This is a genomic window from Marinobacter sp. NFXS11, from assembly GCF_040148675.1.
GTDB lineage: Bacteria > Pseudomonadota > Gammaproteobacteria > Pseudomonadales > Oleiphilaceae > Marinobacter.
In genome coordinates this window covers 515576-628636 of sequence record NZ_JAGDDV010000003.1, presented here as the reverse complement: position 1 = coordinate 628636, position 113061 = coordinate 515576, and the positions used below count along the sequence as shown (strand labels likewise).

Sequence of the window (113061 nt, the reverse complement as noted above, 5' to 3'; positions counted from 1 at the left end):
AGACTAACGCTGGCAAGTTTAACAGCTCCGGGGTTAATTCACATGACGTAACTGTCACGCTCCCGGATACCCCATCACAGAGGCACAAGCTTTGAAAAACCAGGTCAGCGATTTCCCGTCGTCCGATAGCCGCAGGGATGAATTGGGCGGCACTCTTTATGTTGTTGCCACCCCGATTGGCAACCTTGATGATCTGTCTCCAAGGGCAACCCGGACCCTGGCCTGCGTGGATGTGGTCGCGGCAGAGGATACGCGTCACAGTGGCCGGCTATTGAGCCATCTGGGCATTCAGAAACGAATGATCGCATTGCATGATCACAACGAAAAAGATCGCGCTGCCGGGATCCTCGCTGAGCTTAAGGCCGGGCGCGATGTGGCGCTGATCTCCGACGCCGGTACACCGCTTATCTCCGATCCCGGATACGTGCTGGTGCGAGACGCCAGGGCTGCGGGGTATCGGGTGAGCCCGATTCCGGGGCCCTGTGCACTGGTGGTTGCTCTGAGCGCGGCCGGCCTGCCGACGGACCGCTTTCTGTACGTGGGTTTTCTGCCTGCCAAGCGCTCGGGTCGCAGGGCCAGTCTTGAGCCGCTGGCCAGTGAGCCGGCCACTCTGGTGTTCTATGAATCGCCGCACAGGATTCTGGAGTCGGTACGGGACATTGCCGAGGTGCTGGGCGAGGATCGTGAGATGGTTCTGGGGCGGGAAATCACCAAGACCTTCGAAACCTTCTATTCCGGTTCGGTTGCGGAGGTTCTCGCAGAGTTGGAGCAGGACCCCCACGGAACCCGTGGGGAGTTCGTGGTCATGGTTCGAGGTGCGGTGGCGCAACCCGGTAATGATGACGCGGCTACCATGGATGTGGACCGTGTGCTTCGGGTTTTGCTGGCAGAGCTTCCGGTGAAGAAGGTCGCCAAAATGGCCTCGGAGCTGACCGGTCTGTCGAAGAATGAGCTGTACCAGCGCGCACTGGCGCTGAAAGACAGCTGAGTACAGTGGCGTTTTCCCTTGCAAGGCTCTGAGCGCAGGAGTATTGTCTCGCCCGAGCTCGCCAGACAGTCGCCGCCGGTTTTCCGGGGGAGGAAAGTCCGGGCTCCACAGGGCAAGGTGCCAGGTAACGCCTGGGCGGCGCGAGCCGACGGAAAGTGCAACAGAAAGTATACCGCCTAAGCGCCCTCGGGCGCCGGTAAGGGTGAAACGGTGCGGTAAGAGCGCACCGCGTGGCTGGCAACAGTCCACGGCGATGGTAAACCCCACCTGGAGCAAGACCAAATAGGAATCCAATGGCGTAGCCCGCGCTGGATTCGGGTAGGTTGCTTGAGGTCTGTGGTGACGCAGACCCTAGATGAATGACTGTCCAAGACAGAACCCGGCTTATCGGCGAGCTCGCTCTTTTCCCTTCCTGTGACATTCGTCATTCTCAACAGATGTCCTTTATATCCAAAAAATCTTAAACCTCACTTGCAGTCTTCAGACTTTTTTGCAGGTATTTGATTTTGCTTCTTTTCTTTTCCGTAATCTCACCATTTTATCGAATCCGTCTCTGTAACCTCTTGTCATAAAAGGAACTTTTCCAAGTGTGGCGCTGTTTGCGGCGCTTGCATTGTGTATTGCGTGTTTCTATAGTGTGCAGAAGTGGGAAAAAGTGGTTTCTAGTGGTTTTTTGTGGATATCTGGCACCCAGAGACAGCGTAAATGAGTAATTTTCTCGGCAGTCATGCCATCAATATGGATGCGAAGGGTCGCCTGGCGATTCCCTCCAAGGTGCGCGAAGAGCTCGCGCAGGCCTGTGGTGGGCGCATTGTATTGACGGCAAACGCTGACGAGGAGCGGTGTCTGCTGGTCTATCCGGAGCCCGAGTGGGAAGTTCTACGGCCCAAAATCGAGGCGCTTCCCAACATGAATAAGGCGGCCCGGCGGCTGCAGCGTCTGATCCTGGGTAATGCTGCGCCCATGGAGCTGGATTCGGCCGGGCGTATTCTGATTCCGCCAACCCTTAGAAGCTATGCCCATCTGGAGAAAAAGCTGATGTTGATCGGGCAAGGCAAGAAGCTAGAGCTTTGGAGTGAAGAGCGCTGGTTTGCCTGGCTGGATGAATCCTCTGATGACGAAGACATGCCGCCCGAGATGGAGGCGCTGTCCTTATGACCACCGATCGCAGTCAGGAGGCCGGGGCAGCGTACTCGCATCGCTCGGTGCTCCTGGATTCGGCGGTCGACTATCTGGTCAACGACCCCGACGGCTATTACGTGGATGGCACCTTTGGACGGGGTGGTCACAGCCGCCTGATTCTCGGTCGCCTCGGCCCGTCGGCGCGGTTGCTGGGTGTCGACAAGGATCCCGAGGCGATCCGCGCGGCAAAGCAGTTGGAAGCCCAGGATAACCGGTTCCACAGTTTCCACGGTTCTTTCGCCGAGCTGGACGCTGCGGTGGCCGGTCAGGGTTGGCAGACAGTGAACGGTGTGTTGCTGGATCTCGGCGTGTCATCGCCGCAGCTTGATGATGCCTCCCGTGGATTCAGCTTCATGCGTGATGGTCCATTGGACATGCGCATGAACACCGAGCAATCGCCCAGTGCGGCCGAGTGGCTTGCAACAGCGGACGAGTCGGACATCGCAAACGTGATTTTCCGTTACGGCGAGGAGAAGTTCTCGCGGCGTATCGCCCGGCTCCTGGTCGAGCGTCGTCAGGCAGCGCCCGTCGAGACCACTCGCCAGTTGGCAGAGTTGGTCAGCGAGGCGGTGCCAAAGAAGGAGAAACATAAGCATCCGGCTACCCGGACCTTTCAGGCAATCCGGATTTTTATCAACCGGGAGCTGGAAGATCTGGAAGTGGGTCTTCAGTCTGCTGTTGACCACCTCGCTCCTGGAGGGCGTCTGGTGGTCATCAGTTTTCATTCGCTGGAAGACCGGTTGGTCAAGCGGTTCATGAGGGATCTGGCGCGCGGGCCACAGCTGCCCAAAGGTGTGCCCGTAACTGCGGAACAGGAAGCCTCGGATTTCCGGCTCGTTGGCAAAGCCAGCAAGGCCGGCGCCGAAGAAGTAAGTGACAACGTACGTGCCCGCAGCGCAGTCATGCGGGTGCTCGAACGCACCGATATCAGGAAAAACTCGCAGGGGAGCGCGTAACCATGGGCGCTGTTGCCATTGAAGAGCCGGTAAAAACGGCGAAGCTCAACAAGCAGAAGGTCCGGGACGGTGTCGCAACCGCGGTCCGTATCTCAAGGCAGGTTTTCGCTGCCACGAAGCAGGGCAAGGTGCTTGTCTCGCTTGGTCTGGTCGCCGTGTTGCTGGCTTCCTCTATTGGCGTGGTGGTCAGTGCCCACGAGAACCGGGAGCTTTTCAACACGCTGTCGCAACTTCAGTCCGAGCGCGACCGTTATCAGAGCGAATGGAGCCAGCTTCTGCTCGAGCAGAGTGCGTTAAGCGCTCATGGCCGGGTCGAAAAGCTGGCGGCTGAGCGTTTCGGCATGGTGGTGCCGGGACGTCAGGATATTGTGCTGGTGCCACTGATGTCGCCGGTTACCAGCCGGTAATCAACGAGAACAACAACGATTCAGGGTGATCGACGTGTCCGATCAGGGAAAGAAGACAACATGGGGGCAGCGTTTGGCGTCCGGGCTGGCAGCCTGGCGTTTTGGCTCCGTCGTGGGCGTCTTTCTCCTGGTGGTGGGTGTGCTTGGCTGGCGCCTGGTCGATCTCCATGTCGTAGATAATGATTTCCTGCGCAAGCAGGGTGATGTCCGTACGATCCGGGTTGAGAGTATTGATGCTCATCGTGGTGTTGTCACCGATCGTTATGACGAGCCGCTGGCCGTCAGCACGCCAGTGCAGACCATCTGGGCGAATCCTTCTGAAGCAAATCCCTCCGAGGCGCGACTCACCAACCTTGCGCGGCTGCTCGATATCAATGAAGCCTCTCTCCGGCAACGTCTCGAAGAATACTCCGGGCGGGAATTCATCTATCTGCGCCGCAAGGTTCAGCCGGATCTGGCCAGAAAGGTTCTCGAACTGGAGATTGACGGGATATACGCCCGTCAGGAGTACCGTCGCTATTACCCCGCGGGCGAAGTGACCGCTCACGTTGTGGGCTTCACCGACATCGACGAGCGCGGGCAGGAAGGGATCGAGCTCGCCTACAACCAGTGGCTGTCCGGTGAAACCGGCCGGAAGCGGGTCCTGAAAGACAACCGTGGCCGGATTATCAAGGATCTGACCCTGATTCGCGATGCCAGCCCCGGCCAGAATCTTGCCCTCAGCATCGATCTGCGCCTCCAGTACCTGGCCTACCGGGAACTCAAGGCGGTCGTGGCGGCTCATAATGCCAGAGGGGGTACGCTGGTCATGCTCGACGTGGATACCGGTGAGGTCCTGGCGATGGTCAACCAGGGGTCCTATAACCCCAATGACCGCAGTCAGCTCGCAGCGGAAAATCTTCGAAACAAGGCTATCACCGACCTCTTCGAGCCCGGCTCAACCATGAAGCCGATCACCATGGCGGCGGCTCTGGAATCCGGCAGCTACTCGGTTAATAGCACCATTGATACCAACCCGGGGTTTCGCCGTTTCGGTCGTTTCACCATCCGGGATCATCGCAACTATGGCGTCATGGATATGACCGAGATCATCGTCAAGTCCAGCAACGTCGGAATCAGCCGGATTGCCACCGACCTCGGCGGCGATGTGATTCGTGATCTCTACGCCCGTCTGGGGCTTGGCCAGCCGACGGGGATCGGTTTTCCCGGCGAAGCCGTGGGCGTCTTGCCATCGCCACCCAAGTGGCGCCCCGTGGAAGAGGCGACACTGTCCTACGGATACGGCATGAGCGTGAACGCTCTTCAACTGGCCCAGGCCTATATGGTGATCGCCAATGGTGGCGTGCGCTATCCCCTGAGCCTGGTCCGGCAGGACAAGAAGCCAGAGGGACAGCGAGTGCTTTCGGAGCAGGTCACCCTCCAGGTTCGCAATATGCTGCGCGAGGCCGTTTCAAGGGGTACCGGCAAGCGGGCCCAGCCGGGATTCTACTCGGCCGGCGGCAAGACCGGGACCGTTCATCTTGTTGGGGCCCAGGGTTACGAGGATAGCCAGTACAAGGCGATTTTTGCCGGTATGGCGCCTATTGATAACCCCAGGCTGGTTACGGTTGTGGCCGTTGATGCGCCGCAGTCCGGAGAATACTACGGTGGTGAAGTGGCCGCGCCAGTATTCTCACGGGTAATGAGTGACGCACTGCGACTGTTGAATGTGAAGCCTGAACTGGAAGTAGGAGGGGCCGAAATGGCTTCTTCTGCATCCGGAGAGCGAGGGTAGGCCTATGTGCATCACATCTCTCAGCACGTTATTGCAGGGTATCGTAGCGGTTCCGTCGGTGTTCGACGTGACCATCCACGGACTGAAAACCGACAGTCGGGAAGTCGCCTCCGGCGACGCCTTTATCGCCCTCTCGGGCGCCCGAACGCCGGCTGATTACTATGTCGATAAGGCCATTGCAGCGGGCGCAACGGTCATCCTCCTGGAAGCGCAGCAGTCGGGAGAGTGCACCGAACGCCACGGTGCCCTGATCGTGCCTGTTGCTGGCCTGCGCAGTCTGGTGGGGCGAATCGCAGACCGATTTTTTGAGCATCCGTCGCAACGGCTTCGCCTGATCGGTGTAACCGGAACCAACGGCAAGACGTCGGTTTGCCAGTATGTGGCGCAACTGCTCAAGGAAACGGGAACGCCCTGCGGTATCCTCGGCACACTTGGCTATGGCATGCCCGGCGCCCTGCAGCCCGCGACCCACACAACGCCGGATGCCGTTGAGATCAACCGGGTGCTGTCGCGGATCGTGAAACAGGAAGGTCGTGCTGCGGTGATGGAAGTGTCTTCCCATGCCCTTGACCAGGGTCGCGTGGATAACCTCTCCATGACAGGCGCGGTATTCACGAATCTGACCCGGGATCATCTGGACTACCACGGTTCCATGGAAGCCTATGGTGCCGCCAAGGCACAGCTCTTCCAGCGCGAAGAGCTGCATTTTTCGGTAATCAACTTTGACGATCCATTTGGTCGACAGCTGTTCGAACAGCTGGACGGCAAATGTGATCGCGTGCGCTACAGCCTGCACGAGGCCCAGACCGAGCTCTGGTTGCGGGAATTCCGGCCGACCGACGAAGGCTTCGAAGCTGAGGTCGATGGCGAATGGGGCCAGTTTGTTGTCTCGGTTCCGCTGATGGGAAGTTTCAACGCGAGCAATGTATTGGCGGCTATGGCAACGGTTCTGACGCTCGGCGTGCCGATCGAGCGCGTGCAGCAGGCTGTGGGTCGGCTCACACCACCACCGGGCCGGCTGGAGCGGTTTGTGGGTGCTAATGGTGTCAGGGTGGTGGTCGATTACGCCCACACCCCGGATGCCCTCGCCAATGCTCTGACAGCGCTGCGTCCGCATGTTGCCGGTGAGCTGGTCTGCGTGTTTGGTTGCGGCGGTGACCGTGATGCCGGTAAACGCCCGGAAATGGCCCGGGAAGCCGAGAGGCTTGCGGATCGGGTGGTCGTTACCGATGACAATCCCCGCAGTGAGGACCCCGAAACAATTGCGCAGCATATTCTCGCCGGTTTCACGGACGCTGTCCGGGTCTCTGTCATCCATGACCGGGCAGAGGCCATTCAGTCGACGATCCGCTCGGCCACGCCAAACGACGTCGTTCTGATCGCAGGGAAAGGCCACGAGGCTTATCAGGAAATTGCCGGCCAGAAATACCCATTCAATGATGCGGAGCAGGTTCGCCACGCCTTGAAACTCAATGGGGGTGTGGCATGATGCGCGCCTTTTCGCTGGCGGAAGCCAAGGGTTGGCTGGGCGCCGAGTGCACTTCGGGTGACCTTGCGTCGGTGAACTTCGCCGGGGTTTCCACTGATACCCGCACCCTCGAGCCTGGCCAGCTGTTCGTGGCCCTGCGAGGCGAAAATTTTGATGGTCATCGTTTCCTGCAACAGGCCATGGATAAAGGCGCGGTTGGCCTGGTGGTCGATACGCCTGATACCAGCTTGGCTCTGCCTCAGTTGGTAGTGAATGACACGCTGGAGGCCCTTGCCCGGCTGGCGGCCGGCAACCGTGAAGAAAGCACAGCCGCCATCCTCGCGATCACTGGCAGCAGCGGCAAGACCACTGTCAAGGAAATGTGCGCCGCCATTCTCTCGCAGATGGGCAAAACGCTCTCAACAAGAGGCAACCTGAACAATCACATCGGTGTTCCGCTTACGCTGTTCGGCCTTTCTCCGGAACACCAGTACGGCGTGATTGAACTGGGTGCCAGTGGGCTGGGTGAAATTGCCCATACCGTCGCCCTGGCAAAGCCCCGCGTTGGGATTCTCACGAATGCTGGCGAGGCCCACCTGGAAGGGTTTGGCAGCTACGAGAATATTGTCCTGGCCAAGGGCGAAATCATTGACGGCGTGGCGGCAGACGGGCTGATGGTGCTCAACGGTGATGATCCGGCCTTCGCGCAGTGGCGCACCCGTGCCGGGACCCGCCGCGTCGCAGGTGTCAGCCGTCTCGGCGCAGAGGCGGATTATCACGCGGTCATTGAGGGCCAGGAAGCCGGAACCAGAACCCTTCAGGTAAGCGGTCCGGACGGCTGGCTATGCCGGGTCACGCTGGGGCTGGAGGGCGATCACAACATCACCAACATGCTGCTTGCCATTGCGGCCACCCGTGAGTTGGGTGCCAGTGATCAGGCGATTGTTGCAGGGCTGTCCTGTGTTGCGCCGGTGAAGGGGCGGCTCCAGGTCTTGCAGTTGTCGCCGGAACTGACGCTGATTGACGACAGTTACAACGCCAACCCGTCGTCCATGAAAGCCGCGCTCGGGGTACTCGCCGGCCGAGCAGGCCATAAGATTGCCGTACTCGGTGCCATGGCAGAGCTTGGCGCCGAGGCAAATGCGTTGCACAGGGAAATTGGATTGTGCGCCCGGGAGCAAGGTATCGATCGACTGATTACCGTGGGGCCGGGTTGTGAAGGTTATGCCGACGGGTTTGGCGAGTCCACCGAACCCGGGCTGAGCCATGAGCAGGCCGTTGAATCGGCGATTGGAAACAAAAACACACCATTGACAGTGCTGGTCAAGGGTTCTCGCAGTTCCGCCATGGAGCGTGTGGTGGAGGGAATTAAAGAAAAGGTGAATAACTCATGCTGCTCTGGCTGACAGAGGTCCTATCACAGTATTTCTCTGCACTGACGGTGTTTCAGTACCTGACCCTGCGTGGAATTCTGGGCACACTCACCGCGCTGCTGATTTCGCTGATCATCGGCCCGGTGATGATCCGCAAGCTGAGCCAGTACCAGATTGGTCAGGCCGTGAGAGATGACGGTCCGCAAACCCATCTCAGCAAAGCTGGCACCCCGACTATGGGTGGCGCACTGATCCTGGTGGCCATTGGCATAAGTACGCTGCTCTGGGCGGATCTTGGCAACCGCTACGTCTGGGTCACCCTACTGGTGACGTTGCTGTTCGGCGCAATCGGCTGGGTTGATGACTATCGCAAGGTGGTGGAACGCAACCCGCGGGGCCTGCCGGCCCGCTGGAAGTATTTCTGGCAGTCGGTCATCGGCGCAACGGCGGCCGTCGTGCTGTTCTTCAGTTCCGCCTTGCCTCAGGAGACATCCCTGTATGTACCCTTTGTAAAGCAGGTGTCCCTCACCCTTGGCCCGGTGCTGTTCATTCTGCTCACCTATTTCGTGATCGTTGGCAGCAGCAACGCCGTCAACCTGACGGACGGCCTGGATGGTCTGGCAATCATGCCGACGGTGATGGTCGCCGGTGCGCTTGGTATCTTCGCTTACCTGTCCGGGCACGCCCAGTTCGCCAACTACCTGCTCATCCCGCACCTCCCGGGCACCGGGGAGCTTATCGTTTTCTGCGGTGCGCTTGTTGGCGCCGGGCTTGGTTTCCTCTGGTTCAACACTTACCCGGCCCAGGTTTTCATGGGGGATGTTGGCGCCTTGGCCCTCGGTGCCGCCCTGGGTGTGGTTGCGGTGATTGTCCGCCAGGAAATTGTGCTGTTCATCATGGGCGGTGTGTTCGTGATGGAAACCGTGTCAGTGATCCTTCAGGTTGCGTCCTTCCGTCTGACCGGGCGGCGGATCTTCCGCATGGCGCCGCTGCACCACCACTTTGAACTGAAAGGCTGGCCGGAGCCACGAGTGATTGTCCGGTTCTGGGTGATCACGGTCGTTCTGGTCCTGATTGGCATCGCCAGTCTGAAACTGAGATAGGGAAAGCGCTGCAACTATGAGTGTCATTGTTTCGGATCGTCGCACACTGGTCGTAGGGCTCGGTAAAACCGGGCTTTCCTGCGTGCGCTATCTGTCCGAACAGGGGCGGGACGTTGCTGTGGCCGATAGCCGTACGGCTCCTCCGGGTCTCGATCAGCTGAAGGTCGGTTGGCCGGATATTCCGGTACACCTCGGGACCTTTGACGCAGAGCTGTTTGCCGGTTTCAACGAACTGGTGGTCAGCCCGGGAATCAGCATTGCCGAACCAGCCATTGCAGCTGCCGCCCGCCAGGGAGCTAGAATCCGCGGCGACATTGATCTGTTCGCCGAGGCCGCCGACGCGCCGATCGTTGCCATTACCGGCTCCAATGGCAAAACCACCGTCACCACACTGGTGGGTGAGATGGCCAAAGCGGCGGGCCGGAACGTCGCCGTTGGCGGCAACATCGGTACCCCGGCTCTTGATCTTCTCGGCCAGGGCGCAGACCTGTATGTGCTCGAGCTTTCGAGTTTCCAGCTGGAGACCACGGACGAGCTGAATGCCCTTGCGGCAACGGTGCTCAACCTCAGTGACGACCACATGGACCGTTACCCCAACAAGATGGCGTATTTCCAGGCCAAGCAGCGGATATTCCGGGGTTGCAAGAACGCCATTGTCAATCTCGACGATGCTCTGAGCACCCCCATGGCAAGGGACAACCTGAGGTTCCTGTGTTTCGGCTTCCACCGGGTGAACCCCGAGACCTTCAGCACCCGGGACGATGACCAGGGCACCTGGATTACCTTCGGGTTTGATAACCTCTTGCTGGCCAGCGAGTTGAAGCTGATGGGGCATCACAACATCAGCAACGTAATGGCCGCTCTGGCACTGGGCCATGCAGCCGGGCTGCCCATGGATGTGATGCTCAGGGTCGCGCGGGAATTTCCGGGGCTGCCGCATCGCTGTGAATTCGTGCGCCGGCTGAACGATGTGGACTTCATCAACGATTCCAAGGGAACCAATGTCGGCGCCACGGTAGCCGCTATTGAAAGCCTCGCCCCGGACAAAGGCAAAGTGGTGCTGATTGCCGGTGGTGATGGCAAAGGGGCCGATTTTACCGCCCTGGAAGCGCCCATCGCCCTGCATTGCCGGGCCGTGCTGCTGATCGGCCGTGATGCGCCGGCCATCGCCGATGTGCTGGGCAGCGGTATTCCCGTACACCGGGTCGGTAGCCTTGCCGAGGCGGTTTCCCGCTCTGCCGAACTGGCCATGCCCGGAGACCGGGTGTTGCTCTCGCCGGCTTGCGCCAGCTTTGACATGTTCCGCGACTATCTTGATCGCGGTGACCAGTTCCGTTCTCTGGTGGAGGCCCTGTGATGCACGCAGATCTTCCACTCCAGAACCGGAACCCGTGGCTGGGCGAGATACAGCCCCTGCCGATGTTGGTGATCAGCTCCGTTGCATTGCTGGTGATGGGTGTGGTCATGATTTCCTCGGCGTCCATGGATATGGCCGCCGAAACCATGGGTAACAGCTACCACTACGTGATCCGCCAGCTGATGTTTGCCGGTCTTGGTTGCCTGCTCGCACTGGTAGCGGTGAACGTGCCAGTAGCCTGGTGGGAGCGTAGCGGCTGGCTGCTGCTGGGCATCGGTCTGTTGGTCCTTATTCTGGTGTTGACGCCTCTGGGCCGTACGGTGAACGGCTCCACCCGCTGGATTCCGTTTGGCCTGTTCAACGTCCAGGTCTCGGAAGTGGCGAAACTCTGCCTGATTGCCTACCTGGCCGGCTACGTGGTCCGTCGTCGGGATGAACTGCTCAATACCTGGCTTGGTTTCCTGAAGCCGTTGGTTGTCCTCGGTTTGGCATCGGTTCTGCTGGTGATTCAGCCGGACTTCGGTGCCACCGTGGTGTTGGTGACGGCAGCGGCGGGGATGATTTTCCTGAGCGGTGTCCGGCTTAGCCGCTTTGTGCCTCTGATAGGCACGCTGGTGGTCCTGGGTGCCATTCTGATCGTTACCCAGCCTTACCGTCTGAAGCGGGTTGTCAGCTATCTCGATCCCTGGAAAGACCAGTTCGACAGCGGTTACCAGTTGACCCAGTCCCTGATTGCCTTCGGTCGCGGAGACTGGGGTGGTGTCGGCCTCGGAAACTCCATCCAGAAGCTGTTCTATCTGCCAGAGGCCCACACCGACTTCATCTTCGCAATCATTGCTGAAGAATTCGGCCTCCTAGGCTCCTTGCTGGTGCTCAGCCTCTTCACCCTGCTGGTGGTAACCGGGTTCGTCATTGCCCGCCGGGCCGAGAAGGCGGACATGCCGTTTGGCGCCTGTTTTGCCTATGGGCTGACCCTGCTGATTGGCCTGCAGGCAGGCATCAACATGGCGGTCAGCACCGGGCTTCTGCCAACCAAAGGGCTGACTCTGCCGCTGGTGAGCTACGGTGGATCCAGCCTGATGATTACCTGTATCTGCATTGGCGTTCTTGCCCGTGTGGAAATGGAGCGCCTGGATCAGGAAAAGCTGGCCCGAGAGAAAACCGGTCCAAAGACGCGGGGAGGTGCGGTGTATGACTGAACAGCGTCGCTTCCTGATGATGGCTGGAGGTACCGGTGGGCACGTGTTCCCGGCCCTGGCAACGGCTCGGGCGCTTGAGGCTCGTGGCCACCAGGTGTACTGGCTCGGAGCCAATGGCGGAATGGAGCAGAGGCTGATCGGCGAAACCGATATCCCGCTGTCACTGATTCATATTTCCGGTTTGCGGGGCAAGGGCAAGCTTGCACTGTTGCTGGCTCCGTTCCGGCTGATGCGGGCGCTGGGTGAGGCGTTCACCGTCCTACGCCGGATTCGCCCGGATTGCGTCGTAGGCATGGGCGGATTTGTTACCGGGCCGGGTGGTGTCGCCGCCTGGCTGAACCGTACGCCGCTGGTGATTCATGAGCAGAACGCCATCGCCGGAATGACCAACCGCATCCTGGTGAGATTTGCAGAAACCGTGCTGGAGGCGTTTCCGGGTAGCTTCGGGCCGAAAGTGGTTACCCGCTGTACCGGCAATCCGGTGCGGGAGGACCTCGCGGCCTTGCCCGTTCCGGAAAAGCGCCTGGCGGACCGTGAAGGTGCTCTCAGATTGCTGGTGATCGGCGGCAGTCTCGGCGCGCAGGTCTTCAATGAACAGCTCCCCGAGGCGCTAGCCATGTTGCCGGAAGGTGACCGGCCAGTGGTCCGCCACCAGTGTGGTGAGCGGCATGCCGAGGCGGCGAAGCAGGCCTATGAGGAGCATGGCGTGGAAGCGGCCGTTGAGCCGTTCATCAAGGACATGGCCGAGGCCTATCAGTGGGCCGACCTGGTGCTGTGCCGGGCAGGCGCACTGACGGTTTCGGAATTGTGCGCCGCGGGTATCGGCGCTGTGCTGGTGCCTTTTCCCCACGCCGTGGATGACCACCAGACGAAAAACGGGCAACAAATGGTGTCGGCGAAGGCAGCCATTCTGATTCCACAGGCAAAAATGACCCCGGCGGTGCTTGCGGAAACCCTGGGTGATCTGGCCCGGAATCGTGACCGGGTAAACGAAATGGCGAAGGCCGCCCGAACATTGGCCCGCCCTGATGCAACGGAGAGAGTCGTGAATTACTGTCTGGAGGCCGCCAATGGCTGATGCAAATAGTCCGCCCCTGGTCTATCAGGTGCCTGAAATGCGCCGGATCCGTCACATCCACTTTGTGGGTATTGGTGGTGCGGGGATGAGCGGCATCGCCGAGGTTCTCAAGAATCAGGGCTACGACGTTTCCGGATCGGATCTGAAAGAAGGGGCGGTTACCGATCGTCTCAAGGCCATGGGCGTAGAAGTGCAGATCGGCCATCGGGAAGAGAACAGCGCCAGTGCCGATGTGGTTGTGGTGTCTTCCGCGGTGTCTGCGGAAAACCCGGAAGTCGTGGCGGCCCGCAGTCGTCGGGTGCCGATTGTACCCAGGGCAGAAATGCTGGCGGAAATCATGCGCTATCGTCACGGCATCGCCGTCGCTGGAACCCATGGCAAGACGACAACCACCAGCCTGATTGCATCCATTCTGGGTGAGGCGGGCCTGGACCCGACTTTCGTGATTGGCGGCAAGCTGAACAGCGCCGGCACCAACGCTCAGCTGGGCGGTTCCCGCTATCTCGTGGCGGAGGCCGACGAGAGTGATGCCTCCTTCCTGCATCTGACGCCGGTGATTTCGGTGGTGACCAACATCGAAGCGGACCATATGGATACCTATGGCGGCGATGTCGAGAAGCTGAAGCAGACCTTTGTGGACTTTCTGCACAACCTGCCGTTTTACGGTGTTGCGGTGATGTGCGTCGATGACGGTTACGTTCAGGAGATCATCCCCCGGATATCCCGGGCCATCATCACCTACGGAATTGACAACCCGGAGGCGGACTACCGGGCCGAGAGCATCAATTCCGACGGTTTGCGGACCCACTTTGTGGTGAAGCGTCCGGCCGGACGCAGCGACCTCGCGGTCGAGCTCAAAATGCCGGGCCGTCATAACGTGCTGAACGCGCTGGCGGCCATCGCTGTTGCCACAGACGAGGGCGTTGACGATGACGCGATCTGCCGCGGGCTGGCGGGATTTGCCGGTGTTGGACGTCGGTTCCAGGTCTACGGCGATTACCAGACCCCCAAAGGCATGGTCACCCTGGTGGACGATTACGGACACCACCCCACAGAAGTGGAGGCGGTTATCCGCGCTGCACACGATGCCTGGCCGGATCGCCGGGTGGTCATGCTTTACCAGCCGCACCGCTTTACGCGGACCCGCGACCTTTATGAAGACTTTGTCCGGGTGCTTTCGGAAGTGGACGGCTTGCTTTTAATGGACGTGTATTCCGCCGGCGAACCGGCGATTCCGGGTGCGGATGGTCGGGCCCTGTGTCGCAGTATTCGCCAGCGCGGGCAGGTGGAGCCGGTGTTTGTTGAGGACAATCTGGAAATCGAGTCCCTGCTGGCCAATGTGCTGCAGGACGGCGATCTGCTGATAACCCAGGGCGCCGGCGATATTGGCGGCGTGGCAGCGCGGCTCGCAGCCGCGGGAGTGATAGCTGGTGAGTGACATGCATCATGCTGAACCACAGGCTTATCAGGCCGACCCGGAGCTCGTTCGGTCGCTCGGTCGGGTGGCCGTGTTCATGGGTGGAGATTCCGCTGAAAGGGAAGTGTCCCTGAAAAGCGGCAAGGCGGTACTGGCGGCGCTGGTGTCAGCCGGCGTGGATGCGTTTGCAGTGGACGTTCGCGGCTGCCTGCTGAGAACCGTCGATAACCCTGATTTTGACCGGGTGTTCATTGCGCTGCATGGTCGTGGAGGCGAGGACGGTACCTTGCAGGCCATCCTCTCGCAGGCCGGTATTCCCTACACCGGCAGCGATGTGCTGGCCTCGGCACTGGCCATGGACAAGCTGAGAACTAAGTACGTGTTCGAAGGCTGTGGCCTGCCAACGCCGAAGTTCCGCACCATGTCCGGAGCAGATCAGGCCGAACAGATTATTGGTGAACTGCGGGCGCCCTTGAGTGTGAAACCTTCCCGGGAAGGTTCCAGTATCGGCATCCGCAAGGTACACACGGCGGCCGAATTGGCTGACGCCTACGAAGCCGCCGCCGCGCTGGACAATCTGGTGCTGGTGGAGGAGTGGATCGAAGGGCCGGAATTCACCGTCAGCCTGTTGCAGGATCGGGCGCTTCCGGCCATTGGCCTGAGCGCAAGCACCGAACACGTTTTTTACGATTACGAGGCCAAGTACCTGGCGGACGATACCCGCTATCGCATTCCCTGTGGTCTGGCACCGGAAGACGAAGTTCGCCTTCAGCACCTGGCACTGGAGGCCTTTCGGGTTGTTGGCTGTCGGACCTGGGGCCGGGTCGACATCATGCAGGACAGCGACGGCAAGTTCTGGCTGCTGGAGGTCAATACCGTGCCCGGTATGACGGACCACAGTCTTGTGCCCATGGCTGCGAAGGCCGCAGGCATCAGCTTCGAAGAGCTGGTGGTCCGGATCCTGAAAGACAGTCTGGAGGACGCCAATGCTTGAAACACTGCTGATCCGGAGCCGGGCGACTCCGTCCGAGCCCCCGCGACGCCGGGGGGCAACGTCCCTCGGTCCCGAGCGGGACCGGTTTGGCGTGTTGAAGGGTGTGCTGGCAGCTGTACCCTGGCTCCAGGTGGGCATGGGCGCCGTGATTGTGCTGTTGGCTGCACTGGTGCCGTGGGGCACTGGCAAGGTGCTGGGTGCCATGGATCAGCAGATACTTGCCGTGGATGTGAAAGGAGAATTTGTGGGCGATAGCCGGGTCGCCATTGAGCGCGCCGCTGGCGACTGGATCGGCAAGAGCTATTTCGCCACCGATCTTTCGGAAATCAAAGACAGCCTGGAGCGTCGGCCCTGGGTTGAGTCCGCGGCGGTGCGTCGGGTATGGCCGGATCGCCTGGTGATCGATATCAGGGAGAAGAAACCCCTGGCTTACTGGACCGATGGACGTCTCGTAAGCCGGACCGGTGAGCTGTTCGCGCCGGCGAATCCAGAGGTTGCGGGTCGGTTGCCGCGACTCGCAGGGCCGGATGAAAGGGTGCGGGATGTGATCGATATGGCGCGGAATATGAGCGACAAGCTGGTCGCCCGGGGGCTTGGATTTTCAGGCCTGACCCTGGAGCATCGGGGTGCATGGACCCTGCAGCTGGCCAACGGCATCGAGGTGGTGCTTGGCCGGGATCAGGTGGCGCAACGGTTTGATCGGTTTATCACGGTTTATGAAAACCGACTGGCAGCAAGGTCGGACGAAGTCAGTCGGGTAGATGCCCGCTACACCAATGGTGTGGCGGTCAAGTGGAAGGCTGTCGAGACAGCCTCCAGCCCAAAATCATAGCAACGGTTAATTCAGACCTACGGTTTGGTGGAACACATGTCATCGGTTGAAACGGAAAACATGATTGTCGGCCTCGATATCGGAACCTCAAAGGTGGTTGCGATTGTCGGCAAGCGCAAAATGGACGGCACCATCGAAGTGGTGGGCATTGGTTCCCACCCTTCCCGGGGCCTAAAGCGTGGAGTGGTGGTGAATATTGAAACCACCGTCCAGGCAATTCAGCGCGCGGTGGAAGAGGCGGAATTGATGGCCGGGTGCCGCATTCACTCGGTGTATGCGGGTATTGCCGGCAGCCACATCAAGAGCCTGAATTCCCACGGGATCGTTGCAATCCGTGACCGTGAGGTCACCCAGGCCGACATTGACCGGGTCATTGACGCCGCCCAGGCGGTTGCGATTCCTGCAGACCAGAAGATTCTCCATATTCTGCCCCAGGAGTTCGTGATCGACAGCCAGGAAGGCATCAAGGAACCCATGGGCATGTCCGGTGTGCGCCTGGAAGCAAAGGTGCATCTGGTGACCTGCGCGGTCAATGCTGCCCAGAACATAGAGAAATGCGTGAAGCGCTGTGGCCTGGAGGTGGATGATATCATCCTGGAGCAGCTGGCATCCAGCCACGCCATTCTCACCGAGGATGAGAAAGAGCTTGGTGTCTGCGTGGTGGATATCGGTGGCGGCACCACGGATATTGCCGTGTTTACCGGCGGTGCTATCCGGCACACGGCGGTGATTCCGATTGCCGGCGACCAGGTGACCAACGACATTGCCATGGCGCTTCGCACACCAACCCAGAATGCCGAAGAAATCAAGATCAAGTATGCCTGCGCACTGACCCAGCTGGCCGGTGCGGATGAAACCATCAAGGTGCCCAGTGTTGGCGATCGCGCGCCGCGGGATCTTTCCAGGCAGGCCCTGGCCGAGGTGGTGGAGCCGCGTTACGAGGAGCTGTTCACCCTGGTTCAGTCAGAGTTGCGCCGGTCCGGATTTGAGGACCTCATTCCGGCAGGCATCGTGATAACCGGCGGTTCCTCCACCATGGAAGGCGTGGTGGAGCTGGCCGAAGAGATCTTCCACATGCCGGTAAGGCTGGCCTGTCCGCAGGCGGTTTCCGGCATGACGGAGGTGGTCAACAATCCGATCTACGCCACTGGCGTTGGGTTGTTGATTCATGGTTTCCGCCAGATGGATCTGGGGCGGGCACCGGTGCTCAAGGGTGAAGATGCACCCTCGCTGTTTGAGCGCATGAAAGCCTGGTTTACCGGTCATTTCTGACGGAGCCGGGCAGGTAGTACACGAAGGTATCTCGAAAACACAATCTCGAACAAACAGCCCGGAACAAGGGCTGAAAACAGCACGAAGGAGTAGGGGAAATGTTTGAACTCGTCGATAATGTCCAGCAAAACGCTGTCATTAAAGTCGTCGGTGTAGGCGGTGGTGGCGGCAACGCCGTTCGCCATATGCTTAACAGCGACATCGAAGGTGTGGAGTTTATCTGCGCCAACACGGACGCCCAGGCGCTGACCGATATGGATGCGCGTCAGATTATCCAGCTCGGTGGCAACATCACCAAGGGACTGGGTGCCGGCGCCAATCCGGAAGTCGGTCGCCAGTCTGCCCTGGAAGACCGCGATCGTATCGCCGAAGCCATCAAGGGCGCGGATATGGTCTTCATTACCGCGGGCATGGGCGGTGGTACCGGCACCGGTGCCGCGCCGATTGTAGCGGAAGTAGCCCGCGAACTGGGCATCCTGACCGTTGCCGTGGTCACCAAGCCTTTCATGTTCGAAGGCGGCAAGCGCATGAGCGTTGCCGAATCCGGTCTGAAAGAGCTGGAAGAGAGCGTCGATTCCCTGATTACCATTCCCAATGAAAAGTTGTTGGCGGTGATGGGCAAGAAAACCAGCCTGCTGGATGCATTTGCCGCAGCCAACGATGTGCTTCTGGGCGCAGTTCAGGGTATCGCCGATCTGATTACCCGCAACGGTATGATCAACGTCGACTTCGCCGACGTGAAGACGGTCATGTCCGAGATGGGTATGGCGATGATGGGCACGGCGCGTGCCACGGGTGAAAATCGTGCGCGGGAAGCCGCCGAAGCGGCCGTTCGCAGTCCGCTGCTCGAAGACATCAACTTGCAGGGTGCCAAGGGTATTCTGGTCAACATTACCGCGGGCATGGATCTCAACCTGGGCGAATTCTCCGAGGTTGGCGACATTGTGCGTGAGTTTGCTTCTGACTCTGCCACCGTTGTTGTCGGTACCGTCATTGATCCGGAAATGACCGACGAACTGAAGGTAACGGTTGTTGCGACCGGCCTGGGTGGTGATCGTGAGAAGCCGACCAAGGTGGTGGACAATACCCGCACCCTGGATGGAAAAACCGATTACAACCAGCTGGATCGTCCCGCTGTTCTGCGTCGCCGGGCCGTTTCCCATGGAAACGTGGCTATCGACCAGAGCAAGGACAGCGAGGAGCAGGGTGTCGACTATCTCGATATTCCCGCATTCCTCCGTCGTCAGGCTGACTGATAATCTGGTGCAAATGTGATCCGGTTGTGGTTCTTGTGCGAAACATGGAACCCGGTATCCGGTAAATACGTGCGCTGATTGCCATGGGTTGGATGCTGGATGAACATTCAGCAACAACGGATTGGTTAAATGGTATTCAGTCTTGTTTTCTGATATTCTCCGGGCAGATTTTTGCCTAGAATATCGCCTTTTTGTGACGGAATTATGTACCGATGATCAGACAACGGACACTTAAAAACACCATCCGTGCCACCGGTGTTGGCTTGCACTCGGGTGAGAAGGTCTACCTGACCCTCAAGCCTGCCCCGGTGGATTCCGGTATCATCTTCCGCCGTACCGATCTTGACCCGATGGTTGAGATTCGCGCCTGCGCGGAGAATGTAGGTGAGACCATGCTGTCCACGACGCTGGTGAAAAACGGTGTCCGGGTGGCGACTGTGGAGCATCTGCTCTCTGCCATGGCTGGTCTCGGAATTGATAACTGTTTCGTCGAACTTAGTGCCGCGGAAGTGCCCATCATGGACGGCTCTGCCGGTCCTTTTGTGTTTCTTCTGCAGTCCGCCGGCATTGCCGAGCAGGATGCGGCCAAGCGTTTCATCCGCATCAAGCGTGAGGTAACGGTTGAGGAAGGCGACAAGAAGGCCACCCTGCTGCCTTTCGAAGGCTTCAAGGTGAGCTTCGGTATCGACTTTGATCACCCCGTGTTCAAGGGCCGCGCCCAGACTGCAACTGTCGATTTTTCCAGCACCTCCTTTGTAAAGGAAGTGAGCCGCGCACGGACTTTCGGGTTCATGCGTGACATCGAAAAATTGCGTGCCATGAACCTCGCTCTTGGCGGGAGTGTGGACAACGCTATCGTTGTTGATGACTACAAGATCCTCAACGAAGACGGTCTGCGCTATGACGACGAATTTGTGAAGCACAAGCTGCTTGATGCCATCGGCGATCTCTATCAGTTGGGCAACAGCCTGATTGGTGAGTTCCGGGGGATCAAATCCGGCCACGATCTGAACAACAAGCTGTTGCGCAAGCTCAGGGCAGAAGAGGATGCCTGGGAAGTGGTTACCTTTGATGACGAGGCCACTGCCCCGATTTCCTACATGAAGCCTGTGCTGGCGGCGGGCTGAAGCGGGACGCTTTAATCCCGGACGTGGCTAGCGAGTTTTTCGAGAACCTCGCGTAATGCTTTATCCTTCGTGTGCCCGGCTTCCTCTTTGAGGAGCCGGGCATTTTCTTTGCTCAAGGGCTCTTTTTTGAACACCGGTTTTTCCCTGAATCTGGGCGGTGCAACCTTGACCTTCAGTTTCCAGACGAACCGGAACAGCTCGTTCTCTCGCAGCTTTTCCATGATCTCGTGCTGGCGGAACCTGATCTGACTGGCTTTGCCTGCGGTTTCGGCAGTCAGAACCAGCTCTCCGTCCTTGCAGCTGACAAAGCGTGTCCCGTTTACGAGTTCGCTCGGAAGGGCGGCCAGAACTTCTCCTTCCGCCTGTCGATGGAGCTCGGCCTTCGCCACAAGATCCTTGAGTACCGGGGTTCTGCCAAGCTTGTCGAAGGTCATTTTTTGCTCGCTTTTGCGTGTCATGGCGGCGTTTTTACTCGACGGCTGCGTTTACGATTGGTTACACTTCGGCACGGTTTATGCGTAGTGCCTGTATTACACTCGTTTTACATTGTGGTAAATGAGTATGTCTACCGGGCGCTGCAATTTTTTCAGTATGTAGCTGTTGCCAAAGGATGGCAGACCCCCTTCGGATTTTTCCGGGGCGCAACACTACAGGATGCGGTTGCGGCTCAACGATGAAACCAGATGATGATATGAACATTATTCTCGTTGGCAAACGCCACGGAAAGTCCCGTGTGCTGTCGATTAACAGCATGCTTGCTGCCAGCGTACTGTTGCTGGTGCTCTCGCTGCTGGTTGCTGCTGGCTGGGCAGGGTATCAAATGGCTGTACAGCAGGTAGAGGCCAGAGAGCCCACCAACTCCGAGCTGGTAGCCGAGTGGAAGCAGAAGCTGGCAGACCAGAAGGCAGAACTGGCCAGTATCGAGGAGAACGTCCAGCAACAGGTTGATGCTCTGACCCTTCGCCTCGGCGAGATTCAGGGCCGTCTCCTGCGCCTGGATGCCCTGGGCCAGCGTTTTGTGGAATCCGGCCTGGTGGCCAGTGATGAATTCAACTTCGATCAGCCGGCTGCAGTCGGCGGGCCGGAAGATGCCTTGTCCGGGGATTCCTTCTCCGCACCTGAGCTGACACGGATGATCGAGGAAATGGAGTGGCGAATCGAAGACCGCGAACAGCAACTGCGGTTGCTCGATCAGCTGGCATCCAGCAAGCGTCTCGAAGACGAACTTTACCTGGAAGGCCGCCCGATCACCTGGGGCTGGCTGTCTTCAAAGTACGGATACCGGTCCGATCCGTTTACCGGCAAGCGTACCTGGCATGCCGGTGTTGATCTGGCCGGCAAGGATGGCAGCGACATTATTTCGGTCGCCGGCGGCGTGGTTACCTATGCCGGAGAGCGCTATGGGTACGGAAACCTGGTGGAAGTTGACCATGGCGATGGTCTGATAACCCGCTATGCCCACTGCAAGACTATCAAGGTGAAGGTGGGTGATGTTGTCCAGAAAGGCCAGGTGGTTGCGTTGATGGGCAGCACAGGGCGTTCCACTGGGCCCCACGTGCACTTTGAAGTCATCCGGAATGGCAAGTCGGAGAACCCGGAAACCTACATCAAGCGGGCGAGCCGCTGATCCGGTTCCGGCCCGCACGCCGTCGTCAGCACTTCCCCGCCAGTCGGCCTCCGGCCAGTTTTTATCCGTGAATCCGGTGCCTCATCAGCGACTTATTGCGCCTGTGTGAGGCCTACCTTTTGTCCTGTTACAAAATAAGGTTAGAATGCCGGCTTCCTTCGTTTAATCAAAGAAGCAGTGGTCTATGTTCACAAAGCTTGCAACCAAGATGTTCGGCAGTAAAAACGCCAGAGAAATCAAGAGAATGCGCAAGGCTGTCATGCGCATCAATGAGCTTGAAGAGCAGTATGGCAATCTGTCCGACTCCGAGTTGCAGGGCAAGACCGCGGAGTTCCGTCGCCGGATCGACGAAGGCGAATCCCTGGATGCGCTCCTTGCGGAAGCCTTCGCAACCGTGCGTGAAGCGGGCCGCCGGGTTATGGGCATGCGTCATTATGACGTCCAGCTGATCGGTGGTATCACCCTGCACGAAGGCCGGATTGCGGAAATGAAGACCGGTGAGGGCAAGACGCTGGTTGCTACCGCTTCCGTGTATCTTAATGCATTGTCCGGCAAGGGTGTCCACGTTGTTACCGTGAACGATTACCTGGCCCGCCGTGATGCCGACTGGATGGGCAAGCTCTATCGGTTCCTGGGCATGCAGGTGGGTGTCGTGGCCTCGGGCCAGCCAGCGGAGGAAAAGCGGGCAGCCTACCAGGCGGATATTACCTACGGTACCAACAACGAATTCGGCTTCGACTACCTGCGCGACAACATGGCGTTCAGTACCGAAGACAAGGTCCAGCGCGGTCTGAACTACGCGATCGTGGACGAGGTGGACTCCATCCTGATCGATGAGGCCAGAACACCGCTGATCATCTCCGGGGCAGCTGAGGATAGTTCAAAGCTGTATCAGGCCATCAATGAACTGATCCCCAGCCTCGAAAAGGGCGAAGTGCCTGAGGAAGGCGAACCAACCGGTGATTTCACCATCGATGAGAAATCCCGTCAGGTCGAGCTGACAGAAAGCGGTCACGAGAAGGTTGAAGAACTGCTGCTTGAGCGTGGCCTTCTGAAGGAAGGTGAAAGCCTCTATTCCGCCGCTAACCTCAGCCTGTTGCACCACGTGCACTCGGCACTGCGGGCCCACCACCTGTTCCAGAAAGACGTGGATTATATTGTCCAGGGTGGCCAGGTGGTCATCGTTGACGAGCATACCGGTCGTACCATGCCGGGTCGCCGCTGGAGCGAGGGTCTGCACCAGGCCGTTGAGGCGAAAGAGGGTGTGAAGATCCAGGCGGAGAGCCAGACACTGGCCTCCACCACCTTCCAGAACTACTTCAGGCTGTACGACAAGCTTTCCGGCATGACCGGTACGGCAGACACCGAAGCTTTCGAGTTTCGCCAGATCTACGGCCTCGATGTGGTGGTCATTCCGCCCAACAAGCCGATCCAGCGAACCGATTACAACGACCTGGTGTATCTGACCCAGGACGAGAAGTTTCACGCGATTATTGACGAGATCAAGGATGTTACCGCCGAAGGGCGTCCGATCCTTGTCGGTACCGCTTCCATCGAGGCTTCCGAGCTGCTCTCCATGCTGCTCAAGAAGGCACGGATCGAGCACAAGATCCTGAACGCCAAGCAGCACGAATCCGAAGCCCATATCATTGCCCAGGCGGGCCGTCCCGGAGCGGTCACAATCGCCACCAACATGGCCGGCCGTGGTACCGATATCGTGTTGGGTGGTAACTGGGAACACGAAGTTGCCGCCATGGACAATCCCTCAGAAGAGGAGATTGCCCGGGCCAAGGCCGAGTGGACCGAGCGTCACAATCAGGTGCTTGAGGCAGGTGGTCTGCACATCATTGGTACCGAGCGTCACGAATCCCGTCGAATTGACAACCAGCTCCGCGGTCGTGCCGGTCGTCAGGGTGATCCTGGCTCCTCAAGGTTCTTCCTGTCTCTGGAAGACAACCTCATGCGCATCTTTGCCCCCGACCGGGTCAAGAGTCTGATGCAGGCCATGGGCATGAAGAAGGGGGAGGCCATCGAGCACCGGATGGTGACCAACGCGATCGAGAAATCCCAGCGCAAGGTGGAAGGTCGCAACTTCGACATGCGTAAGACCCTGCTGGAATACGACGACGTGGCCAACGACCAGCGCACGGTTATCTACGACCAGCGTAACGAAGTCATGTCTTCCGACGACATTTCGGACATGGTGACGACGATTCGGGAAGACGTTGTCGATTCCCTGATCAGTGAATACATTCCGCCCCAGAGTATGCCGGAACAATGGGACGTCGCCGGGCTGGAAGCACAGCTTCAGTCGGAGATGGCGATTGATCTGCCGGTTCAGAAGTGGCTGGAAGAAGATAACAAGCTGTACGAAGAAAACCTGCGTCAGAAGATCCTCGAAGAGATTGTGGCTGCCTACCAGGCCAAGGAAGAGATTGCCGGTTCCGAGGCCATGCGCAAATTCGAGAAGCAGGTGTTCCTGCAGGTGCTTGATACCCTCTGGAAAGAGCATCTTTCCAACATGGACCATCTGCGCCGTGGTATCCATCTGCGGGGTTATGCCCAGAAGAACCCCAAGCAGGAGTACAAGCGCGAGGCGTTCAACCTGTTTGAAACCATGCTTGATACCATGAAGCGGGATGTTACCCGGGTACTCTGCCACGTGCGTGTCCAGAGCCGTGAAGAGATGGAAGAAGTCGAGCGTCGTCGCAAGCAGGAGCTGGAAGAAGAACTCGCCAGGGCGCGCCTGCGCCACGACGAAACCAGCGCCACAGCCCAGAGCCAGGGTGAGGGCGAGGCTGACGATGCCCGGCAGTCGTCTCCGGAAACCTTCGTTCGACAGGAGCGCAAGGTGGGTCGAAACGAACCCTGCCCCTGCGGGTCCGGCAAGAAGTACAAGCAGTGTCATGGCAAGGTCAGCTGATTCAGAGCACTGACCGCACCATCGGAACCCGCACTCTGCCAGCCACAACTGGTGGGATGCGGGTTTTTTCGTTTTCAGCGGGTCGTGTGTTACCTCGAGCACAGCCCCAGACAAGAGGAGTGGCAGAATGGCGGTAGGTCCGGGAACCTTACCTGAGTTTTATCCGGTAGCCGGGGTCAAGATAGGCATAGCCAGTGCCGGTATAAAGAAGCCGGGACGTAAGGACGTGGTTGTTTTCGAGCTGGCCCCGGAAAGCCGGGTTGCCGGTATCTTCACGAAAAACCAGTTCTGTGCAGCACCGGTTACCCTCAGCCGCCGGCATCTGGCCGAGACCTCGCCCCGGTACCTCTTGATCAACACGGGTAATGCCAACGCCGGTACGGGAGAGCCAGGTATGCGGGATGCCATGGCATGCTGCCAGGCCCTCGCAAAGCAGGCGGGCGTTACTGAAGTCGAGATTCTGCCGTTTTCCACGGGGGTGATTGGCGAGCCTTTGCCGGTCCAGAAGATCGTTGGCGCGCTTCCGGAGGCTTTGGCGAACACTGCCGAGAATCGCTGGGCTGAAGCTTCCAGTGGCATCATGACCACGGACACCCGCCCCAAGGGCGCTTCCTGTCAGGTTGAGCTGGATGGTCACACGGTAACCATCTCGGGCATCAGCAAGGGTGCGGGCATGATTCGTCCCAACATGGCGACGATGCTCGGTTTTATTGCCACCGATGCCCGGATTGCGCCGGAACTGCTGCAGACACTTGCCTCGGAGCTGGGGGAGAAGTCCTTCAACCGCATCACTATCGATGGCGACACCTCCACCAATGACGCCTGCATGCTGATGGCCAGCGGCCAGTATTCCGGCCCCGAGATTACGGCCTCCAGCGCGGCGCTGCCGAAGCTGCGGGAGGCCTTGCAGGCAATCTATCTGGAACTGGCCCACGCCATTGTCCGTGATGGCGAAGGAGCAACCAAGTTTGTCACCATCGACGTCAGCGGAGCGGCCGGCCAGCAGGAGGCTCTGGACGTTGCGTATACCGTCGCGCATTCGCCGTTGGTCAAGACCGCACTGTTCGCCTCGGACCCCAATTGGGGCCGGATTCTGGCGGCGGTGGGTCGCGCCGGTGTCGAAGGACTGGACCTCAATGCCCTTGAAATCTATCTGGGCGATGTCTGCCTGGTCCGCAACGGTGGCCGGGCCGAGGATTACTCGGAAGCCCGCGGGCAGGCCGTGATGGATCGGGAAGAGATCACCATTGCCATCGACCTCAAGCGGGGTAATGTTCGGGAAACCGTGTGGACCTGCGATTTCTCCCACGATTACGTGACTATCAACGCCGAGTATCGTACCTGAGCATGTCTGCCAGAGAGACGTCGGTCAAAGAGGTTCACGTTGCCGTGGCGGTCATCGTCCGTGATGGCCGGGTGCTGATCGCCCGACGGCCAGACCACGTTCACCAGGGGGGCTTACTGGAGTTTCCCGGTGGCAAGGTGGAGCCTGGCGAGACGGTTCAGGTGGCGCTTGTGCGCGAAATTGCCGAGGAAACCGGTCTTCACGTGCCGGCGGGTTCCCTGGAGCCTGTTATCGGTATTCGGCACGATTATGGCGACAAGCGGGTTTTCCTGGACGTCTGGGAAACCAGCGCTGCCGAGGGCGAGGCAAGGGGATGTGAGGGGCAGCCCGTGGAATGGCTGACCCGGGAGCAGCTTCGGGATGAGGATTTCCCCGCCGCCAACCGGCCGATCATTCGCGCTCTGCGTCTGCCCCGGCAGTTGGCAATCACCGGTTCCGAGAATGGCCTGGAGCCAGCCCTTGCGCACTTGCAGGAGGGTCTGAGCGCCGCTCGACCACCGCTGGTGCTGCTCCGGGCTCCGGCGTTGAGACCGCTGGCCTATCGGGAGTTGGCGGCGAACGCGTTGCCGGTTTGTGAAAAGGCCAGAGCCGCCCTGATTGTGCACGGTGGACCGGAGGTATTCCGCGCCATACCCGGCGCCCATGGGCTGCACCTGCCCTGGCTCGAGGCGGCCAAGCTCTCGGCGAGACCGGTTCCGGAAGATGTCTGGCTGGGGGTTTCCTGCCATGACAGGCAGGAAATCGATCATGCGACGGCTATCGGAGCGGACTATGTGACCCTGGGGCCAGTCCAGCCGACCGAAAGCCATCCGGGTGCGCCGACCCTGGGATGGTCGGTCTTTGCCGACCTGGTGTCGGAAGCGGTGCTTCCGGTATTTGCCCTGGGCGGTTTGTCGCCCGGCGATCTCCGCGAGGCTCGCCAGCGGGGCGGTCAGGGCATCGCCGGAATCCGGTTCTGGTGGCCGCAAAGCTGACACTTGTCAGCGACGCCGTGGCCATGTCTGTTATGCTGTCGTTCCTGCATTTTTCACCATCTTGCACAACCGATTCCGGGAGAAACCGTGAGTAAACTGACCCATCTCGACGACAAGGGCGAAGCCCGCATGGTGGACGTGACCGACAAGGCGGCCACCGAACGCGAGGCCCGCGCTGAAGCTACCATCCGCATGGCGCCGGAAACCCTGAACATGATTATTGAGGGTGAGCATCCCAAAGGGGATGTCCTGGCTGTTGCCCGCATCGCCGGTATCATGGCCGCAAAGAAAACCCATGATCTGATTCCCTTGTGTCATGCGCTGAACCTGACGTCTGTGAAAGTTGAACTGACTCCGGGCGACGACGGGGCATCTGTACATATTCTGACCCGCTGCAAACTTTCCGGCCAGACCGGTGTCGAGATGGAGGCGTTAACCGCGGCAAGCGTGGCGGCACTGACGCTGTACGACATGTGCAAGGCGGTCGATCGTGGCATGGAGATTGATTCCGTGCGTCTGCTGGAGAAGAAAGGCGGCCGCAGTGGCCACTGGGTCGCCGATAAAGCCTGATCTGGCGGACCGCCGCGCTCGTAAGTGTTGGTTACCAAGACCACTCCGGAGGAGCGACAGTGCCGAGACTACGCCAAGCGGGCGGGCCCGTGATAGAATGCGCGGCCCGATTGACTGAACCACGAGGAAACACTGTGGCTGTTCGTTACATCCAGACCTGCCGGTTGCCGACCCCGTTCGGGGTATTTGATATGCACGGCTTTGAAGAACCGGACACCGGAAAGGAACACGTTGCCCTGACTCTCGGCGACCTGGATAGCGACGAACCCATGCTGGCCCGCACGCACTCCGAATGTCTGACCGGCGACGCCCTCTATAGCATGCGGTGTGATTGCGGCTACCAGCTGGAAGAGGCGCTGCGCAGCATTGCCCGGGAAGGTCGGGGTATCCTCATGTATCTGCGTCAGGAGGGTCGGGGAATCGGCCTGTTGAACAAGATCCGCGCCTACCATCTGCAGGATCAGGGCGCTGATACGGTAGAGGCCAATGAACGTCTGGGTTTCGCGGCCGATCTTCGTGACTACAGCATGTGCAAGGACATGCTGGAGCATCTCGGTATCAGGAGCCTGAGGCTGATGACCAATAATCCCCGCAAGGTCAAAGCGCTCTCCTCCTACGGCATCGACATTACGGAAAGGGTACCTCTGCACGTGGGCCGCAACCCCCACAATGAACACTACCTCGATACCAAGCAGAGCAAGCTCGGCCATTGGCTGGAGACCCATCAGGACGACGATCCCGAAATCTGAGCTGGATTTGTCGCCACCTACGAAAAAGCCCGCGAACTCCGCGGGCCTTTTGCATTCTCGGGCTTGTGTTCCGTCTATTTGACAGCTTTCAGATTCTGGTGGCGCAGGGTCTCGATCCGCGTGCGGATAGACGATTCAATACCCGCGGCGTCCAGACCACATTCGGTCAGCAGTTCCCCGTGCTTGCCGTGGTCCATGAAGGTATCGGGCAGGCCCAGTTGAAGTACTGGCATGGTAACCAGACGGCTGTTCAGAAATTCGGTCACGGCGCTGCCTGCACCACCGGCAATGGCGTTTTCTTCCAGGGTAACCAGCAATTCATGCTGCTCGGCTAGCTCCAGCACCAGTTCTTCATCCAGGGGTTTGACGAAACGCATGTCTGCGACCGTCGCGCCGATGGCTTCTGCGGCCTCCAGAGCAGGCGCCAGCAGGGTGCCAAAGTTGAGGATGGCAACACCTTTGCCGTTGCGAATCCGGCGGCCCTTGCCAATCTCAAGCGGCGTCAGTTCCTGCTGAATTTCGACACCGGGGCCTGTGCCACGCGGGTAGCGCACCGATGCCGGTCCTTCGTAGAGCATGCCGGTCTGGAGCATCTGGCGGGTTTCATTTTCGTCCGACGGTGTCATCACCACCATGTTCGGCACGCAGCGCAGGTAGCTGATGTCGAAAGCGCCAGCATGGGTCGGGCCGTCTTCACCGACCAGGCCTGCGCGATCAATCGCGAACAGCACATCCAGGTTCTGGATAGCGACATCGTGAATCAGTTGATCGTACGCCCGCTGCAGGAACGTCGAGTAGATGGCGACCACCGGCTTGGCGCCGTCACAGGCTAGCCCTGCGGCCAGCGTGACTGCGTGCTGTTCGGCGATGGCGACATCGAAGTAGCGTTCCGGGAAGCGCTGTGAGAATGCCAGCAGATCCGAGCCTTCACACATGGCCGGGGTGATGCCCACCACGCGCTCATCCTGTTCGGCAGAATCGCACAGCCATTGTCCGAAGACGTTGGCATATTTGGGCTTCTTTGGTTTCGGCTTGACCGGTTCGGGTTTACTGGGTGGAACCGGCTCGATCTTGTTGATGGCGTGATAGCCGATCGGATCGGCTTCGGCCGGGGCAAAGCCCTTGCCCTTGGTGGTCACCACATGCAGGAACTGCGGACCTTCAAGTTCGCGGATGTTCTCCAGGGTTTCCACCAGCAGGGGCAGATCGTGGCCATCGATCGGGCCGATGTAGTTGAACCCCAGTTCCTCGAACAGGGTGCCAGGGGCAATCATGCCCTTGAAGTGTTCCTCGGTCTTCTTGGCCAGCGCCATTAGGTGTGGCGCCCCCTGCAGAACCTTCTTGCTGCTATCGCGGACCTGATTGTAGGTGCGACTGGACAGCAGTTTGGCAAAGTAGTTGGACAGCCCGCCAACGTTCCGGGAAATCGACATGTCGTTGTCGTTGAGGATCACCAGCATGTCGGCGTGCAGGTGACCGGCGTGGTTCAGCGCCTCGAATGCCATGCCGGCGGTCATGGCGCCGTCACCAATAACGGCAATGCTCTTTCGACCGGTCTGCTGCAGGCGTGCTGCGATCGCCATGCCCAGCGCTGCGCTGATGGAAGTGCTGGAATGGCCGACGCCAAAGGTGTCGTATTCGCTTTCGGCCCGTTTCGGGAAGCCGGCCAGACCGCCTTTGCGGCGGATGCTTCCCATGGACTCTTTCCGTCCGGTCAGGATCTTGTGGGGGTAGGCCTGGTGGCCGACGTCCCACACCAGGCGGTCGCTCGGCGTATCAAAGACGTAGTGAAGGGCGACGGTAAGCTCAAGCACACCCAGGCCGGCCCCGAAATGACCGCCAGTCTGGCCCACTGACCATAACAGAAAGGCCCTGAGCTCCCGGGCCAGCCGGGTCAGCTCTTCCGGGGCCAGCTCTCTGAGCTGGGCCGGTTCGTCAATCCGGTCCAGAAGCGGCGTATTGGGCCGCTGTGACGGGATTTCCTTGAAAATATAAGTGTCCTGCATCTGCTCGGGTCTTTTCCGGTACGTTCAGTAACTGACTGGCATTATAAGGGAACAGGGGAAGCTGTTTCACACAAAGCGGGCCAGTTGTTACGAAAATATTTACGGCCAGTGTGCGCCTTCGGAGCGCCGGGATTCAATGGGTTCTTGCCACCACGTAATCGGCCATTGCCCGCAGGGGGTCTGCTTCGGGACCAAACTCCTGCAAACTTTGCTGGGCCTGTTCAAGCAGATTGGCCAGGTGCTCCCTGGCGCCATCCAGGCCAAGCAGGGCGGGGTAGGTGGGTTTGGCGCGGGCGGCATCTGAGCCCTGGGGTTTGCCAATGACCGTTGTGTCGCCCTCGATGTCCAGCAGGTCATCCTGAACCTGGAAGGCCAGGCCCAGGGCTTTGGCATACTGGGTCAGGGAAGCCAGGGCCTGCTCGTCGACCGACGGCGCCGTCAGGGCGCCAATTCGTACGCTGGTTTCGATAAGGGCGCCAGTCTTGTGGCGATGCATGGTTTCAAGTTGCGCCAGGGCCAGGGTTTTGCCGACGGACTCCAGATCGATGGCCTGGCCACCAACCATTCCTCCGTGGCCACTGGCCCGGGCCAGTTCCCGGACCATGATCAGACGCACCGATTCAGACAGTCCCGGCGCTTCGGCAAGCCAGCCAAAAGCCAGTGCCTGCAGGGCATCGCCAGCAAGGATGGCGGTGGCTTCGTCGAAGGCAATGTGGGTAGTGGGCCGTCCGCGGCGCAATTCATCGTCATCCATGGCCGGCAGGTCATCGTGGATCAGCGAGTAGGCGTGGATCAGTTCCACTGAGCAGGCCGGGATCAGGGCCTCGTCACCGGTCTGTCCCATTGCCTTTGCCGCTGCAAGACACAGCGCCGGCCGGATTCGCTTGCCACCGCCCAGCACGCTGTAGCGCATGGCTTCCTGCAGCCGGCCAGAGGCGGAATCACGGGTAATGCACCGGTCCAGTTCCGCATCGACGCGGGCCCGGCAGGTTTCCAGAAAATCAGAGGCAAGCAGGTTCTTTCCGGACATCAGTCAGCATCATCCGGTGAGAACGGGCGGGTTTCCAGGGTGCCGTCGCTGTTCTGGACCAGTTGTTCGACCCGTTGCTCGGCGCTCTTCAACGCCTGCTGGCATTCCCGGGTCAGCTTTACACCCCGCTCGAACGCCGTCAGGGACTGTTCCAGGGACAGCTCGCCCTGCTCCAGATCGCGAACCAGCTTTTCCAGTTCATCAAGAGACTTCTCAAAATCAGCTATCGATGTGGCGCCTTGTTCACCGGCCATCAGGGGCCCTCCGATCGGGTGGCAGAATTTCGCGGATTATACCAGAGCCTGATCGCTATCGCCGCCAGTGGAAGTGACGGCGTTCACCGGTCCGGGCATCCGGACCCCAGTTCTGTTCCGTCACCTCGATTTCACCGCTGGCTGAAACGGTCACCACGGTGGTTGCCCGAGTGCCGTAATCCGAACCCACGATGAATGGCGACGACAGAAAGCGCTCCGTCTCCAGGCCAACGCCTGTATCGGGCAGCATATGGTCTGGCGCGGGCGTGCTGTCCTGGAGCAGCGGAATCAGCTCGTTGTGCAGTGTTGCCGCATCCCGTCCGGCGGCGGCAATGGTATCTCCCGCAGCCTGCCGAAGGCGCAGAAGCTTGGGCCAGGGCGTCTGCAACAGATGATTGCTCAGTCCGTAGACCCCGCGGTGGATTTGTCGGCCCGGATGGGCATCCCGATTGCTGAAATACCATCCGTCTGCTGTGGTCAGCTGCACCAGGTTGAAGCCGGAAAACTGGTCGGCGGTGTCGAGCAGATAGCGTTCAAGATGCTTCCGGGAATCAGTGAGTGCCCGCAAAGGCAGTTCACCCCGACTGATACGGCCGGTTTCCGGTGCCCCTTCCCGGACGTTGGTCACGGCGCTGACCTCTCCCGAGGTATTAATCGCAAGCCAGGTGCCACCGGAGAGCAGGTCACGGCCGGCAAGCACCCGGGTACCGGATTGGGTGGTCCACCAGTCCATGGCGGCCGTCGGGCGGCGGAAAAATTCATCCCGATTGGCGGCAACCACCAATGGGAAATGAGGGTTCTGGCCAACGGCGAAAGCGATCAGGCACATGGTGTAGGAGTGGGCTCCCGGATTTAATGAAGTTGACTCTTGCGCTGTGTATCATACCAGCCTTGGTTTCCCGGGTGCGGCTCAAACAATGACTCTGTTTTACGTAATAGCTTCTTATCTGGCCCTCGGTGCCCTGGCAGGCACCGTGGCGGGGCTGTTCGGCATTGGTGGCGGGCTGATCATCGTGCCCGTGTTGATGTTCACCTTTGGTCTGCAGGGAATCGATCCGGATATTATTCCCCATCTGGCCGTAGGCACCTCGCTCGCGACCATCGTGTTCACCTCGGTCAGTTCCATACGTTCCCATAACAAGCATGGCGCGGTGCGCTGGGATCTGTTCCGTCCGATGACGGTCGGGATTATCGGCGGCGCCCTGGTTGGCGCCTGGACGGCGTCCCTGATGAGCGGGCGCGCGCTCGAACTGGTCATCGGCATTTTTGTCATTCTGGTGGGGCTCAAAATGTTTTTCCAGGTTGACCCCAAACCGGGTCGCGACGTTCCCGGGGTTGCAGGTCTTGGCGTCGCCGGTGGCGTTATCGGTTGGGGCTCGGCGATTTTCGGAATCGGCGGGGGAACCCTTACGGTGCCTTACCTGAGCTGGTGTAACGTGCGGATGCAGCAGGCGGTAGGTACATCCGCCGCCTGTGGCCTGCCCATTGCCGTGTCTGGTGCGCTGGGTAATATCTGGACCGGATGGCATCATCCAGCAGTGCCGGAACTGAGTGCAGGCTTCATTTATCTGCCTGCGCTCATCGGTATCATTCTCACCAGCGTTTTCTTTGCCCGGATTGGCGCCAATCTGGCCCATCGGCTGAATCCCCGGATTCTCAAGCGTACGTTCTCCATCATGCTCCTGCTGGTGGGTCTCCGTTTTCTCCTGAGCTGAGAGGTAGTTGATGCTGCAGCATCCCCAGATTGATCCGGTGGCCATTGCCATCGGTCCCCTCAAGATCCACTGGTACGGCTTGACCTATCTGTTCGGTTTTTTGGCCGGCTGGTGGCTTGGACGCATACGCACCCGCAAGCCCTGGTCGCCTATCAACGAAGAGCAGATGGGCGACCTTCTTTTTTACCTGGCCCTGGGGGTCATCCTGGGCGGCCGCTTCGGCTATGTCCTGTTCTACAACTTTGATGCCTTCCTGGCCGACCCGCTCTGGCTGCTGCGGGTTTGGGAAGGGGGCATGTCTTTCCACGGCGGTCTGCTGGGCGTGATGTTTGCCATGTGGTGGTATGGCCGCAAGGTGGGCAGCGGTTTCTGGCGCCTGGCTGACTTTGTGGCGCCGCTGGTGCCCCTCGGGCTCGGCGCAGGACGGATCGGAAACTTTATTAACGGCGAGTTGTGGGGCAAGCCCACCGACGTTGCCTGGGGTATGGTGTTTCGAACGGCTCCGGATTCTCTCGCCCGCCATCCCTCCCAGCTTTACCAGTTTGCCCTGGAAGGCGTGGCCCTGTTCGTGATCCTGTGGTGGTTCTCATCCCGGCAGCGGCCGACCATGGCGGTTTCCGGTCTGTTCCTCGTTTGCTACGGCGTGTTCCGCTTCCTGGTGGAATTCGTGCGCCAGCCAGACCCGCAACTGGGCTACCTCGCTTTTGACTGGCTAACCATGGGGCAGGTACTGTCCTTCCCGATGATCGTTGCCGGCGCCGCCCTGATGTTTATTGCCTACCGGAGACAAGCCCGATGAAAGCCTATCTCGACCTGATGCAAGACGTTGTTGATAACGGATTCGACAAGGGAGACCGTACCGGCGTTGGCACCCGGTCTGTCTTCGGCCGCCAGATCCGTTTCAACCTCCAGGAAGGCTTTCCGTTGGTGACCACCAAGAAAGTCCACCTGCGCAGTATCATCTATGAACTGCTCTGGTTTCTGCGGGGCTCCACCGATAATACCTGGCTGCAGGAACGCAAGGTCTCGATCTGGAACGAATGGGCGCTGGAAAATGGCGATCTTGGCCCGATCTACGGCAAACAGTGGCGCAGTTGGCAGTGTCCCAATGGCGAGGTGGTTGACCAGATCAGTGAAGTGATCGAGCAGATCCGCACCAAACCGAATTCGCGCCGTCTGATCGTGTCCGCCTGGAACCCCGCTGAACTTCCGGACGAGTCCATCGGTCCCCAGGATAACGTTCGCGAGGGCCGCATGGCGCTGGCACCCTGTCACTGCCTCTTCCAGTTCTACGTGGTGGACGGCAAGCTCTCATGCCAGCTTTACCAGCGCAGCGCCGATCTGTTCCTGGGCGTGCCTTTTAATATTGCGTCGTACGCCTTGCTGACGCACATGATTGCCCAGCAGTGTGATCTGGCTGTCGGTGAGTTTGTGCATACCTTCGGCGACTGTCACCTCTACCAGAACCATCTGACCGATGACATCGTCTTCGAACAGTTGAAGCGCAAGCCCCGCGCGTTGCCGACGTTGGTAATCAAACGCAAGCCCGCGAGTATCTTCGAGTACGAACTGGAGGATTTCGACTTTGAGGGCTATGCCCCCTATCCGGGCATCAAGGCCCCGATTGCCATCTGACCGAATCCCGAAGAGGCGAGTACATGAGAAAAGCCCTGATCGTCGCCATGTCCCGGAACCGGGTCATCGGCCGCAACAACAACCTGCCCTGGTACCTGCCAGGTGACCTTCGCTATTTCAAGCAGGCCACCATGGGCAAGCCCATCATCATGGGTCGGAAGACCTGGGATTCCATCGGTCGGCCGCTGCCGGGGCGGATGAACGTGGTGATCTCGCGGAATGAAGCCTGGGAAGCGCCAACCGGAACAGTGGCTGCGAAGTCTTTGCCCGAAGCGCTGGTGAAGGCCGAGGCGCAGGCGGAGCTGGAAGGTGGTGACGAAGTGATGATTATCGGTGGCGGGCAGATCTACGCCGAGGCATTGCCGATGGTTGATCGGATGTACATCACCCAGGTGCACGCTGAGGTGGACGGCGATGCGTTTTTTCCGGAAGTAAACTGGGATGAGTGGGAAGAAATCGGACGGGAGGATTTCTCCGCGTCCGATAACAACCCTTACGACTACAGTTTCGTGGTCTATCAGCGTCAGGCTTAAGCCTGACGAGGCGGGCGCTTGCCTGCGGGCTTGCCGCCCTTGCCGGGAGACTTGCCCTTCGGGCCAGGGCCGCCACGGCCCTTGGAACCTTTTTTGAAGCCCGGCTTGTACCCGGGCTTGCCACCCGGACGACCACCCTGGCGGTCCCGGCGCGGGGGTGCAGTGGCCGAAATCTCCGGCAAGGCCTCCGGCTGCTCCAGCGGTAGCGAGCCTGGCTGAGACGCCTCCAGCCAGCAGGCCAGAGCGCCGGCGACCATCGCCGTGTCCATGTCGTTGCGTTCTGCAATCTCATCCAGCAGCGCCATCGCTTTGGCCAGCTTGCCATCCTCGGCAAAGCCCAGCAGCTGTGTTTCGAACTGCTGCTCGCGCATTTTTTTCAGCTCAACCGGTGAAGGCAGCTGATAGGCTTGCATGGGTGAATTGGTAGCGCGCTCCAGTGTGCGTAGCCAGCTGCGTTCCCGGGGCGTAACCAGCAGGATTGCCTTGCCTTCGCGTCCGGCGCGGCCGGTTCGGCCAACACGGTGGATGTAGGCTTCGGTGTCGTAGGGCACATCGTAGTTGATGACGTGGGTGATCCTCGGTACATCCAGTCCGCGAGCGGCCACGTCGGTGGCAACAATGATGTCTTTTTTGCCACGTTTGAGGTCTTCAACGGTCTGCTCACGTTGGCGCTGGTTAAGATCACCGTTCAGAGGAGCAACTGCGTGCCCGCGTGCTGACAGCTTCTCGGCCAGCAGCGTGGTTTCCGCCTTGGTGCGCACAAAGATGATCGATGCGTCGAACGGCTCCACTTCAAGGATTCGGGTGAGGGCATCCAGTTTGCGCTCAGCATAGACCGGCAGAACGAACTGGGAGATGCGCTCGACCGTGCGGGTTTCGCTTTCGATGCGGACTTCCACGGCTTTACGCAGGTAGGTCTGGGCCACTTTCTTGATCTGCGGAGGCATGGTGGCCGAGAACAGGGCTCGTTGGCAGTTCTCCGGCGTCTTCGCCAGAATCGCTTCCACGTCGTCGATAAAGCCCATGCGCAGCATTTCGTCGGCTTCGTCCAGAACCAGCGCCTTCAGGCTGTCCAGCTTCAGGGTGCCCTTGCGCAGGTGGTCAAGCATTCGGCCCGGGGTGCCCACAATCACCTGGGCACCGCGACGCAGGCCCTTGATCTGAGGGTAAAAGTCCTGGCCGCCGTAAATGGGCAGAACATGGAAGTTCCGGAACTTGCTGGCGTAGGTGGTAAAAGCTTCCGCCACCTGGATGGCAAGTTCCCGTGTTGGGGCCAAAACCAGAATCTGGGGGTCGGTTACAGAGGCGTCTATCCGGCTCAGCAGGGGTAGTGCAAAGGCTGCGGTTTTACCGGTTCCGGTCTGGGCAACACCCAGAAGATGGTTACCGGCCAGCAGTGCGGGAATGGCTTGGGCCTGGATGGGTGACGGGGTTTCATAGCCAACGGCGGACACAGCTTCAAGTACGGCTGGATCAAGCCCCAGTTCGGCAAAGGACAATTCAGACATTGATTCACTCGGAATTCGGGAGGTAAAGCATTGCCGGGCAATGCATGTTGTGCGCACATTATAGCGGTTTTATTGCGGCTTTAATACGCAAAACCCTTGCAAGGCTATAGGTAGTTGCCGGGGACTGATCATTGCGTTGCTGTCCGATCTTCGGCAATCTTCGTAACTATCCCGATAGGTTGCTAACAGGAACATGAAATGACCTTTGATGAATTATTGCGGGCGGCCCGTGGCAGTGAGGAACTGGTAATGCCTTTGAGCTGGTCTCAGGGCAGGGCCACATTCGGCGGTCTCACGGCAGCGTTGATGTTTGAGCGCATGGAAAAGCTTGTCGTCGAGGGCCGGGCCATGCGGTCATTGCAGGTATCGTTCGTGGGCCCGGTGGAGCCGGAAGTGCCTGCAAGCTTCGAGGCCGAGATTCTGCGCGAGGGCAAGGCGGTCAGTCAGGTGCAGGGGCGCATTGTCCAGAACGGTGAACCACGGCTGGTCTGCCTGGCCAGCTTTGGCGGAGACCGCGATTCGGAGGTACAGGTGGACGCCCTGCCGGCGCCCGAGGCAACACCGATCATCGAATGCCCGGGGCTGGACTATATCGAAGGTGTGACCCCGGAGTTCATCCAGCAGATCGAGATGCGCTGGGCTTTCGGTAACCTGCCGTTCAGCGGCAAGGGCGGACGGGAGCTGGGCGGCTGGATGCAGTTCCGGACACCCCCGGAGACTTTCTCCGATGCGCATATCATTGGCCTGGTGGATGCCTGGCCACCGGCGGTTCTGCCCTATGTGAAGCAACGGGTAAAGACCAGTTCCCTGAGCTGGGCGCTGGATATCGTACATCCCAGGCCGGTCATGGAGCCGGGCGACTGGCTGTTGTACAAAGTTTCCATTGATCAGGCGGGCGCCGGTTACGGCCACACCCAGGCCGGAATCTGGACCGCCAAAGGCGAACTGGTGGCGCTGAGTCGCCAGACGGTAACGGTCTTTGATTGACAGAAATGGCGGCTCAGGCCGCCATTTCCGATTTCAGGGCATCGATGATGATGCGGGCGAAATCTTCCGGTGAATCTTCCTGGAGAAAGTGCCCGCCTCTCAGTGTGATATGGGGTTGACCGTGGGCACCGGGAATCCGGCGCTGCATGTGTCTGTCGCCGCCCCGGGTAATCGGGTCGCCACTGCTGAAGCAGGTGATGAAGGGCTTCTTCCACTTTTCCAGGACCTGCCAGGCCGCCTTGTTGGCGTCGCTGTCCGGTGTGCCCGGTTCAGTCGGAACCAGTTTTGGAAACGCCCTGGCTCCGGCCTTGAACTCTGCCGACGGGAATGGGGCTTCGTAGGCGGCAATTTCAGCTTTGCTCAGGGTGCGATCGGTGCCCAGTTGCACGATACGGCCGACCGGGAACCAGGGGCTGTGTGTGGCAAATGCCTTCCACATGGAAAATACCCCCGGAACAGGCGTTTCGCCGGTTGGCAGCATGCCGTTTCCGACGATGATTCGGCTGAATCGCTGACGGTGTTCCGCGGCCAGTCGCAGACCCAGCAACGATCCCCAGTTCTGGCATACAAGGGTGACATTGGTCAGGTTGAGCTGTTCAAGCCAGCTGGCCAGCCACGTGAGATGGCGGCCGTAACTATAGTCTGCAACCGATGCCGGCTTGTCGGATTTGCCGAAGCCGATCAGATCCGGGGCCAACACCCGGTGACCGGCCTCGGCCACCAGAGGGATCATGTGACGGTAAAGGTAGGACCACGATGGTTCGCCGTGGAGCATGAGTACCGGCGAGGCGTTTCTCGGGCCTTCGTCAACGTAGTGCATCCGGAGACCCGGTTCTACGTCGAGATGGTTTGGAGCAAAGGGGTAATCCGGAAGACCTGCGAAGCGGGCTTCATCGGTTCTCAGAATACGCATGCCATCGACTGTCCTGACTGATTGGTTGCGTGATTGCCGGGCGGCATCCGGTGCTCATAGTGCCCTACTACAATCGTCGAAGTTCAGGATAAAGCAGATGGAAAATTTGTGTGTTTGAGTTGCGTAACAGAGCGTTGTGGCTTTGAATCAGGACGCGATGCCAAACAGGCGTTCGGGGTTGTCAACGCGGGCCAGAGCGTCGTCGCAACAATTGACGGCGCCACAATCGTCGGCTGAGCAAAGGCCAATGGTCTGGCACTCCATGTCTTGGTGCTGGTCGCCCTCATTCCGGAAAATCCGGGTCCTGGAGAGAATCGAGTGGCAGTGGCCACAAAGGAGCGTGGGGACCGCGCTGCCTTCAGCAAGAAGTGCTGTGTATTGCTGTTGTTCAGTCATAAATATCCTCCTGATACTGCCCAACATATGGGCCGAGTATGACATTTCAAAGTCGGGATGCCGGTGTTATACGGCTTAACTGTCAGGATCGACCAGTGGCCGACGGTTGGATCGCTTGTCATCCCAGTCAAGCTCCTCGGGGTCATACCAGCCGATTGCCCCCAGCACTCTTTCCCGTGTCTGTGGCGACAGGGTAGGCCACAGCTCCTGGAAGTCTTCCAGACCAAGTTCCCTCCGCTTCATCTGCTTGCTCTGGAGCCGGTTGATAATGCGTGGAAGCTGCAGGGCCTCGCCCAACTGACCGGGTACCATGACTTCCTGACCCATCACTTTGCGTCGGTGAGTTCTGGCGGCCAGAACCTTGCGCAACTCAGTGGCCGCATCCAGGGCTGTTTCGATGGTGAAGGTTTCCAGTTCCAACAACATGACCTGTCTATTAGTTGATCAACAACCGTCCACTATAACCCGAAGACAGCTACAGTGGCCACGCCAGCGTGGTAGGGTAGAATGGCTCGGTAAATCGCAGAACCAACATCAGGGAACCGCATAAACTATGTACGCAAAACTTGAAACACGGACTTTTCTGGCGTTGCTGGTCGGCGTTTCCCTTGCCTTTGTATTTCTGATGAAACCCTTCTTCGGGCCCATATTCTGGGCGGTCGCCATCGCCCTGATTTTCCACCCGGTGCAGCAATTGCTGGTGCGCAAGCTCGGGCACAGGCCCAATGTAAATGCGCTGATCACCCTGTGTATTTGCATGTTCATCGTGGTTATCCCGGTCCTGGTTCTGGTGACCTCATTGGTTGCCGAGGGCGTCGCGCTTTATCAGCAGATCCAGAGTGGTGAAATACGGCCCGGGGAATACATAGATCGAGTCAACCAGTCGTTTCCCGCCATCCAGGCCTTCCTGGCGCAGTTTGATATCAGCTTTGCCGAGCTGAGGGACAGGGCGGTAAGTATTTTTGTCGGAGGAAGCCAGTTCCTGGGCAGGCAGGCGCTGGGCGTGGGTCAGAATACCTTCCAGTTTTTCCTGGGCCTGGCCTTGATGGTGTATCTGGCGTTCTTCCTGCTGCGGGATGGTCATGCGTTGGTGGAGTTGATCATAAAGGCTTTGCCATTGGGTGATGAACGGGAGCGTTTGCTGTTCGCCAAGTTTGCGGAGGTGACCCGGGCTACCGTCAAGGGCAACCTGCTGATTGCGATCATCCAGGGGGCCTTGGGCGGGCTGATTTTCTGGGTTCTCGGGATCACTGGCGCTCTGCTCTGGGGTGTGGTCATGGCGATTGTTTCGCTCTTGCCCGCGGTAGGTGCCGCGCTGGTCTGGGTGCCGGCCGCCATCTACCTTGCCGCGGTGGGCGATGTGATCGAGGCGGTGGTGCTGACAGCCTTTGGAGTGGTGGTCATCGGGTTGGCTGACAACTTGTTGCGCCCGGTACTGGTTGGTCGCGATACCAAACTGCCGGATTACATTGTCCTGCTGTCGACACTCGGCGGCATCGTCATGTTCGGCATCAACGGTTTTGTGATGGGACCATTGGTGGCGGCCCTGTTTATGGCGTTCTGGGGGATTTTCATACGCGAATTCAGTGAGGAGGCCCACCGTCCGCCTGCTTCTGTGGACGAAGAGGCGCCAGCGCAAAGCAAGGAAACGGGACATGATGTCCCGTAAGGCGACATACGACAAAAGTATGGTAGGCTTTTAGCCGTTTGCCCCAGCCTGTGGAGATAGGCACCACATAACAAGAAAGAAACGGATATCGATGAGATATCAGGAGTTAGCAGGTGAGTACCATGAGAAAAGCAACTACCCGATTGGGACGCCTGGCCGCAGCGGCCGGATTGGCGGTCACACTGGGCTTTGCCCCTGCAGCCTTCGCGGATGAGATCGTTGCACTCAAGAATGCGCTCTACGGAGCAGGGTACGACATTACCAATGTCAGCCCGCAGATGGATGACTCAACCCGTTCCGCGCTAACGCGGTTCCAGCAGGATAATGGTCTTCAGGCCACGGCAATTCTGGACGACCCGACCAAGGAAGCCTTGGGTATGATATCGGTTCAGGTTGCCGCTTCGGCACCGTCACAGTCCACCGCAGCCAGAAGCGCGCCGGCTCAGGAGTCGGCTTCTTCCGCAGCGGAAACCTCGGCCCCGGAGTCTGAGCAGGATGACGCCATCGAAGAAGAGGAAGATGGCGGCTGGTCGCTCTGGTAATCGGAGCATCCTCAGCAGCAAAAAGCCCGGCGAGGTTTTCCTGCCGGGCTTTTTTTTCGCTGGCGCTCAGGATAATCAGTCGAGCTTTTCGAGATCCCGAACGGCGCCTTTATCGGCGCTCGTGGCCAGTAGCGCATAGGCTTTCAGGGCTGCAGATACCTTGCGGTCTCGGGGCAGTTCCGGTTTCCAGCCTTTTGCGTCCCGGGCTTCCCGGCGACGATCCAGCTCACGCTGGTCCAGTTCCACGTTTATGCTCCGGTTCGGAATGTCGATACGGATAGTATCGCCATTCTCGATCAGGCCAATGGCTCCACCGGCGGCCGCTTCCGGCGACGCGTGGCCGATTGACAGGCCGGACGTGCCGCCAGAGAAACGTCCGTCCGTCAATAGCGCGCAGTCTTTGCCGAGCCCCTTGGATTTCAGGTAGCTGGTCGGGTAGAGCATTTCCTGCATGCCCGGGCCACCCCGAGGCCCTTCATAACGGATGATGACAACCTCGCCCGGCTTGACCTCGTCAGAGAGGATTCCGGCAACTGCGGAATCCTGGCTCTCGAATACCTTCGCCTTGCCTTCGAACACGAAGATGCTCTCGTCCACGCCAGCGGTCTTGACCACACAGCCGTCCAGGGCGATATTGCCAAAGAGCACGGCCAGGCCGCCTTCGGAACTGTAGGCGTTCTCAACCGAGCGGATGCAGCCGGTTTCCCGGTCACCGTCCAGGGTGGGCCAGCGGGTGCTCTGGGAGAAGGCGGTTTGCGTGGGAATGCCGGCAGGACCGGCTTTGTAGAATTCGACCACTTCGGTGGGCGGCGACCTCATGATGTCCCAGGTCTCGAGGGCTTCCTTCATGGTCTTGCTGTGCACGGTGGGAAGGTCGGTGTTGATCAGACCGCCCCGTTCCAGCTCGCCGAGAATGCCCATGATACCACCGGCCCGGTGCACATCTTCCATGTGATATTTGGGTGAGTTCGGAGCCACTTTGCAGAGCTGCGGTACACGACGTGACAGCTGGTCGATCTCGTTCAGGGTGAACGGGACACCGCCTTCCTGGGCAGCCGCCAGCAAGTGAAGGATGGTGTTCGTTGAGCCGCCCATGGCGATGTCCATGACCATGGCGTTTTCGAAAGCCGCCATTGAAGCAATGCTCAACGGCAGTACGCTGGCGTCATCCTCCTCGTAATAGCGCCGCGCATTCTCCACAATCTGTCGACCGGCTTTGAGGAACAGCTGCTCCCGATCGGCGTGCGTTGCCAGGAGTGAACCGTTGCCCGGCAGCGCCAGACCGATGGCTTCGGTGAGGCAGTTCATGGAGTTGGCGGTGAACATGCCGGAACAGGAGCCGCAGGTCGGACAGGCGCTGCGCTCATACTCTTCCACCTGTTCGTCGGAGGCGTTGGGATCTGCCGCAATGACCATCGCGTCCACCAGGTCGAGCTTGTGCTCGGACAGTTTGGTCTTGCCTGCTTCCATGGGGCCGCCGGAGACGAAGATCGTGGGGATGTTGAGGCGCATGGCAGCCATCAGCATGCCCGGGGTGATCTTGTCGCAGTTGGAAATACACACAAGCGCATCGGCACAGTGGGCATTGACCATGTACTCTACGGAGTCGGCGATGATCTCCCGGGATGGCAGGGAGTACAGCATGCCGTCATGGCCCATGGCGATGCCGTCGTCGACCGCGATGGTGTTGAATTCCTTGGCAACACCCCCCGCGGACTCGATTTCGCGACACACCAGTTGCCCGAGGTCCTTCAGGTGCACGTGGCCGGGCACGAACTGGGTGAAAGAGTTGGCAACCGCGATGATCGGTTTGCCGAAGTCGCCGTCTTTCATGCCGGTGGCGCGCCAGAGGGCACGGGCGCCGGCCATGTTGCGGCCTGCGGTGGATGTCCGCGAACGATACTGAGGCATGGGGTTCTTTTCTCTCTGTTGTTACCTGATGACGTTGATCAAAAAAACAGAGGATACCAGATTAGACTCCAGGCGCATGGTTGTTTTCAGAGCCTCTGTTTACAATAGTTAACATAGTTGCCAACTTATTTTCCGGTTTGATCCGACAAGGAGTATGCCTATGGCCGGCCAGGAAAGCCTGCCGCTTCGTCGCCTTAAAGAGTTTCAGCCTTTGAACCGGCTGACCGATGACCAGTTGGTTTTGCTTGCCAGCCGAGCCGAGCGTCGTACCCATGGGCCCGGGCAGCGGGTTCTGGAACGCGGTGTCCGTGATGGTCTCGATTTTTTCCTGGTGTCGGGAAAGATTGAGCTTGAGTCCGTGGATGGCCGAAAAACGATCATTGAAGCCGAAACCGAGAAAGCCCAGAACCCGATTGCCAGACTCCAGCCACGGATGTACGACGTTACAGCCGTAAAACCTTCGGAATTCCTGGTCGTCGAGCAGGACATTCTCAACCAGTTGCTGCGCTCAGCGCCTGTCGAACAGGTTGAGATGGATTCTGGTGAAGGCAATGGAGGGCTGGAGAGCGAGGAGCATCACTTGCTGATGGAGTTCCTGTCGGAGCTGAGATCGAACCAGGTGAAGCTTCCCAGTGTGCCGGATGTGGCCTGGAAGGTCCGGCGGGCGGTGGATCGCGAGGAGTCGACGGCGGATCAGGTGGCCCTTGCCGTATCGGCTGACCCGGCCATGGCGGCCAAGCTTGTTCGCGCCTGTAACAGCCCTCTTTACCGCGGATTCAGTGACGTCCGGAATGTCCGGGAAGCAGTGGTCCGTCTGGGCATGCGTACCACCCGGCAACTGGTGACGGTGTTTTCCATGCGCGAGGTTTTCAAAACCCGTCAGGCGTCACTTCAGAAAGAGATGGAAAAGCTTTGGCGTCACTCTCGTGAAGTGGCTGCCCTCTGCTGGGTGCTGGCGGATCACGCCACCAAACTGAATCCGGAGGAGGCGTTGCTGGCGGGGCTGCTCCATGATATCGGCGTGGTACCGATTCTGGTCCAGGCGGAACACCATGTGAATCTCTTTGCCGATGAAGCCAACCTCGGCCATGCAATCCGCGAACTCAGGGCGGATGTGGGTACGGCGGTTCTGGAGAACTGGTCTTTCCCGCCGGCGTTCGTGGAGGCGGTCCGTCATGCCGAGGACTGGGGCTATGAATGCCGCGAGGCATCACCCCAATTGGTGGATGTGGTTATCGTGGCGCAATTGCATTCGATGATCGGTTCCAGCCAGAATGCCGAGCTTCCTCCGTTCGACCAGGTGCCTGCGTATCGACGCCTGGGCGAGCTTGAACTCAATGCTTCTCGCAGTTTGCAGCTTCTGACGGAGGCCAGGGCCAGGGTCGACGAAGTTCAGCAATTGCTGTCCATCCGGTGATTGTCCGGGCTGTGTAAACTGTGGAGTCTGCTTTCCGGTGACTGTTGCACTTATGAATGTACCTTTGTTCCCTCTGAATTCCATCGTCCTGCCCAGGGGGAGGATTCCCTTGCAGCTGTTCGAGCCGCGCTACATCGACATGCTGACCCGTTGTCTCAAGGAGGATCGTGGGTTCGTTGTGGTGCTGTTGCAGGAAGGCGGAGAGGCCGGGCGCACCGCCGCTTTCTACGATATCGGCACCTATGTGAGGATTATCGATTTCCAGCAGCTTGATAACGGCCTTCTGGGGATTACCGTTGAGGGCGAATCCAAGGTCTCCGTGGTCCGCAGCTGGCAGCAGGAAGACGGCCTGAATGTGGGTGACGTCGAATGCCTGATTGAAGAGGCAGAAAGTGAGGTGCCGGAGCGTTTCAGCGAATTGCCCTCGGTTCTGAAGGCGCTGTTTCGTCATCCGGTCATCCGGGACCTGAACATGGCCATCGACTATGGCGATGCGCGGGATGTTGGCTGGCGGCTCACCGAACTTCTGCCACTGGACAAGCAGGAGAAGCAGAAGCTGGTGGAATTGCAGGACCCTCTTGAGCGGCTCACCCGGCTACAGGGTCTTTTGGAGGCGCTGGAAGAAGGCTAGGTGCCAGCCACCGGCCTGAAGTTCAGAACCGCCTGTTCCCAGGACAGCAGGATGTAGGCTCCCGTGAAGATTAACCACACCACCGCTGCACCGACGATGGTAATATCCGGCGCCAACGGAACCTTGTCATAGCGGCTGTAACTGGCCCGCACCGCACCGGTCACAGCCAGGGCAAGCAGCAGTCCCCCAATCACATCCGTAAACCAGTGCACCCCAAGGTAGAGCCGGCTCAAAGCCACGGGCACCAGTGGAAGAGAGAGCAGCACATAGTATTGCCAACGTCTCCGGTGCTTGCTTTCGCCGGCGACAAAACTTGCCAGCAGCGTCACCAGCAGGGTAATGCCCGCCGTGTGACCGCTGGGAAAAGCGCCGGAATTCGGCGGGCCCATGACTTCATCCGGCCGGGGCACACCGAGCACGGCCTTCAGGCCCCAGACCAGAACCACCGTCACTGTGATAGCCGCCAGAACATGGGTGGCCGCGGCGTAATAACCCCGGAATAGCAGTGCCGCACAGGCAAGCACACCGGCGGTCATTAACACCGGCGAGTCACCCAGCAGGGTAATGGCAATGAAGGGGCCGTCCAGCAGAGGTTGCCGGAGTTGCTCAAACCAAAGAAGAGTGGCCTGGTCGAACCCATCCAGCAGGCTGGTTGCTGTAGCCAACTGCCCCCAGATCAGCAATAGCGCGGAGGCACCCAGCGCGAGCATGAATGAGGCCAGCGGGAATTCGCCTTCCCGGGCCGGTCGTTGATTTGTGTACAAGCGCCAGAAACGGTTCGTGGCCTCGTATTGCGCCATCCTTTGCTTAAGCCAGCGGTAGAAACGACTGTCCTCCCCGAGCCCCAGCTGAAACCTCAACAGCACGAAATAGACCACCGTCAGGGCCGCGAGGCTGATGCCGATGACCGCATAAAAATGCGCCGGAGGCCTGATTTCACTGGCCAGGGCACTGCCCACCAGAAATCCCGGGAAGATATAGACCGGCGCCCAGGCAACAGCGGAGCCGATGTTGAAGGCCAGAAAGCGTCGCCAGGACATCATCAGGGCGCCGGCCACGAGAGGGATGATCGGTCTGACCGGGCCGACGAAGCGGCCGATGATCACACTCTTGCCGCCGTGACGCTTGAAGAAGCGTTCCCCGGTACCGATGATTTTTGGATAACGGCTTAGTGGCCAGGCGGTTGTCAGGCGACCCTGCAACAGTCGCCCCAGACCAAAGCTTGCCGTGTCGCCGGCGATGGCCCCAAGGCCCGCCCAAAGCAGTGCTTCCGCAAGTGGCATGCCGGTTTCCCCCGCCAATATGGCCACGGCAAACAGGATGGCGACACCCGGGACAATAATGCCGGCTATAGCGAGTGATTCGATGAAGGCAGTCGTAAACAGGGCTGTTGCCAGCCAGCCGGGATGCAGGCTGAGCCATGCCGACAGGTCGTTCAGCCAGGCACTGCTCATGTTTCGATGGTTTCTCCCGGGCTGAACCAGACCGAATCCGTGCCGCGTCTGCGAGCTTCCTCCATGGCCTGGTGGGCCCGGTCCCTGAGTGTGTCGGTGCGGGTGTCGCCACTGCCGCGGGTGGTGCAGCCGAGGCTTACTGTGGCTTTGCCAACGACCGGCCAGTGGTGTTCGGCAATGGTCCGGCGAATCCGCTCGGCAATCACTCGCACGCCTTCTTCCGGGGTAAACGGCAGGATCAGGAAAAACTCCGAGTCTTTCAGTGTGTACAGGGTATCGCCGGCTCGAATCACGCCGAAGAGGTGCTCGGTCATGTCCCGGAACAGGCCCTGAACCTGGTCCCTGCCGTGAAGGTCGGCCACTTCGTCGGCGTAATCAATGCTCAGGTCGATAACGGACAGGCAGTGCCCCGTGGCGATGGCACGGCTGATCTCTTTCTGAAGGGTTTCATCCAGAAAGCGGGCATTATGGGCGCCAGTCACCGGATCGGTAATGGCGAGGTCCTCTGCCGACTGGGCCATGTGGTCATAGTGCCAGATGTACAGGGCTGCAACCGCCAGAAGGATGAACAGGCCCCCCGTGATGGTAATGGCGTCAGCCGGTGCCTTTTCCAGGAACAGGATGATCGACATGGGTACCAGCAGCAGAAGCGATAGCCCGACTCCCTGACGCAGGGGCAGGATAAGTAGATTCAGCACCAGCAGGGGCATGGCCCAGTGGCTGATGCCCGGGGCATCCATGGTCAGCAGCGCTGCCAGCATGCCACTGTTCAGGCCGGAGAGTAGGATCAGGTGCCCGGGTGCTGACAGCTGGTGCCGGCGGCAAATGATGGTGTAAACGGCACCCGCGAGGGTCAGAACCGCCATCCCGGAGGCCAGGTAAAAGAGTTCGTAGAAGCCGTAGCGGAGGTTCTGCATCGCCAGGGTGAAAATGAACAGGCAGGCGATGCCGTAGCCGAAGGCATGTGTCCAGGTTCTCAGCCGGGTCTCTGTCATGCCACTGGCCCCTCTGCCCGAGGCTGGCTCGGCTGTGCCGGCTGCGACCATGAACTGTAGGCCTGGCTTCGGTTGCCTCCCTGCTGCTGGGCCCGGCGCAGGGCATTTGCGGCACTCTGCTGCAGGCTGTTGGCATCGTCACCGATATTCAGGCCGGCGATGCCGGTGCTGACGGTCAGGTTCATACCGTGGGATTCCAGAAGCATGGCCAGGCCCTTGCGGACCGTCTCGGCGCGGGCGATCGCGTCGCTGGTTGAAATGCCCGGCAGGATCACCAGAAATTGCAGATCCGCTACCCGGTAGTAGGTGTCGAAATCACGGATCTGTGAATGCAGGTAGCGACCAATGCGGGGAAGAATCGAGCGGATATCCTCATCCGGTTCGTCATCGCTCAAATGGGTGTCCAGCCCTATCATGATAATCGACATATCGGTGCCCTCCCGCTCACTGCGCTGGATTTCCTTGTGCAGGTCGGCGGACAGGTATTCCCGGCTGGCCGCCTGGGTCAGCTCGTCGGTACGGCGCAACGGAGCCAGTTGACGGGCCTTGTAGTCCCGTAAGAAGACCAGCAACGCCGAAAGCAGCAGGGTAAGCAGAAAGGCACTGATCATCTGGTGGCGGTCGGCAAGGCCTACCGCCCATTGTGTCGCGATCATTGCCAGCACAGCGATAATCAGTGTCACCACGGCTGCGGCCGCTGGCGGAACCAGGGCGAAAGCAACCAGAGGGAGCGCGTAAAGCCAGTGGCTCAGGATCCATGGGCCGGTCCAGAAACTGGCCAGTAGTATCATCAGAAGCACGACGAAGAAAGTCTGCTGGACTCTCGGCCAGGGCTGGTGGATCCGGTTGGGGTGGAACGTCTTACCGGCAATGACAATACCTGCCGCGGCGGCCGCGGCTGCGGCAACCATGGGTTCTCCCAGCACGGCGCAAAGGGTCGCAATGGCGATCAGGGCCACGAAGCCCGCTCGCGACAACTTGCTCAGCAGGAATTTTTCGGCCATCTGGGCCATGGTGTCCTTCCTTTTCCCGAACTCCCTTGAAAAACCGTCCCCGGGGAACCTTTACAGGTCCGAGTATGGCATATCGCAGCGGTATAATATCTGTTTGGGATGCGTACTTGAAACGGGAAAGGTAAAGTTAGGCCCTGATTCCTGATTCCGCTTGAAAACAGAAAGGTATTTGAATGGATATTGCAGCGTACATGGCTGAGGTTGGGCAGCAGGCCCGTGCAGCGGCAACCGGAGTGGCACGTTCGACCACCGCCGTGCGTAATCAGGCGCTCCTGGCGACGGCAGAGGCTCTGGATGCAGCCCGGGAAGAACTGGCCCTTGCCAATGGCAAGGATCTGCAGAGGGGCCGTGAAAACGGCCTGGATGCGGCGATGCTTGACCGACTGGAGCTTACGCCCCAGCGAATCGATACCATGATTGAGGGCCTGCGGCAGGTAGCGTCCCTGCCAGACCCGATCGGTGCCATCACTGACATGAACTACCGTCCCTCGGGTATCCAGGTGGGCAAGATGCGTGTTCCGTTGGGCGTCATCGGTATCATTTACGAGTCCCGTCCCAATGTGACGGTCGAGGCCGCAAGTCTATGCCTCAAGTCGGGCAATGCGACCATTCTCCGGGGCGGCTCCGAGTCCATTCATTCCAATCAGGCCATTGCCCGCTGTCTTTCCGAGGGGCTGGCCAAAGCGGGTTTGCCCGAGAATGCCGTGCAGGTGATCAAGACTACGGATCGCGCTGCAGTGGGTGAGTTGATCACCATGCCGGACTACGTTGATGTGATTGTACCCAGGGGCGGCAAGGGTCTGATCGAGCGCATCAGCCGCGATGCCCGGGTGCCTGTTATCAAACACCTCGATGGCATCTGCCATGTTTACATCGATAGCCATGCCGATCCGGAAAAGGCGCTGAAGGTTGCGATCAACGCCAAAACCCATCGGTACGGAACCTGCAACACCATGGAAACCCTGTTGGTGGATGCAGAGATCGCCGAGGATATCCTGCCTCTGCTGGCCCAGGCTTTTGTTGAAAAAGGCGTGGAATTGCGGGGCTGCGAGCGAACACGGGCCATCGTCGAAGGCGTGGTCGAAGCTACCGAGGCAGACTGGGAAGCCGAATATCTGGCTCCGGTCCTGGCGGTGCGTGTAGTTGACGGTCTGGAAGGCGCCATTACCCATATCAACCGCTACAGCTCCCAGCATACCGACAGCATCATTACCGAGAACTACACGCGGGCACGGCGCTTCATCACGGAGGTGGATTCCAGTTCGGTGATGGTCAATGCCTCCACGCGCTTCGCCGATGGATTCGAGTATGGTCTGGGGGCCGAAATCGGCATCTCCACTGACAAGATCCACGCCCGGGGGCCGGTGGGGCTGGAAGGCCTCACATCCCAGAAATACGTGGTCTTCGGTGACGGGCACATCCGGACCTGATGCCCATGCATGTCATTTATGGGGGGACCTTCGATCCGGTGCATCATGGCCATCTCAGGCTTGCGCTGGAAATCAGCGATCGTCTTGGCGTGGATTACGTCAGCCTGGTGCCCTGTCATATTCCGCCGCACCGGGGGCAAACCGGGGCGTCTTCCAGTCAGCGCCTGGAGTTGTTGAGGCTGGCAGTGGCCGGTGAGCCCCAGTTGCGGATTGACGACCGTGAGCTCTCACGGGAAGGAGCGTCCTACACCGCCGATACCCTTCGCCAACTCCGGGCCGAGCTTGGCCCGGATGAACCACTGGTGATGGTGGTTGGCACGGACGCATTTGCTGGCTTCGATCGCTGGCGGGAATGGCAGCAGATTCCGGATCTGGCGCATGTGGTTGTGGTTCGTCGGCCGGGCCCGGCATTGGATCCATCCTCCGAACCGGCCCGATTGCTGGCAGAGCGTGGTGTGGAAAGCCCGGAGGCCCTGCATGACAGCCCCTGCGGCTGCGTTCTTGAGCTGGATCCACCCTTGCTGGATGTTTCCGCGACCGGTATTCGGGAGCGTATCGGTGACGGCCGTTCGCCACGCTATCTGGTGCCTGACTCGGTCTGGACAGAAATTCGCCGCCAGGGGCTCTATGGAGCATGCCCTGACGGGAACTTTTAGTGCTACAATCGCGTCTGAATATGACATTTCGGGCGGCCATACCGGCAAACGCCCGTCCAACAGGGTGATTATGCAGGCAGAGCAACTGAAAGATCTGGTAATTAATGCGCTTGAAGATGTGAAAGCACAGGACATCAGCGTGATCGATGTCCGTGACCGCACCAGTGTCACCGACTTCATGGTTCTGGCATCCGGAACGTCCAACCGACATGTAAAATCCCTGGCAGACTCCGTCGTGGTCGAAGCGAAGGAGAAGGGCGTGCGCGCGAGCAATGTTGAAGGTGCCGGCGTCAGCGACTGGATTCTCGTGGATCTGGGCGACGTGGTTGTTCACGTTATGATGCCTGCCACAAGAGAATTTTACGATCTGGAGCGCTTCTGGCGTGATGCTCCGGATCTTGGTGTTGCGGGCAGCGAATAATCATGCGGTTACGCCTGATCTGTGTGGGGCAGAAAATGCCCGACTGGGTCAGTACCGGATTCGGAGATTACGCCCGCCGCATGCCGCCGGAGCTACCCGTGGAACTGGTTGAAATCCCCGTCGCCCACCGGGGCAAGAATCCCGATATCCCCAGGCTGATGCAGCGAGAAAGTGACGCCATTCTGGCGGCCACCGGCGCGAAAGACCGGGTCATCGCGCTGGAGGTTGGTGGACGGCCGTGGTCGACCGAAAAGCTCGCGGCGCAGCTGGAAAACTGGCAACAGGATGGCCGGGACGTCAGCTTTCTGGTGGGCGGCCCGGATGGCCTCGCCGACGATTGCCGCAAGCGGGCCGACCAGCAATGGTCGCTGTCGCCCCTGACCCTGCCTCATCCCCTGGTACGTATTGTTCTGGCAGAGCAGCTCTACCGGGCCTGGTCGATCACCCGCAATCACCCGTATCACCGGGCCTAGGGGGACGTTATGCCATGGGGTGAGTTTAAGGATACGGCAGCGGAACGCCGGCTCTTCCAGCGGCGGAGCCTGGTCATGCTGGTGCTTGTCATGCTTGCTATCGGCGGCCTGATTGCCCGGATGTACCAGCTTCAGGTCGTGGAGCATGAGATATACACCACGCTCTCAGACAAGAATCGCGTTCAGGTGCAGTCTGTGCCACCGCCCCGGGGGCTGGTATACGACCGCAATAACACCCTGCTGGCAGAGAACCGTCCCGTTTTCAGTGTGACGCTTGTGCCCGAGCGGGTACAGGGCATGGACGATACCCTGGCGCAGCTTGACACGATCCTGGAGATCTCCGAGGAAGACCTCGAACGGTTTCAGCGTCGGCTTCAGGAACCCCGCCGGCCCTTCCAGGAAATCCCCCTTCGCTATGACCTGAATGAGCAGGAGATGGCGCGCCTCGCGGTGCATCGCCACGAGCTTCCGGGCGTCGAGGTCAAGGCTGAGCTGGTACGGTATTACCCCCACAGTGAGCTGACGGCCCATGCCCTGGGATTTGTCGGGCGCATCAATCGGGATGAGTTGCAAAGGATCGATCCGGTCAACTACGCAGGCACCAACTACATCGGCAAGTCGGGCATTGAGCGGTTCTACGAGGAAATCCTCCACGGCCAGGTCGGTTACCAGCATGTCGAAACCAATGCCCGTGGCCGCACCCTTCGGGTCCTGGAACGTGAGAACCCGGTTCCCGGGGAGGATCTGCAGCTGCATCTGGATCTCAGGCTGCAACAGCGTGCCCACGAGCTTCTTGATGGTCGTCGGGGCGCCATAATTGCCATAGAACCGGATACCGGCGGCATTCTCGCGCTGGCCAGCGTGCCGGGGTTTGACGCCAACAAATTTGTCACCGGTATCAGCGTCAACGATTATCGGGAATTGAGCGACAGCAAAGACAAGCCCCTGTTCAACCGTGCCTTGCGCGGTCAGTACCCGCCGGGCTCAACGCTCAAGCCCATGCTTGCGGTCGCCGCCCTCGACAGCGGCGCGACCACCCGAGATTACACCATCTGGGATCCGGGGCATTTCCGGCTGAATCAGGGTGGCCGGGTGTGGCGCGACTGGAAGCGGACGGGGCACGGCTGGGTCGATCTCAAAGACGCTGTGGCCGAATCCTGTGACGTCTACTTCTACGAGGCGGCGGTCGAGATGGGCGTGGATACCATGCACAGCTACCTGTCTCATTTTGGTTTCGGAGAAGACGCGACGCTTGATGTCTCCGGGGCATTGAGCGGCTTGCTTCCTTCCAGAGACTGGAAAAGGGCAGTGCGCAATGAGCCCTGGTATCCGGGAGATTCCGTGAACCTGGGTATCGGTCAGGGATTCATGTTGGCAACACCGTTGCAACTGGCGACGGCGACCGCTCTTATCGCCAATCGGGGCGAGTGGGTCGAGCCGAGGTTACTGAAAGATATCAAGGGGGATCGCCCGGTCGAGGAGTTCCTGCCCGCCGAAACCCACGAGCCGCTCAAGTTGAAGAACCCGGACGACTGGGAGTATGTGGTGGAAACCATGGTTGAAGTCATGCACGGAGCTAAGGGCACTGCCCGGGGTGCGGGCCGTGGTGCCCCCTACAAGATGGCAGGCAAGACAGGAACTGCGCAGGTCTTCAGTCTGGCCGAGGATGAAGAATACGATGAGGAAGAAATCCGCGAGCGGCTTCGTGATCATGCGCTTTTCGTGGGTTTTGCGCCGGTAGATAACCCGAAAATTGCCGTTGCCGTCATTGTCGAGAACGGCGGCAGTGGCAGTGGCACCGCGGCACCGGTTGCGCGGGCGCTGTTTGACTCCTGGTTGCTGGATTATGGGCAGGGGGATAGCGCATTAGTCAGCGGTGTTGGCGAGGTGGCTGACTGATGGCGTTCAAGGCGTTACTGGATTCAACCGCAAGCAACCCTCTTGGCCGGCACCGGAGCATCTGGACCGCGTTGCATCTGGATCCAATCCTGTTGCTGCTGTTGCTCCTGCTGGTTTCCGGCGGGCTGTTCGTACTATACAGCGGCGCCGACCGGAACCTCGAGGTCGTCAAGGCCCAGGGCATCCGGCTGGGCGTGGCGTTTGTCGTGATGCTGGTATTTGCCCAGCTGGATCCCTCGGTGTTTCGCCGTTGGGCGCCATGGCTCTACGGCGCCGGTATTGTGGCCCTGATCGCGGTTCTGCTGGTGGGCGTTGGCGCCAAGGGTGCGCAGCGATGGCTGGCGATTCCGGGACTGCCGCGTTTCCAGCCATCCGAATTGATGAAGCTGGTGGTTCCCATGATGGCGGCCTGGTATCTGTCCAGGCATTTCCTGCCGCCGAGGTTCCGGCATGTGACTGTCGGGCTGGCGATCGTTCTGGTGCCCATGGTCATGATCATGCAGCAGCCGGACCTGGGGACCTCGCTGCTGGTGGGCATGGCCGGCATCTTCGTGGTGTTTTTTGCTGGTATCAGCTGGAAACTGATCACGGCGTTCGTGGCCATGGTGTCCGTTTCGGCCCCGCTGATGTGGTTCTTCGTCATGAGGGAATACCAGAAACAGCGGGTGTTGACGCTTCTGGACCCTCAGAGTGACCCCCTTGGCGCCGGCTGGAACATCATCCAGTCCAAGACCGCCATCGGTTCCGGTGGCTTGGATGGCAAGGGCTGGCTTCAGGGAACCCAGTCGCATCTGGAGTTTCTGCCAGAGAGCCATACCGACTTCATAGTCGCAGTACTGGCTGAAGAGTTCGGGTTCGTGGGGATGCTGATCCTGATGACGGTGTATTTCCTGATCATACTGCGGTGTCTGTATATTGCCGCGACAGCCCAGGATTCGTTCAGCCGCCTTCTCGCGGGCGCGCTCACCATGACGTTCTTCATTTACATCTTCGTAAATGTCGGGATGGTAAGTGGACTTTTGCCAATCGTTGGTGTGCCATTGCCCCTGATCAGCTACGGTGGGACATCGGGGGTCACCCTGATGGCAGCCTTCGGTGTTTTGATGTCGATTCATACCCACCGGCGAATGATTGGCGCCTGATCAGGTCAATCAAACCATGGCCACAGGGTAATGGTGATTCCGGCGGAGAACCCGTTACAATGAAGGCCGGACCACCGGGAACCTGATGACGGTGGCCAGTGTAGTCAAGAGGAATTCCGGACAGTGAACTGCAAGCCCTCATTCTCCCTCCTGCTGTCGGTGGTTGTGTCGCTGATGCTCGGCGGCTGCGCGTCGGCCCCGGAAACGGACCATTCGTCCCGCTATACCCTGTCAACCGACAGGGCCCCTTCGGGTAACTTCGATGTGTCCGGTCTTGAAGATGCGGTACCGGTTTACGAGGCCCCCAAGGGGGCGGGCAATAAATCGCCCTACCAGGTCTGGGGCAAGCAGTACCACGTGCTCGACAGTAATGACGGTTATGTCGCTCGGGGTACGGCGAGCTGGTACGGCGAGAAATTTCATGGCCACAAGACCTCCAACGGCGAAACCTTTAACATGTACACCATGTCCGCCGCGCACAAATCCCTGCGGATCCCCGGCTATGCACGTGTAACGAACCTTGATAACGGTCGCTCGGTGATTGTCCGTGTCAACGACCGCGGTCCCTTTCACAGCGACAGGATCATCGACCTGTCATACGCCGCTGCCAAGAAGCTGGGATACCAGGCCAGAGGCACGGCCCGCGTGGAAGTGGCTGCCATCACCGTCAGGCCGGATGGCACCATGTTCATTGCCGGTGAGCCGTATTCCCCCGGAGATCCGGCTGGATACGCTGAAAGCCGGGTAGAGGCAAGCGGTGACATGGCCATGACCAACCGGTCATTGTTTGTGCAGCTAGGGTCCTTCAGCAGCCGGGACCCGGCTGAAAAACTGCTCAGCCAGGTGAGGGCGGTGCTGGAGAACCCGATGCGCGTTCGGGCAGTGGATACCTCCGCGGGACGTTTCCATCGGGTTCAGGTGGGCCCGTTCAACGATGAAGACAGCGCCAGGCGCACCCAAAGCCTGCTGGAAGCCCGCGGTTTCGATCAGTCCATCCTGCTGACCGACACGCACTGAATAAGCCGAACACGACATATTTAGAAAAATACACTTAACGACGAATGAATGGACCCATGGCCTTAAACTCTGCTTTTCGAACTCTCTCCGTTGTCCTTGTGCTGATGCTTGCCCTGACAGGCAAGGCAATGTCCCAGTCGGTGCTGATTCCGTCGCCGCCGCAGATTGCCGGCAGCTCCTATGTGTTGATGGATCCCAAGAGCGGACGGATCATCATGGAGGAGAACAGCCACGAGCGTTTGCCTCCGGCCAGTCTGACCAAAATGATGACGGCCTATATTGTCGAGCGTGAGCTTGATGAGGGCCGCGTTGCCATGTCCGACATGGTTCCCATCAGCGTGAATGCCTGGAAGACCGAAGGTTCGCGCACCTTCGTTCGGGAAGGCACCCAGGTTTCGGTTGAAGATCTGCTCAGGGGGGTCATCATTCAGTCGGGCAACGACGCCTCTGTTGCCCTGGCGGAATTCGTTGCAGGCAGTGAAGGAGCCTTCGTTGATATCATGAACCAGCAGGCCCAGCTGCTGGGAATGAAAGACACCAACTTTGTGAACGCGACCGGCCTGCCCTCGCCGGAGCATTTTTCAACAGCGTATGACCTGGCGATGCTGGCCCGCGCGATCATCAACGATTACCCGGAGAACTATCCGCTCTACGCTGAAAAACATTTCACCTACAACAACATTCGCCAGCCGAACCGGAACAGTTTGCTCTGGCGCGATGACAGTGTCGACGGCCTGAAAACAGGCCACACCGAGGAGGCGGGTTATTGCCTCGTTGCCTCTGCCAAACGCAACGACACCCGTTTTATTGCCGTTGTTATGGGCACCAACAGTTCAGAAGCACGGGCCCAGGAAATTCAGAAAATGCTGAACTACGGCTTCCGATACTACGAGGGCGAACGCCTGTTCCGGTCGGGCCAGGAGCTCATCGAAGCCCGTGTCTGGGGCGGTCAGGCGGATCAGCTCTCCGTTGGCATGACTGAGGATGTCTACGTGACCATTCCGCGGGGTTCCCGAAACGATCTCGAATCTTCGGTCGACCTTGATTCTGTGATCAAGGCACCCATTAAGGTCGGGGACGAGCTGGGACGGGTCAAGGTGTCCTATAACGGCGAGGTACTGGTTGATCAGCCTGTTTTGGCCCTGACAGAGGTTCCCGAAGGTGGCTTTTTCAAACGCATCTGGGACGCCATCAAGCTCTTTTTCGTTCAGTTATTTCAGTAAGTCGATGTTGATCCCGGGGAGTAAAACGGCATGAGTGAGCCGAAAGCACCAAAAATTGAGTTTCCTTGCGACTATGTGATCAAGGTGATTGGCAACGCGGCCCCGGATTTCACCGAGTTCGTGGTCGAGGTTGTGGAGCAGCATGCCCCCGGAATCAGTGAGACCGACATCACCGTTAACGATAGCAGCAAAGGCCGTTTTTCCTCGGTTCAGCTGAAGATTTTGGCCACGGGTGAGGCGCAACTGAAGGCCCTGTTCGAGGATCTCAAGGCCAGTGGCCGCGTACATATGGTGCTCTGAGCCCGATGCCTGACCTGATTGTCCGATCTCTGGGTGAGCAGCCTTATCTGGAAACCTGGGAGGCTATGAAGGCCTTCACCGCCGACCGCGACGATAGTGTGGCGGATGAACTCTGGTGTTTGCAGCATCCGCGGGTTTATACCCAGGGCCAGGCGGGTAAGGCCGAACATATTCTCGCCCCGGGCGACATCCCGGTGATTGCAGTGGATCGGGGCGGGCAGGTGACCTACCACGGTCCCGGTCAGCTTGTGATTTACCTGATGATCAATCTGACTCGCAAAAAACTCGGTGTACGTTCTCTGGTGGACGAGATCGAACAGGCCATTGTCCGCACGCTTGCAGGACTGGGCGTGGAGGCAGCGCCGAGACCGGACGCCCCGGGCGTTTACGTGGGCGACGCCAAAATTGCCTCGCTCGGACTGAGGGTTCGCCGGGGTTGTTCCTTTCATGGCCTGGCGTTGAATGTGGATATGGACATGGAGCCTTTTCAGCGCATAAACCCGTGTGGCTATGCCGGAATGGCCATGTGTCAGGTGCACGACTTTGTTCCCGGTGTGACACTGTCTGACGTGCAGCAGCGGTTGTCGCAGCAGCTTGTCAGTGGCCTGGCTCACCAGGATGTCGATTTCCGCGAGGGCTGGTAGTTCAGGCAGCGGCTTCATTCTCGTAACCGCATGCGCGGTTACGTCCTTCGGATTTCGCCCGATACAGCGCTTCGTCTGACCGCTGCAGCAGGCGATCGATGGATTCCGAGCCACGGATCGACGCCACCCCCACACTGATGGTTGCCCGAATCAGGCCCTGCTCCGTGCTCATGGATTTGGCGGCAAAGGCTTCACGGATCCGGTTGGCAGATGCCAGCGCCTCCCCGGTATTGGTTTCGGGCAGCAGAACCAGGTACTCCTCACCGCCCCATCGGGCCAGCGTATCAACTTTGCGGCATTGTTCTCGGAGAGTCCTGGCTACCAGGATGATCAGCTCGTCACCCACATGGTGCCCGTAGTTATCGTTAACGCTCTTGAACAGGTCAATGTCCATCAGCAGCACCGAAAAGGGACGGGCGTTGCGAAGATAGCGCTGATACTCGATGTCCAGTTGCTCAAGCGCTTCGCGGCGATTGGCCAGACCGGTCAGGGCATCGTGCTTGGCGGCATACTCGAATTCCGCGGCCAGCTTCAGCAACCCCAGCTTGCTGCGTCGACGGCTCTGGTCAAGGATGTAACAGGTGACCATTTCAAAACCCAGCACCGCTATCATGGTAATTCTGAAACTGGTGCTGTGCGGCGGCTCGAACAGGAAATCCCCCAGTGGGCTGAACAGGAAGATGACCGCGGCGAACCCGCCACAGCAGGCGAGCACCCCAACCCGGGATTCGCTGATGTAGAAAATGATGGGCGGGTAGGCAAACAACCAGATAATGGCGGAACCGTCCTCTACCGCGTGGATAGCCAGGTAGGTGAACAGCACCGTAATCAGGGTTATGAAGCCGCGACGCTGCAGGGTCTTGTTACCGAGGAGTAGGTAACTCACAGAATTGACGGCAAGAAGAAGGGCGAAGCCAACCAGTAATGGCGGCGTAATCGGGTCGTTCTGCAGGCTGGAGCGCCAGGCAAAAAAACAGAGCAGGGGCACGGCAACCGCGGTCAGCCAGTTGATCAGGATCGGGACAGGAATCTCGCCCTTGACCCGGAACTGCGACAGCTCCGTATCCGGCGTTTTTCTTGCGGATTGCGGCATTTTCAGATCTTGTTGTTGTGATAGTCGTTGTTGGACCTTACGTATTTAGAAATAGTAGACCGGTTTCCCTGCGGAAACTGTGTAGAAACGTAAATGATCCGGTTGTGCAGATATAAACCGGCAGCGGTGCCGACGCATTGGCCCCGTGGCCGTGGCAAGCCGGTCGACTCGGTTAGGTCAGGTCCCCTGACTATCCGTATAATGGTTTAAGCCGCCAAACGTGGTGAAATTCTCTGATCCGAACAGGTCACTATGTCTTCCAGACGTTCAGGAAATTCGGTTTCCCGCATCAAGACAGGCAGTTTCGAGCGCAGGCTGAGTCTGACCCGTGCCGGGTTGTTTGCTGGTACCCGTATGGCCTCACACATGGCAACCAACTGGTTCAGCAGCCGGGAAAACCGGGAAAAACGTCACCGCGCCATGCTTTCGAGCCAGGCGCGGTTCTTGGTCGATGAACTGGGCCAGTTGAAGGGCAGCGTGGTCAAGATCGGCCAGGTTATGGCCCTGTATGGCGAGCATTTTCTGCCGGAGGAGGTTACCGAAGCCCTGCATACCCTGGAGGACCAGACCACCTCGCTGGAATGGCCGGCGATCGAGCGTGTGCTGAAAGACGAGCTGGGCGCGGACCGTCTGGCGCAACTGGATGTAGAGCCCGAGCCTATTGGCGCTGCGTCGCTGGGGCAGGTCCACCGGGCCTGGCGCCGCAGTGACGGCCTGGAGCTGGTGCTGAAAGTGCAATACCCGGGCGTTGCCGACGCCGTAGACAGCGACCTGAATGCTGTCGCCCAGTTGCTGCGAGTGGCCAGGCTGGTCAGTTTTGGCCCCGAGTTCAATGACTGGCTGGAGGAAGTCCGGCAGATGATGCATCGCGAGGTGGACTATCGCCTTGAGGCGAAGACCACCGAGAAATTCCGCAACATGCTGGCATCGGATCCGAGGTTCATTGTGCCCAGGGTCTTGCCGGAGTTCTCAACCGAGCATGTTATTTGCTCAACTTACGAACACGGGCATTCGGTCAGTGCCCAGTCGGTCAGGGACCTTCCGCTGGAACGTCGCAGTGCTCTGGGCAAGGCTGCCCTGGAACTGTTTTTCCGGGAGTTGTTCATCTGGGGCGAAATACAGACCGATCCCAACTTCGGCAACTACCGCATCCGGATTGCCGGCGAAGAAGGGGATGACCCGGGGTACGACCGTATCGTCCTCCTCGATTTCGGCGCCGTGCAGTCCTACTCGGACGAGTTTCTCAAACCGGTCATCCAGATGATCAGGGCATCCTACGAGAACGATCTCGACGCGGTGATCGACGGTGGCGTGAAACTGCGTTTCATGAGCACCGAGTGGCCGGAGGAGGTTCTGGAGAAGTTTGGGCAGGTCTGCATGTCGGTGCTTGAGCCGCTCTCCAGCGACAAGAATTCCTGGCCGGACTATGCAGTGAACAGCCATGGCCAGTATCGCTGGAAACAGAGTGAACTGCCTTCACGTGTGGCGCGTCAGGCGGCCCGATCGGCGATCAGTCGTTATTTCCGGGTGCCTCCGAAGGAGTTTGTGTTTCTTAATCGTAAATTGATCGGGGTCTACACTTTCGTTGCGGTCCTGAATTCCGAATTTAACGGCGAGCCGCTGCTTCGGAAATACCTCTACGGTGAAGGTGACGATGCACCGGACGCCTCCGCGACGAGCCAGAGCACAAAGGCGTAGCGGGCCCCCTTACCAATTCCTACCAGTACCACAAAATTGAGCCACGGCACGCGCATGATTCCGCCAACCAGGGTCAGCGCGTCGCCGCCCAGAGGCAGCCAGCCCATCAGCAGTGACCATTGGCCATAACGGTTAAAGCGGTTCCTCGCCTTGTGCAATTGCATCTCGCTGACCGGAAACCAGCGTTTATGCTTAAAGCGATCTACCTGCCGGCCGATAACTCCATTAACGACCGAGCCCAGCGTGTTGCCCAGTGTTGCCCAGAACCACAGCCACCACCAGGAGTAACCCTGTGTTATCAGGGTGCCCAGCAGAACTTCCGAGTAAGCGGGCAGCAGCGTGGCAGCGGCGAACGCGGTCAGAAATAGCGTCAGGTAGGCCACCGGCCCCTCCGTGCTCTAAAATAGAATGAACCTCTAACTCCCCGCAGGTCCGCCTTCACCATGAAACAGTTATCGCTCCGCTTCAAGCTCTACGCCCTCGTTGTGTCCCTGCTCCTGATAATGGGCATCAGCATTGTGGTGACTGCGCAGTTATCCCTCGGAGATATGGAAGAGCGGTTGACGATTGAAACCCGGGATACGGTGCAGGGTATTGTGATGGATCAGCTCGGTGCAACCGCCGGCAAATATGGCGAGCTTGTCAGTGGCCAGTTTGCGACCGCCTTTCGGACCCCGGAAGTCGTCCGCAATGTCATTATCCGCAATATTCAGGCTGACAGTTCCGGGCGAATCAGCCGGACAGCCTTGCAGGAGACCGTTGGCGCGGTTCTCGCGGAGCAGAAAAGCCTGAGTTCGATATACGCCCAGTTCGAGCCTGATGGCTATGACGGACAGGATCGCTATTTCACCGGTGGTGTTGAGGAGCACAGCAGCGACGAGGGTACCCTGGAAATCTATTATTACCGGGATCCAGACGGCAAGGTTCACTTCAGCCGCACCGAGGACCCGGCCACGAAGTATCTGGACAGCCTGAACGAATTCGGGATTCGGGAAGCCGAATGGTACCTGTGCTCGCGGGACACCAAGGCACCCTGCATCATGGAGCCCTATGATTACGAAATCAGTGAGGGCTATTCCGAGCTGATGACCAGCCTGGTGGTTCCGATTCTGGATGACGGAGCATTCGCCGGTGTGGTGGGCGTCGATATCAATCTCTCGACACTGCAAAAAATCATTTCCGGTGTCAGCAAAGAACTTTTTAACGGCAAGTCCCGGGTCACGCTGATTAGCGAGCAGGGGCTTATCGCGGCGTCGAGTCACTATGAGGAACATCTTGGTCGGCCCCTTCAGGAAGCTTTGCCCGAGCATGGCGACACGTTTGCAGGACTGCATCAGGGTGAGGGTACCTTTGATGATGGCCGGACCCTGGCGGTGGCCTATCCCGTCGAAATCAGCCTGCCCGATGCCGAGTGGTCCTTGTTGATTGAACTGCCAAGAGACGCCGCGCTTGCCAGCGTTGCTGAAATCACGGGTCTGCTGGCAGACGAGGTGGCTGCGACCGCGACCCGTCAGACCCTGGTGGGCATCGGTGTTGTGGTTCTCGCTGTTGTCGTCCTGGTTCTCTTGGTCCGCTCGGTGACCCGTCCGCTGGATGAGATCCGGGATCGCATGAAGAATCTGGCCAGTGCCGAAGGGGATCTTACCCGTGAGCTGGAAATTGACACCCATGCCGAACTGATCGAGCTGGCGGGTGGATTCAATGCTTTCCTGGCGAGGCTTAGAGAAATGATCAACGACTTGAAGGATGTGAACGCCAAGGTCCGCGAGCAGGCCAGGGATGTTGGAAGTATTGCGGTTGAGACCGATGAGCAGACCGGCAGGCAACATCAGGACATCGACAGCGTGGTGACCGCCATGAACGAAATGTCTGTCGCTGCCGGTGAGGTCGCGGGATTTGCCGGCGAGGCGGCGGACAACGCCCGGATGGCCCAGGACGGCATCCGCTTTACCCAGGACACCTTGTCGTCCGCAGTCAACGGCGTGAGCGCGGTGGCCAATGATATGGGCGAGGCCAGTACGGCGATCGGACAGGTGGCCAATCGCAGTGAGGACATCAACCGGATTCTGGATGTCATCCGTGGTATCGCCGAACAGACCAACCTTCTCGCCCTCAATGCTGCCATCGAGGCCGCCAGGGCCGGTGAACAGGGTCGCGGTTTTGCTGTTGTTGCCGATGAGGTTCGTACGCTGGCTTCCCGGACGCGGGAATCCACCGATGAAATCAGTACCATGATCGACGGTCTCAAGCAGGATGTGAACGGTGCTGTCTCGGTGATCCAGAGCGGCGTCGATCGCGCCACCTCGGCGGTCGACGGCACTCAGGAGGCGGCCCATTCCCTGGCCACCGTTGTCGACCGGATAGGCACCATTGTGGAACACGTAATCCAGGTGGCTACCGCTGCGGAAGAACAAAGTTCGGTGAGCGAGGAAATCAATCGTAACCTCACTCACATCGGCGATGCGGCCAACGATCTCCGGGAACTTGCTGGTCGCGTCAAAGGCAGTGGTCAGGCCCTGGACAATGAAGTGCAGGTTCTGGAGCGGGAGCTCGGTCGCCTGAGGACATGATGGGCGGCTACTATGGTGGCGATTCAAAGCATCAATTTTAAATTAGCGTGTGCCGTGCCATCATTCAGCCATAGGATTTCAGTCCCGAAACATAAGCCAGAGACTTTAGGGAGGTGTTTATGGAGCAGGTCACGATTTATGGCCGCTCGAGTTGTGGTTTCTGCGTTCAGGCAAAGCGCCTGTGTGAGGCCAAGAACATTCCCTACGTCTGGGTCGATATGATCGAGAAGGGCATGAGCAAGCAGGATATCGCGGACAAGATTGGCCGGCCGGTGTATACCGTGCCGCAGATTCTGGTGGGCAACCAGTACGTGGGTGGGTTTGATCAGTTCTACGCCTACATGCGCGACCAGCAATCGGAGCTGGCCCGCTAACCATCTGCGTGTAGTGTCTGAACAATGAAAAAGCCTGACAGAGCTACTCTGTCAGGCTTTTTTTGCTTTCCGGTACGCTGTTCGTTCGGTTACAGCTGGAACTCAGTCTTCAGTTTCTTCTCGGTCAGCGTGTTCTGGAGTTTGGCAACACGCGGCAGGCCGTTATCGAATGGTGGGAAACTCTCACCGGCAATCAGAGGTTCCAGGTAGTCCCGGCAGTCCTGGGTGATACCAAAGCCATCGTCGGTAATGAAGTGGATCGGCATCTTTTTCTCCTGGTTTGCCACTTCGCTCAGCGGGGCCTCACCGATCTTCCAGACGTAAGGTTTGCCCTGTTCGCGGACGATCGTGGGCATCAGAGCCTGCTTGCCGTCGAGTGCCATTTCCACGGCGGCCTTGCCAACCGCATAGGCCTGCTCCACGTCGGTGGCGGAGGCAATGTGGCGGGCACTGCGCTGGAGGTAGTCGGCAACGGCCCAGTGGTATTTATGGCCCAGGGCCTGCTTGACCATATTGGCCAGGGCCGGCGCAACACCGCCCAGCTGGGTGTGGCCAAACGCGTCCTTGGCTCCGGCGTCCGCCAGGAAGCGACCATCTTCGTACTGGGCACCTTCGGAGGCCACGACTACACAGTAGCCATACTCCTTCACACAATGATCCACGCGCTCAAGGAAGGCGTCGCGATTAAAAGGGATTTCCGGGAACAGGATAACGTGGGGCGGTTCGCCCTCGCCCTGTCCGGCCAGGCCGCCGGATGCAGCAATCCAGCCGGCGTGGCGACCCATTACTTCCAGGATGAACACCTTGGTGGACGTTTCGCACATGGACTTGATGTCCAGGCTGGCTTCCAGGGTGGACGTGGCAATGTATTTGGCAACCGAACCGAAGCCCGGGCAGCAGTCGGTAAACGGCAGATCGTTGTCCACGGTCTTGGGTACGCCGATGCAGGTAATCGGGTAGCCCATTTTGTCGGCGATCTGGGAAACCTTGTAGGCGGTGTCCTGTGAATCCCCACCGCCATTGTAGAAGAAGTAGCCGATGTCGTGGGCCCGGAAGACCTCGATCAGGCGTTCGTACTCGCGGCGGTTCTCGGAAATGTTCTTGAGCTTGTGACGGCAGGAGCCGAAGGCGCCGCCAGGGGTGTGAATCAGCGCCTGGATGGTATCGTCGCTCTCGAGGCTGGTATCAATCAGTTCTTCCTTCAGCGCCCCGATAATGCCGTTGCGTCCGGCAAACACTTTGCCGATTTTGTCCGGATGCTTGCGGGCGGTCTGGATGACGCCACAGGCACTGGCATTGATGACGGCGGTGACACCGCCGGACTGAGCGTAGAATGCATTCTTGATGGCCATCTCGGGCTGGAGCCTCCTGCTGGTTCGACAATGGCGCAGATGATACGCCAATCGACGGCAATTTTCATGAGCAGGATTGCGGATGGCGTGGCTCTTGACGGGGTGGGGCGGATACGGGAGGCTTGTCGGGTTTCAACTCAGAGGGCAGTTGCCGAATGCACATTCATATCCTCGGAATCTGTGGCACTTTCATGGGCAGCCTGGCCGTTCTGGCCCGGGAACTCGGCCATACGGTGACAGGCTCCGATCAGGGTGTTTATCCACCCATGAGCACCCAGCTGGAGGCTCAGGGTATCAGTCTGATGGAAGGGTATAGCCCGGATCACCTGGAGCCGAAACCGGACCTGGTGCTCATCGGTAACGCCATGTCCCGCGGCAATCCGGAAGTCGAAGCGGTGCTCAACCGCAATATCGACTACATGTCCGGGCCCGAGTGGCTGAGCCGCGAGGTGCTCAGGCACCGTTGGGTCATGGCGGTAGCCGGTACCCACGGCAAGACCACAACCACGTCCATGCTGCTTTGGATCCTGGATCAGGCCGGGTTTGAACCGGGATACCTGGTTGGCGGTGTCCCCCGGGACTTTCCCGTGTCGGCGCGTCTGGGCAACAGCGACTTTTTTGTGATCGAGGCGGACGAGTACGACAGTGCCTTTTTCGACAAGCGCTCCAAATTCGTCCATTACCGCCCCCATACCTTGATCCTGAATAATCTGGAATTTGATCACGCCGATATCTTCGAAAACGTCGAGGCCATCGAGCGGCAGTTTCACCATCTGGTCCGGACCGTCCCTTCCCAGGGCCTGATTATCCGTCCCGCGGTGGATGGCCACCTGGACAATGCCCTGGCACTGGGCTGTTGGAGCCCGGTTCAGGACACCGCGATTGGCAGCGAGACCCCGCGCATGTCGGACTGGCGGGCCGAGCTGCTATCGGAGGATGGCAGCCGGTTTCTGGTGATTCACCACGAACAGCCGGTGGCAACGCTGAAGTGGGATCAGACCGGTCTTCATAATGTCCGCAATGCTCTTTCTGCCATTGCTGCCGCCCGCCACGTGGGCGTTACCCCAGACCATGCGGTGGCTGCCCTGTGCCGGTTCTCCGGCGTCAAACGGCGGATGGAGTTGCTGGCGGACATAGACGGGGTGCGCGTATACGACGACTTTGCCCACCATCCCACGGCCATTGCCACCACACTTGAGGGCTTGCGCAACCAGGTGGGTGATGAACCTATCCTGGCATTGATTGAGCCGCGTTCGAACACCATGAAGCAGGGCGTCCACGAGCAGACACTGCTGCCCAGCGCGGAAATCGCGGACCGGGTTCTGTGGGCGAACCTGAATGACATGGAGTGGCTGCCTGAACTGATTGCCGGTTGGCAGGCGCTGAATGCCGGTTCCGATCGGCACCGGGTGGAGACTACAGTGGAAGACTTGCTGGCGCGCACCCTGGAAGATCTTCCCAGCCCCTGCCACATTGTGATCATGAGCAACGGCGGCTTTGGTGGTATTCACGGTAAACTTATTGCCGAGCTTGAGCGTATCCGTGGCTGATCCGGCGCAACCAGCGTGTCCCCCTGACTGACAAGTGGCGATATTCATGACCAACGACCATAACCGCCCATCAACCGTTAACCTGGCCTTCACCGGCGCGTCCGGTGCCCAGTATGGCCTGCGCCTGTTGCAGTGCCTGGTCTCAGCAGGCTGCCGGGTGAATGTGATGGTCAGCCGGGCTGCGCAAGTGGTGATCGCCACGGAAACCGATCTGAAACTGCCGGGAACGCCGCCGGCGATGCAGGAAACATTGTCTGCCTACGCGGGCGCGGAACCGGGCCAGGTTCTGGTGTTTGGTCGCGAAGACTGGTTTGCGCCGCCGGCTTCCGGCTCCGGGGAGAAAGCGCCACTGGTAGTCTGCCCCTGCAGCACCGGCACGCTCTCGGCCCTGGCGACCGGTGCCAGTAATAATCTGATCGAGCGGGCCGGTGATGTGGCCCTGAAGGAACGGCGCCCGCTGATTCTGGTGCCCCGGGAGGCGCCTTTCTCCGAGGTGCATCTGGAGAACATGCTCAAACTGACTCGCATGGGTGCCGTCATCATGCCGGCGAGTCCCGGCTACTACCACAAGCCCCAGTCGATCGAGGATCTGGTGGATTTTATTGTTGCCCGAATCCTCGATCATCTGAACCTGCCCCAGGACCTGATGCCCCGATGGGGCGAAGCCCGAGCCGAGGACAAGCGCAAGGGCTGAGGCTGCGCTAAGCGATGGTTTTGGCCAGCCCGATTGATGCTTTTCATCATTGAGCAAACCGGGCTCCGGGCAGAGACTTGGTGAACGACAATCACAACACAGGTTATTCACCGAGGTTCACCATGATTCCACGCACTCTCTTCGACGCCGACCTTGAAGGCTTTCGCGATTCTGTCCGCAAGTTCCTGGAGCAGGAGGCAGCGCCTTACCATGATCAGTGGGAGAAAGACGGCCAGGTTAGCCGCGAGCTCTGGCAGAAAGCTGGTGAGCTGGGCTTCCTTTGCCCATGCCTGCCGGAAGAGTTTGGCGGTGTTGGCGCGGATTTCCGGTACAGCGCGGTGTTGATCGAAGAGGTAGCCAGGGCCGGCTTGACGGGCATAGGCTGGGGCCTGCACTCTGACATTGTTGCACCTTACGTGCTCAACTACGGCTCCGACGAGCTGAAAAATCATTATCTGCCCAAACTGGCCAGCGGCGAAATGATTGGCGCCATTGCCATGACGGAGCCGGGTGCCGGCTCGGACCTGCAGGGCGTGAAAACCACGGCGGTGAAAAACGGCGATCATTATGTGCTGAACGGTTCCAAGACCTTCATCACCAACGGTCAGCTTGCTGACGTGGTTATTGTTGTTGCCAAGACCGATCCCAAGGAAGGCGCCAAAGGCATCAGCCTGTTCATGGTGGAAACCGCGTGGGAAGGTTTCGAGAAAGGCCAGAACCTGAACAAGGTGGGCATGAAGGCCCAGGACACCTCAGAGCTGTTCTTCCAGGATGTGAAAGTACCTGAGAAGAATCTGATCGGCCCGGGCGAAGGCCAGGGCTTTTTCCAGCTGATGCAGGAGCTGGCAGCCGAGCGTTTACAGGTGGCCCTGGGTGCTGTTGCCGCAGCCGAAGCCGCCTGGCAGTGGACCCTGGATTACGTCAAGGAGCGCAACGCCTTCGGCAAGCCGGTGATTGCGTTTCAGAATACCCGCTTCAAGATGGCGGAAATGAAGGCGGAAATTACCGCTGCCCGGGTGTTCACCGATCGGTGCCTGGAGCTGCATCTGGACAAAAAGCTCGACATCCCCACCGCGGCGATGCTGAAGCAGCTCACCACAGACCTGCAGTGCAAAGTGATGGATGAGTGTGTTCAACTTCACGGCGGCTACGGCTACATGTGGGAATACCCGATCGCACGGGCCTGGGCGGACTCAAGGGTGCAGCGGATCTACGCCGGCACCAATGAAATCATGAAGGAAATCGTTGCCCGTTCATTCTGAACCCTAGCCACGGGGGCTGGTCATAAGGGCAAGTGAGGGCAGTGCTGGCACTGCCCGTTTCCTTTGATCAGGAGAGGCACAGATGAAACAGCCGTTGTCGCGAGAAACCGGTTTCGAGGTGAGCAGTCTCGAAGAACTTGCACCGATGGCCGATTATTCGCTGATGGATCATCTTACCCCTGATCCTGACGCCACGTCCGATGGTGTTGACCATCGGCCAAGGCAGGTCTTTTCGGGGCATTATGTTCCAGTCCGGCCCACGCCTATCGAAAATCCTGAATACGCGGCCCATAGCCCGGGGTTGTTTCGCGAACTGGGCTTTGCCGACAGCCTAGCCCAGTCCGACGACTTTATCCGGATGTTCTCCGGCGACCTCTCGCTCGTTCCGGAGCCGATGCGAAAAGTGGGCTGGGCCTCTGGCTACGCGCTTTCCATCTACGGCAACGAATACATCCAACAGTGCCCGTTTCAGACCGGCAACGGCTACGGCGACGGTCGTGCCATTTCGGTACTCGAAGCCGTTTTCAACGGTCGGCGCTGGGAAATGCAGCTCAAGGGTGGCGGGCAGACCCCGTATTGTCGCGGTGGCGATGGCCGCGCCGTTCAGCGTTCCAGCGTTCGTGAATTCCTGGCGCAAGAGCACATGCACGCCCTGGGTGTGCCAACCTCGCGATCACTGAGCCTCTATGTCTCGAAAACGGAGCGGGTGCGACGTCCCTGGTACTCCGAGGGCTCCCATTCCCGGGATCCCGACCAGCTCGTTTCGGAGCCGGTTGCCATTTCCACCCGCGTTGCGCCTTCCTTCATCCGGGTTGGCCAGCTTGAACTCTTTGGTCGCAGGGCCAGAAAACAGGAGCACCCTCGAGCGATCGAAGAGCTCGAACAGCTGGTGCTGCACCTGATTGATCGGGAGTACAGCGGGGTCATTGACCAGACGGTCGCAACTCCCACGAAAGTCGTCATGCTTGCACAGGCGTTCCGCGGTCGCCTTGCCTCGCTGGTCGCAAACTGGATCCGAGTCGGCTATTGCCAGGGCAATTTCAACAGCGACAACTGCGCCGCTGGCGGCTTCACACTGGACTACGGGCCTTTCGGCTTCTGCGAAGTGTTTGAGCCGTTTTATCAACCGTGGACCGGTGGCGGACAACACTTTGCTTTTCTGAATCAACCGGCGGCCGCCGAGCAGAACTTCAAGAGTTTCTGCTCGGCCCTCCGTCCACTGCTCAATGGCCATGAAGACGAACTGGTTCAGCTCGATGAGATTCAGAAGGGTTTTCCGGAGGTGATGCAGGCGGAAATGGAACGGATGTGGTCAGCGAAACTGGGGCTGAAAGGTTTTGACGCCGAACTCTTCCGGGAGCTGATGATGCTGATGACCCGCACCCCGGTGGATTACACCATTTTCTTTCGTGAGCTGTCCTCGGTACCCGACGATATTGAGCCACTAAAGCAGAGCTTTTACAGGTCACTGGATGAAGCAGGAGGAACTGATTCGGAAGGGCTGCTTAAGCGGTGGTCTGAATGGCTTGCCAAGTGGAAATGCCAGATTGGAATCGACGGAGCGGACAATGGTTCCCGGCTCCGCGAGGAGCTCTCCCGGGACATGAAACTCGTGAACCCGAAATACACCATGCGCGAGTGGTTCGTGGTTCCGACCTATCAGCAAGCTGCCGACGGTGATTATCTGCCACTGAGGGAACTGCAAAAAGTATTGAATCAACCCTATGACGAGCAATCGGATGGGGTTGAGCATCGCTACAACCGTCTGAAGCCTTTCGAGCTGTTCGATCTCGGCGGGTTTTCCCATTACAGCTGTTCGTCGTGACGAGTGTCCCGCCTGGTTACCAAACTTTACAAATTGCCAAACCTATCAAGGTCTCCGATCACCACATCCCCTAAAGTAGCGGCACAACCTCTAACAAGGATAAACGGTTGCCGCGATGAAACGCCTGATAGGTTTCTCTGTGTCTGTTCTCTCCCTCGCTCTGGCCGGTTGCGGCGAGGAATCCGATGAACTGCCCGTGGACGGGCGGGATTTTGATGGTGTGGAGTACAGTGAGCCGGCGCCCTATACCGGCAAGGTTATCGACGGATACCTGAACAACGCCCGGGTCTGGCTGGATATGGATGGCGACAGCCAGTTTACGCCGGGGCCCCTTGTCATCGAACTGGACAATGGCAGCGAGGTCACCCTGGCCTCCGGTGAGCCCACGGCAATGAGCGGTACCGGTGGCCGTTTCACAATCGACATCTCGGAGTTGGTTCTACCCCCTTCCGTGGGCCCGGACCTGGATCCCAGGGACTATCCGTTACATGCAGTCGCCCTGCCTGGTAAAACCCTTGAGGAAACACGCAACGGCGAGGTGCCGGTGGCCAGCGCCTATCTGATGTCGGCGCCTCCCGGTGTCCGTAATATCACGCCACTGACAACACTGGCCCGTTACCGGGGTGTTGTCGGGCTGGGTTCGTTCCTGGAAACGCCATCTGGCGTTGCTGCCAGCCTGGCGGACCTGAATCTGGTGCGGGATTACATTCTCGCCCAGGACGACCGCTCACACGCCTACGCCAGGGCATTGGCAAGATTTATGGCCAGTCAGATCCCCGAGGCCTACAACGACCTGCTGGCAGCAGAGGACAGTGACGGCACGGAGCGATTCCTGAGCAGGGAGGCGGCGTTTCTGCTGGGCGTCTCTCTGATTCAGAATGCCGCGGACGTTATTGCGGTGGTTGATGCTGCCGCTCAGGGTGACTTTGCCAATGTCGATGTCGACGCCCTGACCCTGCCCGAAGTGGATGTGGAATTAAGCGATCCCGTGCTGCTCACCGGCCAGAAGGTATACGCCGAGCCTTCCAGCCAGGACACCCTGCCTGCCAATCGTTCAGGCCTGCAGATATCCGCCGAGCTGGCCTTCGATTACAGTGAGAGCGGGCGTCTGCTATCCGTCTCGGCGAATGGCTGTCTGTCACCGTCCATGCCGGAGTTGGCGCGCCTGATCGGTGTAAATGGTTATATGGCGAACCTGCACACCCAGTGGCTGCCCTCTGCCGCACTGTCGGAGCAGAGCCGCTTGAATTTCGATGAAGACGGAACGGATGAACGTCTGATTTTCGACTGGGACAACCGCCGTGCCTATTTCGAAACCAGTACCACCTGCCATCAGTATCGCGGGATTTCAGCAGGCTCGACTGAACTCGGCGGTAACCCCGAGGTAACCTACAGCTGGACAAAAGACAGTGGTGAGCTGGTTGCAGAGTATGGCACCGGCAAGACCCGCACGCTGGTTCCGGACATGGCGAATTCGTCTTCTGTATTTCCGGGTTATCGGCTTTCAGAGCAGGCCAGTGAGGTGGAAGCCGTGACGTTTGCGGTCGGCATCAGTAACTGTACCCCGCAAGAGGATGCCGTGGACGCGAATCAGGTTGTCACTGGCGTTCAGCCTTACCAGTTTTCGGGCTACGACCCTCAGCCCGAGGGTTTTACCGATACCGTCCTGGAATTCGACCGCAGGGAGTTTTCTGGCCCGGAGCAACCAGATCTTCGACTGCTGCGATACGGATTCCTCGATCCCGATCGTCTTGGGCTAGACAGGGTAACTGGGGATGGCAGTTTCGAGTGGGCGATGAATTACCCAGCGGCAGACGGGCCGGGTTTCGTTGCTGAACAACCGAATCTTATCCGTGATGCCTACCTGACACGATACAGTGCGGGCGGTGACTGTGGCCGCGAGTTCGAAGGCATTCCCAGCTCCGCGTATGCGCGGGTGGAGTATAGCTACCAGCGTTTGTCTGAGTATCTGGTTGAACTGCTGGAATAGGCACTATTGAACCGGATTCTTTTCTGGCAGCAGAGAGCGCGAGCAAGGGAGTTACGGGAATTGGCTGTGATTCAAAGGGAGTTAACATGTGGCCGGTTGGCCAATTTGCCACCTCCTGAGGGAGGAAGTGGTGCCGAGGAGAGGACTTGAACCTCCACGGGGTTGCCCCCACTAGCACCTGAAGCTAGCGTGTCTACCAATTTCACCACCTCGGCAGGTGATTTGCAGTTCTGCTTTTAGTTCGTTGAAAACTTGGCAGTTCTGCGGCAGCTGAGGTATTGCCCCTCAACCGATGGCGCGTACTTTAATAATTCCAGAAAACGGTGTCAAACGTTTTTTATTAAAAACCTTGAGTGGTATTTGTGCCTATATTCTTTGTGTGGTTAGGCACTTCCTTTGCACCAGCGTTATACTCGGGATCAAATTCAATCAAGACACACCGCATTACGGTACCAGGACAAGGACACGAATGGCTTCGAGAAAAAAGACAGACAGAGATCCGCACGCAGGTCGTGAAGCAGAAAAATACGACAACCCGATCCAGAGCAGGGAGTTCATCCTCGAGCACCTAAAGGAGCGTGGTGCCCCGGCAACACATGAGACGCTTTGTGACGAGCTCGGACAGAATTCCCCGGAGGGTATCGAGGCTCTGCGTCGGCGTCTCATTGCCATGTGTCGTGACGGGCAGCTGATATGTAACCGCCGTGGGGCCTATCTTCCGATTGAAGAGGCCGAACTGGTCGCCGGCAGGGTGGTTGGTCACAAGGATGGTTTCGGTTTCTTGATCCCTGACGACGGAGGCAGTGACCTGTTCCTCACCGCCCGGCAGATGCGCCAGGTGTTTCACGGTGATCGGGTGGCTGCCCGGGTAGATCGGGTGGATGACCGCGGCCGGCGGGAAGGTGTGATCGTTGACGTTCTGGAGTACCGGACCAGTCAGACGGTGGGACGATTTTTCCAGGAAAGCGGGATCAGCTTCGTTGTGCCGGAGAATGCGCGGATCAACCATGAGGTACTCATTCCCCAGGAGAATTGCGGCAATGCCCGTCATGGCCAGTACGTGGTGGTGGATATTGTTCGTCAGCCTACCGTACGCACCCAGCCATTGGGCAAGGTTGTTGAGGTGCTGGGAGAACATATGGCGCCAGGCATGGAGATTGACGTTGCCATTCGTTCCTACGACATTCCCCATAGCTGGCCGCCCTCCGTGGGTGAGCAAACAGCAGCAATTCCGGAAGAAGTCACAGAAAAAGACAAAGCTAACCGGAAGGATATACGCAATCTCAGGCTGGTAACGATCGACGACGAGACGGCCCGTGATTTTGATGATGCCGTGTATTGCGAGCCAAGGCCCCGTGGTGGCTATCGCCTGTTGGTTGCGATTGCCGACGTTTCCCACTACGTCCGGCCAGGTACACCACTGGATGAAGAGGCGGTAAACCGCAGTACGTCGGTTTATTTCCCGGACCACGTTGTGCCAATGCTGCCGGAAAAGCTGTCCAATGGCCTGTGTTCGCTGAACCCGGGGGTCGACCGCCTCTGCATGGTGGCCGATATGACCATCAGCGCCGCGGGCAATATCAGCAGCTACAGCTTCTATCAAGCGGTCATGTTCAGTCATGCGCGGCTTACCTACAACAAGGTAAGCACCATGCTGGAGCACCCGGATACCGAACAGGGCTACAGGCTGTGTGAGCAATACGCCAATGTGCTCCCGCAGCTGCACAATCTCTACGGGCTCTACCAGTTGCTGCGCAAGGCCCGCACCGAGCGTGGCGCAATCGATTTCGAAACCACCGAAACCAAGATTGTGTTTGACGCCGACCGGAAGATAGAAGAGATCGTGCCGGTACAGCGAAACGATGCCCACAAGATTATCGAGGAGTGCATGCTGTGCGCGAACGTTGCCACAGCGCGATTCCTGAAAAAGCACAAACTGCCGGCACTTTACCGGGTGCATGATGGCCCGTCCGAAGAGCGTCTCAATGCGGTCCGGCTGTTCCTGGGCGAACTGGGCCTGCAATTGGGTGGTGGTGATAACCCCACGTCTGCGGACTACCAGGAACTGCTGAACAGTATCAAGGACCGCTCGGATGCCAATGTGATCCAGACAGTTATGCTGCGCTCACTCAGTCAGGCGGTCTACAGCCCGGAAGAGGGCGGCCATTTTGGTCTTGGCTATGCGGGTTATGCCCATTTCACATCGCCTATCCGACGTTACCCGGATCTTATTAATCACCGGGCAATCAAATCGGTTATTCACGGGGGGCAGCCTTCCAAGGACGTGATTCCGCCTCCGAAGCCGGATCCCGAGCTTGCTGAGTATCCCTACGAGTTGGCCAAGATGGAGCAGCTGGGTGAGCATACCTCGATGGCAGAACGCCGTGCCGACGATGCCACCCGGGATGTCATGGCCTGGCTGAAGTGTGAGTACCTCAGTGATCATGTCGGTGAGGAGTACGACGGTGTCATTGCGTCCGTTGTGCCCTTCGGTTTCTTTGTGGAGCTTTCTGGCGTCTACATAGAGGGGCTGGTGCACGTGTCGACGCTCAGCGGTGACTTCTTCCATCACGATTCAGCCAAGCATCGCCTCATCGGTGAGCGCACGGCAATGAGCTTCCGGCTTGGTGATGAAGTTCGTGTGAAAGTCGTTCGGGTTGGAATGGAAGATCGCAAGATCGACCTGGAGTTGATCAGCGAGCCCGTGCATCGACAGGCAGATCGCGACGCGCTCAAGGTTCCTGATAGAGGCGAGCGAGGCAAGGGAAAGCGCGGCCCCGGCAAAGGTAGCAAGCCGCCCGGCAGAACCAAGCCTGGCCAGAAGGGCTCATCACCCGGCGAGCCTGGCCTGAAGCGCCCGAGGAAACGCCCGGCGTCGGCGTCATCGAAGAAAAAGGGGCCCGAGGCCTTCGATGATAATGAAACGCCGTCTGCCAGAGATGAGTTGGTTGCAAAGGCTGCGAAACTTGCCCTGAAAAAAGGCAAGAAGGGTAGTGGCGCTGGCAAAGACGACAAAAAAGCCAAGCCGCGAAAATCAGGCAAGTAACAGGAAGCAGAACCAGTGTCCGGAGAGTTTGTGTTTGGCTGGCACGCGGTTGAGGCTGTCCTCAAGCGCGAGCCTGAGCGTCTTCAGCAGGTCTGGATCCAGACCGGCCGGCAGGATAAGCGGGTCAAGAGCATTACCGATACCCTGGACAGCCTTGGGGTGAAGTGGAAGGTTGTGCACCGGAAGGAGCTTGATGAGCGGGTGTCCGGTGTTCATCAGGGTGTTGTGGCGGCTGTCAGTGAAAGCCGGGAATGGACCGAAGATGATCTGCTGGCCCAGTTGGCCGCCAGTGACAAATCGCCGTTCCTGCTGGTACTTGATGGCGTAACCGATCCTCACAACCTTGGTGCCTGTATGCGCACAGCCGATGCGGTTGGTGTTCAGGCAGTTATCGTGCCCAAGGACAAGTCTGCTTCACTGACGCCGGTTGCCCGAAAGGTCGCCTGTGGGGCTGCCGAGACGGTGCCCTTTGTGCGGGTCACCAACCTTGCCCGCTTTCTGCGCAGTTTGCAGGATCAGGGTGTCTGGCTGATTGGCACCGCCGGTGAGTCGGACGCCACCCTTTACCAGGCCGATTTCAAGGGGGCGGTGGCGCTGGTGATGGGCGCCGAAGGCAAGGGTATGCGCCGGCTCACCCGCGAGCACTGCGATCAGCTGATCAATATCCCCATGCTCGGCCACGTAGACAGCCTCAACGTCTCTGTGGCTACGGGTGTTTGCCTATACGAAGCACTGCGCCAGCGGCTTGGTTAACCCTTGCACACAGGGCCTTCCCCGCCTAGAATACGTGACCCCTTTTTTAAGGGGTGGTTTTGTATTGCCTGATTGCAGGCAATACCGGGCCAAGCTTTTGATCAAGCCTTTCTTGTAAAGCCTTATTGATAAAGCAAAAAGAAACCGGCAGCAGCAGCTGTCAACTCCTTGCTTTCATGTTTGTCGGTCGCGGGTTCAACGCCGTGCCGGTAAAAAGGAAGCTGTTTAAACCGTAGGGAGAACTCATGCGTCACTACGAAATCGTTTTTATGGTACATCCGGATCAGAGCGAGCAGGTGCCCGCGATGATCGAGCGTTATACCGGCGTCATCACTGAAGATGGCGGCAAGGTACATCGCCTGGAAGATTGGGGCCGTCGTCACCTGGCATACCCGATCAACAAGATTCACAAGGCTCACTACGTACTGATGAACGTTGAATGTTCACAGGCCGCGATGGACGAGCTGACTCACAACTTCCGTTTCAACGATGCAATCATCCGCGACATGATCCTGCGCCGTGACGGTGCGGATACAGACCTGTCCCCGATGAAAGCTTCCGAGTCCCGTGAAGACCGTCGTGGCGGCGATGATCGCCCGCGTCGTTCAGCCGAATCTGACGAGCCACGTCAGCGTGCTGAAACCCAGGACGAAGAAGAGTAATTAACCGGAGTTGAGGAGTTAAGTTATGGCTCGTTTTTTCAGACGTCGTAAGTTCTGCCGCTTCACGGCAGAGGGTGTTAAGGAGATCGATTACAAAGATCTGGACACCCTGAAAGGCTACATCACTGAAACCGGCAAAATCGTGCCCAGCCGCATCACCGGCACCAAAGCACGTTATCAGCGTCAGCTGGCTACCGCTATCAAGCGTGCCCGCTACCTGGCACTGCTGCCGTACTCGGACAGCCACGATAACTAAGTAACAGAAACACAGGACTTGGGACCATGCGTGCACTTGCACAGTATGTAATGCGCGGTCCCTTCCAGGCCGGCGGGGTAGCAGCAGTCACGACTGCAGTGCCCTTGTTGTTCTGGATTGGCGCAGCCGTTGTCGGCCTGGTTATTCTCAGGCTTGGCATCAGCCAGGGGCTCAATATCGGGCTCTGGGCATTACTTCCGGCGCTTGGCTGGAGCGTTTTCGGGCAGGACCCGACCGCTCTGGCTGTATTGCTCCAGGTGATGCTCATGGCGTCGCTGATCAGAACCACGCAGTCCTGGGAAAAAGCCCTGCTTGCGGGAAGCTTTCTCGCAATCGTCACAGGCCTGATGTTGCCTGTGGTCTACCCGGGCTTGCTGGATGATCTGGTCCAGGCCGGGGTGAGCTTTTACCAACAGTACAATGCCGAAATCGCGCAGAGTCTCGGCGATGACCTCGACAGGGTTATCCGCGACACGATGAACGCGAGTATGGCCGGCACCTACCTGGCAACGGGTGTGGGCATGACCATGCTGGCGCGGTCCTGGCAGGCGGGGCTTTATAACCCCGGTGGGTTCCGCAAGGAATTCCATAGTCTGCGGCTGTCGGCGCCGATTGCGGTGTTGTGTGCAGTGACCATGGTGGTTGGTCCGATCCTCGGGCTGAATTCCATGTTGCTTGCCTGGGCTGCGGGAACACCGTTGTTCCTGGCCAGCCTGGCACTGGTGCACGGCGTTGTTGGTTTGAAAAAGCTCAGTGGGAACTGGTTGGCGATGTTTTATGTAGCGCTGATCCTTTTGGGCCCAAGCCTGATGATTCTGTTAGTGGTTCTGGCTTTTGTGGATAGCTGGCTGGATATCCGGAGGCGTATAAGCCCTGCCGGGCCGGCTGAATAAAGCACGAAGAGGTTAACGAGATGGAAGTTATTCTGCTCGAGAAAGTTGCAAACCTTGGCTCCCTGGGTGACAAGGTAAAGGTTAAGGCCGGTTACGGTCGTAATTTCCTGCTTCCTTATGGCAAGGCTGTACCTGCCACCGAAGCAAACCTGAAGGCGTTCGAAGAGCGTCGTGCCGAGCTTGAGAAAGCAGCTGCTGAGAAGCTGTCTGCTGCCCAGGCCCGCGCCGAGGCCCTCGAGGGTGCCGCTTTCACCATCAGCTCCAAGGCCGGTGAAGAAGGCAAGCTGTTCGGTTCTATCGGTGTGCGCGACATCGCTGACGCGATCACTGCCGGTGGTACCGAAGTAGAGAAGAGCGAAGTTCGTCTGCCGGAAGGCCCGATCCGGGTGACTGGCGAGTACGAGATCGAGCTTCAGCTGCACTCCGACGTTGAAGTAAGCGTCAAGCTGGCGGTTGTTGCCGAGTAAGCCGTTTTCTCTGGAAACGGTGCCGGGGTTGCCCCGGCTCTGGTAATACGCTGGTGGCCCCACTGCCTCTTCAGAGGCTGGTGCCGGCCAACCTGACAGGCCCGAACCGCATCTTGCGGCTTTCGGGCCTGTTGCTTTCTGGTATGCTGTTAAGTCCCTGTAACCCCCTCCCATTGCTTCGGCAGGTCGCTTAAACTGTCGTGGTTATGATGTGCAACTGAAGATGTGTTCATGGCCAAGCCCAATCTGAAGCCCGCGAGTACCGATCTCGAAACCAGCCGGATCAAGGTTCCCCCTCATTCTGTCGAAGCAGAGCAGGCGGTCCTGGGCGGCCTGATGCTGGACAATCGCCGGTTTGACGAGATCTCCGAGGTGATTTCGGCCGCCGATTTTTACCGACAGGACCACCGGCTGATCTTTGGCGCTGTGGAGCGCCTTGCCAGTGAGAGTGAGCCGCTGGATGTGGTAACCCTCGCCGAATTCCTGGAGCGGGCCGGTGATATCGAAGATGCCGGTGGTTTGTCCTATCTGGCCGAATTGGCCGAGAAAACCCCGGGTGCCGCCAACATCCGTGCCTACGCCGATATCGTCCGCGAACGCTCCATTCTGCGCCAACTGGTGGAGGTGTCCGGCAAGATTTCCGATTCGGCCTTTAATCCGCTCGGGCGAAACAGCAATGAGATTCTGGATGAGGCTGAGCGCAGCGTTTTCCAGATTGCCGAAGCGCGGGTCAAGGAGGGTTCCGGGCCGCAGGCCATCAACCCCATTCTGGCCAAGACCCTGAGCCGGATTGAGGAACTGTTTGAGTCGGGTGAGCAGACCACCGGCCTGACCACCGGTTTCAAGGATCTGGATGAGCAGACCTCGGGCATGCAGCCCTCGGACCTGATCATCGTGGCGGGTCGCCCCTCCATGGGCAAGACGACCTTTGCGATGAATATTGTCGAGAATGCCCTGATCAGCACCGGCACGCCGGTTCTGGTGTTCAGTATGGAGATGCCGGCGGATGCTCTTGCCATGCGTATGCTCTCGTCGCTCGGGCGCATTGACCAGACCAAGGTTCGCGGCGGCAAGCTGGAAGAAGACGACTGGCCCCGGCTGACGTCGGCGGTGAGCCTTCTGAAAGACAAGCCGCTCTATATCGACGATACGCCGGGCCTGAGCCCCACCGAGATGCGTTCCCGGGCGCGCCGTATTGCCCGGGAAAACGACGGCAAGATTGGCCTGATCATGGTCGACTACCTGCAGCTTATGCGGGTGCCCGGCAACACCGAGGGTCGGACCGCTGAGATCTCGGAAATTTCCCGGTCACTGAAGGGTATCGCCAAAGAGTTGAGTTGCCCGGTGGTGGCCCTGTCCCAGCTTAACCGGAGTCTTGAGCAGCGGCCGAACAAGCGCCCGGTGAACTCGGATTTGCGGGAATCCGGCGCCATCGAGCAGGACGCCGACGTCATCATGTTTGTGTACCGGGATGAAGTCTACAACGAGGACACCCCGGACAAGGGCATTGCCGAGATCATTATTGGTAAGCAGCGGAACGGCCCCATCGGCACTATCCGACTTGCGTTTATCGGCAAGTACACGAAATTCGAAGATCTGGCCCACGGCGATTATAGCGACTACGGCGGGGAGTATTGATGCCCCGCAGTACGATTGCCCGCATTGATCTGGACGCCTTGCGCCGGAACTTCCAGACTGCCCAGCGGCGGGCAGGCGGGGCCAGGGTGATGGCCGTGGTGAAAGCCGATGGCTATGGCCACGGCATCGGGCCGGTGGCTTCGGCGTTGGAAAGCCTGGCGCCGAAATACGCAGTGGCTTGCCTGGAAGAAGCGCGTGCCATTCGGGAAACAGGTCTGATACAGCCGGTCGTCCTGCTTCAGGGCGTCCATGCTGAAGCGGATATCGCTGAATGCGCCCGGAGTGGCTTTGAGCCGGTGTTCCACAGTTTCCAGCAACTGGCGTGGCTGGAGCGTCTGGATACATGGCCCGCTTTCTGGCTGAAAGTGAACAGCGGTATGAACCGTCTCGGCTTTCATCCGGACGAACTGGCCGGGGTGATGAGCCGGTTACAGGCCATGAGCGCTGATACAGAGCTCCTGGGGTTCGTCACGCATTTTGCGTGCGCCGACGATCCCGACAGCGCAATGACGGCGCAACAGACTACGGTGTTTGAAAAGGCCACGTCTTCGTTCCCGGATTTAATGAAGAGCGTTGCCAATTCGGCCGCCCATTTTCGACCGGGCCAGCCGATGTTTGACTGGAGCCGCCCCGGAATCATGTTGTATGGCGGCTCACCAATGGTGGGCACGACCGGTCCCGAGCTTGGCCTCGAGCCGGTTATGTCGCTTGAGGCGCCGTTGATCAGCACCCGGATGGTGCCGGCGGGCGAGTCTGTTGGCTATGGGGCCAGCTGGGTTGCCGATCGGGACACCCGGATGGGCATGGTCGCGATCGGTTACGGTGATGGCTACCCCCGGCATGCCGGCACCAATACGCCTGCGGCGATCAACGGCCAGCGGATCAGACTGATTGGCCGGGTATCCATGGACATGCTGGCGGTGGACCTCACCAATGCACCCGATGCGAAGGAGGGTGACAGCGTTGAACTCTGGGGTCGCACCGTGGGGGTCGATGAGGTAGCCGCCTGTGCCGGCACCATCTCCTACGAGTTGATGACCGGCATCACCGGGCGGGTACCGCGGCAATACCGGTAGCGTTGTGGCGCGCTTTTTCAGCCCGGTTCCGGTTCGTGAATGATTTCCTCGATAAAGTCGAGAATGGCAGCGAGGCTGCGGTCGTCCAGCTTTTTGAGCACCTTGTGCACGACCATCTTGCTGCCCTTGAGCATGCTGCTGATGCCCATTTTGGCCATGCCCATCATCATGCTGCTGGCATGCAGGCGGCGAAGCGGCTCCAGGAAAAAGAAGTCCAGACCTTCTTCGGTCATGTCCACAATCAGGTTGAAGAGTTTGTCGATGGCTTCCTTGTCGGCCTTGCCGCGTTCGCGCAGTTCGCCGACGGTATACAGGGCCCGGGTTCGCAACTCATCAGGGATCGGCGCCACAATGTGGCTCTGTTGTTTCAGCATGACAGTTCCTGTTGTTGTATGCTCTTGAAAGAAATAGCAAAGCATTAAATTCAGACTGCATCAGTGTAGGCGCCGGAATCCAGAAGCCATTGGCCAGACCGGTTCCGAAATAACGTCACATCAGTGATATCGGGAGGCATTGAATCCTCGTGCATGTACTTGTTGTTCACGATTACGGCCCTTTGGGGAAGGTTTTGCTGGAGCGCTTGCGTGCAACGCACCTGCACGTCAGCCCTTTGCTTGTCAGCGATCCCTCCAACGCCGATCTTGATGCACTGGAGAACTGGATTCCCGAAGATACCGACCTGATCGTAAATGCACTCTGGATGGCCGATCCGGAGGTCGCCGAGAATGATCCTGAGGGCGTCCATATGGCGGCATTCTCGCTACCGGTGGCCATGGCCGAGTTTGCACGTGATCGTGGTATGGCACTGCTCCAGCTGTCCTCCTGCTACGTGTTCGATGGCCGGAAGCAAAGCGGGTACATCACTTCCAATCCGGGGCAGCCGGTGAATGAGCTGGGTAACTGGCAATGGGAGTGCGAGCAGGCCCTGCGGACCCTGTTGCCTCGGCATATTATCCTGCGGACCGGCTGGAGCCTGGCACGGTTCATCCGGAAGGTGCAGGCCAGTACGGCTGCCGGTGAAATACTGTCACTGCCCGGACGATGCCGGGGGCAACCCGTATCGGTCCGTGATCTGGCCCGGGTAATCGAGGCGGTGGTTCTGCAACTTGATTGCGGGGCCGAGGTCTGGGGCACCTATCAGTACGCCGGTGCTGAGGAAATCAATCTGTACGAGCTGGGCCTGGCGATTGCCGGGCTGCCCGGTATTCCCGAAGGGATCCGGGTGGTGGACGAGGTGCCCGAGTGGGGGCATCTTGAGCCGGTCAATACCACGCTGATCTGCACCAAGATCCGCAATACCTTCGGCATCAAGCAGATGCCCTGGCGCTCCGGCCTGGTGGATGAGCTGACGATGTTGAAAAAGAATAACGGCAGGGAAGTGGAGAGTGAGCCCGCCGGCTAGTGGCAACGGCGGGCAAAACGCAGTTTCTCAGTTATTGCACTGGCGGGAGAATTCCCGGCTGACCATTTGCAGGGCTTCGATATCCAGAAGTTCGACTTCCCGGCCCCGGGCCTTGATGATGCCCTGATTCTGAAAGCGCGTGAACACCCGGCTTACCGTTTCGACGGCGAGGCCCAGGAAGTTTGCGATGTCGTTCCGTGCCATGGGCAGACTGAAGTTGGTCGGCGACATACGGCGGCGCTGGAATCGGCTGGACAGCGACAAGAGCAGTGCAGCAATGCGCTCTTCTGCGGTGTTCTTGCTCAGCAGCATGGCCAGTTGATGGCTGTTCTGGATCTCCTGGCTCATCAGGTGATACATATGGTGCTGTAACTCGGGCAGTTTGCCGGTCAGCTCCTCCAGTTTCTCCATCGGGAACTCACACACGCTGGTCCGTTCCAGAGCCTTGGCGGTGCACGCATAATGTTCACTGCCAATGCTGTCCAGGCCCACCAGCTCCCCGGGCATGAAAAAGCCCGTCACCTGTTCCTCGCCATTCTCGGTAATGATCGACGTCTTTATGGAGCCGCTTTTTACCGCAAAACAGGAGCGGTAGGGCGTGCTCTGGTCGAAGATGTGTTCACCACGGTTGAAGATCCGCCCCTGCTGGACAATGTCTTCCAGGCGGTCGAGGTCATTCTCTTCAATTGCCAGGGGCAGGCACAGGTTGCTCAGACTGCACTGGTGGCAGGACGCCTTGAGGGGAGATGCCTGACGAAACGGAATTGCTTGAGCCATACGTGATAATCCGTCCGATTTGATCCATGTCAACTATGTACCTTAATACGGATGGCCGTCTTTGCCAATAATCAAGCTGAATGATCTTAGAATATATTGTAAAAAAATAAGGGCCCGCAGGCCCTTATGCATCGCGGTTTCAGAGTTTCTCGAATACCAGGGACGCGTTGGTTCCGCCGAATCCGAAACTGTTGGACATCACGGTGTTCAGCGAGGCTTCCCGACCTTCAGGGCCTACAAGAGGAATATCGCTGATTTTCTCGTCCGGATTGTTCAGGTTCTTGGTGCCGGCAATGAACCCGTTCTGCAGCATCAGCAGCGAGTAGATGGCCTCCTGAACACCGGCAGCGCCGAGCGAATGACCAGAGAGTGATTTGGTTGAGGAAATGGCCGGGATGCCGGAACCGAAGGTGGCCCGCACCGCGCCCATCTCGGCAACATCGCCAACCGGGGTGCTGGTGCCGTGGGCATTGATGTAGTCAATCTTGCCCCGGATGGTGGCCATCGCCTGCTTCATGCAGCGTTGGGCACCTTCGCCGGAAGGCGCGACCATGTCATAGCCGTCCGATGTGGCGCCGTAGCCGGTCAGCTCGGCAATGATGTTGGCACCGCGTTTCTTCGCGTGTTCCAGTTCTTCCAGCACCATCATGCCGCCACCGCCGGCAATCACGAAACCGTCACGGCCGGCATCGAAGGGGCGGGAAGCCGTTTCAGGTGCATCGTTGTATTTGGTGGACAGCGCTCCCATGGCATCGAACATCATGGTCAGGCTCCAGTCCTCTTCTTCACCGCCGCCGGCGAACACGATGTCCTGCTTGCCAGCCTGGATCTGCTCCATGGCGTGGCCGATGCAGTGGGCGCTGGTGGCACAGGCCGAAGACATGGAGTAGTTCACGCCACGGATCTTGTAGGCGGTGGCCAGGCAGGCAGACACTGTGCTGGTCATGATGCGGGGGACCATATAGGGCCCGATGCGCTTTACGCCTTTCTCGCGCATGATGTCGGTGGCTTCCACCTGGCTTGAGCAGGAAGCGCCGCCGGAGCCGGCGATCAGGCCGGTGCGGTCGTTGGAGATCAGGTCTTCGGTCAGCCCCGACTGGGCGATGGCCTGCTCCATGGACAGAAAACTGTACATGGCGGACGGGCCCATGAACCGGCGAATTTTGCGGTCGATAACGGACGTGTCCACATCCACCGAGCCTGCAATCTGGCTCCGGAAGCCCATTTCCTTATAGGTTTCGTTGAAGCGGATGCCTGATTTTCCATTCTTCAGGCTCTGGGTGACCTCGTCCAGTGAGTTTCCGAGGCAGGACACAATGCCCATGCCGGTGACGACGACGCGTCTCATAAGTTCCTCCTTACCGACCGGCCGAAATGGCCGATCCTGCGATCAATAACGTTATTTGACAGTCTAGGCGCTTTGGCCCGGATACGATATTTGACCTTGGTAAGGGGAGCTCAGGGGTCGCTCAGTCTGCCGCTTCCTCGGCGGCCCGGGCTTCGCGTTCGACCATCTCCGGGGTTTCCAGGGAAATGCGTCCCAGCTTGCCCGACCGGAATTCGTTGAGAAGTACCTCCGAGACCTTGTGCAGGTCCGGAACGCCGCCCCGCCCGAAAAATCGGCGTTTCGCGGCAATGCCATCCATCAGCGCCAGGGCATCTTTCGGCAGTTCCTCAAAGCCGTAGCGGGTCCTGACCAAGTCCGGGTAGGCTTCCAGCAGATACTCGGCCTCGAACATGGCCACATCCTCAAAATCCAGAACCGCGCTTCTAATTGCTCCGGTAACCGCCAGACGGTAACCACAGGCTTCGGGCGACAGTTTCGGCCAGAGGAAGCCAGGGGTATCGTAGAGCAGAACATTGTTGGGCAACTTGATAGCCTGCTGGGCCCTGGTTACTGCCGGTTCGTTCCCGGTTTTGGCCGCAGGTCGTCCCGCCAGTGTGTTGATCAGGGTGGACTTGCCGACGTTCGGAATGCCCAGAATCATCACCCGCAATGCGCTCTTCTGGCGATCGTGACCGGGCGTCATCTCTTCCGCCAGCTTGAGGATGGACAGTGCCTCATTGCGCTGGTTGTGGGTAAGCGTGATGGCGCGAACCCCACGTTCTTTCTCGAGCCAGGCTAACCATTGTTCGGTAATTTCTGGATCCGCCAGGTCGCGCTTGTTCAATACCTTGATCAGAGGCGTATCACCACGAAGGGCCGGCACGAGCGGGTTTTCGCTACTGAAAGGAATACGCGCGTCAACCACTTCGATGATGAGATCCATCTGCGGCATGACTTTTTTGATCTCCTTGCGGGCCTTGTGCATATGCCCTGGAAACCAGTTAATGGCCATCTTGTTTGCTCCGGATGTGGTTAAACGGCGCCATTATGAAGGGGAATGACCAAACTTTCACATTTGTTTGAATCCGCGTGTGTGGCGGCTTTTGGCGCGGGATACTGAGAAGTATGTACAAAAAGAGGGCTGATCGGGGTGAAAAACCGTATCCGTATGTTTTAGGGTGTAGTCCCTGAACGATGAAACCAATGTATGTCGGTGGTATTCAGATTGTGGCCACCCTGTTAACGGAGACATTTATGAAGCTCGTAAAACTGTTTGGTACTGCCCTGGTAGCCCTCAGCCTGTCGGTCCCGGCCATGGCCCAGCAATCCGGTGGCCAGCCGGATCAGGTAGATCAACTGGCACAGATGGTGGGGCTGACCGAAGATCAGCAAACTGAAATCCGTGCCATCATCGACGAGATGCAGGGCGAAATCGGAGAACTCCGTCAGGAAGCCCGTGCGCTGCAGCAGCAGATGCAGGGTGAGATCAAATCAGACTTTGATGAAGCCGCTATTCGCGAGCAGGCCAAAGAGCTGGGCGATGTGACCGGCGAGATCGCGGCTCTGTCCACGCTGATGCAGGCGAAGGTCGACAGCGTGTTTACCCAGGAGCAGCGCGACGAGTTGGACAAGCGTATGCAGCAGATGCAACAGCAAATGCAGCAGCGTCGTCAGATGCAACAACAGATGCAGCAGGGGCAAGGTCAGGGCATGCAGTAATCCTGCTTTCCCTCTGACACTGTTGGAGAAGGGCCGCATCCTTGGATGTGGCCCTTTTTTTGTGTCCTTAGCCTGCTGGTTTTGGGGGAGGAACAGGGGTGTGGCGCCCTCCCAAAAACCGCTACGAGCACATCCATGTGCGCTTGGCTGTGGCCATCCTTGGCCACAGACATTTTTGGGAGGGCACCACACCCCTGTTCTTCGAACGATTCAGTCATCGCTCACTGCTTAACTGCTTGTCCGGGATATTGGGCGCCGAGTGTCTTCCTATAGCTCCTATTTCTGAAGCTTGGCAGGTGTAGGCCTTTGCCAGAATGTCGGCTGCCAAGGATGGCCGACGTCAAGCGCACATGGATGTGCTCGTAGCGGTTCTGGCAAAGGCCTACACCTGCCGAGCCACCCCCAAACCTAGAAGGCTAGGAGCCCAGCCCAAACCTACACCCCCGAGCCAAAGGGCTTAACGAGAACAATGAGCCGAGGAAGCAGCGTAAGCGCCCCAACCAGAGCCATGAACATGGCAAACCCCGTAAACAACCCGAAGTAGATGGTCGGGATGAAGTTGGACAGCACCAGTATCGAGAACCCGGAGATGATGGTCAGCGAGGTGAAAAACATGGCCTGGCCGATGCTTCGGTGGCAGCGGTGCATGGTGGCGATGTAGTTGCCGTCTTTCTGGAACTCGGTTTTGAAGCGGTGGATGTAGTGGATGGTGTCGTCCACGGCGATGCCGACGGTAATGGCCGCCACGGTGATGGTCATCATATCCAGGGGAATGTCCAGCCAGCCCATCAGGCCGAGCACCGAGCCGGCGGCGATGAGGTTCGGGGCGATGCCGATCAGGGCCAGTTTCAGTGAGCGGAACAGGATCAGGAACATCACCATGATGGCGGCGAAGACTACGCCGATGGTCTTGATCTGAGAATCGAACAGGCTCTGCAGCATGTTGTTGTACATCACCGTCATGCCGGCAAAGAGTACCTGATCTTTCGAGTACCCCAGTTCCGTTGTCAGATGTTCATGGATGCGGTTCAAGAGCTCCTGTCGACGCAGTTCCGGCATGGTTTCCAGGATCCGGATGCTGAATCGGGCCTGGTCGTGCTCCTCCGAGATGTAGGGTGTCAGTAGGGTATCCTGCAGGTCATCCGGAACCGCAGCGGGTACAAACGCCAGTTCCAGGGCGTCCAGGGGCTCGCCCTGGTTGATTTGGGCGAGGATATCCAGCGTGGTGTTGATCGAGAGCACCTTGCCGGTCTCCGGTAGTCCGTCCAGGTAGTCGTGAACCGCCTCCAGTTGTTCCATTTTCTGGTAGGTGTACCAGGTATCGCGGTATTCCTTTCCGGCACCGCAGTCTTCCACGAACGGGTCGCAGTCACTGGCAAACGGGTCGCCGCCGCTCGCGCCTTCCGGTGGCGGATCGTCGGTGATAACCACGTCCAGGGGCGTGGTACCGCCCAGGCGGTTGTCGATGGTGATCATGCCCTGATGGATTTCGGTGGACGATTTGAAATAGTCGATAAAGCTGTTTTCCACCGTCAGCTTGTTCAGGCCGACTACGCAGAGCACCGCAATCAGGCCGGAGCCGACCAACACTGTCTTGCCGAAGTGTTCGGTGAACCGCGCAAAGGCATCGGTGAAGGGAACCCTGTCAGAGGTAACCCGGCTGTCCAGTGGTGGTGGCAACAGGGTGAGCAGGGCCGGGAAAACAATAAAGGTGATGAGAAAAGCCACGGTCAGGCCCAGGGTCATCATCCAGCCGAAATCGATGACCGGGCGAATGCCGCTGAAGGTGAGCGAGCCGAAGGCGACAATGGTAGTGATGGCCATGTAGAAGCAGGGCTTGATCATCGCCATTACGGTGTTGCGCAGGGTGTCTCTGGCGCTTGCCTCGGGCTCGTCGTGCTGGAATTCCCGGTAGCGCACGATCAGGTGGATGGTGAGCGACAGGGTCATGATCAGCAGCAGGGAAATAAAGTTGGAGGAGATGACCGTCACCGGCCACTGGGCCCAGCCCAGAAAGCCGACCATCAGCCAGACGGTAAAGCTGCAGCACAACAGTGGCACCAGAACCCAGCGCCACTGCCGGAAAATAATGGCCAGGGTGAGCAGCAGAAACGCAAGGACGCCGAGCCCGAAGGTAGACAGGTCGTTCTCGATGAAGCGGATCATGTCCGCCACAATCATGGGCACCCCACCCAGGTGGATGTCTGCGCCGTCGCGGTAGGTGTCGAGAATGGAGCGAACCGTGCGGATGGTGGCATCGCGCTCGACCCCAAGGGTTTCGGTAAAGTCGATGAAATCCTGTTTTACCTGTTCCAGTTCGGCCAACTCGGCCTCGGAGGCTTTGCCGGCATCGGCCTTGTCTCTAAGATCGTTGCGCTTTCTCAGCAGCTCAAAATAGCGATCCGGCGTGGGCAGGTTGACCTGTATGGCAGTGGTTCGCCCGTCTTCGCTGATCAGTAGGTTGGGGTAGAGCGGATTGTTGAGAAGCGCCTGGCGGGCTGTGTCCGGCGCTACATCGTGGTCGTCCAGGGTTTTGATCTCGCTGTCCACGGTATCCAGCGTCAGATCCGGGCTGTGGAGCAGGGGTACGTTCAGGATGCTGTTGGTGGAGCCTACGGCTTCCAGGCCTTGCAGTTCATCCCGCAACGCGCCCAGTCTGGCCAGCCCATCTTCGGAGAACAGTTCACCTTCGGGGGTATAGGTGACGATCAGGAAATCGTCCGAGGTGGTAAAGCGACGGTTTACCTGGCGGTATTGTTCGAGGGAACGGTCGTTTTCCAGTACCAGGGATTCGGCGGAAGCATCCAGGCGGAATTCGCCGAATTTGATAGCGGCGATGGCTAGAAGGAGGCCAAAACCCGCAAGGATAATAACGGGATGCGGAAAAATCAGGCGGTCATACAGGGCGCGAAGACGATTCATGAACAACTACTCTGCCAGTTCAAACGAGTGCAGAGTGTGCCATAAACCTCAGTGAACCGTGACCTTTGACGAGGCTTCTTCCAGGGAATCGATCAGCTTTTTCAGGCGGCGGCTCATATCCGCGCTTTCCGCAAGCTGGGTCACCATGTTCTGGGTGGTCTCGCGAATGCCCTGAACGTTAGCCAGCACATCGTCGGTGCCGGCGGTCTGGTCTGCCGAGACGTTGGCAATTTTCTGGTTGGTATGATCGATCCGGCTGACCACCTCGTTGATGGCTTCCAGGGCCCGGCGGCCTTCCTCGGATTCCTCGACGCAGCGGGTGGCATCCTCGGAACTTCCGGTCATCTGATTTACGGCGGTGTTGATGGCGCTTAGAAGCCGATCGATCGTGCCCTGAATCTGATCGGTGGAGTCCTGGACCCGTTGGGCCAGTTTACGGACTTCATCAGCCACGACGGCAAACCCTCTGCCCTGTTCGCCAGCTCGGGCCGCCTCGATGGCCGCGTTCAGGGCCAGCAAATTGGTCTGCTCGGCAATGCCCCGGATTTCGGTGATGGCGTGGCTGATTTCATGGCTGTTTTCGGCCAGGGCTTCGACGCTGCTGGCGGAATTGCGCACCACATCGGCAAGCTTGCGGATGCTGTCGGCACTCTGTCCGACACGGCTGCTGCCGTCGCGAGCGGCATCGCTCGCCTCGTGGGAGAGAGTCTTGGCAATCCCGGCCTGTTCGGCGATGCCGGTGAAGCTCTGCAGCATGGTTTCGATGACTTCCGCGGACCGGTCGGCGCCCTGTTGTTGGCGACCGAGGTCATCCCGACGGGCTTCGGCGGCCGCGGTCAGCTCCTCGACCTCCTGGTGCAGCCGTTCGATGGCTTCCTTCATGCTTCGGACCACGCCCATGGTGCGGTCCTGCATGGCATTGAAGGCGCTGGCCATCTCGCCGATTTCGTCGGTGGAATCCACCACCGCCCGCTGGCTAAGATTGCCCGAAGCCTGAACGTCGACCATGGTGTTTTTCAGGCGGTTCACGTGGCGTTCGATAAACGAGATCAGCAGCTGGGACCCGGCCATCTCTAGCACCATGAGTATTGCCACAACCAGCGCGAAGCCGGGTGCTGTATCAGCGAAGACCTCGTTGAACGACCGGCCGGTCTGCCCGGCAATCGTGTTCATGGCATAGAGAACGAGCAAGCAGAGAACTGCAAAAACGACAATGTTCAGCAACCAGAATTTGTACTTCAGCCGGGCATTTCGCAGCAGTGTCAGCATGTATGTTCTCAGTCGATGGCCTTCACCGGAATCTGCATGGCATTGGAGGCTTGGGGAACCTCGGGCACGGCAAGACCCAGATTGTTTTTATCGAAGACTTTGTCAGCCCGGTAGCTGGAGCGGACCATGGGGCCGGATGGCACTTCCATGAAGCCCTTCTCCAGGCCGATTTCCCGGTAACGGTTGAACTCTTCGGGGGTGACGTAGCGTTCTACCGGCAAGTGGTTCGGAGTAGGGCGCAGGTACTGGCCCAGAGTCAGGATATCCACACCGATGGCGCGCAGATCGTCCATGGTTTCCAGGATTTCCTCTTCGGTTTCGCCGAGCCCCAGCATCAGGCTGGTCTTGGTAAGCACGTCCGGACGGTGCTTCTTGGCGTGCTCCAAGACCCGGAGGGTTTTTTCATACCCGGCACGCGGATCACGAACCCGACTGGTCAGCCGCTTGACGGTTTCCACGTTCTGGGCAAAGACATCCAGCCCGGAATCCACCACCTTCTCAACGTCCGCCATCACCGCATCAAAATCCGGCGTCAGCGCCTCAACGGCGACTTCCGGCGTGCGCTGTTTGATGGCAGAGACACAAGCGGCATAGTGGGCAGCGCCGCCGTCGTCCAGGTCATCACGGTCTACCGAGGTAAGCACGATATAACGAAGGCCCATCAGCTCTACGGACTTGGCCGTGTTCTCCGGCTCTTCATGATCGAGCCAGCCTTTCGGGTTGCCGGTGTCCACCGCGCAGAATTTGCAGGCCCGGGTACACACAGACCCCATCACCATGATGGTGGCCGTGCCGGCGGTCCAGCACTCACCGATATTGGGGCAATGAGATTCCTGGCAAACGGTGCTCAACCGGTGCTCACTGACGTTCTTGCGCACCGCCTCATAGCGCTCGCCCCCGGGCATGCGTGCCCGGAGCCATTTGGGCTTCGGCTCTCGCTTTTCCGCTGTTGTGGCTTCCTGCTTCGATGACCGCTTGACGCCATCCTTGATGGCCGAGAAGCCATGCTCGTTGCGGAATTTGGAACCACTGGTAATGCGGGTTTTTGCGCTTTCGCTCATTGCAACCGGACTCTCGATTCGGGCATGGGGAACACTAAAGAGTAATGGCCTGGCGGGGGAGTTACAAGACAGATAGGGGCAATCACGAGGGTGCCGGGCACGACATTGGTCGTACCCGGTTGACCGCTATCAGGCCTGGGCTTTGTCCAGGGCCTGGGTAATGTCGGCAATGATGTCGTCGACATGCTCGATACCGATGGACAGCCGCACCAGATCCTCGCTCACACCGGCGCTCTTCAGCTCTTCCGGGTTGAGCTGGCGGTGGGTGGTGGTCGCCGGGTGGCAGGCCAGGGACTTGGCGTCACCGATGTTCACCAGACGCAGGATCAATTCCAGGGCATCGATGAACTTTGCCCCGGCTTCCCGGCCACCCTTGATGCCGAAGCTCAGGATGCCGGACGCTTTCCCGCCGGAAATCTTCTCGCAGGTCGCCTTGTACGGGCTGTTGGCCAGGGTCGCGTAGTTGACCCACTCAACAGACGGGTGCTCCTGCAGGAAGTTCGCGACTTTCTCGGCGTTCTCGCAATGACGTTCCATGCGCAGCGCCAGGGTTTCCAGACCCTGCATAATCAGGAACGCATTGAAGGGAGCCAGGGCAGCACCGGTGTTGCGCAGCGGAACCACTCGGCAGCGGCCGATGAAGGCAGCAGGGCCCAGGGCGTCTGTGTAGACCACGCCGTGGTAGGACGGATCCGGTTCGTTCAGCATCGGGAACTTGTCAGCACTGGCTTTCCAGTCGAACTTTCCGGAATCCACGACAACGCCTGCGACGGTGGTGCCATGGCCACCGATGTACTTGGTGAGCGAGTGAATCACGATATCGGCGCCGTGCTCGATCGGGCGGCACAGGAACGGCGTGGCAACCGTGTTGTCCACCATCAGCGGGATGCCGTGTTTGTGCGCAATTTCGGCCCAGCGCTGGATATCGACCACGTTGCCCGCCGGGTTGCCGATGGACTCGCAGAACAGGGCGCGGGTGTTCTCATCAATAGCCTTTTCCACGGCATCGAAATCGTCATGGCGAACCATTTTGCACTCAATGCCCTGGTTCGGCAGCGAGTGCGCGAAAAGGTTGTAGGTGCCGCCGTACAGCTGGCTGGTGCTCACGATGTTGTTGCCCACCTTGCAGATGGTCTGCAGCGCATAGGTGATGGCCGCCATGCCAGAGGCCACGGCCAGGGCGCCAACACCGCCTTCCAGTTCTGCCATCCGCTCTTCGAGAACCGCGTTGGTCGGGTTCATGATGCGGGTGTAGATGTTGCCCTGAACCTTCAGGTCAAACAGATCGGCACCGTGCTGGGTGTCATCGAAGGTGTAGGACGTGGTCTGGTAAATCGGGGTGGTAGCGGCCCGGGTAGTGGGATCGCTTTTGAAGCCTGCGTGCAGGGCGAGGGTTTCCGGTTTCATGTCAACGGTCCTTGCTGCTAAGTTGTTGTGTATGGGTTTTAGCTCGTGAGTATGCCACAGAGTTTGTCTTTAGAGGATCGTCCCGCTCCCTCCTTGCAGACCTGAGATAGTCACTGATGGATGGGTAGAAGAATATCCCCAGGCAGACCCAGAAAACACTGATCGACAGGATGGCCGCCTTCACGCTCGCGCCGGCGAACCCAAGGGCAATGGGGACCAGAACAACGGCCAGGAACACTGTGAGCGCGTGGCGGGATTTCATAATGCGATACAACCTTAAAACGCATTCGGGCGGAGCTTCTATCCTATCCGACTCTCCCCTACGGAACTGTCAAAGTTTGTTTAGGTGGCGTTGGATTTCTTGGCGTCCGTGTCAGGAAATATTGTGTCGTAACACCAGGTGAATACGAACGCATACACCAGATAGAACACCACGAACGCCACATCTACGATCAGCGCTTGCAACAGGCCAATGCCCATCCACCAGGCAATGATCGGCAGGAAGATGAGCATCAGGCCCAACTCGAAACTCACCGCATGCAGGAAACGGATCCGCAGGGATTTTCGGGTTGAGCCATTGAAGTGCTTCAGGCCGTGATCGAATCCCAGGTTGAACAGGTAGTTCCAGATGGTCGCGATGGTGGCGCCAACCACACCAAGAACTCCGGTTCTTCCCATATCGAATCCGAAGGTTACGGCAGCGAGGGGAACGGAAAGCAGGAGGCCGATAACCTCAAAGGAAATCGCCTGTCGAACTCTGTCTCTTGTTGATCTCATAGAACGTTTTGTACGGAGGCGGGTCGTCCCGCGTTCACTGCCCGGGAAGGGTGGGGTCGTCCCCAGAAGCTCAAGAGCCCGGCGCTTTCGCGACGGGCTTGCCAGAATACTGGCAGCAAGGGGCGGAGTCTAACCGCCGCCCGATAAAGACCACTAAGCAAAGGGCTGGAAAAGATGAGCACGGTGCCGATATGACAACTACTATAAAAAAAGCGCTTGGTGTTGTGTGTTAGTCAATGTCACGTTTTTTCGCTTAAATGCCTTAAAAGGTATGCACTGTATTCGCATGCTTGGGAGGTGGGACATGCAAAGGCTCGTATGGCTGAAGCTTTTTCCTTTCTTTTTGTTCCTGTTTTTTTCTCTGTCCCTGTCCGCTGATTCGAATCGTCACCATGTTGTTGGGGTCTTTGCAGATATAGAACGCGAAATTTCTGTAGAAAACGGAAAACTCGTGGGTCGTTTTGCGCCCTATTATCACTGCGTCTTTAGCCGCGTAGACGGCGATTTCAGGTTTGTTAACATGCCGCTGGCCCAGATACTTCGCCAACTGGAAAAGGCGGTATTTCAATTGGGTTGCCGTTAATTCAAACGGTAGAAAGGGATCAGTATGCGGACTTTGGCGGTACGTTGTTTCAATTGGAATATGTGTATCTCATGGTTCAGGATTTGCCGCCGTTGGACAGCATGACGGGGCTCAGGTTTGGATTTGTCCGGAAGTTTGCGGGTTTAGAGCTTTTAAAAGGTGATAGCCCTCAAGTAACGCATGTCTCTGATTGGGAGCAGGCTGTCCGAATGCTCAGGCTCGGTCGGGTAGATGTCGTGGTTCTACCCAAGATCATGATGGACCTGTATCTCAAGGACTATCAAGGGGCTTATTATGACCGAACCGCAGCCTGGATAGATTTGTCCATGTACATTTCTCACAGTGTAGAGGATAACGGTCTCAAGGAAGACTTCAGGGATGCCATCAGAACCTGCCGCTTGATTGGCGAGAAAAATCATGAGGCCTGGGATATCCCCGGGAGACAGCGAGATCCAGAAGACTGACCTGGCGTCAGTGAATTCGCCGCCTATCGATAAAAGTACGGCGCTCTGGGGCAGCTTACAAACGATGTGGTTTCTCCGCCCCCCCGCAACAATTGATCCACATTCTTAGTCACACCTTCGCCAGTTGTCCGCTCAATCACACTTTAGAGGCATTCGTAAAATACAGTGTAATCGATTGAGTAATCCTTCCTATTGATTGCGGATGTGATATATCTTGCACTTTGTTGGTGCGTGGCATGTTTTCAGTTCTGGTGTGAAAGCCGGGAGAATCAGCCTGAAAAAGTTGCCAGTGCAGGTATTGGGAGGTCTTTAGGGTGAGATTCGTCATTTTAACGTGTGTGCTGCATGTTTTTTCTATGACCTACGCACACTCTTCAGAACGTCTGTCTGTTGGTGTCATTGATGATACTGTCGGATGGATCGGCGTTGAGGAGGGGCAGCTCACTGGCGATTTATCTAAACCTTACCATTGCGTATTTGACCACTCCGGGTTGGAGATCGAAGCGATTTCTGTCTCATTGAATCGTGGCCTGGTTGAGCTTGAGCTAGGCAGGCTCGATATCGTGCTACCGATAGCTAGAACATCACAAAGGGACGAGAAAGCCGATTTCGCTGGTCCTTTGTACAGTGCCGGGTTTTCGATCGTAAGCTTACGATCGTTGCAGCTTGATGCGGCGTTTGCTGAGACGCCCAGGCTACGATATGGGATCGTTTTGGGCTTTGTCGGCAAACAGTTTATTCCAGAGTCTGCGGGTAGAGTCGAAGAAGTATCAGATTGGTCGCAGTTAGTGGAGATGCTCAAACTGCAGCGAATCGATGTTGCTGTAATGCCATCAGGTATGGCGAAGCGTTTTCTCGACAGCGAGCGGGAGGTACTTTCTGCCTGGGAGGTCGGCGTGATTCCTGTTTCCTTATACATGTCGAAAAAGTTGCGGGGCACCGACGTTCAGCGCGCTCTGATGCTGGCGATCCAGCGCTGCAAAATAGAAGAGGCTATCAATACGGAGATTGTTGGCGTTGACTCGCACTCCCCGTCCTCGATGTAGACAACTTGTATTCAGCCAATAAAAAAAGGGTCACGACTTTCGTCGCAACCCTTTGAATCTTGGTAGCAAGGGGCGGAGTACTCGAGCCTGCGGCCCTGACCCTTAGGGCCGTTTCTTAACAGCTCACCCAGATTTTTCGGCACACCTTCGCCAGTCACTACATGATGAATTGGGGTGGCATCCATACGCTTCAGCGGATTCTTGGGCACGGCAACGTGACCATGATCATGAAGTATGCCCATCTGTCACCAGATCACCTGTAGTCTGCTGTTCGGCTGTCTTCCGCAGCTTCACTTAGTCCTGGTCACGTTCCTCGTTCTTCGTGATGTAACGTTTGATGTCATTGAAAAAGAAAATGCCAAGGGCTAACCAGAAGATCCCGATCGAAGCGGCAGCGGTTTTTCCTGTCTGTCCTGCGAACGCAAGTGCGACTGGTACCAAAACCAACGCCATGAATACCGGAATGATCTTTCTTGTGCTCACTGTCGGATACAACCTCGGAATCGCGCATAGAGACAAGCCAACCAGCCTATCCGAATACCTCGTAGGCAACTGTCAAAGATTGTTTAACCTGCCTGCAGTGTGACAATGACCGTTTTTTGAGCAATTAGGAGGTCTTGTTACTACTATTAGAAGTACATTCCGTAGAGTAGAAGTACATTCCGTAGAGGTTCAGTCGGATATGCCTACATTAACGGCAGCGAAAATCGCGAAATGCAGTAAAAAACACGCACTGGATCCGCGTGCCTTGGAGGTGGATCATGGAACGGGCATTTTTGCTCAGTCTTCTCCAAATCTTTTGGTTGTCTCTGTTCTCAGTATCCCTGCTTGCTGATTCCAAACGCACCCACGTAATCGGCGTCTTTGATGGTATCGATCGGGAAATTGCGGTTGAGAACGGAAAGCTTGTGGGCCGTTTCGCGCCCTACTATCGATGCGTTTTTAATCGCGTGGAGGGAAATTTTAAATTCGTTGAAATGCCCTTGGCTCAAATGCTTTACCGCTTGAGGAAAGGTGGCATATCTGCCGGCTTGCCCCTGGTGCAGACGCCGGAAAGGGATGAATACGCGGACTTTGGCGGCTTATTGTTCCAGACCGAGTATGTCTATCTGCTCCTGCGAGATCTCCCACCGTTGGATAGTCTGACTGGTCTTCGGTTCGCGTTCGTCCGGAAGTTTGTTGGTGGCAAGCTTTTGAGAGGAGAGGATCCACAAGTGACTGACGTGTCTGATTGGGGGCAGGCAGTTGAACTGCTCAAAAATAATCGCGTCGATGTGGTTGTTCTGCCTTGGGTGCTGATCGACACTTACATGAACAAATACGATAAGCCCTATTATAATCGGACAGCGGCCTGGGTAGATCTCTCGATGTACATTTCTCACAAAGTGAATGACAGTCGCTTTACTGAGGATCTCCGGAAGGCAATCAGAGAGTGTCGTTCCATTGCGCACCAGAACCAAGTTTCTTGGGATACTCCTACGAGACCATAGCCGTTGCGGAGCTGACACCCCCCTGTAGGCAACTTTTAGTCAAACAATAAAAAAGGGTCACGACTTGCGTCGCAACCCTTTGAATCTTGGTAGCAAGGGGCGGAGTCGAACCGCCGACCCCAGCATTATGAGACCTGTGTGAGGCGTTCATTAAAGTGCACAGGCGTTCAAAATCAGCTACTTGCGTATTCTGGCCGGTCGTTAACGGGCACTAAGGTACACGGCGGTAGGCAAGGGGGCAACCGACATCAAGCGGATTCCCGGTTGTCTTCTACGGCCTCCAGTTTTACTCGGAAGCCACAGGCAGCAGCGTATTTGTTAAGGGTGCTCCAGCTTGGGTTCCCTTTGCCATGCTCAAGCCTGGAGATGTTGCTCTTATTGGTGCCCAGCTTGTTGGCAACCTCCTCCTGGGTAAGACCGGCTGAAGTCCTCATAGTGACCAACTGATCAATCAGGTTGAACTCGTCCTGGAGGGCGTCGTACTCCTTCCGGACCTCGGGGTTTTCCAGTGCCTTCTTCTTAAAGTCGTTAAAGCTTTTCATTTCCTGACCTCCTTTAACCGCTCTTTCGCGAGCTCCAGGTCTTTCTTTGGTGTCTTCTGATCTTTTTTTACAAACACGTGGAGAACCACGATTCGTTTACCCTTCATGTAGCAGAAGATACCTCTGCCGATCCCTTCTTTCGCTTTGGCCCGGATTTCGAACAGCTCATCACCCAGTGGCTTTGTGTGTGGCTCTCCAAGATTGGCGCCGTGTTTCTCCATCAGCTCCATCAAGCGAATCATCCGCGCCTGAATCTTGGGTGGCATTGCTGCCAGGTCTTCGTCTACCTTTCCGTAAAGCTCAATTTCCCAGGCCATTCCATCTCCCATTTTCTTGTCTGTTATCATAAATGATAACCTGTGTTGGTGCGAAATACTCTTATGGAATAAGGCTTGCCATGCTTAATCTACAGTGTTAGAGGATTGGGTTCATGGGACATGTACAAGGCGTACAGTGGCTAGCACAAGGTTTCACGATTAGTCGGTTGCGTAGGAAATCCGGTCGTCAACAGGCTTTCAAGTTTTGGAAGGTAGGTAAGATGGCCTCTTTCTAAAATCGATCTTCTTCTGTACTTCAAGCCCTGAAGCCGTTCGAAAACATTGCCTTTTTCTGTTCCTAAAACCACCATCTTTTGATAACGTTAAGTATTGATTTTAATTATTTTCACTTGAATTAAGTTTTAATATATGAAAATACGCATAAATAAGGAATATAAGTCTATTTCTTCCAGTCTTAGCTTTGAGCTCCCTTTGTTTACCGTCTTGACTGGCGAAAATGGAAGTGGAAAAACACACCTCTTTGAGGCGATTAGCAACTCTAAGCTGAGCGACGTGATTGTTGATGACTCCAAAATAACGAATATTGTTTATATTCCCTTTGGAGATTTAAGTCCCAAAGTTGATGAGTCTTGTGATCCTGCCCAGATAGCTCAGAGAATAAAGCTAATTGCAAGAGATGTTGAAAATGCAAAGGAGCAACTAGCTAGAAGACCAAATACTGTTGTTGAGCCTGGAAGTAAAGAGCAAGATCCAATAATGCGTTATATTGGAAATGCTGATCACAAAGAGGTTGTTTTATCTATATGTGAGAAATTCGATATTTTCCCTTCCGAACTTAACGAAGATATTATAGCTGACGGCATAAGCTCGGTTCGCCTTTCAAAGGGTGACTTTTTCAATGCTCAATTTGCGCTCATATTTAAAAATTACCATGTAAGGTATCTTGATAATAAGCTGAATAAGGTATATTTGGATGACGGAGTTGAAGGCGGCGGTCAATATCTAAGTGAAGAAGAATTTCGTGAGAAATTTGGTGCCCCTCCTTGGGACTTTGTTAACTCGGTCCTCGATCGATTGGATTTGCCATACACAGTAAACAATCCAATGTTAACAAAGAGAGACTCTACTTTTTACTTTAAGCTCGTCCATAAGATTTCGGGTATTGAAGTTAGTACCAATGACTTGTCAACAGGAGAAAAAACGTTAATGTCTTTGGCTTTGGCTATCTATAACTCCACGGGATCGGGAGATAGGGCTCAAGCCCTGATTGTAGATGAGCCCGATGCGCCTTTACATCCTTCAATGTCCAAGCTTATGCTTGAAATTCTTGAAGAAGAAATAGTAATGAAGCATCAGATACCTGTTTTGATCTCGACCCATTCACCCACGACTATTGCATGCGCTCCTCCGACTTCATTATACAAGGTTTCCGCTGAAAATAAGGTACCTGCTAGGTGTAGTCTAGAAGAGTCAATGGGGTTTCTCGCCTATGGTATACCCAATCTTCGAGTTTCTGTTGAACGAAGGCGTCAAGTTTTTGTTGAACACCAGAATGACGTCGAGTACTTTGAGTTATTCTTTGAGATAGTATCTAGAAAAGTTAAATTTGATGTTCTCCCTGAGTTTTTACCACCTCACACCCATACGGGAAGTAATTGCAGCGACGTAATAAGTATCGTTAAGAATCTCAGAGATAAAGGTAATGATCGTGTATATGGTTTGATTGATTTTGATATGAAAAATAGGCCGGAAAGTCAGATTATTATCCTAGGTAATGAAACTCGGTACGCAATAGAGAATTTTGTTTTTGATCCTTTCTTTTTGGGTGTTTATCTAATCCACAAGAATTTCGCCCAACCTTCGGATGTTGGTCTGGATTCATGCTTTTCCTACGTAGATGTTGTTAAATTGATTAGTAAAAGCCATGATGATGCCCAAAAAATTGTTGATGCTGTCGAGTCAAATTTGTCTTCGCGCGTTACTCTTTCGGGCAAGGTTTCTGTCGAATTGTTGAGCGGTAAAAGTCTTAGTATTGACTCTTTTTTTATTAAAAGTAACGGTCATGATTTGGAAAAGACAGTAAAAGATGTATGGCCTGTTTTGAACAGCGTCAGATCAAATAACGGAGGCGATAAAACATTGAAAAAAGAAATTATAAGCACGGTTATAAAAGATTTTCCTGACTTTGTTTCTCAAGATATGGTTAATACTTTTAGGGCTATAGAGTGACTCGGGATATCTAGTTTTATCAGAAGAAAATGCTTTATATTTTTAGTTTACGGTTTGACTATACATAAACGCGTACTATCCTTCACTATGCTGAACGTGTAATTGGAGGTTTACGTGCAAGAGTTCGTTATCAATAAGAGTCCTCAAGATAATGGTGACCATGAGGTTCATAATTTGGACTTTCCATGTCATAACATGCCGTACCCACAAAACCAGATTAAATTGGGTCGTCATTCCTCCTGTAAGGAGGCAGTGGCTTTGGCTAAGCAAAAATGGCCAGGAAACCGTATAAATGGTTGTTACTGGTGCGCCAACGCTTGCCATACAACTTAAGGTTCGGCCACGGTATAACTTTAGCCACTGTTTGCAGCCAGGTACCCTTGTTCGGCAGCCTTAATTCGATTTGAAAAGGCGGCTGTCGTTCGAGATGCCACCGGGCATCAGTTCCCGGTGGAACCTAATGGCTTTTTTAGCGTATAGCATCCCATTTGAGCTGAACTGCTAGAATATAAGCTACTCACTTTCTTGCACCAAAACGTTCTTAGTCTTGCCGATCCAGGAACCACCTTTCCATGACTCCTTTAGTTACTGCTATCCCTCGGCGTGACTATTTAACTTTGGGTTAACTTCGTCGTATTCGGGGCTTGTCTAGCCAATTTCCGGAGCGATCTCTCAGCTTAGCGGATGGTGTCTGTTCGGGGAGCGCCGTTCTGCCATTTCTGTTTTCTTAGTGCCTTTCAATTGCAGTATTCGGCTATTTTTTGTGTTCTTTTGTTGCTTTTGGCCTGTTGTATCCAAAACTCACACATCTGGTGATTCATTCGGTTTTCTCGAGCTGCCCGATGTCCTTGTTCTTTGGCGATCTCCATTTGCCGCCGGTGTTCTTGCTGAAGTCTTACACTTTCCTGTACGGCGGTAGGCTTCCATCTTTCTCTCTCTGGGCCAGTCATTTCCCAAAGTGCTATTCCTTCCGGATTTACGTAGCAGTTGGCATGAAGCCGAACAGACTCTGGGCTAGAGCAACGATTCCTCCAGATAGTTTCAGTTACATGCTCACCATAAGCTCTAGATGCGTCGTGTATTGTGTCGCTGATGGGGTCTGCGTTGGCGACTCCCAGGAAGGGGAGCGAGAGTAGAAAAAAGCCAAATCCTTTCATTACTGCATCCTTTAGTCTTGCCGATCCGGGAACCATTTTTCCATGACTCGTTTAGTTACTGCTATCCCTCGGCGTGACTGTCTAACTTTGATTTCACTTCATCATATTCAGGGCTGGTCTGTCCTACTTCTGGCGCTATCTCCCCGCTGACTAACCAAAGGCTGTATTCGGGAAACAGTTTTACCACAGCTTCAATTTCTTCTGCGCCCAGCCTGCTGTGCCCACTTTTGATGTTCTGCCAACGATACCGCTTGATGCCGGTCCTTTCCTCAAACCAGACGGTCGTTCTCTGACGGTTAAAAAGGCTAATCAAACGTTCTCGAATCATAGGTAAATTCAAATACTCATTCATTATGAATGAGTCTATATTGCCTCTGTAGTCATTCAATATGAATGAGTAATTATGATCTTTAGTGCCCGTTTATGGACGTTTTTGACCAATGACCATGATAGACGAACAACTAGCCGAACGCATTAAACAGCTCAACTGGCCCGTCCTTATGGACTGGCGTGAGTTTGCCGATTGGGTTCGCGTAGACCACGGCGTAGTAGAGGGTTGGATCAAACGTTGCTACATCCCTACCCACAAGATCGGTCGTCACCGCATGGTCAATATCCCCCGTCTCCTGGAACAGATGGAAGAAGAGGAGGTATGACCATGAAGCCCCTGAACCGAGTCGGCAGAAAGACCCAGACCATCGTCCGTGTCGCTAAAGAGAAAGGCCGTCTCCTCGCTTGCACCTTCTACTTCTTCAACGGCTCTGAGTTCGTCGCATCCTCTGACCGCCTGGGCCCCGCCCGAATGGTCAGGCCTGGAACCGTGGCTGTCAGCAAGTCTGGCCGTCAGTGGTTGGCTGTTGGTGGCGACCATACAAATGGTGCTGCCGGTTGGCGCTTCGTCTCTTCCCATATTGATCAACCGCCGGTTGGTGGCGACGTCGTGCGATTCATCGACAACCCTAGGGCCCTGAAGATCCGCGCCAACCTCGACGCCTACCTGAACTACTACAAGAGCGTTAAAGGCGTTCTTCCTCGCGCTGTCGTGCTGCGCCGCGAACAACTGAAAGCCTGCGGGGCAATGCCAGGGCAGTTCTATAAAGGTGTTTGCCTGGAGGCCTACGCATGACCCCCGCTATCCGAGAACTCAAGAAACACCAGATCCGGACCCTGTTCAACGTGGCCATCCAGCTCCTGGACAACGGCGAACGGGAAACCGCCTTCGAATGCCTAATCAAGATCCAGGGCATGATGGCCGCCTTCGACCAGCTCGACAGCACCCTCTGTGCCTACGCCAAGCTTGCCGAATCCGCCTTCATTACCTATGTGCAGTCCAGGTCCATCAGCCCGTTCATGCATTCCGTCCGGATGGAGGCCTCCATCCAATGATCAAGCGCATTCATCAGAAGCCAGGGCAGGGCATGAGGCTGTCACCGAACGAAAAGCGCACCAGTTTTGCCTTCCAGGGCCCTCGTCCGTCCTCTGCGCTCACTGCCCAGGCCCTGGAAGGCCTTTTTGACAATCTCCTGCATCAGTTAAGCCTCCTGCAGGAAGTGCGCACCGACTACCCGTGCGACTACATGGCCCGCTGTAAGGCGGGATTCACCGACGCCCTGATCCACGAACTGGAAGCCACCGGCCATCACAGCCCGGCCTTTGACCGCCTCATACAACTGCGGGACGCCTGGGACTGCGGCCACCTGGATCTTCCCAACGTCACGGAGACGCAACCATGAGCCACATCCCACCCAGAAAAGACCAGGTGGAAGACAAAGAGCGCCGTTTCTACGTCTGCGCCCCGTCCTCCATCTACCTCCAGCTCCAACAGGAAGCCATCCAACGCGGAACAGACCTGTGGACCCTCGGAGGTTCCGTCCTGACCGCATGGCTGGAGGCTGGCTGCCCGACCTTTGGCACTCAGGACCAACCCCCTGAAAAGCCTTCGAGTCCGCCCCCGTCATCGTCACCACTCGCGCACGAAAAGGGGGCCGGACAGTGACCGTTGCAAGGCTGGCGCGCAGCGCCAGGGCCACAGGCCCCCTGGCCTTGTGGCGGGCTCTGGCTGGTCCACAGTGCGCATCCGGAGTGGTGAGGATGTCGGGGGAGGACGCCCGCCCCTTGATTCCGAACCATGAGCACAGGAGGCAAACGGAGTGCGGCAGGCGACAGGGATCGTCACCCGTAAGGGTGGCCACCTTAGTGGCCAGGAGCAGAGCGAGTAGAGCCCGCCCCGAAGGGGTCGCATAACCCAGATTCAAACCTCCCGGAGCTTCCGGGAATAACACGCAACCGAGCAACACCCAACGAAACCAGAGGACACACGCAATGGAAAACTACCTGAACCTCATGATCATCGGCGCCACCCGCTACGACATCGACGGCAACCGGGGCGGTTCCCTGTGGGCCTACTCCCCAGCCGAAGCTGACGACGACAACCGGGTCGGCAACGAAGTCATGAAAATCGCCTGCGACTGGAAACACATCGATCAGCTCCGCAACCACGCCGAACGCCTCCCGGCCATGTTCACCGTCAAGGCTCAAATGAAAGCCGGGCAGGGCGGCAAGATCACCTTCAAGGCCCTGGACATGAAACCCCAGGACGTCACCAAGAAACCGGCTGCCTAAAGGAAGCCACCAATGCCAACCGTCCAGAACTACCAATGCACCGGCACCCTGACCAGCGAAACCATCAATGGCAACGCAGTCATGGCCTGCAACGGCGGCACCTGGACGGTTCAAGAGATTCAGCAACAAGACATCGAAACGGTGTTTGCTGAATACCTTTCGCCCGATCCTGAAATGATCGGTTTGGTTATGGGTTCGGCCCTGGTCTTCTGGGCCATCGGAATCGGACTGAGCCGGGTTGTCCAGGTCATGCGGAAGGTCACTTAAACCAAACCGGAGAAAAAGCCATGTCCCAAGTAATCGAAATGAAGCAAGCAAAGAACGGCGTCTGGGCTCGTCGCAGCGCCAAAATCGGCACCGCCCTCGTCGCAGGGTTCGCAGCCGGCACCGCCGCCGCAGTGGACCACTCCGCCGCCATCGACGGAGCCTTCACCGACGGTTCCACCAACGTCACCACCGCCGTGACTGGCGTGATTGCCCTGGTCGCCATCGTGACCGGCCTGGGCATGATCGTCAGCATCCTGCGCCGGTAATGTTCACCGGTGTACTAATCGGGGCCCTCTGGGCCTCGATGTTTGCCCTCGGATACAACGGCAACTGACGCAAACCCAGAGGGCCGGACAACCGGCCCTTTTTATTGGCGCACCACCATGAGAAAGCTCCTCCTCATCTTCGCCCTGATCTACACCGGACTGGCTCAAGCCATCCCGGCGCCCCCTTCAGACGACTGGCACATATACAGCGCCAACCGAAAGTGCGGTTCCAGCCGGATCGACAGGCCCTCTCAGGAAGTGGTCGACGCCTACGAACAAGCCCAGGGCTGTGGGGCTCGTGATGAAAACGCGCTCTCATCCTATTGGCTGCCCCGTTGCCAGACGGATTACGGCCGATGCGAGCTTTTCGCTTCACAGAACATTCCGCCTTATCAGTCTGGAACCTACCTCGGTCAGGCCCAGTTCACCACGCGCTATTTCGAACATATTTATTACTACACCGGCCCCGACAACAAAGAGACCTGTGCCGAGCAGGGCAAGAACTACGACCCCTACGCCGACGAAGGCGTCCAGTGCATCAGCGAATGCGCCCACGGCTCCTTTGACGGCATCTGCCTCAAGAAACCCGAAGAACCCCAGGACGAATGCACCCCTGAATCCCCCGACTACCGGGGCGAACTCGTCCTGGGCTACGGCAAAGGCTCCTCGTCCATGTGTGGCGATTACGACCAGTGTTCCGGCGACGGTACCGGCGGATCGGTCGGCTTCTTCAACGGCGAGCTGCGCTGCATCTCCGAGGATTACGCACCCCCAAAGTGCAAATCCGGCACCATCGCCGTCATCGACGATTACGGCTTCACCTGCGAAACCCTGGAAAATCAGCCCGAAGAACCCGACACCCCGGAAGAGCCCAACACCGACACTGACGGTGATGGCGAACCGGACGAATACCAGGAAAAGAACGACCCCGAATCCCTCGATAAAGGCCTCGACAACCTCGCCGACCTGCTCGGCCTCGGCAACGACAAAACCGACAAATCCAACCAGCACCTGGGCAAGATCGAAAGCGTCCTCAAGTCCATGGCCGACGACCTCGGCTCCCTCAAAACCATGGGCGAAAACGGCGAACTCGCCGGCGGTGGTGGAGGTTCAGGTGGAAACGATGGCGGAAACGACGGTGGATCCGGAGACGAGGGCGACGGAGAAGAACAAGACCCACCCGTCACCTGGAGCGGCAACCCCATCGACACCGAACTGAGTGACACCGACGCCGACTACGACCAGGTCATGGCCGACTACCAGGCCAAGATCACCGAGATCAAAAACGAAGTGCAGGCCATGTTCAGCACCAACCTCAGCGGCGGTGGCTCCATGGCCGACAACACCAAATCCATTATGGGTGTGGACGTCAATTTCTCGCTCAACCGCTTCCTAGCCGGCCTCGACATCCTTGGGGCCATCGTCCTGTTCTGCGCCGCGTTCATCAGCGCCGGCATTCTCTTCACTGGAAAGGGGTAACCACCATGGAATTCATCGCTGATTTCTTCAACGCCATCTGGGCCTTCTTCGAAAGCATCCCCGCACTGATCGACGACTGGATGGTCAAGGCCGGCGCCTGGATCGTCATTGCCTCCACCAAAGCCAAGATCGCCTTCATTGGTTACAGCTGGGAAGTGGCCCAGGAAGTCCTGAGCCAGCTCAACGTCTCCGACACCATCGAAACCTACTGGGGCCAACTCGATAGCCAGGTGCTAGGCGTCGCCACCTACCTCAAGCTCCCCGAGGCCTTCAACATGATCATCAACGCGAGAGTCACCCGCTACGTCATGGACGTGATCGGCTAACCCGGTTCTGCAAACCAAAGTGATGAAAGGGAAAAACAGAAAAGACACCAGGTTAAGGAAGCATTCATGAGCATCGTCATTCACCACGGCCACCCCGGTTCCTATAAGTCTTTCGGCGTCCTCCAACGTCACGCCATCCCGGCTCTCAGAGAAGGGCGAACCGTGGTCACCAACATTCGCGGTTTCGATTCCCTGGAAAAAGTGGAGGAAGTGTTAAACGAAAACCTCCCCGAAGAAGCAGCCATTCTCAACGTCAACACCGAGGGAAGGGACGAAAAGGACTACATGGCCCGATGGTTCCACTGGGCCCCACAAGGGGCGATGGTTCTTATCGACGAAGCCCAGGCCATCTACCCGGCAAAGCGCAAAGACTTCAAACCGGAAAATCTCGATTACCCCGGAGGCGCTGATCAGGCCAAACAGGACGAACGCCCCGCCGACATGTTCGAAGCCTACGACATGCACCGGCACTACAACTGGGACGTCTTCCTGTGCACCCCAAACATATCCAAAGTCCATATGGACATCCGACAGGCCGCCCAGGTGGCCTTCCGTCATTACTCCATGGGTGAGCTACTGCCCTGGAAGAAGGGCAAATGGAGGGAAGTTGAACATGACCCAGAGAACAATGGTAAAGCCAAAACCCATGCATACGGAGTCCCGAAAGAATACAAATCGGACCCGACGATCTTCGCCACCTACCAGAGCACAAAGACCGGCGACCATAAGTCCAATCAAGGCCCCCAAAGCGTTTTTAAAGATAAACGCGTTGTGGGTTATCTTTCGTTGTCAGTCATTTCTCTACTGGTGTTTGCCTACCTTGCGGTCAGCATCTTCGAAAGGGAGAGAACTTTCGATGCGGGCGATCCGGCGAATATTCAGAGTATCGATGCGGCTGGCCCTGATGCTCTGTCTGATGGTGGTAATGTCCGCGATCCTCAAGCTGGTACTCCGAACAGCGGTGGCCTAGCCAGTCACCCGAACACACGTTCCCATCCTCTAGCCGACTCCATCGTTCGCATCGCCGGCCACTTCAACCGCGTCTACCTGTTCCACGGCCTCGACCGCCAGGGCGAGTTCTCCTTGAACCAACAGGACGTTGCCAGCATGGGCTACTGGGTCCGCTACAACACGCCTTGCCATGCCGAACTCTGGTGGCGGGGTGAGAACGTCCAGGATGTCTATTGCCAACGAAACCGCATCCGCGAACCGGAGCCACGCCCGGACGTTGAACCCGATCAGTACCCGAGAGACATCGCAAACCCGCTTCAGAAAGTGAATGAAGAGGCGTAGCCCGCGGACGGCCGCGACGATGGCGAGGAGCGGCAGGGAGCGGGCGAAGCCCAGAGACGTCCCTGTAACACGTCTCATAGATACCGAATCTTCGGTTCAATAACAGACAGAAAGGAACACTACATATGATTAACGACTTTGAGCGCTTCAACGTCCAGACCGGTGAGGTCGGAAAAGGGGATTTGTTCATCGGTCCCGATGGTAACCAGGTGGATCTTTCCCAGGTAAACGTTCTTTGGACCGGAACCGATACCGTCCGTCAGTTATTCGAGGGAAGGCTTAAGCCTGAAGTACTCGCGGATATCGCAACCGCCTATGATGAAAGCTTCGAAGCCTCGGTCGAGATCCGTGGCGTTCAATTCCGCGTCCAGTCTGGCCGGCGTGGTGGCTTCAAATACCTGCTGCAAAACCGTGAATATGGCCTGACGATTCTCATCCAGAACTTTTATGCGGAAGCGGATAACCAGGGAACCCACGTCAAGATCGAAACCTCTCCCCGTTGGCTTTATGAGAGATCCAGCGACCAGATCCATGATGAACTCGCAGGGTGGGGCATTCACTTCCTGAAAGGCATCAAACCCGTTGGCATCGCCCTCCACCTGGCCGTCGACTTCCAGGGCTGGGAGCCTCCTGCAGATTTCGCCCAGCACTTCGTAACCAGGGCAAAGACCGTTACCGTTCACAACGGCCTGAGTGACTTTCACTTCCAGGGACTCCACGGAACCACCATCAACGGTCGAGGCGAGACCTACACCTTCGGCAAGGCCAACAGCCTGCAAGTCTGCCTCTACGACAAGTCCAAGGAAATCGATGTCTCCGACAAGCGTGCCTTCATGGAGGGCATCTGGGAATGTGCGGTCAATGAAGACTCCTTCCCGGACACCTGCTATGACCCCGACAAACCCGTCTGGCGCCTTGAAATCCGCTTCCACCATCGGATCGTCAACGAGATCTCCCAGGGTACACCTGGCATGAAGCCCATCTTCACCTATATGGACGCGGTACCGCACCTGACCGGGCTCTGGCAATACGCCCTCCAGGGCAACCGCTACGAGGTCAAAAGAGACTGGGTACACCCCATCTGGACCAAGCTCCGGCAAGACATCGGCTTCGGCTATTCAGCCCCGGATCTGCTCTACAAACGCGCAAAAAAGGAACCCGGTTGCGGCAACGAAAAGAACGTTTCCCTCGCCTTCGGCAATCTCCTGAGCATTTATGCCCGCAACCGGTTTAACACTCGTCAGGCTTGGGATTGCCTCAAGAAAAGTGGCCTCTGGGAAGACCTCTGTAACTACTACCGACGGAGGGAGATCTACGAAAACGAGTTATATCGGCTCGTGGACGATGGATTAATAAGGCGACGACTACTGACCAAGGTGGCCGCGTGATCGAGAAGACCGACAACGGCTGGAGAGTCGATTTCTACCCATTTGGTAAGAAGACGGGTCCCCGTGTTCGAAAGCAGGGCTTCAAAACCCGCCTCGATGCACTTCAGTTCGTGCGGGATTATGGCCGGAAGGATCGCGCACCCTCGGAACGGCTAAAAGACCTGGTTAAGAAGTGGTACGACTACCACGGCCACACTCTGAAAGATGCCAAGTACCGTTTATCCAGGACAAACGCTATCTGCGACCGATTGGGTAATCCAAGGATCAAAGACTTCACTGCCACTGACTGGATGGAGTACCGCGCTGAACGAATCAAGGAAGTCACGCCAGGCACCTGCAATCACGAACAGCGTTACCTGTCGGCTGTCTTCGCCGAAATGGTTCGGATTGGTCATCTGAAAACCAACCCGATCGGGCCGGTTCGCCAGGTTAGGGTTAAAGAACGGGAAATGTCCTTCCTTACCATTGATCAGTGTAACCAGCTCCTGGATGAATGCCGGCAGAGTTCAAACGAGTTCGTCTGGTCAGTGGCCATGATTTGCCTGGCGACGGGCTCCAGATGGATAGAAGCGGAAACCCTCACCAACTCGGGCTTTGTATCAGGCAAGGTCATCTTCAGGGATACGAAGAACGGAAAGAGTAGGGCGGTTCCCATCGATCCGAAGATCCAGGAGCAGATCCTGGAAAATGCGTTACCTGGTCCAGGGCGTTTATTCGGCCCCTGTCGATCCGCTTTTCGGGCTGCTTATAAACGGTGTGGGTTCTCAACACCGCAACAGCTGACACACATTCTCCGGCACACTTTCGCAAGTCATTACATGATGAATGGTGGAGACATTCTTACTCTCCAGCGCATCCTTGGGCACGGAAACATCACCATGACCATGAAGTATGCGCACCTATCGCCGGATCACCTGGAATCAGCGGTGCGGTTATCGCCTGTGAGTGCTATTGCATTGAATTCGTGAGAGAGAAGGGAATTGGTGAGATGCTACTGGGAGCGGGTGCTTGGCAAAGTAGCATCTAATGACATCATCCGAGCGGGGTTATGGTCTGCTTGGCGTGACAGAACATCTCCTTTTGCTTCATAAGCTTCTGTCTCACGCTGCCTGATTTATGCCTGAGTTCGTATCTATACTCCCAGCATTTCTTGGCAAAGAACCAGTTTGCGTACCGACGGCACCCTTTCCAGTCTAGACCGCTGTACCTATCGCAGACAGAGCTATTGATGATCCGCCAGTTATTGTATCTGTAGTCGAATTTATAATAGTCCGGCTTCATCTTTTCGAATCGTTCGGCGTGAGCAATTGTCGAACTTCCTGCGATAGCCAAAACCAGCACTGCAAAAACAATCCGTTTCATTACTGCTCCTTGTTGATCTATCACTTCTCAATCCATTTGGTGGTCAAAACCTGGAATCGTTTTCACACGGAATGCCGTCACCGTCACCGTCCATCTTCGTGTTTGGGCAGTTCTGGATAAAGAACTCGGCCTCTGCCCTGGACATCATCTGACTGCAGTGCTGCCTACCGTCACAATGAAAACTGGTCACACGCTTGGCTTCCTCGATCAATGCTTTTTGTTCAGCCATTGGATTAGCCACTGGAGTGGGTTGGCTTTCCGGTTGTTTCGACTGATAGAACTGCCATGCGCCGAACGCTACCAGGGCAATCAGAATGAGGTTCTTCAAAGTAACTTCCTTATGGTTATCTTGCGTCCGATAAAAGAGGTAGGCGAAATACTACCACCGTCTGGGGCAACGGGGGACAAAAAGGGGACAACCATAAAAAAAGGGTCACGACTTGCGTCGCAACCCTTTGAATCTTGGTAGCAAGGGGCGGAGTCGAACCGCCGACCCCAGCATTATGAGTGCTGTGCTCTAACCAACTGAGCTACCTTGCCATTTCGCTTTGGGCATCGCCCCAAACGAGGCGCGTATTTTCAGTATTTGGGCCCTTTCTGTCAAGGCTTAGACCCCAGTTTTTCCTGAAAAATTACACGTTGAAGCGGAAGTGGATAACGTCGCCGTCTTTCACGATGTATTCCTTGCCTTCCAGGCGCCATTTTCCGGCATCCTTGGCCCCGGCTTCGCCGTTATACTGAACGAAATCGTCGTAGCTCACCACTTCTGCCCGGATGAACCCGCGTTCGAAGTCGGTGTGGATCACGCCGGCGGCCTGAGGCGCTGTGGCGCCGATTTTTACGGTCCAGGCGCGGACTTCCTTCACCCCGGCGGTAAAGTAGGTCTGAAGGCCCAGCAGGCCGTAGCCGCCGCGAATTACCCGATCCAGGCCTGGCTCTTCCATGCCCATTTCTTCCAGGAACATGGATTTTTCATCGTCTTCCAGTTCAGAGATTTCGGCTTCTATCTTGTTGCAGATGGGCACAACCACGGCATTTTCCGACTCGGCGATCTTGCGCACCGTGTCCAGATGCGGGTTGTTCTCAAACCCATCTTCGCTGACGTTGGCAATATACATGGTCGGCTTGACGGTCAGCAGGCAAAGCTCCCGGATCAGCGCTATCTGGTCCTTGTCGAGGTTCATGCTGCGCACCGGTTTGCCTTCGTTGAGCACGGGCAGCAGCTTTTCAAACATTTCGAGCTGGGCCTTGGCTTCTTTGTCGCCGCTTTTTGCAACTCGCTGAACTCGTTTGATGGCTTTCTCAACGGTTTCCAGATCAGCCAGAGCCAGTTCTGTGTTGATGATTTCTACGTCTGACGCCGGGTCAATCTTGTTGGCAACATGAATGACGTTGTCGTCCTCGAAGCAGCGCACCACGTGGGCGATGGCATCGGTCTGGCGGATGTTGGCCAGGAACTGGTTGCCCAGGCCCTCACCCTTGGAAGCGCCTGCCACCAGGCCGGCAATGTCGACAAATTCCATGGTGGTAGGGACGACACGTTCCGGCTTTACGATTTCCGCCAGCTTGTTGAGGCGCGGGTCCGGCATGGCGACAACACCGGCGTTGGGCTCGATGGTGCAGAACGGGAAGTTTTCCGCGCCAATGCCGGATTTGGTCAATGCGTTGAACAGGGTAGATTTGCCGACGTTGGGAAGGCCGACGATGCCGCAGTTAAATCCCATGGAATGCCTCTGCTGGTACTGGAAAAATTTGAGCGGATTATACCGGTTTGAAACTGTGCAAGCGATTCATGGCGGCGGGGAGTTTGCCGCTGGCCGCATCCGGTAATACCCGCATGATTTCGTCGATCACTGCGTTCAGTTCCTCGGTTTCCTGTTTGCCCAGGCGGCCGAGAACGTATCCGGTGACCCTGCGGCTGTCGCCGGGGTGGCCGATACCAATGCGCAGTCTCTGGAAATCGTTGGTGCCCAGATGGGCGATGGTGTCACGCAGGCCGTTGTGTCCGCCGTGGCCGCCACCTTTCTTGAGCTTGGCGGTTCCCGGGGGCAGATCGAGTTCGTCGTGGGCAATCAGAATCTGTTGGGGCTGAATCTTGAAGAAGTCTGCCAGCGCCTTGATGGCCAGGCCGCTGCGATTCATGAAGGTGGTTGGACTCAGGAGGTGCAGGTCCAGGCCCTGCCATTGAATGCGGGCATAGAGCCCGTGGTACTTCTTTTCGGGGCGGAGCGTCTGGCCCGCGGTGCGAGCCAGAGCTTCCACGAAAAGGGCGCCGGCGTTGTGGCGGGTATTCTCGTAGTCAGCGCCGGGGTTCCCCAGACCAACCACCATGACAATATCCTGCGCCATTCGCCGTTGCCCTCCTCAGTGCAGGAGTGGTTACTCCTTGTCTTCGCCTTCTTCACCTTCTTCGCCGTCTTCGGCTTCGTCATCAACCTTGGCGCCGCGCGGCTTATGGATAGCCACTACAGGCAGGTCGTGATCTTCACCCTGGAGCAGGGCGGCAATCTTGACGTCTTTCGGCAGTTTCAGGTCGCTCAGGTGAACTACCTGGTCCATCTCGACAGTGGTCATGTCCACTTCGATGAACTCGGGCAGGTTCTGCGGCAGACAGATCACTTCAA

At 57.8% G+C, this 113061-nt stretch carries 113 protein-coding genes, 2 tRNA genes, 1 other RNA gene and 1 pseudogene (2 of these 117 only partly in view); 80 read left to right on the top strand and 37 right to left on the bottom strand.

Annotated elements, in window-relative coordinates; all coding sequences use genetic code 11:
- Positions 1-16: the 5' portion of a penicillin-binding protein activator gene (locus J3362_RS18655; RefSeq protein ID WP_349521717.1), read on the bottom strand. 1913 nt of this gene lie to the left of the window's left edge; the window shows 16 of its 1929 coding nt (coding positions 1-16); its start codon is at positions 14-16; the stop codon falls past the left edge of the window.
- 75 nt (positions 17-91) lie between these two features.
- On the opposite strand from J3362_RS18655, the gene rsmI reads away from it, so the two are divergent.
- From rsmI to lpxC, 18 genes are all read left to right on the top strand, one after another.
- A complete protein-coding gene (rsmI, locus tag J3362_RS18650; RefSeq protein ID WP_349521716.1) occupies positions 92-988 on the top strand; it encodes a 16S rRNA (cytidine(1402)-2'-O)-methyltransferase in 897 nt (298 codons plus the stop codon).
- A gap of 53 nt (positions 989-1041) precedes the next feature.
- Positions 1042-1391, top strand: an RNA gene (rnpB, locus tag J3362_RS18645) — RNase P RNA component class A.
- Between the two features lie 302 nt (positions 1392-1693).
- Complete coding sequence (gene mraZ, locus J3362_RS18640; RefSeq protein WP_008176533.1) at positions 1694-2146, top strand: division/cell wall cluster transcriptional repressor MraZ; 453 nt, start codon at positions 1694-1696, stop codon at positions 2144-2146.
- The gene (rsmH, locus tag J3362_RS18635) at positions 2143-3126 is read left to right on the top strand and encodes a 16S rRNA (cytosine(1402)-N(4))-methyltransferase RsmH (RefSeq protein WP_349521715.1); all 984 of its coding nucleotides are present in this window, start codon (positions 2143-2145) and stop codon (positions 3124-3126) included. Before mraZ ends, rsmH begins: the two co-directional genes overlap by 4 nt.
- A gap of 2 nt (positions 3127-3128) precedes the next feature.
- Entirely contained in the window at positions 3129-3533 is a 405-nt protein-coding gene (gene ftsL / locus J3362_RS18630) for a cell division protein FtsL (protein ID WP_014576098.1), read from the top strand.
- Between the two features lie 34 nt (positions 3534-3567).
- Entirely contained in the window at positions 3568-5307 is a 1740-nt protein-coding gene (locus J3362_RS18625; RefSeq protein ID WP_349521714.1) for a peptidoglycan D,D-transpeptidase FtsI family protein, read from the top strand.
- 4 nt (positions 5308-5311) lie between these two features.
- Positions 5312-6796: a UDP-N-acetylmuramoyl-L-alanyl-D-glutamate--2,6-diaminopimelate ligase gene (locus J3362_RS18620; RefSeq protein WP_349521713.1), complete on the top strand. Its 1485-nt coding sequence runs from the start codon at positions 5312-5314 to the stop codon at positions 6794-6796.
- On the top strand, positions 6793-8181 hold the full coding sequence (locus J3362_RS18615) for a UDP-N-acetylmuramoyl-tripeptide--D-alanyl-D-alanine ligase (protein ID WP_349521712.1): 1389 nt from the start codon (positions 6793-6795) through the stop codon (positions 8179-8181). Before J3362_RS18620 ends, J3362_RS18615 begins: the two co-directional genes overlap by 4 nt.
- On the top strand, positions 8166-9251 hold the full coding sequence (mraY, locus tag J3362_RS18610; RefSeq protein WP_008176520.1) for a phospho-N-acetylmuramoyl-pentapeptide-transferase: 1086 nt from the start codon (positions 8166-8168) through the stop codon (positions 9249-9251). Before J3362_RS18615 ends, mraY begins: the two co-directional genes overlap by 16 nt.
- A 16-nt stretch (positions 9252-9267) precedes the next feature.
- Positions 9268-10608, top strand: coding sequence for a UDP-N-acetylmuramoyl-L-alanine--D-glutamate ligase (gene murD / locus J3362_RS18605; protein ID WP_349521711.1), 1341 nt, complete (start codon positions 9268-9270; stop codon positions 10606-10608).
- Complete coding sequence (ftsW, locus tag J3362_RS18600; RefSeq protein WP_349521710.1) at positions 10608-11807, top strand: putative lipid II flippase FtsW; 1200 nt, start codon at positions 10608-10610, stop codon at positions 11805-11807. Before murD ends, ftsW begins: the two co-directional genes overlap by 1 nt.
- A complete protein-coding gene (gene murG, locus J3362_RS18595; protein WP_349521709.1) occupies positions 11800-12885 on the top strand; it encodes an undecaprenyldiphospho-muramoylpentapeptide beta-N-acetylglucosaminyltransferase in 1086 nt (361 codons plus the stop codon). Before ftsW ends, murG begins: the two co-directional genes overlap by 8 nt.
- Positions 12878-14323, top strand: coding sequence for a UDP-N-acetylmuramate--L-alanine ligase (murC, locus tag J3362_RS18590; protein WP_349521708.1), 1446 nt, complete (start codon positions 12878-12880; stop codon positions 14321-14323). The genes murG and murC overlap by 8 nt, the downstream gene beginning before the upstream one ends.
- Before the next feature lies 1 nt (position 14324).
- Positions 14325-15296, top strand: coding sequence for a D-alanine--D-alanine ligase (locus J3362_RS18585; protein WP_349521744.1), 972 nt, complete (start codon positions 14325-14327; stop codon positions 15294-15296).
- Positions 15289-16128, top strand: a complete 840-nt coding sequence (locus J3362_RS18580; RefSeq protein ID WP_088558035.1) for a cell division protein FtsQ/DivIB — start codon at positions 15289-15291, stop codon at positions 16126-16128. The genes J3362_RS18585 and J3362_RS18580 overlap by 8 nt, the downstream gene beginning before the upstream one ends.
- A 36-nt stretch (positions 16129-16164) precedes the next feature.
- The gene (ftsA, locus tag J3362_RS18575; RefSeq protein WP_008176504.1) at positions 16165-17400 is read left to right on the top strand and encodes a cell division protein FtsA; all 1236 of its coding nucleotides are present in this window, start codon (positions 16165-16167) and stop codon (positions 17398-17400) included.
- Between the two features lie 98 nt (positions 17401-17498).
- Positions 17499-18656 (top strand): cell division protein FtsZ, encoded by a 1158-nt coding sequence (gene ftsZ, locus J3362_RS18570; RefSeq protein ID WP_008176500.1) that lies wholly within the window; start codon positions 17499-17501, stop codon positions 18654-18656.
- 212 nt (positions 18657-18868) lie between these two features.
- The gene (gene lpxC / locus J3362_RS18565; RefSeq protein WP_008176497.1) at positions 18869-19783 is read left to right on the top strand and encodes a UDP-3-O-acyl-N-acetylglucosamine deacetylase; all 915 of its coding nucleotides are present in this window, start codon (positions 18869-18871) and stop codon (positions 19781-19783) included.
- An 11-nt stretch (positions 19784-19794) separates the two neighbouring features.
- Here the strand turns inward: lpxC and J3362_RS18560 are convergent, their stop codons facing one another.
- Complete coding sequence (locus tag J3362_RS18560) at positions 19795-20241, bottom strand: DciA family protein (RefSeq protein WP_349521707.1); 447 nt, start codon at positions 20239-20241, stop codon at positions 19795-19797.
- 215 nt (positions 20242-20456) lie between these two features.
- Here J3362_RS18560 and J3362_RS18555 point away from each other — a divergent pair, with 215 nt between their 5' ends.
- The 6 genes from J3362_RS18555 to ribA all read left to right on the top strand — a co-directional run bounded on the left by J3362_RS18555 (position 20457) and on the right by ribA (position 27971).
- A complete protein-coding gene (locus tag J3362_RS18555) occupies positions 20457-21410 on the top strand; it encodes a peptidoglycan DD-metalloendopeptidase family protein (protein ID WP_349521706.1) in 954 nt (317 codons plus the stop codon).
- A 184-nt stretch (positions 21411-21594) separates the two neighbouring features.
- On the top strand, positions 21595-24333 hold the full coding sequence (gene secA, locus J3362_RS18550; protein WP_349521705.1) for a preprotein translocase subunit SecA: 2739 nt from the start codon (positions 21595-21597) through the stop codon (positions 24331-24333).
- A 127-nt stretch (positions 24334-24460) separates the two neighbouring features.
- Complete coding sequence (argJ, locus tag J3362_RS18545) at positions 24461-25678, top strand: bifunctional glutamate N-acetyltransferase/amino-acid acetyltransferase ArgJ (RefSeq protein WP_349521704.1); 1218 nt, start codon at positions 24461-24463, stop codon at positions 25676-25678.
- Between the two features lie 2 nt (positions 25679-25680).
- On the top strand, positions 25681-26652 hold the full coding sequence (locus J3362_RS18540; protein ID WP_349521703.1) for a Nudix family hydrolase: 972 nt from the start codon (positions 25681-25683) through the stop codon (positions 26650-26652).
- Positions 26653-26739: 87 nt separating this feature from the next.
- On the top strand, positions 26740-27222 hold the full coding sequence (gene moaC, locus J3362_RS18535) for a cyclic pyranopterin monophosphate synthase MoaC (RefSeq protein WP_008176486.1): 483 nt from the start codon (positions 26740-26742) through the stop codon (positions 27220-27222).
- Between the two features lie 134 nt (positions 27223-27356).
- Positions 27357-27971: a GTP cyclohydrolase II gene (gene ribA / locus J3362_RS18530; RefSeq protein WP_008176485.1), complete on the top strand. Its 615-nt coding sequence runs from the start codon at positions 27357-27359 to the stop codon at positions 27969-27971.
- A 74-nt stretch (positions 27972-28045) separates the two neighbouring features.
- Here ribA and dxs read toward each other — a convergent pair whose 3' ends face one another.
- From dxs to J3362_RS18510, 4 genes are all read right to left on the bottom strand, one after another.
- Positions 28046-29977: a 1-deoxy-D-xylulose-5-phosphate synthase gene (gene dxs, locus J3362_RS18525; RefSeq protein ID WP_349521702.1), complete on the bottom strand. Its 1932-nt coding sequence runs from the start codon at positions 29975-29977 to the stop codon at positions 28046-28048.
- A 133-nt stretch (positions 29978-30110) separates the two neighbouring features.
- Positions 30111-31007, bottom strand: coding sequence for a (2E,6E)-farnesyl diphosphate synthase (gene ispA, locus J3362_RS18520; RefSeq protein ID WP_349521701.1), 897 nt, complete (start codon positions 31005-31007; stop codon positions 30111-30113).
- Entirely contained in the window at positions 31007-31261 is a 255-nt protein-coding gene (locus J3362_RS18515) for an exodeoxyribonuclease VII small subunit (RefSeq protein WP_008176478.1), read from the bottom strand. Before J3362_RS18515 ends, ispA begins: the two co-directional genes overlap by 1 nt.
- A gap of 55 nt (positions 31262-31316) precedes the next feature.
- Positions 31317-32090, bottom strand: coding sequence for an NRDE family protein (locus J3362_RS18510; protein ID WP_349521700.1), 774 nt, complete (start codon positions 32088-32090; stop codon positions 31317-31319).
- Between the two features lie 88 nt (positions 32091-32178).
- On the opposite strand from J3362_RS18510, the gene J3362_RS18505 reads away from it, so the two are divergent.
- The 4 genes from J3362_RS18505 to J3362_RS18490 are packed head-to-tail and all read left to right on the top strand — an operon-like array spanning position 32179 to position 35144.
- Positions 32179-32976 (top strand): sulfite exporter TauE/SafE family protein, encoded by a 798-nt coding sequence (locus J3362_RS18505; protein ID WP_349521699.1) that lies wholly within the window; start codon positions 32179-32181, stop codon positions 32974-32976.
- A gap of 10 nt (positions 32977-32986) precedes the next feature.
- Complete coding sequence (lgt, locus tag J3362_RS18500) at positions 32987-33775, top strand: prolipoprotein diacylglyceryl transferase (protein WP_349521698.1); 789 nt, start codon at positions 32987-32989, stop codon at positions 33773-33775.
- Positions 33772-34611, top strand: coding sequence for a thymidylate synthase (locus J3362_RS18495; protein WP_349521697.1), 840 nt, complete (start codon positions 33772-33774; stop codon positions 34609-34611). The genes lgt and J3362_RS18495 overlap by 4 nt, the downstream gene beginning before the upstream one ends.
- Positions 34612-34634: 23 nt before the next feature.
- Complete coding sequence (locus J3362_RS18490) at positions 34635-35144, top strand: dihydrofolate reductase (protein ID WP_014576120.1); 510 nt, start codon at positions 34635-34637, stop codon at positions 35142-35144.
- On the opposite strand, the gene J3362_RS18485 is transcribed toward J3362_RS18490, so the two are convergent.
- Positions 35141-36652, bottom strand: coding sequence for a DEAD/DEAH box helicase (locus J3362_RS18485; RefSeq protein WP_349521696.1), 1512 nt, complete (start codon positions 36650-36652; stop codon positions 35141-35143). The genes J3362_RS18490 and J3362_RS18485 overlap by 4 nt on opposite strands.
- Before the next feature lie 198 nt (positions 36653-36850).
- Here J3362_RS18485 and J3362_RS18480 point away from each other — a divergent pair, with 198 nt between their 5' ends.
- Entirely contained in the window at positions 36851-37639 is a 789-nt protein-coding gene (locus J3362_RS18480; RefSeq protein WP_349521695.1) for an acyl-CoA thioesterase, read from the top strand.
- 13 nt (positions 37640-37652) lie between these two features.
- Here the strand turns inward: J3362_RS18480 and J3362_RS18475 are convergent, their stop codons facing one another.
- From J3362_RS18475 to J3362_RS18465, 3 genes are all read right to left on the bottom strand, one after another.
- Entirely contained in the window at positions 37653-38552 is a 900-nt protein-coding gene (locus J3362_RS18475) for a haloalkane dehalogenase (protein ID WP_349521694.1), read from the bottom strand.
- A gap of 147 nt (positions 38553-38699) precedes the next feature.
- Positions 38700-38948, bottom strand: a complete 249-nt coding sequence (locus J3362_RS18470) for a hypothetical protein (protein ID WP_349521693.1) — start codon at positions 38946-38948, stop codon at positions 38700-38702.
- 75 nt (positions 38949-39023) lie between these two features.
- On the bottom strand, positions 39024-39374 hold the full coding sequence (locus J3362_RS18465; RefSeq protein WP_349521692.1) for a hypothetical protein: 351 nt from the start codon (positions 39372-39374) through the stop codon (positions 39024-39026).
- A gap of 127 nt (positions 39375-39501) precedes the next feature.
- On the opposite strand from J3362_RS18465, the gene J3362_RS18460 reads away from it, so the two are divergent.
- Entirely contained in the window at positions 39502-40617 is a 1116-nt protein-coding gene (locus J3362_RS18460; RefSeq protein WP_349521691.1) for an AI-2E family transporter, read from the top strand.
- A gap of 122 nt (positions 40618-40739) precedes the next feature.
- Positions 40740-41159, top strand: a complete 420-nt coding sequence (locus J3362_RS18455; protein ID WP_349521690.1) for a peptidoglycan-binding domain-containing protein — start codon at positions 40740-40742, stop codon at positions 41157-41159.
- A 75-nt stretch (positions 41160-41234) separates the two neighbouring features.
- On the opposite strand, the gene ilvD is transcribed toward J3362_RS18455, so the two are convergent.
- Entirely contained in the window at positions 41235-43070 is a 1836-nt protein-coding gene (gene ilvD / locus J3362_RS18450) for a dihydroxy-acid dehydratase (RefSeq protein ID WP_349521689.1), read from the bottom strand.
- A 160-nt stretch (positions 43071-43230) separates the two neighbouring features.
- On the opposite strand from ilvD, the gene J3362_RS18445 reads away from it, so the two are divergent.
- On the top strand, positions 43231-44487 hold the full coding sequence (locus tag J3362_RS18445; protein WP_349521688.1) for an HDOD domain-containing protein: 1257 nt from the start codon (positions 43231-43233) through the stop codon (positions 44485-44487).
- Positions 44488-44539: 52 nt separating this feature from the next.
- Entirely contained in the window at positions 44540-45118 is a 579-nt protein-coding gene (locus J3362_RS18440) for an LON peptidase substrate-binding domain-containing protein (protein WP_349521687.1), read from the top strand.
- Here J3362_RS18440 and J3362_RS18435 read toward each other — a convergent pair.
- Genes J3362_RS18435 through J3362_RS18425 form a run of 3 tightly spaced genes read right to left on the bottom strand, consistent with a single transcriptional unit; the run spans position 45115 to position 48580 of the window.
- Positions 45115-46572 (bottom strand): bifunctional DedA family/phosphatase PAP2 family protein, encoded by a 1458-nt coding sequence (locus J3362_RS18435; protein WP_349521686.1) that lies wholly within the window; start codon positions 46570-46572, stop codon positions 45115-45117. The genes J3362_RS18440 and J3362_RS18435 overlap by 4 nt on opposite strands.
- Positions 46569-47567: a GGDEF domain-containing protein gene (locus J3362_RS18430; protein WP_349521685.1), complete on the bottom strand. Its 999-nt coding sequence runs from the start codon at positions 47565-47567 to the stop codon at positions 46569-46571. Before J3362_RS18430 ends, J3362_RS18435 begins: the two co-directional genes overlap by 4 nt.
- A complete protein-coding gene (locus J3362_RS18425) occupies positions 47564-48580 on the bottom strand; it encodes a GGDEF domain-containing protein (RefSeq protein WP_349521684.1) in 1017 nt (338 codons plus the stop codon). The genes J3362_RS18430 and J3362_RS18425 overlap by 4 nt, the downstream gene beginning before the upstream one ends.
- Positions 48581-48753: 173 nt before the next feature.
- On the opposite strand from J3362_RS18425, the gene J3362_RS18420 reads away from it, so the two are divergent.
- From J3362_RS18420 to lipB, 10 genes are all read left to right on the top strand, one after another.
- On the top strand, positions 48754-50010 hold the full coding sequence (locus J3362_RS18420; protein WP_349521683.1) for a glutamate-5-semialdehyde dehydrogenase: 1257 nt from the start codon (positions 48754-48756) through the stop codon (positions 50008-50010).
- Between the two features lie 5 nt (positions 50011-50015).
- Positions 50016-50666, top strand: a complete 651-nt coding sequence (gene nadD / locus J3362_RS18415) for a nicotinate-nucleotide adenylyltransferase (RefSeq protein WP_349521682.1) — start codon at positions 50016-50018, stop codon at positions 50664-50666.
- A 70-nt stretch (positions 50667-50736) separates the two neighbouring features.
- On the top strand, positions 50737-51087 hold the full coding sequence (gene rsfS / locus J3362_RS18410) for a ribosome silencing factor (protein WP_008176434.1): 351 nt from the start codon (positions 50737-50739) through the stop codon (positions 51085-51087).
- Positions 51088-51089: 2 nt separating this feature from the next.
- Entirely contained in the window at positions 51090-51560 is a 471-nt protein-coding gene (gene rlmH, locus J3362_RS18405; RefSeq protein WP_008176432.1) for a 23S rRNA (pseudouridine(1915)-N(3))-methyltransferase RlmH, read from the top strand.
- Positions 51561-51569: 9 nt separating this feature from the next.
- Positions 51570-53459 carry a penicillin-binding protein 2 gene (gene mrdA / locus J3362_RS18400; protein WP_349521681.1) on the top strand — a complete coding sequence of 630 codons (1890 nt, stop codon included), beginning with the start codon at positions 51570-51572 and terminating at the stop codon, positions 53457-53459.
- Complete coding sequence (rodA, locus tag J3362_RS18395) at positions 53459-54601, top strand: rod shape-determining protein RodA (RefSeq protein ID WP_349521680.1); 1143 nt, start codon at positions 53459-53461, stop codon at positions 54599-54601. Before mrdA ends, rodA begins: the two co-directional genes overlap by 1 nt.
- Before the next feature lie 123 nt (positions 54602-54724).
- Complete coding sequence (locus tag J3362_RS18390) at positions 54725-55618, top strand: septal ring lytic transglycosylase RlpA family protein (protein WP_349521679.1); 894 nt, start codon at positions 54725-54727, stop codon at positions 55616-55618.
- Positions 55619-55674: 56 nt separating this feature from the next.
- The gene (locus tag J3362_RS18385; protein ID WP_349521678.1) at positions 55675-56841 is read left to right on the top strand and encodes a D-alanyl-D-alanine carboxypeptidase family protein; all 1167 of its coding nucleotides are present in this window, start codon (positions 55675-55677) and stop codon (positions 56839-56841) included.
- Between the two features lie 30 nt (positions 56842-56871).
- Positions 56872-57141 (top strand): HP0495 family protein, encoded by a 270-nt coding sequence (locus J3362_RS18380; protein ID WP_349521677.1) that lies wholly within the window; start codon positions 56872-56874, stop codon positions 57139-57141.
- 5 nt (positions 57142-57146) lie between these two features.
- Positions 57147-57785 (top strand): lipoyl(octanoyl) transferase LipB, encoded by a 639-nt coding sequence (gene lipB, locus J3362_RS18375; RefSeq protein ID WP_349521676.1) that lies wholly within the window; start codon positions 57147-57149, stop codon positions 57783-57785.
- 1 nt (position 57786) lies between these two features.
- Here the strand turns inward: lipB and J3362_RS18370 are convergent, their stop codons facing one another.
- Positions 57787-58878, bottom strand: a complete 1092-nt coding sequence (locus J3362_RS18370) for a GGDEF domain-containing protein (RefSeq protein WP_349521675.1) — start codon at positions 58876-58878, stop codon at positions 57787-57789.
- A 252-nt stretch (positions 58879-59130) separates the two neighbouring features.
- Between J3362_RS18370 and J3362_RS18365 the strand changes: the two genes are divergently transcribed.
- The gene (locus J3362_RS18365; protein WP_349521674.1) at positions 59131-60576 is read left to right on the top strand and encodes an ABC1 kinase family protein; all 1446 of its coding nucleotides are present in this window, start codon (positions 59131-59133) and stop codon (positions 60574-60576) included.
- On the opposite strand, the gene J3362_RS18360 is transcribed toward J3362_RS18365, so the two are convergent.
- A complete protein-coding gene (locus J3362_RS18360; RefSeq protein WP_088829161.1) occupies positions 60516-60959 on the bottom strand; it encodes a YqaA family protein in 444 nt (147 codons plus the stop codon). The two genes, J3362_RS18365 and J3362_RS18360, sit on opposite strands and share 61 nt — an antisense overlap.
- Before the next feature lie 60 nt (positions 60960-61019).
- Between J3362_RS18360 and J3362_RS18355 the strand changes: the two genes are divergently transcribed.
- Both J3362_RS18355 and J3362_RS18350 read left to right on the top strand, forming a co-directional pair.
- Positions 61020-63146, top strand: a complete 2127-nt coding sequence (locus J3362_RS18355) for a methyl-accepting chemotaxis protein (protein ID WP_349521673.1) — start codon at positions 61020-61022, stop codon at positions 63144-63146.
- Between the two features lie 119 nt (positions 63147-63265).
- Positions 63266-63520, top strand: coding sequence for a GrxA family glutaredoxin (locus J3362_RS18350; RefSeq protein WP_108018762.1), 255 nt, complete (start codon positions 63266-63268; stop codon positions 63518-63520).
- Positions 63521-63609: 89 nt separating this feature from the next.
- Here J3362_RS18350 and J3362_RS18345 read toward each other — a convergent pair whose 3' ends face one another.
- Positions 63610-64872 carry a 6-phosphofructokinase gene (locus J3362_RS18345; protein WP_349521672.1) on the bottom strand — a complete coding sequence of 421 codons (1263 nt, stop codon included), beginning with the start codon at positions 64870-64872 and terminating at the stop codon, positions 63610-63612.
- A gap of 155 nt (positions 64873-65027) precedes the next feature.
- Here J3362_RS18345 and mpl point away from each other — a divergent pair, with 155 nt between their 5' ends.
- From mpl to J3362_RS18320, 5 genes are all read left to right on the top strand, one after another.
- Positions 65028-66422, top strand: coding sequence for a UDP-N-acetylmuramate:L-alanyl-gamma-D-glutamyl-meso-diaminopimelate ligase (gene mpl / locus J3362_RS18340; protein WP_349521671.1), 1395 nt, complete (start codon positions 65028-65030; stop codon positions 66420-66422).
- 46 nt (positions 66423-66468) lie between these two features.
- Positions 66469-67116: a flavin prenyltransferase UbiX gene (locus J3362_RS18335; RefSeq protein ID WP_349521670.1), complete on the top strand. Its 648-nt coding sequence runs from the start codon at positions 66469-66471 to the stop codon at positions 67114-67116.
- 122 nt (positions 67117-67238) lie between these two features.
- Positions 67239-68378 carry an acyl-CoA dehydrogenase family protein gene (locus tag J3362_RS18330; RefSeq protein ID WP_069183950.1) on the top strand — a complete coding sequence of 380 codons (1140 nt, stop codon included), beginning with the start codon at positions 67239-67241 and terminating at the stop codon, positions 68376-68378.
- Between the two features lie 82 nt (positions 68379-68460).
- Positions 68461-70203 (top strand): protein adenylyltransferase SelO, encoded by a 1743-nt coding sequence (locus tag J3362_RS18325; protein ID WP_349521669.1) that lies wholly within the window; start codon positions 68461-68463, stop codon positions 70201-70203.
- 115 nt (positions 70204-70318) lie between these two features.
- Positions 70319-72193, top strand: coding sequence for a hypothetical protein (locus tag J3362_RS18320; protein ID WP_349521668.1), 1875 nt, complete (start codon positions 70319-70321; stop codon positions 72191-72193).
- Between the two features lie 128 nt (positions 72194-72321).
- On the opposite strand, the gene J3362_RS18315 is transcribed toward J3362_RS18320, so the two are convergent.
- Positions 72322-72408: transfer RNA gene (locus J3362_RS18315), tRNA-Leu, on the bottom strand.
- Between the two features lie 254 nt (positions 72409-72662).
- Between J3362_RS18315 and rnr the strand changes: the two genes are divergently transcribed.
- The 8 genes from rnr (at position 72663) to alr (ending at position 80984) form a co-directional block, all read left to right on the top strand.
- The gene (gene rnr, locus J3362_RS18310; protein ID WP_349521667.1) at positions 72663-75239 is read left to right on the top strand and encodes a ribonuclease R; all 2577 of its coding nucleotides are present in this window, start codon (positions 72663-72665) and stop codon (positions 75237-75239) included.
- A 15-nt stretch (positions 75240-75254) separates the two neighbouring features.
- A complete protein-coding gene (gene rlmB / locus J3362_RS18305; RefSeq protein WP_349521666.1) occupies positions 75255-75992 on the top strand; it encodes a 23S rRNA (guanosine(2251)-2'-O)-methyltransferase RlmB in 738 nt (245 codons plus the stop codon).
- A 245-nt stretch (positions 75993-76237) separates the two neighbouring features.
- A complete protein-coding gene (rpsF, locus tag J3362_RS18300; RefSeq protein ID WP_008176389.1) occupies positions 76238-76654 on the top strand; it encodes a 30S ribosomal protein S6 in 417 nt (138 codons plus the stop codon).
- A 25-nt stretch (positions 76655-76679) separates the two neighbouring features.
- Positions 76680-76910 carry a 30S ribosomal protein S18 gene (gene rpsR, locus J3362_RS18295; protein ID WP_007154918.1) on the top strand — a complete coding sequence of 77 codons (231 nt, stop codon included), beginning with the start codon at positions 76680-76682 and terminating at the stop codon, positions 76908-76910.
- A 26-nt stretch (positions 76911-76936) separates the two neighbouring features.
- Positions 76937-77803, top strand: a complete 867-nt coding sequence (locus J3362_RS18290; RefSeq protein ID WP_349521665.1) for a hypothetical protein — start codon at positions 76937-76939, stop codon at positions 77801-77803.
- Between the two features lie 20 nt (positions 77804-77823).
- Positions 77824-78270, top strand: a complete 447-nt coding sequence (gene rplI / locus J3362_RS18285) for a 50S ribosomal protein L9 (protein ID WP_008176379.1) — start codon at positions 77824-77826, stop codon at positions 78268-78270.
- A gap of 231 nt (positions 78271-78501) precedes the next feature.
- Complete coding sequence (gene dnaB / locus J3362_RS18280; protein WP_041644976.1) at positions 78502-79908, top strand: replicative DNA helicase; 1407 nt, start codon at positions 78502-78504, stop codon at positions 79906-79908.
- Positions 79908-80984, top strand: a complete 1077-nt coding sequence (gene alr, locus J3362_RS18275) for an alanine racemase (RefSeq protein ID WP_349521664.1) — start codon at positions 79908-79910, stop codon at positions 80982-80984. The genes dnaB and alr overlap by 1 nt, the downstream gene beginning before the upstream one ends.
- Before the next feature lie 17 nt (positions 80985-81001).
- Here the strand turns inward: alr and J3362_RS18270 are convergent, their stop codons facing one another.
- Positions 81002-81358: a hypothetical protein gene (locus tag J3362_RS18270; RefSeq protein WP_053114594.1), complete on the bottom strand. Its 357-nt coding sequence runs from the start codon at positions 81356-81358 to the stop codon at positions 81002-81004.
- Between the two features lie 149 nt (positions 81359-81507).
- Between J3362_RS18270 and J3362_RS18265 the strand changes: the two genes are divergently transcribed.
- Entirely contained in the window at positions 81508-82386 is an 879-nt protein-coding gene (locus J3362_RS18265; protein ID WP_008176370.1) for an SDR family oxidoreductase, read from the top strand.
- 27 nt (positions 82387-82413) lie between these two features.
- On the opposite strand, the gene fnr is transcribed toward J3362_RS18265, so the two are convergent.
- The 3 genes from fnr to ylqF all read right to left on the bottom strand — a co-directional run bounded on the left by fnr (position 82414) and on the right by ylqF (position 85502).
- Positions 82414-83163, bottom strand: a complete 750-nt coding sequence (gene fnr / locus J3362_RS18260; protein ID WP_014576153.1) for a fumarate/nitrate reduction transcriptional regulator Fnr — start codon at positions 83161-83163, stop codon at positions 82414-82416.
- Positions 83164-83302: 139 nt separating this feature from the next.
- Entirely contained in the window at positions 83303-84511 is a 1209-nt protein-coding gene (gene fabB / locus J3362_RS18255) for a beta-ketoacyl-ACP synthase I (RefSeq protein WP_349521663.1), read from the bottom strand.
- A gap of 121 nt (positions 84512-84632) precedes the next feature.
- The gene (gene ylqF / locus J3362_RS18250; RefSeq protein WP_349521662.1) at positions 84633-85502 is read right to left on the bottom strand and encodes a ribosome biogenesis GTPase YlqF; all 870 of its coding nucleotides are present in this window, start codon (positions 85500-85502) and stop codon (positions 84633-84635) included.
- A gap of 242 nt (positions 85503-85744) precedes the next feature.
- Between ylqF and J3362_RS18245 the strand changes: the two genes are divergently transcribed.
- A complete protein-coding gene (locus tag J3362_RS18245) occupies positions 85745-86209 on the top strand; it encodes a Spy/CpxP family protein refolding chaperone (RefSeq protein ID WP_227499692.1) in 465 nt (154 codons plus the stop codon).
- A gap of 435 nt (positions 86210-86644) precedes the next feature.
- On the opposite strand, the gene J3362_RS18240 is transcribed toward J3362_RS18245, so the two are convergent.
- From J3362_RS18240 to J3362_RS18220, 5 genes are all read right to left on the bottom strand, one after another.
- Positions 86645-89131, bottom strand: a complete 2487-nt coding sequence (locus J3362_RS18240) for an efflux RND transporter permease subunit (RefSeq protein ID WP_349521661.1) — start codon at positions 89129-89131, stop codon at positions 86645-86647.
- A gap of 48 nt (positions 89132-89179) precedes the next feature.
- Positions 89180-90400: a methyl-accepting chemotaxis protein gene (locus tag J3362_RS18235; protein ID WP_349521660.1), complete on the bottom strand. Its 1221-nt coding sequence runs from the start codon at positions 90398-90400 to the stop codon at positions 89180-89182.
- Positions 90401-90408: 8 nt separating this feature from the next.
- The gene (gene lipA / locus J3362_RS18230; RefSeq protein WP_014576159.1) at positions 90409-91461 is read right to left on the bottom strand and encodes a lipoyl synthase; all 1053 of its coding nucleotides are present in this window, start codon (positions 91459-91461) and stop codon (positions 90409-90411) included.
- 129 nt (positions 91462-91590) lie between these two features.
- Positions 91591-92868 (bottom strand): O-acetylhomoserine aminocarboxypropyltransferase/cysteine synthase family protein, encoded by a 1278-nt coding sequence (locus J3362_RS18225; protein WP_008176355.1) that lies wholly within the window; start codon positions 92866-92868, stop codon positions 91591-91593.
- A 342-nt stretch (positions 92869-93210) separates the two neighbouring features.
- Complete coding sequence (locus tag J3362_RS18220; RefSeq protein WP_108018775.1) at positions 93211-93645, bottom strand: PACE efflux transporter; 435 nt, start codon at positions 93643-93645, stop codon at positions 93211-93213.
- 304 nt (positions 93646-93949) lie between these two features.
- Between J3362_RS18220 and J3362_RS18215 the strand changes: the two genes are divergently transcribed.
- The 4 genes and pseudogenes from J3362_RS18215 to J3362_RS18200 all read left to right on the top strand — a co-directional run.
- The gene (locus tag J3362_RS18215) at positions 93950-94228 is read left to right on the top strand and encodes a hypothetical protein (RefSeq protein WP_349521659.1); all 279 of its coding nucleotides are present in this window, start codon (positions 93950-93952) and stop codon (positions 94226-94228) included.
- Positions 94219-94692, top strand: coding sequence for a transporter substrate-binding domain-containing protein (locus J3362_RS18210; protein WP_349521658.1), 474 nt, complete (start codon positions 94219-94221; stop codon positions 94690-94692). Before J3362_RS18215 ends, J3362_RS18210 begins: the two co-directional genes overlap by 10 nt.
- A gap of 314 nt (positions 94693-95006) precedes the next feature.
- A complete protein-coding gene (locus J3362_RS18205; RefSeq protein WP_349521657.1) occupies positions 95007-95738 on the top strand; it encodes a substrate-binding periplasmic protein in 732 nt (243 codons plus the stop codon).
- Positions 95739-95857: 119 nt separating this feature from the next.
- Positions 95858-96001, top strand: a pseudogene (locus tag J3362_RS18200) (tyrosine-type recombinase/integrase); the annotation flags it as partial.
- Between the two features lie 31 nt (positions 96002-96032).
- Here J3362_RS18200 and J3362_RS18195 read toward each other — a convergent pair.
- Positions 96033-96221 carry a hypothetical protein gene (locus tag J3362_RS18195; protein ID WP_216688062.1) on the bottom strand — a complete coding sequence of 63 codons (189 nt, stop codon included), beginning with the start codon at positions 96219-96221 and terminating at the stop codon, positions 96033-96035.
- A 278-nt stretch (positions 96222-96499) separates the two neighbouring features.
- On the opposite strand from J3362_RS18195, the gene J3362_RS18190 reads away from it, so the two are divergent.
- Positions 96500-97228 (top strand): transporter substrate-binding domain-containing protein, encoded by a 729-nt coding sequence (locus tag J3362_RS18190; RefSeq protein WP_349521656.1) that lies wholly within the window; start codon positions 96500-96502, stop codon positions 97226-97228.
- Positions 97229-97476: 248 nt separating this feature from the next.
- Here the strand turns inward: J3362_RS18190 and J3362_RS18185 are convergent, their stop codons facing one another.
- Both J3362_RS18185 and J3362_RS18180 read right to left on the bottom strand, forming a co-directional pair.
- Entirely contained in the window at positions 97477-97770 is a 294-nt protein-coding gene (locus J3362_RS18185; protein WP_349521655.1) for a helix-turn-helix domain-containing protein, read from the bottom strand.
- Positions 97767-98087 (bottom strand): type II toxin-antitoxin system RelE/ParE family toxin, encoded by a 321-nt coding sequence (locus J3362_RS18180; RefSeq protein WP_349521654.1) that lies wholly within the window; start codon positions 98085-98087, stop codon positions 97767-97769. Before J3362_RS18180 ends, J3362_RS18185 begins: the two co-directional genes overlap by 4 nt.
- A gap of 369 nt (positions 98088-98456) precedes the next feature.
- On the opposite strand from J3362_RS18180, the gene J3362_RS18175 reads away from it, so the two are divergent.
- Positions 98457-100277 carry an ATP-binding protein gene (locus J3362_RS18175; protein ID WP_349521653.1) on the top strand — a complete coding sequence of 607 codons (1821 nt, stop codon included), beginning with the start codon at positions 98457-98459 and terminating at the stop codon, positions 100275-100277.
- 1218 nt (positions 100278-101495) lie between these two features.
- Here the strand turns inward: J3362_RS18175 and J3362_RS18170 are convergent.
- Positions 101496-101786 carry a DNA-binding protein gene (locus J3362_RS18170; protein ID WP_502882446.1) on the bottom strand — a complete coding sequence of 97 codons (291 nt, stop codon included), beginning with the start codon at positions 101784-101786 and terminating at the stop codon, positions 101496-101498.
- 88 nt (positions 101787-101874) lie between these two features.
- Here J3362_RS18170 and J3362_RS18165 point away from each other — a divergent pair, with 88 nt between their 5' ends.
- The 13 genes from J3362_RS18165 to J3362_RS18105 all read left to right on the top strand — a co-directional run bounded on the left by J3362_RS18165 (position 101875) and on the right by J3362_RS18105 (position 110043).
- Entirely contained in the window at positions 101875-102090 is a 216-nt protein-coding gene (locus tag J3362_RS18165; RefSeq protein ID WP_349521652.1) for a DNA-binding protein, read from the top strand.
- Between the two features lie 2 nt (positions 102091-102092).
- Positions 102093-102560, top strand: coding sequence for a hypothetical protein (locus J3362_RS18160; protein WP_349521651.1), 468 nt, complete (start codon positions 102093-102095; stop codon positions 102558-102560).
- Complete coding sequence (locus tag J3362_RS18155) at positions 102557-102820, top strand: hypothetical protein (RefSeq protein ID WP_349521650.1); 264 nt, start codon at positions 102557-102559, stop codon at positions 102818-102820. Before J3362_RS18160 ends, J3362_RS18155 begins: the two co-directional genes overlap by 4 nt.
- A complete protein-coding gene (locus tag J3362_RS18150) occupies positions 102817-103167 on the top strand; it encodes a hypothetical protein (protein ID WP_349521649.1) in 351 nt (116 codons plus the stop codon). The genes J3362_RS18155 and J3362_RS18150 overlap by 4 nt, the downstream gene beginning before the upstream one ends.
- Positions 103164-103430 (top strand): hypothetical protein, encoded by a 267-nt coding sequence (locus J3362_RS18145; RefSeq protein ID WP_048496294.1) that lies wholly within the window; start codon positions 103164-103166, stop codon positions 103428-103430. Before J3362_RS18150 ends, J3362_RS18145 begins: the two co-directional genes overlap by 4 nt.
- Positions 103431-103756: 326 nt before the next feature.
- Positions 103757-104056 carry a hypothetical protein gene (locus J3362_RS18140; RefSeq protein WP_349521648.1) on the top strand — a complete coding sequence of 100 codons (300 nt, stop codon included), beginning with the start codon at positions 103757-103759 and terminating at the stop codon, positions 104054-104056.
- 12 nt (positions 104057-104068) lie between these two features.
- Entirely contained in the window at positions 104069-104323 is a 255-nt protein-coding gene (locus J3362_RS18135; protein ID WP_349521647.1) for a hypothetical protein, read from the top strand.
- 20 nt (positions 104324-104343) lie between these two features.
- Positions 104344-104589, top strand: coding sequence for a hypothetical protein (locus J3362_RS18130; protein ID WP_349521646.1), 246 nt, complete (start codon positions 104344-104346; stop codon positions 104587-104589).
- A gap of 117 nt (positions 104590-104706) precedes the next feature.
- Positions 104707-106068, top strand: coding sequence for a hypothetical protein (locus J3362_RS18125; RefSeq protein WP_349521645.1), 1362 nt, complete (start codon positions 104707-104709; stop codon positions 106066-106068).
- Positions 106069-106073: 5 nt separating this feature from the next.
- Positions 106074-106394, top strand: coding sequence for a DUF2523 family protein (locus J3362_RS18120; RefSeq protein ID WP_062787215.1), 321 nt, complete (start codon positions 106074-106076; stop codon positions 106392-106394).
- A 66-nt stretch (positions 106395-106460) separates the two neighbouring features.
- Positions 106461-107687: a zonular occludens toxin domain-containing protein gene (locus J3362_RS18115; RefSeq protein WP_349521644.1), complete on the top strand. Its 1227-nt coding sequence runs from the start codon at positions 106461-106463 to the stop codon at positions 107685-107687.
- 125 nt (positions 107688-107812) lie between these two features.
- Positions 107813-109075, top strand: coding sequence for a phage replication initiation factor (locus J3362_RS18110; RefSeq protein ID WP_349521643.1), 1263 nt, complete (start codon positions 107813-107815; stop codon positions 109073-109075).
- Entirely contained in the window at positions 109072-110043 is a 972-nt protein-coding gene (locus J3362_RS18105; protein WP_349521642.1) for a phage integrase, read from the top strand. The genes J3362_RS18110 and J3362_RS18105 overlap by 4 nt, the downstream gene beginning before the upstream one ends.
- A 64-nt stretch (positions 110044-110107) precedes the next feature.
- Here the strand turns inward: J3362_RS18105 and J3362_RS18100 are convergent, their stop codons facing one another.
- The 6 genes from J3362_RS18100 to J3362_RS18075 form a co-directional block, all read right to left on the bottom strand.
- The gene (locus J3362_RS18100; RefSeq protein ID WP_349521641.1) at positions 110108-110437 is read right to left on the bottom strand and encodes a hypothetical protein; all 330 of its coding nucleotides are present in this window, start codon (positions 110435-110437) and stop codon (positions 110108-110110) included.
- Positions 110438-110480: 43 nt separating this feature from the next.
- Positions 110481-110765 carry an excalibur calcium-binding domain-containing protein gene (locus J3362_RS18095; RefSeq protein WP_349521640.1) on the bottom strand — a complete coding sequence of 95 codons (285 nt, stop codon included), beginning with the start codon at positions 110763-110765 and terminating at the stop codon, positions 110481-110483.
- A gap of 135 nt (positions 110766-110900) precedes the next feature.
- A tRNA-Met gene (locus J3362_RS18090) sits at positions 110901-110977 on the bottom strand.
- Between the two features lie 92 nt (positions 110978-111069).
- Positions 111070-112161: a redox-regulated ATPase YchF gene (ychF, locus tag J3362_RS18085; RefSeq protein WP_349521639.1), complete on the bottom strand. Its 1092-nt coding sequence runs from the start codon at positions 112159-112161 to the stop codon at positions 111070-111072.
- Between the two features lie 37 nt (positions 112162-112198).
- Complete coding sequence (pth, locus tag J3362_RS18080) at positions 112199-112786, bottom strand: aminoacyl-tRNA hydrolase (RefSeq protein ID WP_349521638.1); 588 nt, start codon at positions 112784-112786, stop codon at positions 112199-112201.
- 30 nt (positions 112787-112816) lie between these two features.
- Positions 112817-113061 carry the 3' end of a 50S ribosomal protein L25/general stress protein Ctc gene (locus tag J3362_RS18075; RefSeq protein ID WP_349521637.1) on the bottom strand. The gene runs 403 nt beyond the window's last position, so 245 of the gene's 648 nt are visible here — the last part of the coding sequence; its start codon lies off the right edge, out of view; it ends in the stop codon at positions 112817-112819.

Coding starts and splice junctions, on each gene's coding strand:
- mraZ (WP_008176533.1), top strand. CDS start 1,694: ATGAGTAATTTTCTCGGCAGTCATGCCATCAATATGGATGCGAAGGGT.
- rsmH (WP_349521715.1), top strand. CDS start 2,143: ATGACCACCGATCGCAGTCAGGAGGCCGGGGCAGCGTACTCGCATCGC.
- ftsL (WP_014576098.1), top strand. CDS start 3,129: ATGGGCGCTGTTGCCATTGAAGAGCCGGTAAAAACGGCGAAGCTCAAC.
- J3362_RS18620 (WP_349521713.1), top strand. CDS start 5,312: ATGTGCATCACATCTCTCAGCACGTTATTGCAGGGTATCGTAGCGGTT.
- J3362_RS18615 (WP_349521712.1), top strand. CDS start 6,793: ATGATGCGCGCCTTTTCGCTGGCGGAAGCCAAGGGTTGGCTGGGCGCC.
- mraY (WP_008176520.1), top strand. CDS start 8,166: ATGCTGCTCTGGCTGACAGAGGTCCTATCACAGTATTTCTCTGCACTG.
- murD (WP_349521711.1), top strand. CDS start 9,268: ATGAGTGTCATTGTTTCGGATCGTCGCACACTGGTCGTAGGGCTCGGT.
- ftsW (WP_349521710.1), top strand. CDS start 10,608: ATGCACGCAGATCTTCCACTCCAGAACCGGAACCCGTGGCTGGGCGAG.
- murG (WP_349521709.1), top strand. CDS start 11,800: ATGACTGAACAGCGTCGCTTCCTGATGATGGCTGGAGGTACCGGTGGG.
- murC (WP_349521708.1), top strand. CDS start 12,878: ATGGCTGATGCAAATAGTCCGCCCCTGGTCTATCAGGTGCCTGAAATG.
- J3362_RS18585 (WP_349521744.1), top strand. CDS start 14,325: ATGCATCATGCTGAACCACAGGCTTATCAGGCCGACCCGGAGCTCGTT.
- J3362_RS18580 (WP_088558035.1), top strand. CDS start 15,289: ATGCTTGAAACACTGCTGATCCGGAGCCGGGCGACTCCGTCCGAGCCC.
- ftsA (WP_008176504.1), top strand. CDS start 16,165: ATGTCATCGGTTGAAACGGAAAACATGATTGTCGGCCTCGATATCGGA.
- ftsZ (WP_008176500.1), top strand. CDS start 17,499: ATGTTTGAACTCGTCGATAATGTCCAGCAAAACGCTGTCATTAAAGTC.
- lpxC (WP_008176497.1), top strand. CDS start 18,869: ATGATCAGACAACGGACACTTAAAAACACCATCCGTGCCACCGGTGTT.
- J3362_RS18560 (WP_349521707.1), bottom strand. CDS start 20,241: ATGACACGCAAAAGCGAGCAAAAAATGACCTTCGACAAGCTTGGCAGA.
- J3362_RS18555 (WP_349521706.1), top strand. CDS start 20,457: ATGAAACCAGATGATGATATGAACATTATTCTCGTTGGCAAACGCCAC.
- secA (WP_349521705.1), top strand. CDS start 21,595: ATGTTCACAAAGCTTGCAACCAAGATGTTCGGCAGTAAAAACGCCAGA.
- argJ (WP_349521704.1), top strand. CDS start 24,461: ATGGCGGTAGGTCCGGGAACCTTACCTGAGTTTTATCCGGTAGCCGGG.
- J3362_RS18540 (WP_349521703.1), top strand. CDS start 25,681: ATGTCTGCCAGAGAGACGTCGGTCAAAGAGGTTCACGTTGCCGTGGCG.
- dxs (WP_349521702.1), bottom strand. CDS start 29,977: ATGCAGGACACTTATATTTTCAAGGAAATCCCGTCACAGCGGCCCAAT.
- ispA (WP_349521701.1), bottom strand. CDS start 31,007: ATGTCCGGAAAGAACCTGCTTGCCTCTGATTTTCTGGAAACCTGCCGG.
- J3362_RS18515 (WP_008176478.1), bottom strand. CDS start 31,261: ATGGCCGGTGAACAAGGCGCCACATCGATAGCTGATTTTGAGAAGTCT.
- J3362_RS18510 (WP_349521700.1), bottom strand. CDS start 32,090: ATGTGCCTGATCGCTTTCGCCGTTGGCCAGAACCCTCATTTCCCATTG.
- J3362_RS18505 (WP_349521699.1), top strand. CDS start 32,179: ATGACTCTGTTTTACGTAATAGCTTCTTATCTGGCCCTCGGTGCCCTG.
- lgt (WP_349521698.1), top strand. CDS start 32,987: ATGCTGCAGCATCCCCAGATTGATCCGGTGGCCATTGCCATCGGTCCC.
- J3362_RS18495 (WP_349521697.1), top strand. CDS start 33,772: ATGAAAGCCTATCTCGACCTGATGCAAGACGTTGTTGATAACGGATTC.
- J3362_RS18490 (WP_014576120.1), top strand. CDS start 34,635: ATGAGAAAAGCCCTGATCGTCGCCATGTCCCGGAACCGGGTCATCGGC.
- J3362_RS18485 (WP_349521696.1), bottom strand. CDS start 36,652: ATGTCTGAATTGTCCTTTGCCGAACTGGGGCTTGATCCAGCCGTACTT.
- J3362_RS18480 (WP_349521695.1), top strand. CDS start 36,851: ATGACCTTTGATGAATTATTGCGGGCGGCCCGTGGCAGTGAGGAACTG.
- J3362_RS18475 (WP_349521694.1), bottom strand. CDS start 38,552: ATGCGTATTCTGAGAACCGATGAAGCCCGCTTCGCAGGTCTTCCGGAT.
- J3362_RS18470 (WP_349521693.1), bottom strand. CDS start 38,948: ATGACTGAACAACAGCAATACACAGCACTTCTTGCTGAAGGCAGCGCG.
- J3362_RS18465 (WP_349521692.1), bottom strand. CDS start 39,374: ATGTTGTTGGAACTGGAAACCTTCACCATCGAAACAGCCCTGGATGCG.
- J3362_RS18460 (WP_349521691.1), top strand. CDS start 39,502: ATGTACGCAAAACTTGAAACACGGACTTTTCTGGCGTTGCTGGTCGGC.
- J3362_RS18455 (WP_349521690.1), top strand. CDS start 40,740: ATGAGAAAAGCAACTACCCGATTGGGACGCCTGGCCGCAGCGGCCGGA.
- ilvD (WP_349521689.1), bottom strand. CDS start 43,070: ATGCCTCAGTATCGTTCGCGGACATCCACCGCAGGCCGCAACATGGCC.
- J3362_RS18445 (WP_349521688.1), top strand. CDS start 43,231: ATGGCCGGCCAGGAAAGCCTGCCGCTTCGTCGCCTTAAAGAGTTTCAG.
- J3362_RS18440 (WP_349521687.1), top strand. CDS start 44,540: ATGAATGTACCTTTGTTCCCTCTGAATTCCATCGTCCTGCCCAGGGGG.
- J3362_RS18435 (WP_349521686.1), bottom strand. CDS start 46,572: ATGAGCAGTGCCTGGCTGAACGACCTGTCGGCATGGCTCAGCCTGCAT.
- J3362_RS18430 (WP_349521685.1), bottom strand. CDS start 47,567: ATGACAGAGACCCGGCTGAGAACCTGGACACATGCCTTCGGCTACGGC.
- J3362_RS18425 (WP_349521684.1), bottom strand. CDS start 48,580: ATGGCCCAGATGGCCGAAAAATTCCTGCTGAGCAAGTTGTCGCGAGCG.
- J3362_RS18420 (WP_349521683.1), top strand. CDS start 48,754: ATGGATATTGCAGCGTACATGGCTGAGGTTGGGCAGCAGGCCCGTGCA.
- nadD (WP_349521682.1), top strand. CDS start 50,016: ATGCATGTCATTTATGGGGGGACCTTCGATCCGGTGCATCATGGCCAT.
- rsfS (WP_008176434.1), top strand. CDS start 50,737: ATGCAGGCAGAGCAACTGAAAGATCTGGTAATTAATGCGCTTGAAGAT.
- rlmH (WP_008176432.1), top strand. CDS start 51,090: ATGCGGTTACGCCTGATCTGTGTGGGGCAGAAAATGCCCGACTGGGTC.
- mrdA (WP_349521681.1), top strand. CDS start 51,570: ATGCCATGGGGTGAGTTTAAGGATACGGCAGCGGAACGCCGGCTCTTC.
- rodA (WP_349521680.1), top strand. CDS start 53,459: ATGGCGTTCAAGGCGTTACTGGATTCAACCGCAAGCAACCCTCTTGGC.
- J3362_RS18385 (WP_349521678.1), top strand. CDS start 55,675: ATGGCCTTAAACTCTGCTTTTCGAACTCTCTCCGTTGTCCTTGTGCTG.
- J3362_RS18380 (WP_349521677.1), top strand. CDS start 56,872: ATGAGTGAGCCGAAAGCACCAAAAATTGAGTTTCCTTGCGACTATGTG.
- lipB (WP_349521676.1), top strand. CDS start 57,147: ATGCCTGACCTGATTGTCCGATCTCTGGGTGAGCAGCCTTATCTGGAA.
- J3362_RS18370 (WP_349521675.1), bottom strand. CDS start 58,878: ATGCCGCAATCCGCAAGAAAAACGCCGGATACGGAGCTGTCGCAGTTC.
- J3362_RS18365 (WP_349521674.1), top strand. CDS start 59,131: ATGTCTTCCAGACGTTCAGGAAATTCGGTTTCCCGCATCAAGACAGGC.
- J3362_RS18355 (WP_349521673.1), top strand. CDS start 61,020: ATGAAACAGTTATCGCTCCGCTTCAAGCTCTACGCCCTCGTTGTGTCC.
- J3362_RS18350 (WP_108018762.1), top strand. CDS start 63,266: ATGGAGCAGGTCACGATTTATGGCCGCTCGAGTTGTGGTTTCTGCGTT.
- J3362_RS18345 (WP_349521672.1), bottom strand. CDS start 64,872: ATGGCCATCAAGAATGCATTCTACGCTCAGTCCGGCGGTGTCACCGCC.
- mpl (WP_349521671.1), top strand. CDS start 65,028: ATGCACATTCATATCCTCGGAATCTGTGGCACTTTCATGGGCAGCCTG.
- J3362_RS18335 (WP_349521670.1), top strand. CDS start 66,469: ATGACCAACGACCATAACCGCCCATCAACCGTTAACCTGGCCTTCACC.
- J3362_RS18330 (WP_069183950.1), top strand. CDS start 67,239: ATGATTCCACGCACTCTCTTCGACGCCGACCTTGAAGGCTTTCGCGAT.
- J3362_RS18325 (WP_349521669.1), top strand. CDS start 68,461: ATGAAACAGCCGTTGTCGCGAGAAACCGGTTTCGAGGTGAGCAGTCTC.
- J3362_RS18320 (WP_349521668.1), top strand. CDS start 70,319: ATGAAACGCCTGATAGGTTTCTCTGTGTCTGTTCTCTCCCTCGCTCTG.
- rnr (WP_349521667.1), top strand. CDS start 72,663: ATGGCTTCGAGAAAAAAGACAGACAGAGATCCGCACGCAGGTCGTGAA.
- rpsF (WP_008176389.1), top strand. CDS start 76,238: ATGCGTCACTACGAAATCGTTTTTATGGTACATCCGGATCAGAGCGAG.
- rpsR (WP_007154918.1), top strand. CDS start 76,680: ATGGCTCGTTTTTTCAGACGTCGTAAGTTCTGCCGCTTCACGGCAGAG.
- J3362_RS18290 (WP_349521665.1), top strand. CDS start 76,937: ATGCGTGCACTTGCACAGTATGTAATGCGCGGTCCCTTCCAGGCCGGC.
- rplI (WP_008176379.1), top strand. CDS start 77,824: ATGGAAGTTATTCTGCTCGAGAAAGTTGCAAACCTTGGCTCCCTGGGT.
- dnaB (WP_041644976.1), top strand. CDS start 78,502: ATGGCCAAGCCCAATCTGAAGCCCGCGAGTACCGATCTCGAAACCAGC.
- alr (WP_349521664.1), top strand. CDS start 79,908: ATGCCCCGCAGTACGATTGCCCGCATTGATCTGGACGCCTTGCGCCGG.
- J3362_RS18270 (WP_053114594.1), bottom strand. CDS start 81,358: ATGCTGAAACAACAGAGCCACATTGTGGCGCCGATCCCTGATGAGTTG.
- fnr (WP_014576153.1), bottom strand. CDS start 83,163: ATGGCTCAAGCAATTCCGTTTCGTCAGGCATCTCCCCTCAAGGCGTCC.
- fabB (WP_349521663.1), bottom strand. CDS start 84,511: ATGAGACGCGTCGTCGTCACCGGCATGGGCATTGTGTCCTGCCTCGGA.
- ylqF (WP_349521662.1), bottom strand. CDS start 85,502: ATGGCCATTAACTGGTTTCCAGGGCATATGCACAAGGCCCGCAAGGAG.
- J3362_RS18245 (WP_227499692.1), top strand. CDS start 85,745: ATGAAGCTCGTAAAACTGTTTGGTACTGCCCTGGTAGCCCTCAGCCTG.
- J3362_RS18240 (WP_349521661.1), bottom strand. CDS start 89,131: ATGAATCGTCTTCGCGCCCTGTATGACCGCCTGATTTTTCCGCATCCC.
- J3362_RS18235 (WP_349521660.1), bottom strand. CDS start 90,400: ATGCTGACACTGCTGCGAAATGCCCGGCTGAAGTACAAATTCTGGTTG.
- lipA (WP_014576159.1), bottom strand. CDS start 91,461: ATGAGCGAAAGCGCAAAAACCCGCATTACCAGTGGTTCCAAATTCCGC.
- J3362_RS18225 (WP_008176355.1), bottom strand. CDS start 92,868: ATGAAACCGGAAACCCTCGCCCTGCACGCAGGCTTCAAAAGCGATCCC.
- J3362_RS18220 (WP_108018775.1), bottom strand. CDS start 93,645: ATGAGATCAACAAGAGACAGAGTTCGACAGGCGATTTCCTTTGAGGTT.
- J3362_RS18215 (WP_349521659.1), top strand. CDS start 93,950: ATGCAAAGGCTCGTATGGCTGAAGCTTTTTCCTTTCTTTTTGTTCCTG.
- J3362_RS18190 (WP_349521656.1), top strand. CDS start 96,500: ATGGAACGGGCATTTTTGCTCAGTCTTCTCCAAATCTTTTGGTTGTCT.
- J3362_RS18185 (WP_349521655.1), bottom strand. CDS start 97,770: ATGAAAAGCTTTAACGACTTTAAGAAGAAGGCACTGGAAAACCCCGAG.
- J3362_RS18180 (WP_349521654.1), bottom strand. CDS start 98,087: ATGGCCTGGGAAATTGAGCTTTACGGAAAGGTAGACGAAGACCTGGCA.
- J3362_RS18175 (WP_349521653.1), top strand. CDS start 98,457: ATGAAAATACGCATAAATAAGGAATATAAGTCTATTTCTTCCAGTCTT.
- J3362_RS18170 (WP_502882446.1), bottom strand. CDS start 101,786: ATGAATGAGTATTTGAATTTACCTATGATTCGAGAACGTTTGATTAGC.
- J3362_RS18165 (WP_349521652.1), top strand. CDS start 101,875: ATGACCATGATAGACGAACAACTAGCCGAACGCATTAAACAGCTCAAC.
- J3362_RS18160 (WP_349521651.1), top strand. CDS start 102,093: ATGAAGCCCCTGAACCGAGTCGGCAGAAAGACCCAGACCATCGTCCGT.
- J3362_RS18155 (WP_349521650.1), top strand. CDS start 102,557: ATGACCCCCGCTATCCGAGAACTCAAGAAACACCAGATCCGGACCCTG.
- J3362_RS18150 (WP_349521649.1), top strand. CDS start 102,817: ATGATCAAGCGCATTCATCAGAAGCCAGGGCAGGGCATGAGGCTGTCA.
- J3362_RS18145 (WP_048496294.1), top strand. CDS start 103,164: ATGAGCCACATCCCACCCAGAAAAGACCAGGTGGAAGACAAAGAGCGC.
- J3362_RS18140 (WP_349521648.1), top strand. CDS start 103,757: ATGGAAAACTACCTGAACCTCATGATCATCGGCGCCACCCGCTACGAC.
- J3362_RS18135 (WP_349521647.1), top strand. CDS start 104,069: ATGCCAACCGTCCAGAACTACCAATGCACCGGCACCCTGACCAGCGAA.
- J3362_RS18130 (WP_349521646.1), top strand. CDS start 104,344: ATGTCCCAAGTAATCGAAATGAAGCAAGCAAAGAACGGCGTCTGGGCT.
- J3362_RS18125 (WP_349521645.1), top strand. CDS start 104,707: ATGAGAAAGCTCCTCCTCATCTTCGCCCTGATCTACACCGGACTGGCT.
- J3362_RS18120 (WP_062787215.1), top strand. CDS start 106,074: ATGGAATTCATCGCTGATTTCTTCAACGCCATCTGGGCCTTCTTCGAA.
- J3362_RS18115 (WP_349521644.1), top strand. CDS start 106,461: ATGAGCATCGTCATTCACCACGGCCACCCCGGTTCCTATAAGTCTTTC.
- J3362_RS18110 (WP_349521643.1), top strand. CDS start 107,813: ATGATTAACGACTTTGAGCGCTTCAACGTCCAGACCGGTGAGGTCGGA.
- J3362_RS18100 (WP_349521641.1), bottom strand. CDS start 110,437: ATGAAACGGATTGTTTTTGCAGTGCTGGTTTTGGCTATCGCAGGAAGT.
- ychF (WP_349521639.1), bottom strand. CDS start 112,161: ATGGGATTTAACTGCGGCATCGTCGGCCTTCCCAACGTCGGCAAATCT.
- pth (WP_349521638.1), bottom strand. CDS start 112,786: ATGGCGCAGGATATTGTCATGGTGGTTGGTCTGGGGAACCCCGGCGCT.